This is a genomic window from Nocardia sp. NPDC004654, assembly GCF_040609595.1.
Classification (GTDB): Bacteria; Actinomycetota; Actinomycetes; order Mycobacteriales; family Mycobacteriaceae; genus Nocardia.
On sequence record NZ_JBEXKI010000009.1, the window covers coordinates 344,871 to 430,857 of the forward strand.

Consider the following 85,987-nt stretch of genomic DNA (forward strand, 5'->3'; position numbering starts at 1 on the left):
GGGGTGGGTGGCGAAGGCGGCGTGCTGGCCGACGATGAGGATCGGCCCGGCCGGGAGGGCGTGGTCGGGCAGGTAGGGCGCGTAGTGCGGGTCGGCCCGCACGGCGGCGAGGTAGCGGACCAGATCAGCGTCCATCGGCGCCACCGATGTCGGTACCCCGCAGGGGCTTCAGTGCCCGGTGGCTCACGCGCACCAGCCGGTCGGTGCGTTCATGCTGGTCGAGCAGATGCTCGAGCGCAGTGAAGGATTCGCCACCCAGGCGGGCGGCCATCCCGTACGCGAACTCGATGATCCGATGTACCGAGGCGAGGTAATCGGGCAGACCGTCCAGCAACAGGGTGAGGGTTTCCTCGCGGGACAGCGCAACGATCGTGTCGTCGGACATCGGGATTCACTCCTGTCGGGTGGGAGGGGTGAGGCGGTGGACGGCTTCGATGAACCGCAGCGGCAGCAGCACACCGGGGTGGGTGTCGCTGGCGAGGACGGTGTGGTGGCGGTGCACGGCCTCGATGCGCACCCGCTGGTAGGTGTGGCCGCCGCGGGTGAGCACGGTGGCCAGTTCCCCGGCGCGGCGCAGCTGGTGCAGCTCGGCGGCGACGACGGTGATCACCGGATCGGCGGCAAGCCGGTGATCACCCGCTGCGATGGCATCGACGCGGCCGCCGGTGGGGAAGCGGTTGTCGAACCATTCATCGATGCGTTCGAGGACGCGGCGGGTGAACTCGGCATCGGTCTCGGGATCGACGGGTCGCGGGTCGGTGGCGTTGTTCATCAGCGGGTTCTCCTGTTCGGGCGCCAGCACAACCAGGCCGGAACTGGCCTGGTTTGGTGGCGGGTTGTGAGAGGCAGCGGCGCGAGCGTCGGCGGCCGTCGAGGCGGGAACGGTGTTTGGCCCATCGGGGTGTGGTCCGGTTCGCGGATCAGCAAGCGGACGCGGTGCGCGTCGGCGTTGGCGACGACACGGTGGGCGTGCGTGTCCGACACCGGTAACCACCATGGCCAAATTCAGGCGCCAGGAGGCGAACCCGCGCACCGGTGAACTTTTCGATGCGCGGGTGCAGCGCGTGGGAAAGGACGGTTGATGGTGAGGGTCAGGTGTATTCGAGGTCGAGCAGGTCGGCGTAGCGTTCCTCGCCGTCGAGGAACGGGCAGACGCATTTGGGGAACATTCGCGCGCATTCGGTGCAGAACCCGCACCCCGGGCAGTGCGGGCCGTAGCGGTCGTCGTCGGGTTCGCCGCAGTTGTCGCAGTACTCCTCGGCTGCATCGGCCCAGAGATAGGGCAGGTAGCCGTAGTTGGAGTACCAGGATCCGTTGGCCCAGTGGCCGCGGTGTTCGTTGAAGATGTAGGCCGAGTGCTTGTAGGCGGGGTCGACGGTCAAGATCACCATCTTGTCGGTGCCCAGCCACCGCTCGAGACGTTCGCGGCCGGCCCAGGAATCCAACGATCCGAACGGCTGGGCGGGTAGGTAGTCCTCGGCGGCGATGCGGGTGTCCGACCGCGCATCACCCAGGCGAGGGTGGACGTTGGCGGGCAGGATCCCGTTGTGGGCGAGCACGGTTCGCGCGTCACCGCCGACGGGGAAGGGGTGGCAGTTGTCCAGGCGGCGCGGGCCGTGGGTGGCCAGCCGGGAATGGAACAAGGCCGCAGCGTCCGGATGTTGGGCGCGCACGGCGGCGAACTCGGTGATCACGGCGGCGGGGTCCATTCCGCGGCCGACGGTGATCGTCTCACCGGTGATCACCGCGTAGCCGTGCCCATGCGGGTTGGCGAGCGAGCCGTTGGCCAGGGCGTCGAGGTCGGGGGTGATGCCGGGTTTGACGAAGGTCAGGATGCACACGTGAGGGCCTCCAGTTCGGTGAGCAGCACGACGTAGTGGGGGCGGCTACGCAGCCAGGCGGTGAACGCTGACCATTCCCAGCCGTTTCGGCGTGCGATCTGAGCCGCGGAGAGGCCGCGGGTGTAGTCGACCGAGGCCGCGGCGAAAGCCAGTGCGGCCTGGACCTGCTGGCGTTGCAGGGAGCTGGCGAACACGCGCAGTTCGAAAGTGTGCTCGGGGCGGACGTTGACCGCTTCGTAGCGGTAGGCGTAATCCCGGGTCCCGTGGGCGTATTCCCACAGCCGTGAGCGGGCGTCGGTGGAGAACTTCGCCCATTCCGGCGAGCAGCGTCGCGCCAAGGTGGTGACCTGGGTTTCGTTGCGGTAGACGAACTTCAGCCACCGGTAGATGTGGGCGGGGGAGTCGAAGCCGGCGCGGGAGAGGTGGATGTGGATGCCGACGTGTTCGTCGGTGTAGGCGCCCAGCAGCCGCAGCCGGTTGAGCAGCTGCCACGGAAACCGCTCGCGCACATACGCATACGACATGGGGTGGGTGACCAGCTCGAACCCGCACGGGCTGATCGAGGAGTCCTCCTTCAGGTAGCCGAGATCTCCGAGCTGGTCGACGGCGGTGTCGACGGCGTCGGTGAAAACACCGCTGGGGGTCTTGATCTCCAGCTCCAGCCCCAGAAACAACGGACCCTCGCCGTGGAAGCGTGGACTGGGTTTGTGGTCCCAGGGGTGCACTTTCGAATGCCGGGAACGTTCGGGCGCGCAGGCCCGGCAGTAGGTGTCCTCGCGTGAGATGAGGGTGTAGCAGGCCGCGCACTCGTGGTAGTCCTCGTCGGCGCAGGTGGCACACACCTCGCCGCCGCCGGACACCGTGGAGATCTCGGCGGCTCGGTACCCGCAGTCCGAGCAGCTGGGATAGTTCTCGCCACAGCCCTGGCACACGTCCCCGCCGCCCACGACCGCGGTGACATGGCGGGTGTAGAGGTCGCAGTCGGCGCAGCGATGCCAGTCGTGGACGCAGTCGCCACACAGGTAGGTCTCCTCGACGGTCAACGCCCGCTCGCGGGAGTAGTTGGCGCATTGGTCACAGCGGGGGACATCCTCGGCGCAGTCACCGCAGAGCCGCTCACCTTCGATCGTGGACACCATTTCGTGGCGGGGTGTGGGATCAGAGCAGTCCTCGCACAGCGGGTCGGCCAGCGTGGATGCGGGCATGACGAATCACGACCTTTCGGTGGGAGAAGACGGAAGAACCCCGCACCCGGCTCCAGGAGGGCCAGCTCCAGAAGCGCTGGGGTGCGGGGTTCTCAGGGGGACGGAGTGGATCAGCGGGTGGTGCGCGCAGCCCGGGGCTGTTCCCTCGGCGGGCGGTGGCGGGTCAACGCGAGCACCCCGCGCCGGCTGGCGCTGTGGGTGCTCGTGGCGGCGGGGCGGTCGCAGGTGCAGTCGGGGAAGGCGGTCTCGCAGGTGAAACACCAGCCGCAGGCGCCGCAGTAGCGGCTGGTGCGATGCAGATCCAGGTGCCAGCAGTGCCCGCACAAATAGTGGCGGCGAGCAGGCCACCGCTCGGTCGGTGACAGGTAGCTGGTGTTGGAGTACCAGATCCCGCCCTCCCAGGTCCCGGCCTGCTCACCGAACAGGTAGGAGTGGTGGCGGTAGGTGGGGTCGACGGTGAGGATGACCAGCTTGCTCGATCCCAGCCACGAGGCGAGCCCGCGTGCGCCGCGGTGGGTGTCGATCGACCCGAACGGCTGCCCGGGTAGGTAGTCCTCGGCGGCGATGCGGGTGTCCGAACGCGGATCATAGGCGCGCGGGTGCACGCGTTTGGGCAGAGTCCCGTTGTGCGCCAACACTGTTCGCGCGTCGCCGCCGATCCGGAAGGGGTGGCAGTTGTCGATATCGCGGAGGCCTTTGGTGGCGTAGCGGGAATGGAACAACGCCGGACCATCGGGATAGCGGGTGCGCACCTGGGTGAATTCTGCGATCACCGGTTCGGCGTCCATGCCGTGGCCGACGATGATGCCGCGTCCGGCGATCACCGCGTAGCCGTGCCCGTGCGGATTCGCCGTCGCCCCATACGCCAACGCGACCGGATCGGGGCCGATGGCCGGTGGGTAGTAGGTCAGCAGGCACATGCCAGGTCCTCCATTTCCGCGGCCAGCGGCTGGTAGTCGGGCTGGCGTGCGACCCAGGCGCCAAACGCCGACCATTCCCACGCCCCGGCCCGCACATCGGCCACCCGCAGAGCGCGGGTGTAGTCGATCGAGGCGGCGGTGAACGCCAGCGCCGCCTGCACGCACTGAACGTCCAGGGAGCTGGCGAACACCCGCAGCTCCAGGGTTTTGCGCGGGTAGGGGTTGATCGCCTGATACCGCGCCAACCCGAGCGCGTGCTGATGACTTTTCGCGGTCTCGCGTGCCTTGGCGCGCGCGATCCGGTCGAACGGCGCGTAACGCGAACGCCGCCGCGCCAGGATGGTGACCGCGGATTCGTTGCGGTACAGCAGTTTCAGCCAGCGGTAGATGTGGGCGGGAGAGTCGAACCCGTCACGGCTGGCGTGCACATGCAGCCCGACAGTCTGGTCGGTCTCGCAATCGAGATCCTCGAGCACCGTGAGCAGGCCCCACGGGAAATGGTCGATCGCGTGGCGATACGACATCGGGTGCGTGACGACCTCGAACCCCAGCGGGCGGATGGAGGAGTCCTGTTTGAGGTAGCCCAGATCACCGAGGTGCTCGGTCGCGGCGGCGACGGCCTCGTCGTAGCAGTAGTCCGGGACGATGACCTCGAGCTCCATCCCCAGATACAGCGGTCCGTCGCCGTGGAATCTCGGGTCGGGTTTGTAGCTGTAGTTCCACACCCGATCCCGGCGTGCGCACGGATCACACCCCCGACCCGGCCGCAACAACGTCGCGCACTGCGGGCAGGAAGCGTAGGTCCCCGCGCAGCGGGTGCAGGCGCGGGTTCCGCCGGAGACGTAGCGGCTGGCCGCGCTGTAGCGGCCGCAGTTGACGCAGGAATCGAAAAACACCGCCGCGCAACGTAGACACACCGGCTCGTCGGTGTCGGTGCGCACGTGCGGGTCGGTCAGCTCCCGGCACGACACACACCCCACCCAGCCGCGAGTGCACGACCGGCACAGCTGGCGCTCGTCAGCGACCACGACAACGCTGCGCACCGTCGCATAACAGCGCTCACACTGCGGGAGCGCAGGGAAGCAGCTTCCGCAGACCAGCTGATCGTCGAGTTGGTGCCAGTCGCTGGCGTTGCGGCGCCAACACAGCGCGCACGGCGGATCCGTGGCCAGAATGGGATGAGGCATGGCACACCTTCCGGAAATCGAAACAACGCCAGCCCGAAGCTGATGCTGCGGGCTGGCGTTCACAGGACGGGACAGGATGAACGGCTATCGGTGAGCAGGTGACGAGTGGCTATCGGTGAGCAGGTCTCGACTGCTCGTGATGGATCAGGCTCACGCCACCGCCGGTAGCGCAGTAGCGGCTACCGTGTGGGCGGCGTCCTCGAGGGCGAGCAGCCGATCCTCGGCGTGGCCGTACCAGCGTGCTTCGAACCCCTTGCGTGCCTTGGGCATCACCGAATCGGGGGCGGCGACGAAGAACTCCTCCAACCGTGGATAGCTGGTCGATGGCTCGGTCAGCCACACCCGGAGATGCTCGCCATCAAACTCCGGTGTGATCCGCAGCTCGGTGGCGAAGCGGTCAAGGAATGTCGCCGCCTCGGCGCGGCCGCCGCGGGTGACGACATCGACCGCGCGCCACGCGCGGCCCGGTGCGCTGTAGCAGCGACGGACCCGATACACCGCCCACCGGCATCGATCCAGCTCGGCAGCAGCCAAAGCCAGGACTTCGTGGGCGTTGTCGCGGCGCAGCCGATCGGTCAACGACTTGCCTGGCCCGAACAGCCCGGAGTTGCGGTTGAGCGCGATCGCGACGTACTCATCGACCAGGTGCTTGAACGCCTCACCGGGTGCGGCCTGGATGCGGGCAAGCTGCTCAGGCCAGCTCGGCCGAGATACGAAACAACACTGGCGGCAGCACGATTTCGGCCACCACACCCCGAACAGCCCGAACAGGTATCCCTGACAGTGTTCGCGCGACCACCCGGACGCGTGTAGGGGGTAGATCGGGTGTCGACGTCCACTCAGGACGACCGAGGAATCCGAGGAGATCCGGCGCGTCTCCTCCACGTGGTAGCCCACCGCGTGGACATACGTTGTATGCCCCAAATGCGTTGCACGCCACGTATCGAGGGGCTCGCCCTTCGACTTCGCCGAGCAGATCCTGTTCCCACCCAAGGTCGGTAGCACACCGTTGCGGCGATGCTCAGCGCTGAGCGCGTAGAAGCCGTTCTCGTCGGGGTCGGGGTGCAGCCGGGTCGGCTCGCGGGTGTCCTGCAACACCACGATCCCGTCGGCAGCCGAGGGGCCCGCACGGGCGACCTCGACCAGCCGGACCGATCGCTCACGCAACAGCGGCAGCACGTGGACCGCGGCCAGATCGCAGGTGCTGGTCCACTCGTCACCGGTCTGGGCGACCATCACGATCAGATTCGACAGGTCATCACACAGCTCCGGCGGCCCGAAGTCCGGCTCCAGCAGTGTCCGCACGATCCCCGCGGTGCTCTCCACACCCATGCCGTACGACCAACAGACCGGCAACACGCCGTCGGAGTAAAAGCTTGGCAGGGTGAACAATCCGTCGGTGTCGTCAGTCATCGGAGTCCCTCCTTTCCGTGGATCGGGTTCACGGGTTCCAGTCGGTGACCGGTTCGGCGGCGGCGACGTTTTCGGCCATGGGAGACATCCAGGCGGAACCGGTAAGCGATCCGCTGTTCGATCGCGGCGTCCTGGGCAGCCAGTAGCGGATGCGCGCGGGCGCACACGTGAGCGCGGCGTGAGGCGAGCACGCCGAAGACGTAGGAGGCGTGTGAAATCCAGCGAAGGCGAGGGGATGCGGTCGAGTCCCCGCGGCGGTGACGCCCGGGTAGAGTCGGGCGCCGAGGGACCCGGCCGCTAGCTCCGGCCTGGTCCCTCGGTCATTAGTGAGTCATCACCAGGGTTCGATCAGGTCGACCTCGAGAGCCTGGTAGCCGTCGGGCACGATGTCTGCGACGGTGATCCGGTCGCGTGCCCATGTCCCCACGAGGGTGGTGTGACCGGTGATGGAACCTTCACGGAGATCGCCGCCACCGCGGCCATTGCCCTCCGCGGTGAGCACAGGTAGCGGGTGGATGGCTGCCCCGATAGCGTTCGCGACGACGGTCGTCTTGTCGGCATAGGTCTGCTTGTCGTGGTTGATGACGTACCGGGCGACCGGAACGTCCTCGGGTGCGGGGAGTTTCGTCGCTGTTTCGGTTTTGTCGAAGAGATTGCTGGTGCTGTCCGGTTCGTGTTCGGCGTAGTCGCCCAGACCACCCGTGTCGGCGAGGTCAGCACGCGCTCGACGGCTTCGACGAACTCGTTGCCGAGCCAGGAGTGCTTTGTCAGTTTGAAGCTGGGCCATAGTCGTAAGGTTCGAGATAGCCGGTGATCTCGGTCCCATCCTCGGCGAGCGGGACTGCTATGTAGTGCTGGCCCATGGTGATCCTTCCATTGCTGCTCGTGTGGATGGTGCGGTTGGAAACCGAAGGGACAGGGCGAGCTTCGGATGGCCAGGCGAGCCAAGGGGCGTCGACTGGCTGCGTTCTTGCGTTAGGCTGGCGTGCGGGAGAATCAGGCAGACGGGCCCCGGAAACTTGGAGTCCGCCCATGCCTACATCACGTCCGAAGCGATCCACCCGCGCACCGCGGCGTCCGGAAGTCCGCGCCCGCCTGGAGCGTTCGCGCGAGCGGGTCCGCGCCCGTCGCCAGCTGGCTCGGCAACGCGAGCAACTCATCGCCGCCGCGGTCAAGCAGTACATCGCCGCCTGGGACGCCATCACCGACTGTGAAACGGCGCGCGACCGCGAGATCGAGGATCTGCGTGCGCAGATCGCGGGCGTGCACGAGCGGGCCGCCGAACAGATCGCCACCCACCGCGCTCAACAGGCGCTGGCCGCGGCAGCGATTCGTGAGCAAGGCCAAACCGACGACGAGGTCGCCGAGCTGCTGGAAATCAGCGCCAAGCAAGCCCGCCAACTCATCACCGCCGCACGCGCCGACACCGACAGCGAATCCAGCTCAGCGGTGAACCCGCCTGCGCCAGCGCCCCTCACGACGAAACTTCCGACTGCCGCCGAATCGTCGGCAATCGTAGGGCACGCCCAGGACGGTGATGCCGATGCCGATGCCGGGCCGACAGGCCTCTAGTCGGCGGCTTCGGGTCCGGTGGACTGATCGGCGGCGGACACGAGGTGCGCCACCCGGATCGGCCACGGATAGATTCCCGGCCGGGGCGCGCCGACGGCCTCGATCATCGCCATGCCGAGGTCGCCACCGACGCCGATCTCGACCACGCGGAACACGCTCACTCCGCCGTCTCCGACCCGGACGAGGTCACCGCTGTTTGAACTCCACGGTCGGTGACCCTAGCCGCAGGTACCGACAGGTCGGTATTCGCTCGCGATACGCTGATGCTTGTGGCTGTGCCCGCTCCGATGCTGGCCACCGCCGGACGCCCCTCCACCGACGCAGGCCAGTGGGCGATCGAGATGAAATGGGACGGCATGCGAACCATTTGCCGGACCCGGGGCAGACGCGTCGAACTCTTCAGCCGCAACCGCAACAACGTCACTGCGTGCTTCCCTGAACTCGGCCCCGTCCTGACAGAGCTCACCGAGGGCCGGGATCTGATCCTGGACGGGGAGATCATCGCCCCGACCCGGCGACCGGAGCGCCCTCGTTCGCCCGACTCCAGCAGCGCATGCACCTGCAACGCCCCAGCCTCGAACTGCGCCGCGCCGTGCCGGTGCAATTGTTCGTCTTCGACGTACTCGACATCGACGGCGAGAACACCATGGCCCTGCCCTACACCGATCGCCGCGCTCACCTCACCGACCTGGAGCTGGCGGGACTCGCGGTGCAGACCCCGCCGTACTGGACCGGCATCCCGGTCGACACCATGCTCGCCACCGCGGCCGACCACGGCCTGGAAGGCATCGTCAGCAAGCGTCTCGATTCGAGCTATCGTCCCGGGACGCGGTCCCGGCTGTGGCTGAAGACGCCACTGCGGCGAAGTGCCGACGTGATCATCGTTGGATGGGTCGCGTCCAGCGGCGGCGGAGAGTTCGGGGCGCTGGCCTCCGTGGTGCTCGGCGCCTACGACCAGGCCGGTCGGCTGGTCTATGTCGGGAATGTCGGCACCGGCTTCAGCGCGGCGGCCCGCCGGGCTCTGCGGCAACGCCTGACCGAACTGGCGGTCACCGAATCGCCCTTCGACCGATCCCCGCCGCCAGAACGCGCCACCGGGGTGCACTGGGTGTCGCCGCGACTCGTCGGAACCGTCGAATACCGCGAATACGCCGAAGCCCTCCGCCACCCCAGCTGGCGCGGACTGCGGGTCGAGATCGATCCCCTCACCATCGGGTTGCCCGACTAGGCACACGTTCACATTGGAACGCAAGGCACATTGGAACGTTAGGCGTTGTTGTATCCACCGGCGGTCCAGACGAACCAGCGAAACTGCGGCGGAGCGAACGGCTGCCTCGCTGGAATTCCCGGAGCAGGCGAATAGGGCCAGTACGCAACACCACAGCGATGGCAGTAGAACCCCGCCTGCCACACCGCATGAGCATTGGGACGGCCGCGCCTTATCCTCGCGTTGCGAAGATCGCGGCGGATCACCGCGCCCATGACAATCAAACCGGGGATCGCGACAACGACAACCATGAATAGGGCGCCGATCCACGTGCCCACAGTTCGTACCTGGGGGTCAGTGGTGACGATTGCCGCAATAGCCGGGGCCAGCAGAATGAGCGCTGGCAGCAGTAGCAGCAGGCCCACCACGGTAAGGCGACCGGAGGGCAGTTGGGATGGCTCCCGCGCGAGGCTTCGCGCGAGCGCAGTGGTGAGGGTGCGTTCGACTGTGGCGGTGCCGATGACTGGGACCAACCCCGTGGTGGCTACCCCGAGCCCGGAGTACTGGCTGATGCCGTAGCTGGTCGATACGCCGTCAGCATGCAGCGCAGGCACACTCTGAACGAAATCGATGCGGCCGCAGCGTGGGCACGTGATGTCGAGGTCCATGCGGGTGTTCCCCTCCCACGCGCGGCGCGCGTGTGGTGCTGATACCTGCAACGAAAGCTCTGTGCGGTATCCAACACCCTCGGCCACCGGCTGTCGAGAGGTTTCGGCGAGTCGAGGCATGCGCAAACTCCTTCCACGTGGATGAACGCGTAGTTGTCAGGTGGCTGTGGATATCCGCACCGCGCCGCCCGCTCAGTGCTGGTGACGCCGTCACCAGCACTCATCAGCAATCAAGATCACCCATGCGGTGACCTGCTGGTGACCGTGTCACCACGATCGTGTAAGTCCGAGTCGGGAAACGTAACCAAACGTCGCGAGATGTACACCGAATGGGCGGATATGGAGGGAGTTCAGGAAGCTGACCAGCGGATTACCCGTTGGGTAGGGTCGGAGGTTCGATTCCTCCAGGGGCTTCTTGAGCAAGTCGGAGAGCGGAGTCGGCACGATGGTGACCACGACGATGGCGCCAATCCAACCGAGCGCGAAGCCCTTCGCTGCGCCCGCTCGTGTGCTTCGCGAGGATCAGCAGGATGACCACGACAACCGGGATCGGCGAGATGTCGGCGGCACGCTCGGACATAATGTGCCTGGCCTCGGGTACGTCGAGGCGTTTCAAGAATCCAGTGACGTGGCAGCTCCCGAGCGGATGACAGGGGATCTTCGATCTTGCCCTCTGAGCACTTGTGACACCGGTGCCGAGACACCTTTAAGATTCACGCCAGCATGCGCCATGCGCTGCTCGATGAGCTACCGGTCACCTTCCGGCTTATTTGCCCGCACCCGATCGCCCGATCGAGTCGACCGCTCACTTCGATACCACAGATCCGATCGACATCTCAGCGCCGACTCCGATCGAAACCTCTGACTCGATCGCTGTGAAGAAATGCGCCGGCCGCGCGGCAATGCCGCTCGAGAACGGGCCCGGTCTGAACACCGCGACAGGCACCCTACGCGCCGTCGATCGTTCAAGTGACCCCCGATTCAGATACTGTGTCAGACCCATCCGACTCCTACGGAATGATGAGATGGTGACCCAGCACATCGACCGGCGATCTGCCGATATTCCATCCGTGACCCGCGCCGAAGTCCGCGATGCAGCACTGACGCTGTTCGCAGAGCGCGGCTACCTCGGCACGAGCCTCAAGCAAGTGGCCGAGGCGCTGGGGCTGCGGACGCCGAGCCTGTACAACCACATCGAGTCCAAAAGTGCTCTCCTCAGCGAGTTCGTGCTCACTACCCTCGACAACGTCATCAACGATTTCAACAAGGTGATGGCCGAGTCCGATGGCCACGTTGCGAAGCTGCGGGCCGCGACTGAAGTCTACGCACTGCACCACGCCACACACCGCCGCGAGGCGTTGGTCGTCAACCAGGACACCACTCATCTCGACGAACCCGATCGCAGTGTCGCGCAAGACATCCGTCGCCGCCACGAGAAGGCATTCCGGCAGATCATCATCGATGGTCGACGGGAAGGCGTGTTCACCGTGGAATCGCCGAAGCTCGCGTCCTTCGCAATTCTGGAGATGTGCGTCAGTATCGCCCGATGGTTTCGTGACGACGGAGAAATGGGTCCAGAGGATGTCGCGCGACAGTATGGCGACTACGCATTGGAGATCGTCGGCGCCGCGCGCTGATCGCCGACCGACACGGTCCGTCGATCAGCCACACCATGGTTGGAGACCACGGGCTGCCGCGGAGGCGGGAAGTGCACTCACCGCTGAGGCAAGCAGCATGCGAGTCGCGGCCGACCGTGCGGAATGGCCGTCATGGATTCCGGATGCGTTCTTCATCGAAGACGGCGATCGCTTCGGCGCTCAGCGAGGTGTCCTACCGCCAGCGTTGGCATCAACCCTCGGGATCGCGATCTATCGTGTGCTCGGCGAACGAGTGTTCTTTCGAATGTGATCCGACTCCGCGCAACCGCACGCTCTGGGGTGCGGCCACCGGCCGCACATAGTGCTCTAGGAGGTCCCTGATTGGGCTGGGGACCGGCACAGGGCGGCGGGTTTCACGGTCCACATACACGTGCACCCATCGACCCCGAGCAGCCAGGACGAGACGCTGATGCTCACCTGGATCCGTACCTGCGAACAAAGCAAGGTCATAGGTCACACTCGACGTGCCCAACCGCTCTACCCGCAGACCGACCTGCAGCGTCTGTGGGAAGCCGACCTGCCGAAAGTACCGGCAACCGGTCTCGGCGACCACACCTATCGCACCCGCAGCAACCGGGTCGAAGTCGGCGTTCTCGATGATCAAGGCGTTGATCGCTGCATCGAACAGTTCGTAGTAGACGGCATTGTTCAAATGGCCGTACATGTCGTTGTCCCGCCACCGTGTCGTCACTGCTCGCACGGCGGCGAAGTCTGCCGTGCCGAGCTCTCGCTCATCGCTGTCCACCTTGGACGCCATGGCACCATCCCGTCTTGTCGACTCGTTGTCCTGCATTGACACTCCCTGCGCGGGGACCTAGGTTCACATACTAACGACTATTAATTAGGAACCTGTGCAACCGCTCAATACGCTCACTGCAGACATGAAGGTCGGGTTTGGCTATCGGCTTCGCTCGCGTCGAGCGCACCCATCCGGCCGAGGCCCCGGTGCCCGCGGCAGTGCGAGCGCTGGACACAGCGGATCTGACCATCCACCAGGTCGACGCGATCACCACCCACAACCCGTTCGCCGTCAACGACATAGTCGTCGCTCGGGAAACCAGCGTCACCTAGCAAGGATGAAAACCCATGGCCGCAGCCATATTTGGGACCATTCGCAGGGACTGACCGGCATACGGTCCATCACCGAACTCGTCACCGACCGACGAATCGCGGTGACGGCACCGGCCTGTTCGCCAGATACGCACCAGGAGACACCGCGGCCGCCATCGTCGTACGGGTCGACGGTTGAGCAGACAAACCTGTCCGAACCGATCACTTCGTTCCCAATCAGGTCTGCAAATGCGAACACCCGGACCCACACCGCCGTACGGCGAAAGGACACATCGCCGATGGACAACACAGCGCTGGGCAGGATCGGCCAGCTGATCGGAATGACAATCGTGCAGGCCAGTGGCGATCGCGTGGAGCTCGCCTTGGATGTCCGTCCCGAATTGTGGCAACCCGACGAGATCATCCAAGGCGGCATCTACTGCGTCGCTATCGAGGCCGCGGCAAGTCTCGGGGGCGGCCTATGGCTGGGGAGCCGGGGTCGTGTCGTCGGTGTCAACAACAACACCGACTTCCTGCGCGCGGTGCACGACGGTCGCCTGACCGCGGTGGCAACCCCAATTGCCCGCCAACAACTTCAGCAGCTGTGGTCGGTAGCCCTCTCCGATCAGTCGGAACGGGCGATCGCCCGTGGCCAGGTCCGCCTGCAAAACCTCAGCCGACCGACGACATAGGATAGGAGTGCTCTCATGGCCAAAGTGTGGTTTGTCACCGGCTCTTCGCGGGGGTTCGGCAGACAGTTCGTCGAAGCCGCACTCTCACGCGGCGACCAGGTCGCAGCGACTGCGCGCAACGTGCAGTCACTCACAGAGCTCAGCGCCACCTTCGGTGACGCAGTGCTGACTCTGCCGCTCGACGTCACCGACAAAGCAGCAGTAAGTGCAGCGGTCAAGCAGGCCCACGGGCATTTTGGACAGCTCGATGTTGTTGTCAACAACGCTGGTTACGGCCTGTTCGGTGCCGTCGAAGAACTCAACGAAACCGACCTGCGCGACCAGATCGAGACCAATTTGTTCGGCGCGCTGTGGGTGACTCAGTCCGTATTGCCGATATTGCGGGAACAGGGACACGGCCACATCATCCAGATCTCGACAGTCGGCGGGGTCACCACCTTCCCCAACCTCGGCGGCTACCACGCGTCGAAATGGGCGTTGGAAGGACTCAGCGAGACCTTGGCCAAAGAGGTCGCGGGCTTTGGAATCAAGGTCACCATGGTTGAGCCCGGCCTGTTCTCCACAGATTGGGCTGGCTCGTCAGCTGTTCATGCCGACCCCTTGCCTGCCTATGCCGACCTTCGGGCGGCCATCGCCGGGTCGTCTAAGAATGCCGTCCCAGGTGATCCGGCTGCCGTCGGCAACGCCCTACTCAAGATCGTCGACGCCGAGTATCCGCCACTGCGCGTGTTCTTCGGTTCAGCACCGCTGCAACTGATCCAGGCCGTTTACAGCCAGCGACTGGAGACTTGGATCGAGTGGGCGTCGGTGTCCGACGAAGCTCAGGGCTAACTCCGAACCGTCCCGTCGCTCGTTCCGCGAAGGAAAGGCCGACGGGCGGACGAAACACGGAGCCGAAGTTGCGTGGCCCAGTTCTTCGACCCGGCATCTGAAAGCTTGTGCACGCCGCCCGCGCCGCCAGCCCCTCTGCTGGGCGCGCAACCGTCCGGTTCTCCTGTCAAGTACCGCGGCAACCACGGCCTCCACATACGAGCTCGCCGCGGCACCTGGCCAGCTCGTGCGAGCCATGATCAACAACTTTGCGAGCGCTGAGTAAGCGCAATGGGCAGATCTATGACCCTTCGAGGAATAACAGCAGGAGCAAACATGTCCGACACACCGAGCGCCTCGGCCGAGCCCGCTGCGTTATACGAGCGCCGGGGCAACACAGCGCTTATCACCTTGAATCGTCCCCGCGCCATGAATGCGGTCAACTCGGCGTTGTCCACTGCGGTCGGCGCGCTGCTCGAGCAGGCCGAAGCAGATGACGCCGTGCGGGTCATCGTGATCACCGGCTCCGGTCGCGCGTTCTGCGCAGGCGCCGATCTCAAGGCGCTTGGCTCCGGCCAATCGCTTGATGCCGACGGCCACCCGGAATGGGGCTTCGCCGGCTATGCGCGGCATTGGGTCAGCAAACCGACCATCGCTGCGGTCAACGGATTCGCCCTCGGCGGCGGTACCGAACTCGTGCTCGCCAGCGACCTCGCGGTCGTCGACGAGAATGCCCAACTCGGTTTGCCCGAGGTCACGCGAGGTCTGTTCGCAGCAGCTGGTGGCGTCATTCGTCTGCAACAACAGATTCCGAAGAAGATCGCCCTTCAGATCGCATTGACCGGCGAGCCGATCAGCGCAGCCCAGAGCAAGGAATTAGGTCTGATCAACGAAGTCGCTCCCGCGGGCACTGCACTGGAGGTAGCTCTCGAGCTCGCCGACAAGATCGCGTCCAACGCTCCACTGTCCGTGCGCGAGTCCAAGGCACTGATTCACAGCACCGCACTCGGGCCTGATTGGGAGCAGGGCGTCTGGGACGCGAACGACGAAGCCATGCAGAGGGTATTCACCAGCGCCGACGCGAAGGAGGGCCCCTTAGCCTTCGCCGAGAAGCGAATACCCGTCTGGCAGGGACGCTGACTCTCCGCGTCAAGTGCATTCGTCGGCACCATCCTCCGGTGCCCTCGACCGAGGCACACCATCCACAGTCACACCCAGCGCCCTGGGCATTCAGGGCAACTACTCCTGTGGCACCTACGAACATAGGGAATTCATCATGACGAACGCCGTCATCGTCGATGCGGTCCGCCTCGCATCGGGCAAGGGCAAGCCGGGTGGCGCACTCTCCGGCACCCATCCCGTCGAGCTGCTCGCGCATGTATTGCGCGCACTCGTCTCCCGCAACGATCTCGACCCTGCGCAGGTGGACGACGTGATCGGCGGCTGTGTCTCCCAGGTCGGAGAACAGGCGCTCAATGTCTCGCGTACGGCGTTGCTGTCGGCTGGCTTCCCGGACTCCGTGCCAGCCACGACGATCGACCGCCAGTGCGGATCGAGCCAGCAGGCCGCGCATTTCGGTGCGCAAGGCGTCATCGCCGGTGCCTACGACATCGTGATCGCCTGTGGAGTCGAGTCGATGAGCCGCATCCCCATGGGAGTTGCCGGCCTCGACAAGGACACCAACGGCCCCGGTATCCGGGCGCGCTATCCAGAGGGACTGGTAGGCCAGGGCATCTCTGCGGAACTCATCGCCGCGAAGTGGAAGCTCGACCGGGAGACCCTCGACGCGTACTCCGCACAGTCGCACCAACGTGCCACCGCCGCAGCCACTTCCGGCGCGTTCGACAAAGAGATCCTTCCGATCGACGTCACCAATGCTGCTGGCGAGACGGTTTCGCACACGGTCGACGAGACCGTCCGCGCCGCCACCACGCCAGGGGGGCTCGCAGGATTGAAATCGTCGTTCTACACCGATGACTACGCCGCCCGATTCCCTCAGGCAGGGTGGCACATCACTCCAGGCAACTCGTCGCCGCTGACCGACGGCGCCTCCGGCGTGCTGATCATGAGTGAGGAATCAGCGAACAAGCTGGGCTTGACCCCGCGCGCCCGATTTCACTCTTTCGCGGTCGCCGGCGACGACCCGCTGTTCATGCTGACCGCGCCGATTCCGGCGACGCGCAAGGTACTCGCGAAGGCAAGCCTGACCATCGACGCCCTCGACGTCTACGAGGTCAACGAGGCCTTCGCTCCGGTCCCGCTGGCGTGGGCACAGGAGTTCAACGCCGACCCCGCGAAACTGAATCCAATGGGGGGTGCGATCGCGTTGGGACACGCGCTCGGCTCATCCGGAACTCGCCTGCTCACCACCCTCGTCCACCAGCTCGAGGCGACCGGCGGCCGTTACGGCCTGCAGACCATGTGCGAGGGAGCGGGAATGGCCAACGCCACCATCATCGAGCGTCTCTGATACACAGCATCATTCAAGGGAGTACACCATGATCATCAACGACAGTGTTGCGGTCGTCACCGGCGGCGCATCTGGCCTCGGCCTGGCAACTGCCAAAATCCTGCTCGGCGAGGGCGCTCAGATCGTCATCATCGACTTGCCATCGTCGAGCGGTGAGGCTGTTGCCAAAGAGCTCGGCGAGCGGGTGCACTTCGTCGGCGCCGACGTCACCGACGAGGACGCGGTTACTGCCGCGCTCGACGTCGCGGAATCCCTCGGCCCGCTGCGTATCGCAGTCAATTGCGCCGGGATCGGACCTGCGGTCAAGACAGTGAGCAAGAAGGGCGCGTTTCCGCTCGACACCTTCAAGAAGGTCATCGATGTGAACCTGGTCGGTACCTTCAACGTGCTCCGTCTCGCGGCTCAGCGCATCGCCGAGACCGAACCGATCGATGGCGAGCGCGGGGTCATTATCAACACCGCCTCCGTCGCCGCGTTCGACGGCCAGATCGGCCAGGCCGCGTACTCTGCCTCGAAGGGCGGCGTCGTCGGCATGACTCTGCCGATCGCGCGCGACCTGGCGTCGCTGTTGATCCGAGTTGTCACCATCGCGCCGGGCCTGTTCAAGACACCGTTGCTCGCCTCACTGCCCGAGGAGGCACAGGCGTCTCTGGGCACTCAGGTCCCGCACCCGTCGCGGCTGGGTGACCCCGCGGAATACGGTGCGCTCGCGTCCCACATCATCTCGAATCCGATGCTCAACGGCGAGGTCATTCGGCTCGACGGAGCGATCCGCATGGCTCCCCGCTGACTCGAGACGTGATCGAGGATGGGGCTGATGCCTCCAGCGGCCGCCGCAATGTCACTGGACTTGGAGCCGAAGTAGCTCGACCCCATCCTCGGGAACCACTGAATGCTTTCTACGCGAACAGCTTCCATGGCACTACCGTCCTCGGCCTGTCGGGGCGGGTCGGAAACCGTGGTCGTGCCCCGCGCTCAACTACTGCCCTGGAAAGCGCTGCGCACGGTGCCATACGACAGTTCTTGTCGAGCACCGTCACCCGAACGGAATCCGAAGAAATAGAACAAGAACGACCTGGCCTCTATGAAGACAGCCATCCCCTTGATCAGTGTGGTGCAAGGCCACCGCTGTTGGTCTAGCGGCAGGACTCCGCGGACAACCGATTTGGGCGTTCAACGATGTCCCGTCGCGAAACGTAAGCAATCCGGCGGCGGTTCATTCCCGCCGATGCCAGGACCCTATGCGCGAACAGCCACCGCAGCCGAAGCGCCGATTGACCGCCGGGAACCCGGTCGATAGTCTAGGCAAACTATCATTCGTTAGTTTTGGAGGCACCTTCGGATGCTGGAACTAGCTGACCAGCTTCTGGACTGGCACGACAGCGGACAACGGTTCGCCGTGGCGACAGTGATCGCGACTTTCTCGAGTGCTCCGCGGTCGCCCGGCGCGGCTATGGCTGTGAGCGAAGCCGGGCAAGTCCTCGGCAGTATCTCCGGCGGCTGCCTGGAAGCGGCCGTCGTCGCGCTGGCCGAGACTGCGCTGGCGACCGGACAGCCCGTGCGCGAGCACTTCGGAGTGGCAGACGAGGACGGATTCGCCATCGGCCTTACTTGTGGCGGCACAGTCGATGTGTTCGTCGCGCCGGTCACGCCGTCGATGGTGCAGACCTTGCGATATGCGCAGACCTCGGCAATGGAGAGCCTTCCGACAGTTGTCGCCACATTCGTCGACGGCCCCGACGCAGGTAGGCATTTCGGTCTCCACGAGGGTTCGTTGGTCGGTGCAACGAAACACCACATTCATGAACGCGCGATAGTGGCAACACTGAACCGTGCACTCGAATCAGGAGGCCGAGGTCTGGTTCAGGTCAGCCAGCTGGACGCCGCACCCGCGATGCTGTTCGTGCAAGCACTTCGCCCGCGGCCCCGCATGATCATCTTCGGTGCCGTGGATTTCGCCAGAGCTCTGTCGCACTTGGCGAAGTTGCTCGGCTTCGATGTCACGATCTGCGATGCCCGAGCGGTGTTCGCCACAACGGAACGATTCCCCGACGCGGATCGCGTGGTCGTCGATTGGCCACATCGGTTCCTGTCGTCGGTGGCAGCCGATCTAGACGAGCGAACGGTCGTGTGCGTCATGACGCACAATCCGCGCTTCGACACCCCGTTGCTGCAACTCGCGCTCACACTGCCGATCGCCTACGTAGGTGCCATGGGTTCACGGCAGGTCAGCGCAGATCGTGTTGAGCGGCTACGTGCCCTGGGCGTCAGCGAATCGCAACTGACACGGTTGCGCGCCCCGATCGGACTGGACATCGGAGGCACTACGCCGATGGAGGCCGCTGTATCGGTAGTCGCCGAGATTATCGCAACACGTGAGAGGCGGTCGGCGCAGCCACTGATGTCCAGCCATGGTCCGATTCATTCAGCGCCCCACGGGGCCATGCACCCAGCCTCGCTGCAGATATCCCCATGAACACTGAAACGATCAGATGGTCACCAACCATATCGACGGTCGTTCTGCCGATGTCTCCCTGTAACTCGTGCCGATGTTCGCGACGTCGCCCTGACGCTCGCGGTCCAGGGTCATCTGGGGACGAGCCGCAAAGAAGGCGCGGCGTGTTTGGGTCTTGTCGATTTCGGAGTCGCGTTCGGTGATGCCTATTAGCTCTCTTCAGTAGGTCCGACGGCTCGCGTAGGGCGGCGCGCCGCCGCTGGGCCGAGAGGTCGAGCGAACGCGCGCTCATGCCTGCGTATTCAGGTGGTCATCGCAACACTTCGAGGCCGGCCCTGGTTCCGATGCGCCCGCTGACCCTGATCCGCGCAGGGTGACCATCATTGCCGAAGCTGCAGCACTTGTGTCTCTGGCAGGCGGGCACCGCTAGAATCAGTCGGTTGTCCGACTTCTGTGGGCACGTCGAGTGCGGTGTTGGATCGCGTGGGACGCGATCCGATGGGCGAGGAGGGTTCATGGCCTATGTGAAGGCGGCCGAGCGCGAAGGTCAGATCGTGGCTGCGGCGATCCGGGTGTTGAGCGCTGTCGGGGTAGCGGCGACGACGCTGCGGGCGGTGGCGACCGAGGCCGGCATTCCGTTGGGCACGTTGCACTATGTGTTTCCGACCAGGGACAAGATGCTGCGCGCGGTCATCGCTGCGGTGATCGGCGAGATTGTGGACACGGTCCAGGTTGGGCTGGAACTCGATCGCGGTGTGGCGCATGCGATACGCCGCGGTGTCATCACCTTCTGGGACAAACTTGTTCAGGATGAGACCGGTTTGCAGGTCATGCAGTACGAGCTGGCCATGTACTCCGCGCGCAGCGACGGTGGCCTGGTCCGGCTGCAATACGACCGCTACACGACACTGGTCGCCGAATTCTGCGAGCAGGCCGCCGACGCCGCGGGCGAGCGTTGCGCGGTCGACTTCGCCACTCTTGGGCGGCTCGCGCTAGCAGTGCTCGATGGCTTGATCGTGCAATACATCGCCTGTCCCGACCCCGCGCGAGCACGTCGGGACCTGGACCGGGCCGTGGACATGCTCGTCGCCTTCGCCGATCCGCAACCGGTCACCGGCCGTTTGGCCCGACAGATCGGCTGAACGTGCACATCTAGCTCTCCCGGTTCCCGGCCGTTGCGCGCGGGAACGGGCTGTGCTTTACTCAAAATGTCGTACGGTTGACCGACTTACATTTGGGCAGGGCGGCCGTCGTCCGTCCGGGAAGGCAGACACGATGAGCCAAGACCCCACACGTACTGAGCCCTCGGACTCGGCCGGGTTCACGACGGTGGCTGTGGTCGGGGCGGGGTTGGCGGGGTTGACCGCGGCCCGCGCACTCCATCGCGCAGGTGTCGATGTGCGGGTGCTCGAGTCGGCCGAGCGGTTGGGCGGGCGGGCGATGAGCGAGACCACCTCGCTGGGCTCACGCGTGGATTTGGGCGGACAGTGGATCGGCCACGATCACCACCGCATCGCAGCCCTGGCCACCGAGCTCGGCGCCACGCGGTTCCGGATGCACACAGGCACGCTGCCGACCATCCTCAGCGGCGGTCGGCGGGTGCCAGCGGCCGCACCCTCGACACTGCTGCCCGTGGTGTTGCTCCTTGGCCTCGAAGCGTTGTCCCACATCCATCCGCCCCGGCGGTGGAACACCACGACCGTCGCCGACTGGTTGGCCAAGGTACCCGGGCGCACATCACGACAACTGCTCGAGTTGGCGGCCCTGATCTCCTCGACCGCCGACCTCGACCGGTTGTCGGTCAACACGGTGATGACGATGATCCGCCGGCAGGGCGGACTACGGAAAATGCTCTCGACCACCGGCGGGGCCCAAGAAGGCCTGCTCGTCGAAGGTGTCGGCGCCCTCATCGACGGACTCGCCGACGAGCTCGGCTCCCGCGTTCATCGCGGGTACCGCGTCACCTCGATCGTCAACGACGACCATGGCGTCACTCTCACCACCACCGCAGGTACGGTCCACGCCACCAAAGTCGTAGTGACCGTTCCACCGCCGCTGCTGGACCGCATCAGCTTCCATCCGTCTCTGCCCCCTGCTCGCATCACCGCTGCCGCCCGCACCTACATGGGCTCGGTCTACAAGGCGATCGCAGTATTCGACCGGCCGTTTTGGCGAGAACTCAACACCAGCGCCGAGATCCTGGTCCTCGGCACCCCCGGGATCGCCGCGTTCGACACCACCCCGCCCGGCGGTCCCGGCCACCTGTGCATGCTGGTAGCCGGCCCGCAAGCACGCGCACTCGACCAGTTCGACGCCGCAGCCCGGCGCGAGGCCGTACTTGGCCCCCTGGTTCCTCGGATCGGCACCGAGGTCCTGAAACCTGTGAGCTGGCACGAGAAATCGTGGCACCTCGACGACAACGTCGGCGGCGGCTACGTCGCACTACCCGAACCGGGCGCCACCGCCGCACGCTGGCCCCTTCCGTTCACGCCGATAGGCGAAATCCACTGGGCAGGAACAGAAACCGCAGGCGATCACCCGGGTTACCTCGACGGCGCCATCGAATCCGGCACCCGAGCAGCCCACGAGGTGCTGGACGCGCTGTCACAGCTCGACCAGGTCAAGCCGCGACCGCGAGACTGAGTCAGCAGGCAGATGCTGAGCCATCAGCCCCGAATCCGCACGTCAGCACTGAACACGACTTCGAACATGCACACGTCTTCGGACGCTCAGCCTGGACAACCACGTCGTGGCCAAAAGCGTGTTGGTGAGCGAGATCGTGCTGACGGCAGAAGCTTACGGCCGCACAGCCAAGCTACGTGCAGCGAACGACGGCAGCGACTGCGCGCGGCGCGTGGGGGAGCGTGAGGGTAGTTCCGCCAGCCGCTGATGCGACCGGCGGTAGCAGGTCCGCGTCAGGAGTAAGGATTGGCGAAGCCGGTGTATCTGGTCTCGAGATACTCCTCGATCCCCTCTCGGCCGCCTTCACGTCCCAATCCCGACTGCTTCACGCCGCCGAACGGTGCCGCCGGATTCGATACCGCACCGACATTCATTCCGAGCATCCCTGTTTCCAGCCGTTCCATCAGACGCATGCTCCGGGCCGAGTCGCGTGTATAGGCGTAGGCGACCAGACCGTAGTCGGTGTGATTCGCCAAGGCCACCGCTTCGTCCTCATCCGAGAATGTCAGCACAGGCGCGACCGGTCCGAAGATTTCCTCACGACACACCCGAGCGTCTGGATCGACCCCTGTCAGAACAGTTGGGGCATAGAAGTAGCCGGCCCGGTCGAGCGCGAACCCACCAGTGCGGACTTCTGCACCACTACGTCGCGCGTGCTCGACCAGGTCGTGAATCTTCTCTCGCGACGCTTCATCGATCAGCGGGCCGACTTGCGAACCCGGCTCGATCCCAGGCCCGATGGTGAGTTCGGCCATGCGGGAAGAGAGCTGTTCTACAAACGACGCAACGACGGACTCGTGCACGAGAAAGCGGTTGGCGGCAGTGCACGCTTCGCCCATATTGCGCAGCTTGGCCAGTAGCGCGCCCTCGACCGCCGCGTCGATATCGGCGTCATCGAAGACCAGGAAAGGCGCATTGCCGCCCAGTTCCATCGATGTCCGCAACACCGAGGATGCGCTGTCGGCCAGCAGACGTCGGCCTACCTCCGTCGAACCGGTGAACGACAACTTCCGCAGCCGAGGGTCATCGAGCAGCCCCGACACGACTTCCCCCGAGGAAGAGGTAGTGACGACATTGAGCACCCCCGCTGGCAATCCTGCCTTCTCCAACACTTGCGTCAGCAGCAAGGTCGTCAAAGGAGTCAGCGCGGCCGGCTTCAACACCATGGTGCATCCTGCCGCCACCGCGGGGGCGATCTTGCGAGTCGCCATGGCCAGCGGAAAGTTCCATGGTGTGATCAGCAGCGACGGACCCACCGGCCGTTTGTGGACGAGCAGACGGCTCCGTCCGTCGGGAGCCACTGCGTAGCGTCCGTCGATCCGGACCGCTTCCTCGGCGAACCATCGCAGGAATTCCGCACCGTAGGTGACCTCGGCGCGCGCCTCGGCCAGCGGCTTTCCCATCTCCAGAGTGATGAGGGTGGCGAATTCCTCGGTCTTGGCGACGACCATGTCGAAAGCCGTGCGCAAGATGTCCGCGCGGGTTCGCGGCGCGGTGGCGGCCCAGTCGGCTTGTGCCTGGGCCGCCGCATCCAAGGCCGCGAGGCCGTCGGCAACCGATGCGTCGGCAACCGACGCCAATTCCTGCCCGGTAGCCGGATCGTGGACTGGAATTGTTCGACCCCCCTCCGCCGGGCGCCACCGTCCGCCGATGTAGAGCTGCGGCTGCAAGGTCGCCAGGACCGTGTGGGTCGAGTATGTGGATGTCACGAAAGCTCCTCAATTCTGGTCGAACACGATGACCTGGCGGACGGCATTGCCGTTTGCCAGGTCATCCATGGCGGCGTTGATCTGCGACAGCCGTATGCGCGAGGTGATGAGTTCGTCGACCGGAAGCCTGCCCTCACGCCACATCTGGGCGTACTTCGGAATATCTCGCTCCGGAACTGCCGAGCCGAGATAGCTTCCGACAATGCTGCGAGCTCCTCCGACGAGGCTCAGCGGTGAGATCGCGGCTCGCGCCGAGGGAGCGGGCAGTCCGACGGTGACGGTGGTACCGCCGACGGCGGTGGCCGCGCAGGCCGTCTCCAGCGCGCGGGCACTGCCCGCGGCTTCGATCACCACAGACGCGGTGATGCCGAATTCGGCGACTTGCTCAGGCGAGTATGCCGATGCTCCCGCCGCCCGGGCCCGAGCTCGCTTTTCCGCCACCATATCGACGCCGATCACTTCACCGCTGTTCAGTGCCAGCGCGGTCAACAGCGCCGCCATACCGACACCGCCAAGACCGACAACCATCACGCTCTCACCCGGGCCAGGGCGCCCAGCGTTGACCACCGCGCCGCCACCGGTCAGCACCGCGCATCCGAGCACAGCAGCAACATCGGGCGGCACGTCATCGTCCACGACGACAACAGAACGGCGATCCACGACCGCGTAGTTGGCGAACCCGGACACGCCGAGGTGATGGTGGACCAGGCTGTCACCCCGCCGCAACCGCGTCGCGCCGGACAGCAGCGTTCCCGCGTTGTTGGCAGCGCTACCCGCCTGGCACGGCAACCTCCCATCCGTGAAACAGGCGCTACACGACCCGCATCGAGGCAGGAAAGCCATCACCACACGCTGACCGACAAGTACGTCGGTGACCCCAGGTCCGACTTCCTCTACGCGCCCGGCGGCCTCGTGCCCGAGCAACATCGGAACGGGGCGCTCGCGATTTCCGTCCACCACCGACAGATCGGAATGGCAGACCCCGGCCGCTTCGATCCGGACGAGGATTTCACCGGGTCCCGGCAGGTCGAGGTCGAGTTCTGTCACCACGATCGGACGCGAGTCCGCATAGGGACGGACGCGGCCGATCGCCTCCAGCACAGCTCCCTGAATCTTCATCTCTTCTCCGTTGCCTCAGTCGTCGACCGGACCAGCAGGTGTCTGCGGACCTTCCCCGATCCGGTTCGCGGGATATCGGCGACCTCGACGAAATCGACGGGCACCTTGTACTTCGCCAGCTTCTCCAGGCAGTGGCGACGCAGATTCTCGGCGTCGACGCGACGGCCGTCAGCCGGCACGACGAACGCCACCGGCACCTCACCGAGCGCAGGATGCGGCTCGGCGACTACTGCCGCGTCAGCCACCGACGCGGCAGTATTCAGGACGTTCTCGATCTCCGCAGGATAGATGTTCTCGCCACCACGGATGATCAACTCCTTGATCCGTCCGCTGATTGTCAAGAATCCGTGTCGATCTCGTCGGGCCAGGTCACCTGTCCGGTACCAACCGTCGACGAAAGCGGCCGCAGTCGCGTCGGGAAGGTTGTAGTAGCCAAGCGCGACATTGGGCCCCTGCACCCAAATCTCGCCTTCCTCCGATGGCGCCGTGTCTGTGCCGGTGCTCGGGTCGACCAGACGGACGCTCAGTCCAGGCAGTGGTAACCCACACGAGCCGGGCGGTCGAGAACCGATAGGGGAATTCATCGTCACCATGGTGGAGGTTTCGGTGATTCCGTATCCGTCCAACAACGGGACCTGCGAGAACATCTCGAATTCACGGTTCAGGCTTGCCGACATCACTGAACCCGCAGACACACACAGCCTCAGCTGGGGCGCCTCGAGTCGGTCGGCACCGCTTGTATCCAGCAGGTAGCGGAACATGGTCGGTACCTCTGGCAGCACGGTGACAGCATGGTTGCGGAGGAAATCGAGCACTCGACTGGGTGAGAACCGAGCCATGAGGTGGGCCGTGGCGCCGGTCGCGACCACCCCCACAACACTCAGAACCAAGGTGTAGGAGTGAAACAACGGGAGCGCCGACAGCAAGACGTCGCCAGGGCCCAGACCGACGATCGGCTTCCAACACGCACCGACGACCCAGAGGCAACCCCGCTGGGTGAGTTGTACCCCTTTGGGCCGTCCCGTCGTACCGGATGTATACAGCATCCAGCACCAGTCATCGAGTCCCGCGCCATCGTCGGCTTCCGCTTTTGGCGTCGTCGACAGTAGATCGTCGTACCAGATCACACGATCGTCCGACTGCAGGTGTCGGTCGGGACTGCCGACCACCACGACCAAGGACACCAGGTACGGCTCGGTGTCGAGAACCGACAGCACCGATTCGAGGCGAGAGCGGTCGGTCAACACCGCACGGGCTCCCGAGTCGCCGAGAATGTAGCTCAGCTCGGCCGTTGACACGTTCGGGTCGGCGCAAGCTGTGACGATCCGTGCGCGTGGCGCGACCAGATATCCCTCTACGGCCTCCACGCAATTGTCGAGATACATCACCAGACGTTCACCATCGGTGATACCGGCCGCTATCAGGTGTCCGGCCAGACGTGTGGTTCGAGCGTCGAGTTCCCTGTAGGTGACCGCACTGTCGCAGTCCGCGAAGGCGATCGTTTCGCTCCGTTCGCGAGCGTGCTGCGCCAAGAGCGCCGGCACCGGCGCTATGAGATCGATGTCGAGCATTTGTTCCTACTTGCTATCTGGTGATCAATGTCTGCGGGCACCGCCCGATCTACGTCGCGGCCTGTATTAGAAGCTCGCCGCCCGCTTCACGAAGCGGCATCCGCGTAAGGAGGTAGGGGAGTGGGGATCCGCAGGCAAGCTTCTCGGTCGACATGGGCCTGCAATCGGTGCCCGCGGGCGCACAGAGCGAGCCCCTCCGGATCCGATGGATCGCTGACCTCGAATGGGCCGAGATGGTGAGGCGCACTCGATGTTCCGAGCTCAGTCCGGCCCGGGATGTCGCGGTCCGGCGATCGCATGGTCACTGCCCGGATTTCCGGCGAAGTCGACCACCGTGAGCTTTCGTTCCTCGCGGTTCACCGTGGAGCCATGGCATCACCAGCCCTTTCCTGTGCATCGCCGTTGGTTGACACCTGATCAGGCGGAGACGTACCGTCCATACTAACGATTATTAGTTAGGTAAGAGGGTGGAACTACTCAATACGTTCGAAGTTGATCTTCCGATCGAGCAGACATGGCAGGCGATCACCGACGCCGAGCGCGTCATCCCTTGCCTACCCGGCGCTGCTCTCGTGTCGGTGGACGGCGATCAGTTCGAGGGTGCGATCAAGGTCAAGCTCGGGCCCGTCGCCTTGCAGTACGGCGGCCGGGGCGAGTTCCTGAGCAAAGACAACACGACACACTCGGTGGTCATCCGGGGCACCGGCAAGGACACCCGTGGTCAGGGCACGGTCTCGGTGACGATCACCCTGACCCTGACCCCCCACGGCGCCGGCACCCGGGCCCAGGTCGTCACCGAACTCGCATTGTCAGGACGCGCAGCACAATTCGGCCGCGGCGTGATTTCCGATGTGTCCAACAAGCTGCTCGGCCAGTTCGTCCGCAACCTGGAGGCCGCTGTCGCCGACACTGGCGCGAGCGCTTCCGGCGGCACCGGTCAGGCTCCCCGGCCTGCTTCTATCGACGATGTCGAGCCGCTCGACGTAGCAGGCACCTTCGGCGGGGTGGCGACGAAGTACCTCCTGCCGATGGCAGGTGCCGGGCTGGTGCTGGCGATCGCCGCAGTCGGACTGCGACGACAGTCGCGAACCCGGGCACGACCCGTACCGAACACTACGATCGACGGTTCCCTCATCGGGCATGCCATCACCGGCTCTGCACCGCAGAGCCTTTCCATCGTGATCAGCCTCATCCCCTTGGAGCGTTCCTCGTGAAGATCGGTTCCATCCAACTCGTGCCCCTGCTCGACGGCAGCGGCACGGAGGTCGCGCGAGAGGTTCTCGCGCGCAGCGGATATGACGGCGACCCTTGGCAGCCGCATCAGGATCTGCTCGATGACGGCGGCAACCTGGAACTGGCGGTGGGTGGCTACCTGATCCGCACTGGCGATCGGGTCATCCTGATCGACGCCGGAGTGGGCACGATCGACAACGGCAAATACCGCGGCGGTCAGTTCCTGGAGAGCCTGAAGCGCCACGGAGTCGAAACTTCCGACGTCACCGACGTGATCTTCACCCATCTGCATTTCGACCACGTGGGCTGGGCGACGAAGAAAGGCGCCATCGTCTTCGAGAACGCCACCTACCGCGTGCACAAGGCCGACTGGGAGCACTTCGTGGAAAACCCCGAAGCCGAGCCCGGTGCGGTGCGCAAGCTGAGCCCGTTGGCGAATCAGCTCGAACTGTTCGATACCGATTGGACGCCTGCACCAGGAATCGATATTCGACACGCACCCGGCCACACCCCGGGCTCCACCCTCGTGCTCGTGTCCAACGATGGACAACGAGCGGCGCTGGTGGGTGACCTGGCCCACGCTCCCGTGGAGTTCGTCGAATCAGGCTGGCGCTTCGCCTTCGACTTCGATCCGGAACAAGCGACACGCTCGAGAGCTGATTTCGTCGCCGAGTTCACCGACACCGACACAGCCATACTGGCTGCCCATTTCCCCAGCCTGCGCGCCGGTCGCCTGGTGAGCGCATTCGGCGGGACCCAATGGATCTATGACGAGAAAGAGACTGTCTGACAATGGATTTGCAACTGCGTGACAAGACCGTTCTGGTGACCGGAGCGGGCCGGGGGCTGGGCAAGGCCATCGGTCTGGCCTTCGCCGCCGAAGGCGCGAACGTCGCCTTTCACTACAACTCGTCGGCCAAGGGAGCAGAAGAGGCCGCGAAGGAAGCTGCCGAACTGGGTGTTCGAGCGATCGCCGTCGGCTCCGACCTCGGTGATGGTGCCGCGGTCCGGGCAGCCGTCGAGGCGGTCAAAGCCGAGCTGGGCCCGATCGACATTCTGGTCAACAACTCCGCTGTGACACAGAGCAAGCCATTCCTCGACACGACCGAGGAGGACTGGGCCCCGCAGATCGAGATCACCGTTGCCGGTACCCTGCGGGTCTGCCAAGCCGTGGCCCAGCAGATGGTCGACAACAAAGTCGAGGGATCGATCGTCAATCTGATGGGCGACTCCGGACGAGTCGGGGAATCGCGGCTGCTGGTCACCGCCACCACACGCTCCACCACGCTGGGACTGACGAAGTCGCTCGCCAAAGAGCTTGCTCGGTACAAGATCCGCGCCAACGGCGTGTCGATCGCTCTCGTCCAGACCGGCAGCCTGGACGAGCACACAGGGCACGCGGACGACGAGAAGAAGAAGCGCATCCTCTCGGCGTATCCGCTGCGCCGGTTCGGCAGGCCCGAAGATGTCACCCCTGCGATCTTGCTGCTGTCCTCGCCGCAGTCGTCGTGGACCACTGGCCAGGTGTTGTCGGTCAACGGCGGATACGCAATGCCATGAGCGCCGTAACACATCGACGCGCTGCGGCCGGCGCTGTCGGCCGCAGCGTGCCACGCAAGGAGGACGGCCGGCTCATCACGGGGCATGGCCGCTACGTTTCCGATATCGAGCTGCCGCGCATGCGCCACATCGCCTTTCTGCGCAGCTCTCACGGACACGCGCTGATCCGCTCCGTCGACGTGACCGCAGCACGTGAGATGCCCGGAATTCACGCGATTTTCACCGGAGACCAACCAGAATTCTCCGCGATCCGACTCCTGGCCCAGTCTGCATTGCCAACCTATGTCGAGACCGCGCAGCCCGTTCTGGCTTGGCAGAAGGCGCGTTTCGCGGGCGAGCCGATCGCCGCGGTGGTCGCCGACAATCGGTACCTAGCCGAGGATGCTCTCGAACGCATCGACGTCACCTACGAGGAACTGCCCGCGACAATCCTGGCGCACGAGCCGTCTGCCGTGCCGGTACACGAGGAAGCCCCGGACAACATACTGCTGCATCGCACTTTCAACGCAGGCGATGTCGAAGCCGCATTCGACACCGCCGCGGTGGTCGTGGAGCGCGAACTCTCAACCAACCGGCACGCGGGCAACCCGATGGAGTGCCGCGCCGGCGTGGCACTCTGGGACCCGTACGAGGAGAAGGTCACGTTGTGGCTGGGAACCCAGGTCCCCCATCTCGTGCGCAACATGTTGGCCGAACTGCTCGGTTTGGCCGAGGGCAACGTGCGTGTCGTGGCACCCGACGTCGGGGGAGGGTTCGGCACCAAGTCCATTCTCTATCCCGAGGATGTCGCACTCTGCCTCATGGCGCGCGCAATGCGCGGATACCCGGTCAAATGGGTCGAGGACCGCAGCGAACATCTGCAAGCGGCGGCGCACGCTCGAGACCACCACTACCGCATGAAGGCGGGCTTCGACGCCTACGGGCGCCTCCTGGCGCTCGACGCCGAGGTGACGTGCAATATCGGCGCCTACTCGGTGTATCCATGGACCGCCGGGATCGAGCCGCTGATGGCCGGCGGCCTGCTGTCGGGGCCTTACAAGCTCGACAACTACCGCTGCACTGTCCGCGGCGTCGCTACCAACACCGCCTACGCCGGACCGTATCGAGGTGTCGCCCGGCCTGCCACCGTGTACGCGATGGAGACGACGCTCAACGCCGCGGCGGCTGAACTCGGAATCCCTGCTCTCGAAATACGTCGCCGGAACCTCGTGCTCCCCGAGGACATCCCCTACCGGATGCCCAGTCGCCTCGTCGACGACTCCGGCTGGTACGCCGAATGTCTCGACAAGTGCGTGGACGCCATCGATTACGAGGGGTTTCGCGCCGAACAACGACGCCGCCTCGAGAGCGGAGCGAACCCGATCGGTATCGGCTTCGCCTGTTACAACGAACTGACCGGGCTGGGCCGGGCCGCGGCGGCCGGACCGCGTATGCCGTTCCGCACCGGCCACGACGCCTGCACCGTCAGAGTCGAGCCGGACGGCACGGTCACAGTCCTCAGCGGTGTGACGGCTCAAGGACAGGGACTCGAAACAACCATCGCGCAGATTGTCGCCGACGCCGTCGGTGTCGACTACGACGCCGTCAACGTCCGAATCGGCGATACCAACGAGGCTCTGTGGGGTTTCGGTGCGTTCTCCTCTCGGCAAGCCGTCATCGGCGGCGGCGCGGCCGACCGAGCTGGAAGGGCCGTTCGCGACCAGATCCTCGCGCTTGCCGCAGCCGTCTACGACGTCTCCGAAACGCGCATCATCGCTGGGCAGCTCTGGGGGCCCGACGACGACAAACCGCTCGGCAGCCTCGCCGAGCTGGCACGAATCGCCTACCTGGAATCGAACAAGCTTCCCAAGGGTTTCGAACCCGGACTCGAAGCCACCCGGTTCTTCGACCCGATCCGCGGCGCCTTCGCCGCGGGTGCCCAAGCGGGAGTCATCGAAATAGACCGTGCCACAGGCGAACTCACAATCCTCAACTGGGTTTGCGCCGAAGACGCAGGCCGTGCGATCAACCCACGGATCGTCGACGGCCAGATCGCGGGCTCGATAGCTCAAGGCATCGGCGGGGCGCTGTACGAGCACCTCGTGTACGACGACCGCGGCAATTTGTCGACCGGAACGCTGATGGACTACCTCATGCCCAGCAGTCACGAGATCCCGGAACTGACCATCGATCACGTCGCGCGACCCGCCGACAACCCACTCGGTGTGCGTGGCGTCGGCGAGGGCGGGACATTGGGCCCCAACGCGGTGATCGCCGGCGCGATCCACGACGCCCTGGGAGTCGAAATCCTGACACTACCCGTTACCCCTTCCAAGATCTGGGAAGCGCTGCAATGATCGTCACCAGCACAAACGGCGACGTTGCGGTCATCACCATCGATCGGCACGACAAGCGCAACGCTCTCGACCTCGCTCACCTCGCTCACCTCCACACCGCAATCACCACCGCTGTCGAGAACGGCGCCCGCGCACTGGTTCTGACGGGCCAGGGCACCACGTTCAGCGCCGGTGCCGACCTCGACGGCGTCTACACCGGTGGCTTCCGCTCCGCCCTGTATCGAACCCTCCAAGCCCTGACATCCGCGCCGATCCCGGTCATCGCCGCGGTCAACGGGCCCGCGATCGGCGCCGGCACCCAGCTCGCACTTGCTTGCGACCTGCGGATCGCGGCCCCCACCGCTGTCTTCGCCGTCCCCACCGCGCGCAACGGGCTGGCTGTCGATCCCTGGACAATCCGTCGATTGGCACTGCTGGCCGGCGGAGGTACCGCACGAGCGATCCTGCTGGCATGCGACACGATCGGGGCCGATCAGGCACTGTCGCGCGGTCTGGCAGATCGGATCGGTACGCGCGAAGAGGCGATCGAGCTCGCAGGCCGGATCGCCGGCTTCGCGCCGCTTTCGCTGGCGTATTGCAAACGAGCACTCGAACAATTGCTCGAGGACGAACCCGCTCCCGACGAACTCGTCCAGGACTTCGACAGGTGCTGGGCAAGCGAAGATTTCGCCGAGGCACGACGCGCTCGTGCAGAACGCCGAGACCCCAGATTCGTTGGGAGGTGAGCAGTTTGAAACCATCGTCCTTCGACTACTGTCGGCCGGACACAGTGCAAGAAGCTGTAACAGCACTGGTCCAAGCCGACGGTGACGGAAAGATCATCGCCGGCGGCCAGAGCTTGGTTCCGGTACTGGCAATGCGGCTGGGCGCACCACCGATTTTGATTGATATCAATCGCATTCCCAGTATGTCCGGCATCGACCGTGACGGCGCCGACCGTGTGCGGATCGGAGCCCTCGTACGCCACCGTGAGTTGCAGGACCAACCACTGGTGCCCTTGCTCGCCGAGGCCGCCTCGTGGATCGGCCACACGGCGATCCGCACCCGCGGCACCGCGGGCGGCAGCATCGCCCATGCCGATCCCGCCGCCGAATTACCAGTGGTCGTAGCAGCACTGGATGCCCAAATCGAGGTCGACGGACCGGACGGACCACGATCGGTATCCGCATCAGACTTCTTCGTCGGCCCGCTCGAAACGTCGCTGCGCGACACCGAAATCGTCACGGCAATCGAACTCCCGATTCCCGACCGATGGGGATTCGCCGAATTGTCCCGCCGTCACGGCGATTTCGGACTGGTGACCGTGGTCGCCGCGCAGGTCGGCGATCACTACCAACTGGCCATCGGCGGTGTCGGGCCAGTTCCGATCCGACCGCGGGAGTCCGAACAGATCCTGGCCGATGGTCCACTCACCACCGCCCGCGTCCGGGAAGCAGCCAAGGCCGCCGCTGCAATTGTGACCGCGGGCAGCGACATCCACGCCTCGGGGGCCTACCGGGTCGCTATGACCGAGGAGTTCACCCGCCGCGCACTTCTCCAGCTAGTCGGCGAAGAGACGAACGGAGTCTGCTGATGTGGATCGAATTCTCGGTCAACGGCCGAAGAGAACGTATCGACGTGGAGCCACGGCGCACGCTCGCCGATGCGCTTCGCGAAGATCTCGGCCTGACCGGGACTCATCTGGGATGCGAACACGGAGTATGCGGGGCGTGCACCGTCTTGGTCGACGGTGGCGCAGTGCGCGCCTGCCTCATGTTCGCCGTACAAGCCGACCGCTCGTCGATCACCACCGTGGAAGGTCTGGCCGCTGACGACGGAACTCTGCACCCGCTGCAGCGAGCGTTCTGCGAGCACCACGGATTGCAGTGCGGGTTCTGTACCCCGGGCATGCTGATGACTGCTCTGGATCTACTGCACCGCAACCCCAGTCCGGACCGACCTCTCATCCGAGAAGAGCTCTCCGGCAATATCTGCCGCTGCACCGGCTACGTCGGCATCGTCGACGCCGTGGAATCGGCAGCGCACGAACTCAATTCACTGTCGAACGAAGGCACGAACATATGAAATACGACGACGTCGCCATCCCCGGGGGACTGCTGTGGTCCTCGCCCTTCGTGCGCTGGCAAGGCGCGGTATCGGATGTCTCGAGCGTAGATCTCGCTACCGCTGTCACCACTCGAGCCCTCGCAGAGCGCCAGGTCGATCCCAGCATCATCGACGAGGTCGTGCTCGGTATCACGATTCCCCAGCCCGGCTTCTTCTTCGGGCCCCCGACCATCGCCGCCAGAATCGGTCTACCCGCGGTGACGGGGCCCATGGTCAGTCAGGCCTGTGCCACCACCGTCGCAGCCCTGCACGCCGCAGCCGCATCGGTAGCCGCCGGTAGCGGAACCGAGCTGGTGATCACCACCGATCGCACCAGCAACGGACCGACTGTCATCTACCCGCAATCGTCGGCGCCCGGGGGAGCTCCGCGTTCAGAAGATTTCGTCCAGTCGAACTTCGCCCGCGATCCATGGGCCGGTACCTCCATGCTCGCCGCTGCCGAGACCGTAGCGCGCGAACGTCAGATCAGCCGAGAAGAAATCGACGACATCGCGGCACTGCGCTACGAGCAGTATCTGGGCGCGCTGGCCGACGAGCGGGCATTCCAGCGGAACTACATGGTTCCCATCGAAGCGACCGTCGGCCGCAGGGCCGTCACGGTGGCCGAGGACGCCGGCATCCGACCGGTAGATCGGGCTGCCATCTCGGCGCTACCGTCCGCGGTCGCCGACGGTGTGCACACCGGGGCGTCACAGACCCATCCCGCCGACGGTGCCGCAGGTGCGCTCGTCACCACCACAGCGCGGGCCCGCGAGCTCTCCGACGGCCCGGTCGCGGAGATTCTCTCGACGGGCTTCGCGCGGGTTGCCCCCACCCACATGCCCGAGGCGCCCGTGCCTGCCGCGCTCCGCGCCCTCGATGCCGCCGGACTCACCATTCGTCAGGTAGACGCGATCACCACGCACAACCCCTTTGCTGTCAACGACATCGTCTTCGCTCGCGAAACCGGGATCGATGCGGCCAAGATGAACTCCTTCGGCTGCAGCCTGATCTGGGGACATCCGCAAGCCCCGACCGGGATGCGCGCCATCGCCGAACTCGTCACCGAACTCACCCAGCGCGGAGGCGGCATCGGCTTGTTCACCGGCTGCGCTGCTGGCGATACCGCGGGCGCTGTCGTCGTCCGGGTCGGGGGTTGAGCCTCAGGTGAACGGCGCACTGATAACGGGTACGGGGCGCAGTGCCCGGTAGCCGCTATTCATTCACCGGCTCAGCTGAAACGGCCGCGAGGATCGGCTGTGACGCGAGCAACTCGAAGCAAGGAGGCACCCCGTGAGCATCGAGCGGAAAGAGACCGTCTACGTGGACGGATCCTTCGAACCGGCCAAGTCCGACACGCGGTCGGAGGTAATCGACCCCAGCACTGGATCCGTCATCGCCGAAGTGCCGGCCGTCGGCGTCGCGGATGTAGACCGAGCGGTCGCCTCCGCCCGTGCGGCCTTCGACCAGGGCCCGTGGCCAAGGCTCTCTGGCACAGAGCGCGCCGAGGTCCTGAATCGCTTCGCCGACTCACTCAACGCGCGCACTGCGGAATTGGCCGCGACCGTGACGAGAGAGGCCGGCTTCCCGGCAATGTTCGCAGAGCCAGTGCACGTGGCCAATGCGATCGAGTTCGTGCGCTACTACGCCTCGCTGGCTCGCGCGGAGCCGTTCGAACAAACCCGAACCAGCGCGCTTGCGCGGGCCGAGGTGCGGGTGAGGCGGTGTCCGGTCGGAGTGGTCGCCGCACTGGTGCCCTGGAACATTCCCCTGCTGGGCGCGCTGTCGAAGCTGGCCCCCGCCTTGGCGGCTGGCTGCACCGTCGTCTACAAACCATCCCCCGAGACCCCACTCATCGCATACATGGTGGCGGAAGCTGCGCACGAGGCCGGATTCCCGCCGGGCGTGGTGAACATGGTGACCGCGAATCTAGAGGGCAGCGAGCGCCTGGTCTCGCACCCGGACGTGGACATGGTCGGGTTCACCGGCAGTACCGCTGTCGGCCGCCGCATCGCACAAGCGTGTTCTGCCGACTTTCGCAGGCATGCATTGGAATTGGGCGGCAACGCGGCGGCCATCATTCTGGCCGACGCGCCGGCCGAGCTGATCGCAGCGGGTCTGGGTGCGACCGGTCTGGCACTCAACAACGGCGAGGCCTGCATCGCCCAACGTCGGGTGCTGGCTCCGCGCGAACGCTACGACGAGATTGTCGCCATCCTTGCCGCCACCGCTGAGGGTCTTCCAGTCGGCGACCCAGGCGACCCGACAACCGTGGTCGGACCGATGATCACCGCTGAGCATCGAGATCGTGTCCTAGGCCACATCGAGGCCGCGCGCGCAGCAGGCGCGTTGGTGGCGGCCGGGGGAAGAAGTGTCGGCGACACTGGCTATTTCGTAGCGCCTACCGTGCTAGCCAACGTCACCAATGACATGGCCGCTGCCCGGGAAGAAATCTTCGGCCCAGTGGTGTGCGTCATAGCCTACGACACCGTCGAGGAGGCCATCGCCATAGCCCGAGATACCGAGTACGGACTCTCCAGTTCGGTGTGGACCACCGACATCACAGCCGCCGAGACGATCGGCCGGAGGCTCCGCGTCGGATCTGTCTATATCAACGCCACCCTAGCCCTGGATCCCGGAATTCCCTTCGGCGGATTCGGACATTCGGGCCTGGGGCGGGAGCTTGGTCCCGAGGGGCTGGACGCCTACTGCGAGATCCAGTCGCTGTTCGTCCCCAGCGGATCATGACCTGCTGAACCGAAAGAACCGTACAACGCTCGAGCATCTGTCGTGGCCGCGCGGGAATGCGGTCGGCAGGTGGTGCTACAGCACGTACAGCGAGACCGAACAGGTCCGGCCTCGCTCGCGCGAAAGGGTCTCGTTCGGACGACCGGCGACGAGTTCGAATACGGCGGTCGGCCTCACCCCGCCGATCAGCTCGCCGATTTGATGGCCGCAGAAGGGCCGTGCGGCCCTTCTGCGGCCTTGACGCCGGGTCCGAAGCTTCTAGCTACCGCGCGTGCTTGCGGTTCCAGTCCATCACGTACCAGGCGTAGGCGATGTTGCCGAGTCCTGCGGTGAACATCAACAGCCAGAAGTGGACCCAGAAGGATTGCCGTTTGCGGCGGCCGTAGCCGTAGCCGCGCGCCGAGGCAACGGCAGTGGCGTTGGCGACATTGTTGATCACAAACGTCGGCCCCGGCTGCTGCGGATATCCCTGCGGATACATCCCGCCGGGCATCGGCATCGGCTGCGTGAACGGCTGGGTGTGAGGCTGGGCGTATTGCTGGGGCATGGCCGACGAATGCCCCATTCCAGCCTGCGGCACCATTCCCGGTGCCGTGGGGTATCCCTGTCCTGGTTGCATTTCGGGACCTTGGCCCAGGTTAGGCGATGCCATCGCTGGCTCCCCCTATATCTCGTGTGAATGTCGGGATCTCACAGTAGACCAGGGTTGCTGCCCGGCGTCTACGATTGCCGACCCAACCGGACGGTAACACGGTGTTGCTCGGACAGCTCGGCGACGGTCTGGCACGATTTGTGGCGATACAGGGAGGAAAGATGATGCGCCACAACGTGCTTGCGTTCTGCTTGGTCGCCGGTTCGGTGCTGCTGGCCAGCTGCTCGTCCGAACCCGAGACGTTCACGATGTCAGGAACCGTTGAGGACCGCACTGTCGATGTACGCAACGAGATCTCGCCAGGGGAAGCCAAGCGAGACCGGCTGTCGTGCAGAGGTACGAATTCTTCGCCGATCTACGACGGCGGTCCGATCGAGGTCATCGATGGCGCGGGTGTCACTGTGGCGGCGGGAAAGATCGTGGGCGGCAATTGGGCACCAGATAGACAGGGCTGCCTATTCACGTGGGAGGTGCGTAGGGTTCCGGCGGGCCTGAAGATCTACAAGGTAGTTCTGCCGCAGAAGTCGCCGACGCGGGCCTACACCGAGGAGGAAGCCTCGAAGCCGATCGACTTTCAGTGGGGCTGAGCCCTGGTCGCCGGTGCAAAGTCAATCGAGTGATTGCGAAAGCCCCCTGCAGCGTGTCCGCAGGGGGCTGTGGTTGGCACGTTGGAGACGGGCTAAGGTCGAGTGCTAGTACTCCAGCATCACTTCGTGATGTTATGCCTTTCTTCGCTGGTAGTCGGCTTGTTTTGCCCGATGCTGGTGTCGTCGGCGCCAGGCGGACCAGCGGAGCAGCCGGGTGGGGTCCGGGAGTGGGGTGGTCAGGTGTGCCAGGAGACGTCTGATCTCGCCGAGTGTGAGTGGAATGCGTTCGCTGCCAATACTTTTGGGGAGACAGCGGCTGTCACGGCGAGGTAGGTGTGGGCGAGCATCGCCAGGGTGATGTGGCGGTACCAGGCGTCGTAGCGGCGGACTTGGTATTGGTCGAGCCCGACTTCGGTTTCGCGGTCTGGAAACAGTCCTCGACGGCCCAACGGGCGCCCGCGACCCGGATGAGGTCCTCGTCGCTGGTGCCGACGGGTGCACCGCACAGGTAGTAGGCCGTTTCGAGCTCGCCTTTGCTGTTGGGGGCAAGTGAACGCCGAGCCAGCAGCCAACGTCCCCAGCCCGGCCCGGCTTCGCTCGCGGTCGGCACCGTCGCCACGGCCCAGTCGAAGACCCGTGGGCCTTTCGCGCCATCTCCGCAGCTACGACGCTTCCACGCCCGCGGTGGAGCGTCGGCGACGATCTGGCCCGCACGGCGACGGCCGGCAAGCGACAACACCACCGGCGCACTGCTGGGGACAGCGACCACGTACCCGATCCGGCGACGCTCGAGCCACCTGCGGAACTTCGAATCACCCCCGTAGGCTTCGTCGGCGGTCACCCACCGTGCAGGCACGCCCGCGTCCAGGGCGCGGGCCAGCATTCGTTGAGCCAGAACCTGTTTGTCGCGAACTCGACTTCCTCGGGCACTCCGGCACCGCGGCATCGATCCCGATCACCGGTCCACGACTTGGGCAGATACAGCTCTCGATCGATCAGCGTTCGCCCCTTCACTGTCGTGTACGCGCAGAACACACCGAGCTGACAGTTCTCGACCCTGCCCGCGGTGCCGGAGTACTGTCGTTGCACTCCAGCCGATTTCGCCCCCTTCTTCAGAAACCCGGTCTCATCGACAACCAGCACGCCATCCGGATCACCCAGATGCTCGACCGCATACGCGCGCGCGTCATCACGCACCCCGTCGACATCCCACGCCGCCGCGTTCAGCAGCCGCTGCATCCCGACCGGGGTCAGCTCACTCGCCGCTTCGGCCAGCGTCCACCCATTCTTGCCCGCCAACGGCGCCAACAAACCCCGCACATAAGCACGCGCCCGCCGCCGCGGCTCCGCCCGTAGAAACCGCCCCGCCACCCGCCCGAACAACTCCTCCAAACCCGTCGACCACGCCACCAGATCCTCATCAACCACCACGAAACCACATGCTACCCAACAACATCACGAAGTGATGCTGGAGTACTAGCGCTTCCGCCGATCTTTCGCAGCATCGCCGGTACAACCACCATGGTCATAGCGCCTTACCACTGTGTTTCGCGTTGGGTTCGCAGGGTAAACTCGAGCGCCTTCTCCCCGACTCGCAGTCGGCTCCCAAAAGACGATACGTCGCGGTCCGGAAACGACGAATATGGTTCTGTCCGAGACGATTCCGACGCTTTGTCTCGACAGAGCCGATCCGCGGCGTGGCCCATTTCAAACGCCGGAGGCGGGCGGCTCGTGGTTGCCTCGCAATGCCCCGACCGTCAGATTGAACAGAGTGGCAGCGATTGATTCACGTTGCGGGCGCAAATCGTTGCGCAAATACTCGTGGCACACCGCCCGGTAGCTGGCGGTGATCACCAGCAGCAGCGCATCGAGTTCGGCAGGAGAAAAGTCCAGGTCCGGATTCGAATTGACGTAAGCGCGGAGCAGATCACAGCATCTTTGCTCGATACCCATGAAGTAACGATCCACAGCCAGCTGGGGAGCTTCGCGGATCAGTGATGAGGCGATGTCGCGGTATTCGTCGAGCGCTTCGAGCAATCGCAGCTGCAACCCGGGGTCGGGAGCAAATCGGCCCTGGCAGAACAGTTCGTCGAGGTGCTCATCGATGACGAGCCTCGTTCGGGCGGCAGCACGTTCGACCAGTACACGGATGATCGCATCCTTGTCCGGAAAATACTGATATAGCGAGCTCTTCGATACACCAGCCGCCTTTGCAATGGCGCCGGTACTGCACTGTCCGTACCCGTGGTCGCGCAAAACCTGACTTGTGGCGGACACGATAGCCTCAAATCTGTCTCGCGAACGCTGCTGCACCGGGGATCTGCGCTGTTTAACACGCATATTTAACTCGGTCCGCATGAGACATCCTAACCTGACTTGTATGCGTCCAGCCGACAGGTGTGAACTGGGTTACGCGACAGCGCTCACTCGACAAAGCCGTGGAGGCAGGGCACATGATCATCGATGACTCACGTTCTCAACAGCACGCCGCATCCAGTGCTGGGACACTGGAAACCAGCACCGAATTCGTCGTTCCGCGCCGATTCGGCATCGCGCAGGAAGACGCCAACCCAAGCCTTGGCAGGTTGTCGCGTCTGGTGCGCGGCGACGTAGCACCGTCTGAATCGGAAAAGCGGCATTTGGCGCGGGCCGTGGCTACAGAGGACAAAATCGGCGGTGAACTCGCGCGTGCAATCCTGGTGGACAAGACCGTCACAATGCTCGAATTCAGGCAAGCCCTGGCACAAGGTATCGACACCCTCGATGATCCCGCCGAACCACTGGTGAAGTTTTTCGCCGCAGTCGAAACCCGTCCCGTGTGGGTCGACGATCGACGACTGGCGCGTGGTGCCGCAGCCTGCCTGCGTACGGGCAGAACCGGCTTCGAAGTGCTGTCCACCGGATCGCTGATGAGCGGCTATCACAGCTCCGCCGTCACTCGCCAGCTCATCGCCACCGGCCGTTTGGTCGGCGACAACGCCGGCCCGCGGGTGGCCGAAACCGTGCGATGGTGGTACGAGTGCATCCGGCCCGACGGCATGGATCGCAACAAGCAGGGCTGGCAGCTGAGCGTGCATGTGCGCCTCATGCACGCGTTCGTGAATCTGTCTCTGCTCAATGACAAGAACCTGAACTGGGACGTCGCCGAGTTCGGCATGCCGGTCAACCAGTTCGACCAAGCCGGCACTTTGGGCTTGTTCTCCACGACATATCTGCTCGGCGTACGTGGGCTGGGGGTGTGGATTTCGGCCGAAGAAGGGCGCGACGTCATGCACCTGTGGCGCTACATCGGCTACCTCATGGGCATCGAGGACCATTGGCTGGTCGACGATGAAAACGCCGGTCGTCGGCTCATGTGCCAGATCCTGATGTTTGCACCGGGTCCTGATCTGGAGAACGCACCAATTCTGGCCCGCTCGCTCGAGCAGACGTGGGGTGAATTCAACTACCCGTGGGCACAGCAGGTTCGGCGGCGGGTTGACCACCACCGAATGCTCAGCATCCAGCGCATGTTCAGCGGCACCCACGGGATGAACGAGCTCGGTCTGCCCAACGAGGCTCCCTGGTACCCGCCACTCGCCCTGGCGGGCAACGGCATCGTTCACGGTCTGGCCAGACTGAGCCCGGCCCTCAACCGGAGACTCACCCGGCATGCGGATCATTGGATCGCGACGTGGCTCGCGCGAAACGAGCCGAAACGCAGATAGTCTCCTCCATCGCCCACGATTCGATGCCTCGGAAGATGGTGTCGTGAGCGATCTGCCCCGACCTCACAGCGTGCGCCGGGACAGCGCTCTGCCAATCGAAAGACATACTCACGGCAACAGGGAGTCACGGTTGCTTCGGTGGAGCAACTTTGACCCCTGCGCCGCGAGCCCGCCAGCATTTCGTGTTTCGACGCCTACCCGAAACCATCTCGCAGCGATCGAAATTACCTCTGGGGCGTATTCACGTCGCTGGGATAGAAGCGTTCCCGCAGGGTCTTCTTGGAAAATTTGCCGGTGCTGGTTTTGGGAATCTCGTCGAGGAAGTGCACCTCATCGGGAAGCCACCACTTCGCAACTCGATCCGCGAGATGGTTGAGGATGTCATCCCCGGTGATGAGCTCATCTGCGTGGAGCACAACACACGCGACCGGACGCTCGGACCACTTCTCATCCGGCTTCGCGATCACTGCCGCCTCCAGCACGGCGGGGTGCGCCATGATGTGGTTCTCCAAGTCGACAGACGAGATCCACTCTCCACCTGATTTGACGAGATCCTTCGAGCGGTCCACCAGTCGGATGTAGCCGTAGCTATCGATACCGGCTATGTCGCCGGTGCGCAGCCAGCCGTCCTCGGTGAATGAGTCGCCTCCTTCGCCGTCGCCGAGATAACCCGAGGCAACCCATGGACCAGATGCCTGCAGCTCTCCCACCGAGGTTCCATCCCAGGGGACTTCGGCGCCTGAGTCTGTGTCGACGAGACGAAGATCGATCAGCGGCAGGACTTGTCCCTGGCTCGCTCGAACCATGGACAAGCTCTCTGTATCGAGGTCGTCATGGTGGCTTCGCAGACTACCGAAGCTGGCCATGGGGCTGGTCTCGGTCATGCCCCAGGCCTGGGTGATCGGCACCCCAGCTTGCACCCGCCAGGCCTCCGAAAGCACGACCGGTACGGCGGCGCCACCACTCACCACGATGCGCAGGCTGGAAAGATCGAATCGCGACAGATGTGGGACCGCGTTGTTCCATACAGTCGGAACGCCTGCTGTCACAGTGACACGCTGTCGCTCGACGAGATCGAGGATCGATTCGGGGTCGGTACGCGACCCGGGCAACACGAGCGTCGCGCCCGCCATCACCGACGCATACGGCAGGCCCCAGGCATTGACGTGGAACAGTGGAACGACCGGGAGGACCGTGTCGCGTTCACTCAGTCCAATGTGGTCTGCCATTAGATTCAGCATGGAGTGCAACAGAATCGAGCGATGTGAATACACGACGCCCTTCGGGTTCCCGGTCGTCCCCGACGTGTAGCAGATCGCGGCGGCTGAGTTTTCGTCATCGACCTCGAAACGCCCTTCGAAAGGTGCCGCCCGCGCCAGGAGCTGGTCGTAGTCGTGTACGCGCTCGTCAGTCGGAATCTCGACATCAGAGCCGTCATCGATAACTACCCAGTGGCGTACCCTCGGCAGTTCGTTCCTGAGCGGCCACACGATGGGCAGTAGCGACTTCTCGACGAACAATGCCTCGTCGCTGGCGTGCTCGATGACGTACTGGATCTGCTCAGTGAACAGGCGCACATTTACCGTGTGCAGGATGCGGCCGCTGCACGGTGCCGCGAAGTAGAGCTCCACGTGTTCCTGGGTGTTCCATGCGAAAGTCCCCACCCGCGCTCCCGTATCGAGGCCCAGCTGGTCGAGGACCGTCGCCAACCGACGCACCCTTTGCGCCCACGCGGCAATCGTGACGCTGCGGACGCCATCCGGGCGCACGGTCACCATCGTCTTGTGGGCGAAGATCTGCTCGGCGCGGTGGAAGACCGGAGGAAGAGCCAGCGATCTGCGCTGCATCAGTCCGTCCATTTGTGCATACCTCTCGATCTTGACGATTGACACGTCTGGAATACCGCCGAGGCCGCACGGTCCGACGCCACCACCGGCGAGCGTGCGATCGGGGTTGCTCGATTGCGCACTCGGGCTCGGGTACATCGGAACCTTCGAGCCCGACGATGCTTGTTGGTTCGGCTGCGGCCCAAGCCCTTCGGCCTCGACACGCGAGCGATGCGGCGACGTCGACCGCGTCGCGTGTACTACTTGGCGGGCGGGTTGAAAGGCTGGCTGATCGTGGTGAAGTACTGGATCGCGGCACCGATCGCGACCGGTGCGGTCACCAGGATCTGGCCCGCGACAGTGCCGAGGGCGCCGATGGCGAGGATGCCGCCGGCGCAGCCGACAGCGGCCGCGGGCAGGAACGGACCGAACAATCCGATGATCGTTGCCGAGGCGACCGTCGCACCGACGATGCCGCCGAGCACGCAACCGACAGCCGCGCCACCGAGGCCACCCACCAGTGTGCCGACCGCGGCGCCCAGGGTGATGGTGCTGGTCATCCGCGACCAGGCCGCCTGCTCCCGGTCATACTCGGACTTCCACGGCGCCTTTTCTTCGAACGGAAGGGCGATCGGCTTGTACACGGCCTTGGCCGGGTCGAGTTGCGGAGTTAGGGTGGCGCTGCGGCCGATGATCTCGGCGGCGATCGGGAACTCGAAGTCATCGAGCTGAAAGTGCAGAGGAATGGCGGCGACGGTGGTGCCGTCCGCGGCCACCACCTTGAACGCGCCGTCCTCGGCGACCAGCGCACCGGCTTCGGTGGTGATGTGCGAGGCGCCGTCGACCACTTCGGCGGTGAAGCCGATCGACGGCTGCTCCGCGCTCGGGGCCGCGTGCACGGTGGTGGCGGCGGCGATGCCGGTGGTCAACAGGCCGATGGTGGCGAGGGCGATCTTGGTGATCTTCATGGTTTCGGTGAATCTTTCATCGAGGTGGGGTCTGCGGGCGCACGTCATCGCAACGGCAACGCGAACGTAAATGGTCTGTCGACGAGGCGGTTTCGCTCCGCGGTGCGACCAAATGGCCCGCACAGCGGTCAGGCCGGATGGGTGATGGCCACTCAGTCGGCACGTATCTCATCAGTAGCTGATGGTTCGAGCGTGACATCCCGCGTCTCACGGATGGCCAGCATCGATACGGTGCTCACCAGCCCGAGGGCGGCCAGGTACATTCCGACTCCGATGTCGCCGAACTTCTCTGCGAGCGGCGGCGCCACGATGAGGGGGAGCGCGCCACCGAGGATGCCGGCGAGGTTATAGCCGACACCCGCACCGGTGTAGCGGTACTCGGTCCGGAAGATCTCGGGCAGATATGCCGCAGCGGGGCCGTAGGGGATGCCCAAAATTCCCAGCAGCAGCGTGATGGCGATCAGGAAGGCTCCTGAGTCGCCTGGCTCCATGATGACGAAGGCGGCGGGGCCGGCCGCGATGGATGTGATGGTGCCGACCAGGACAACACGGCGACGACCGAAACGGTCGGAAGCACGCGCGGATAGGTACACCATGACCATCATCGCCACCGCACCCAGAATTCCGCCGATCAGGACTGTGCTCCGATCGAGTCCCAGCACGCCTACACCGGGTGCCGTCCCCGCGTAGCTGGTGAGAAAGACCGCGCCGATGTAGAAGAAGCCCAGCGTCATCGTCAGTGTTCCGCCGGCCAACAACATGTTGCGCCATTCGTGGCGCGCCGCTTGGGCAAAGGGGAATCGGACGAGTTCGCCGCGTGCGGTCGACGTTCGGAAGGTCGGCGTCTCTTCTACTTTGAGGCGGACATAGAGCCCGACGCCCAACAACACGAAACTCAGCAGGAACGGAATCCGCCAACCCCATGCGGTGAAGGCAGTTGGGCTCAGCGCGGCGTCCGCGAAAAGGAAGGTGCCGCTGGACAGGACCATCGCCACGCCGGGGCCCAGTTGCGGAAACATGCTGTAGTAGCCGCGCCGCTCCTGCGGGGCGTACTCCGCGGTGAGCAGAGCGGCGCCTGCCCATTCGCCGCCTACGGCAATCCCCTGCAGAGCGCGCAGCACGACGAGTGCGATGGGCGCTGCTATGCCGATGGTCGACGCGGTGGGCGTCAGGCCGATCGCGAACGTGGAGAGCCCCATGATGGTCAGTGTGTAGACCAGTGTGCGTTTGCGGCCGAGACGATCGCCGAGGTGGCCGAAGATGATCGCTCCGAGTGGCCGGAAGAAGAACGCGACGCCGAAGGTGGCGAAGGCTGCTACCGACGCCGCGGACTCGCCCAGAACGGGGAAGAACAGCGGTCCGAACACCAGTGCCGCGGCAGTCCCGTAGATGAAGAAGTCGTAGAACTCGATCGCGGTTCCGATCATGGATGCACCGGCGACTCGTCGCAGGTGCATCGTGGGGGAGAACATCGAGCGACTGGCGCTCGTGGTTGCCAGTGGTTCAGCGGTCATGTGAATGTCTTTCGATGATGAGCACGGTCGCGACCGGACTAACTTGCGTTAGTTAGAGTAGAGTGGCGTGTGATGGGCACCACGTCAAGACTTCTCCTGCTATCGGTAAACCGGGTCACGAACTAGACGATGGTCCGCTGGTTGCCGCAACACTGTGCAGGACTCGCGCGGGCGACTGCCCGGCACGGGTGCAGACGTCTGGCGCCTGGTGCTGGTGTCGCGGGCGAAGGTTGTTTTGGAGTCGGTGGTCGACGGACGCCGTGGCGGCGGTGCTCCAGCCGAGCAGATCCCAGCTGCTGTTGAGCACCGCGGAGGGTAAGCCGGTGATGGCATCGAGGGTCGAGGCCACGGTAGGGGGCGATCGTCTCGGCGGTGGCGGCCACCTCGGGTACCGGTACCTCGGCGAGCTGGTGGGGTGGCGCGTTCGGTTCAGGAGGGGCCAGGCGCGGGATGCGGGCGATGCTGCGCCTGGCGGTACTTCGGGCGCTTGCGGCGGTTCGAATCGTGCAAAATGAAAACTTGCTAGTCGGCCAGCTAGTATCTATAGTGTCTGTGTGACTCCCGCCACGGATGTCGTGTCTCACAACCAGCACAAAGGAACGCTTCATGACCGATGCCGCAGGCAGCGTGATACTCACCGAGCACAAATTGGACGGTCGAGTGCTGCTGATCACGATCAATCGCACCGAGCGGCGCAATGCCTTCGATGGTGCCACGGCGCAGGCGATGGAATCGGTGATCGACGACTTCGAAGCCGACGATGACCTACGGGTCGCGATCATCACCGGTGCCGGGCCGACGTTCTCGGCCGGCCAAGACCTCAAGGCCGCTGCTATCGGGGACATGGGCGCAACCGAGCGCCGCGGCGGCTTCGGCGTGATGGCGTCGCCGCCGACCAAGCCGCTCATCGCTGCTGTCGAGGGCGACGCGTTGGCCGGCGGCTTCGAGCTGTGCTTGGCGTGTGACCTGGTCGTTGCGACCGAAGCGACGCGGATGGGCATCCCCGAGGCCGCCCGCGCTCTTGTCGCGATCGGCGGAGGGTTGTTCCGGTTGCCCCGCAAGATCCCGTTCAACGTGGCAATGGAACTGGCGTTGACCGGCAAACCGTTGCCCGCCAGCGAATTGCACCGTATGGGGCTGGTCAACCGGCTCGTCCCGGCAGGACATGCCGTCGAGGCGGCGCTGGAGTTGGCCGCCGAGATTGTGGCCGCCGGCCCCTTGGCCGTCGCGGCAAGCAAGGCCATCGTTCGGCACAGCTACGACTGGGCCGACGAGGATGCCTGGCACAAGCAGATGGAGTTCGCCGGTCCGGCGATTCGATCCGAGGACACCCAAGAAGGAATTCGCGCTTTCATCGAGAAGCGTGCGCCGCAATGGAAGGGCCGCTGACATGCTGACCACCCCTACCCTGAGCAGCAAGCTGCTCGATGGAAAGACCGCGATCGTCACCGGGGCGGGCAACGGCATCGGTCGAGCGACCGCTGAGGCGCTGGCCGCCAGCGGGGCTCGCGTCGTGGTCGCCGACCTCGACGGTGACTTGGCCAAGGAAGTGGCCGACGAGACGGCAATGGCTCGGTTGGCTTCGCTGGGGACCTGACCGATGCTTCGGTGCCGGACGCGCTTGTCGAGTTCGCCGCAGGAGCTGGTGAAGGGATCGACATCATCGTCAACAGTGCTGGCTATTTCTGGGATGCTCCGCTTCACCACATGACCGACGAGCAGTTCCAGGCGATGATCGATATCCACCTGCTGGCGCCCTTCCGGCTCTGCCGCGCAGCGGCACCGTACTTCCGCGACGCCGGACGGGCCGAAGCCAAAGAGGGAACCCCGCGCTACCGCAAGATCGTCAACGTCACCTCGCTGGCTGCGAGCTTCGGCCCGCCCGGCGCGGGCAACTATGCCGCTGCGAAGGCGGGTCTGATCGGTCTGACCAAGACGCTGGCCAGCGAGTGGGGTCCGTCGAACGTGAACGTCAACGCCGTCGCGTTCGGTGTGATCCAGACTCGGTTCGGTGCACCGCAGTCGGCTCAGCAGACCATCCAGGTCGGTGGCCGCGAGATCGTTCTCGGCGTGCCCGACAAGACGCTGGCCGCCATGGGTTTCGATCCGACCGAGGAGCGTGACATGTTCGCGCCGCGTCCGATGTTCGGCTCTGCATTGGGGCGCACCGGAACCATCCAGGAGGCCGCCGATGCGATTCTCTGGCTCGCCTCGCCGCTGTCCAATTTCGTGACCGGTCAAGTCATCCCTGTCAGCGGTGGTGCCCGCGGCGGACTGTCCTGACCATGCCCGACCGAGGAGTTTCCATGACCTCAACACTTACTCCGTCGCCGATCTACTCGCCTGACGACCTCGACGCCGTGTGCGCCACCGAAGGCGAACGGACACTGAGCTGGCGTGAGTGGAACTCGCGTGCCGACCGCTTGGCCAGTTCGCTCGCCCGCCGGGGCGTCACCGCAGGCGATCGCGTCGCGGTGCGCATGCATACCCGCCTGGAATGGCTGATCGTCTCGCTGGCCCTATCCAAGCTCGGAGCAGTCATCGTCGCCGTGAATTACCGGCTCTCGCCGCCGGAGTCGCTGTACATCGCCAGCGACTGCGAGGTGAAGGCCGCGGTGATCGACGATCCTGAACCGTCGACAGTCGTCGAAGCCTGGAGATCGCTGGACCTCAAAGTCGTTGTTTCGGTCGATGTCTCGGCTGAAGGCACCGAACTGCTGGCCGACTTGATCGAGGAGGGCGAGGAACAGAATCGGGTCGCGAAGTCGTTGGCCCCGTTGATCATCTATTCCTCGGGCACCACCGGTGCGCCCAAGGGGGCGCCGCTAGCCAGCTTCCAGACCGACGTCGACGAGGCGGTGCTGCGTGACTACCGAACCTCGGTGCAGTTCGACTTCGCGGCGGGTGGTCCAGGTAATAGGACACTGATCAACCTGCCGATGCACCACGGGGCGGGGCCCTCCTACACCGAATTCGCGCTCGCCACCGGCGGAACGGTCGTCTTCCAGCGCCGCTTCGACGCCGAGGAGGTACTGGCGCTGATCGCGCGCCACCGCATCACCCACTGGGTTTCGGTGCCGACAATGCTGCACCGGATCCTGAAGTTGCCCAACGAGGTCCGAGAGCGCTACGACATCTCCACGCTGCGTTTCCTGCTCGGCGGGGCGGCGCCGTTCAGCGCCCAGCTCAAACAGCAGGCCATGGAGGTCTTCGGTGACGTCGTCCACGAGATCTACGGCGCGACCGAAGCAGGCATGATCGCCGGTGCCACGCCGGAGCTGTTGCGACGCAAGCCCTCCGCGACCGGGGTGCCCTTCCGGCAGGTCCAGGTACGTATCGTCGACGAGTCCGGCCGACCGGTCCCGGTGGGGACCGCTGGTGAGATCACAGCCAAGACCCCCGCAGTCATCAGCGGCTATATCGGCCGCGGTCCACTCGGCGCGGACAAGATCGACACTGAGGGCTACTACTTCACTGGTGATGCCGGTTACCTCGACGACGAAGGGGTGTTGTACCTGTCCGACCGCATCATCGACATGATCATCGCCGGTGGCGTGAACATCTATCCCGCCGAGAGCGAGGCGGTGATCGTGACACACCCGCTGGTCACCAATGTCGCAGTAATCGGGGTGCCCGATGACGATCACGGCGAACAGCCGATTGCGTTCGTTCAGACCGTTCCCGGCACCAGCGTCACCGCCGAGGACATTCTGGCGTTCTGTGAGGGCAAGCTGGCCAAATACAAGTGGCCGCGCGTGATCGAGTTCATCGACGAGATTCCGACCAATTCGATGGGCAAGACCCTCAAACGGGTTCTGCGTGAGAACTACCTGAGCGCCCGGGATGTCAAGGCATGAACATGATCTCGGCGGAGCCCGACCTCTACGACGTCGACGACGACGGTGTCCCTACCTTGTTCGGTCTGTGCGACTCGACTGGTTTCGTGTCCTTTCCCTTCCAGGAGTATGGATCCGAGTACAACGGTGACCACGGCGACCGCGTAACGCGGATCGAATTGTGCGGCACCGGGGTCATTTCGGCGATCACCCGGATCCACGCCCACCTCGACCCGAAGGTCGTGACTCCCTACCTGCTGGCGTCGATCGTGCTCGAAGAAGGACCATTGGTGCGTTCGGTACTGGTCGACGCACCGCAGGCGCAAATCGGCACCCGCGTGCGCGCGATCACCGTGCCCGTCGCCCGTGGGGACGAGCAGGTCGCCGAACTGCGCTTCACCCCGCTGATTCCCAAGGGGGACGCGTGAAGATCACTCTCGCCCAGCAGCGGCCGGTCTACGTGGCCGGCGTGGGCTGGCACCGCTTCCAGAAACCCAGCAACACCCCCTACATCCAGTTAGGGCTGACCGCCGTGCGTCAGTCACTCGGTGACGCCGGGATAGGGTGGCGGGCCGTCGACAGCGCCTACACCGCGACCGCTTTGCTCGGTATGGCGGCGTCGCGGCCTCTCTACAAGCACCTTGGTGTGACCGGGATACCGATGATGCAGGTCGAGAACGCGTCCGCTTCGGGATCCACGGCCTTCCGCCTCGCCTGTCACGACGTGGCCGCCGGCACTAGCGACGTCTCGCTAGTGCTGGGAATCGACAAGTTGCCGACCTCCGGCGCAGCTGGTCAGCCCACGGCCGTACCTTCCCTGGCCGCTGCCTATGTCCCGCCGATGGCGCATTTCGCGTTGTTGGCCTCGGAATACCTCGACCGCTATGCGGCGACGCCCGATCAGCTCGCGGCGGTGGCGGTGAAGAACTACGCGAACGCCGCATTGAACCCCAACGCCCAGCGCCCCAAGGCGCGCTCTATCGAGGAAGTGCTCGCCGGGCCCACGCTGGCTGGACCACTGACCCGCTTGCAGTGCTGCCCGATCGGTGAGGGCGCTGCTGCGGTAGTCGTCGTCTCCGACGACGCGATCGACATGCTCGGGCTGGACCGATCCCGGTGTGTGCGAGTGCTGTCGTCGGTACTGCGCAGCGAAGAGCTCTACGGCGCACGAAGCTTCGACGCGGAACTGACCCGCGCTACGGTGAGGGCCGCCTACGAACAGGCCGAGATCAGCCCGCACGATCTCGACGTGGTCGAGCTTCACGACGCCTTCACCATCGAGGAGTTGCAGTACGTCGAGGCAATGGGGCTGGTCGAGGAAGGCAAGGCGGCGGCAGCCTTGTCCAAGGGCGACTTCGATCGCGGTGGCCGGGTAGCGGTCAATACCTCGGGCGGCCTGCTCGGGTCCGGCCACCCCATCGGCCCGACCGGCGTGGGCCAGATCGGTGAAATCACCACCCAGATCCGCGGTGAGGCCGGACCTCGCCAGCATCCCGGTGCGCGAACCGGATTGGCGCACATGGTCGGTCTGGGCGCTGTGTGCGCCGTGCATATCTTGCAGGCATCAGAGGTTTCGGCGTGAAGCGTCTGGTGTACGACACAGAGCACGAGGATTTCCGCGCCACCGTCGCTGCCTACGTCGACAAGGAGGTGGCGCCGCACTGGGAACGCTGGGACGAACAAGGTCTGGTCGATCGTTCCGCATGGACGGCTGCCGGCGATCTCGGCCTGATCGGGATCGCGGTGCCAGAGCAATACGGCGGCGGCGGTGTACCGGATTTCCGCTACCGGATGGTGGTGATGGAGGAGCTGTGCCGGGCCGGAGCGAACTCGCTCAACGCCGGTCTCAGCGTTCAGGATGACCTCGTGGTGCCTTACCTGGTCGATCTGGGCAGCCATGAACAGCGCCACACATGGCTGCCCCGCCTGTGCGCGGGCACTGCGATCGGATCACTGGCGTTGACCGAGCCCGGCGCGGGCAGCGATCTACGCGGAATCCGCACCGTCGCACGCCGAGACGGCGACAGGTGGATCTTGAACGGCTCGAAGATCTTCATCACCAACGGCATCCTGGCCGACGTCGTGGTAGTACTGGCGAAGATCGAGCCCACCCCCGACACGGGTGGCTACGGCATCTTCGTCGTGCCCGCCGACCGCCCTGGATTCCACCGCGGCCGCAAACTCGACAAGCTCGGGTTACATGGCAACGACACTGCCGAGTTGGTGTTCGACCACCTCGTACTCACCGACGCCGATGTGCTCGGTACGGTGGGCAGAGGGCTGGCCCATGTGATGGAACGTCTTCCGCGCGAACGGATGTCGATCGCCGCCACCTCGGTGGCGGCCTCGGCCGCCGCGCTCGGCTGGACACGCCGCTACTGCTTCGAACGATCAGCATTCGGACAGCCCATCGGCGATTTCCAGGCCACGCGATTCACCCTCGCCGAACTCGAGACCGACCTCGACGCCGCAACCTCATTGCTCGATCGCGCCGTGATCCTCCTCAACGCAGGCGAACTGACCGCGGTCGATGCGGCCAAGGCCAAGTACTGGATCACCGATCTACATCAACGAATCGTCGATCGGTGCCTGCAGCTGCACGGCGGGTACGGGTACATGCGTGAATACCCCATCGCACGATCGTTCGCCGACGCCCGCATCCAACCTATTTACGGGGGCACGAACGAGATCATGAAAGACATCATCGGTCGTCACATCGCTGCCCAGGACCACGGAATCGGAGCATCCCGATGACCGCCGACCAAAACACCGACACAACCGAGACGAGCTTCACCGGCGGTGCGGGGCGGCTGGCTGGGGATCTATGGGTCGCGCCCGGATGCCGGCAGGTCGTGCTCTTGGCCCACGGCGGCGGACAAACCCGCCATTCGTGGCGCCGCTCGGCGCAGAACCTCCACCGTGATGGTTACACCGTCGCAACCTTCGATGCGCGTGGTCACGGCGCGAGCGACTGGTCGTCCTCCGCCGAGTACGCTTTCGAGGATCTCGCCGGTGATGTCGCGAGGGTGGTAGTGCAACTACGCGAGCGCACCGGAGTGAACAGGCCCGTTCTCGTCGGTGCGTCGGTGGGTGGTGCGACCAGCATGATGGCCCTGGCGTCCGATCCCGGCCTGGCTTCGGCGCTCGTGCTTGTCGATGTCACCCCGAAGGTCGAAGTCGAAGGCATCGAGCGAATCCGGCGTTTCGTGAACGCCGCGCCGGACGGATTCGACGATCTCGACGCGGTCGCTCGCGCGGTGTCGGCATACAACCCGAATCGCAAGACACCTGGCAACGTCGACGGATTACAGAAGAACCTGCGCCGCGGCCCCGACGGCCGCTGGTACTGGCACTGGGACCCACGGTTCTTCCGGGCGCGGAACGATGTCACCGCCGCGGGTCTGCAAGACATTCTCGAGCAGGCGGCGCGGCGGGTCAGCGTGCCCACCTTGCTGATTCGCGGCACAGCATCCGATATCGCCACCGACCAAGGCGTCGAAGTCATGCGTAGTCTCATACCCCACGCCGAAGTCGCCGATGTCGGCGGCGCTGGGCATATGGTCGCGGGCGATGACAACGATGTCTTCGCCGCGAAGCTTGTGTCGTTCTTGGACCGGCTATGACTACCGGAGGATGGTTCCCGCCCGAAGGTGATGTTCACGTGCGAATTTGGTTGGCCGACGTGGTCTTCGACTACACGGCCACCGCTGCGGCAATACCCAACTTGATCCATGATTGGGGCCAAAAGCGCTGGTGCACCATCGAATTGACACGTGGCAACATCGACAACTGTCGGTTGCTGCCGCGCCTGCCGTGCGAACGACTGTTCCTCGGGCCGTGACCAGCGATACCACGAATGGGTCAGGTTGATCAGCGAGCTGCGCTCGGCCTGTAGCGTCGATCCGTCCGAATGGTCAGTCGTTCGTGAAATCGTCGGCGCGGTATAGGCCACCCGCGACCCGCGGGCCGGGAACGATGCTCACCGCGGTTCGACCACGCAGGGCCGTCCGGACGGAGGCGGTGCCGTCATGGCGGGTGCGTATCCGCGCCACACTCGCGCCGGTGACGACGTATTCGGTGTCGGGGACCAGTCGTTCGAGGCCGAGCGTTGTCTCGACCGGTCCGTTACCCGGCCGCAGCACCAGAAACAGTCCGTGGCCGTCGGTTTCGGCGCGCGCGACGAGAACGTCCGGGTAGGGCGCACTGGCGAGGATAGGTCCGCGTGTCCAGGGGGCGGGCAGCTTGCCGTTGACGAGGGCGGCCATGACGCCCCTGCCGCCGAATCGCGCCATGGCGACCAGCAGGTCCGCCAAGTTCGACAGGCCCTGATGTCTTGCTGCCGCGCCCGCGTATAGCAGCGGATAGCGTTGGCGCACTTGGTGATCGAGAGCGGAGTGGATTTCGTCGGCACCCATTTCGCGCGCCGCCTGCAACACCATCGCGTAGGTCGGTCCGCCGCCGCGTCGGAGGCTGTAGTTTCCGACGTCGATGCGGTGTTCGAAGCTTTTGGGGAATAGCACCTTGCCGTTGGCGATGGTGAGGTGGCGGTCACGGATCATCGTCCAGGTCTGCTGGGCGAGGCCGGGCATCAGGGGATGCAGCCAGTAGGTCATCCAGGCGTCGTTGGCGAGCGACGGCGGTAGTGACGCGATGCCCGAACGTATGCGGCCCGTGAGGAACCTGCCGTCGAGCCGACGCCAGCGATCGCGCTCGTAGCTGGCGCGAACCCGCTGGGCGAGATCACCGCTGAGGTCGGTTCCGTGCAGGCGGTCGTGGATGTGCAGAGTGTTGAGGGCGAAGGTGTTGCAGATCGGGTAGATGAGATGCGGTTCGCACGGATATTGCGGAGAGTCCGGTCGTTCCAGCATGTTTCGCTGGATCGCCTCGGCCAGGCTGTGGAAACCGTAGTGGTAGGTTTTGGTGCGGTTCCAGCGCAGCGTCAAGGCGTCGGCTCGGTCGAGCGAACGATCAGCGTTCAGCGTTTCGTACAGCCCGATCATGACGCCGAGGTAGCCGGAGTACATGACGTTGGCGTGTGCGATGGGGTCGGGGTTCCAGCGTCCGTAGCCGACCAATTCCTGGTACGCCCAGTACCCCCACACTTTCTTGTCGCACATCTTCAGGATGGCCGCTCGTTGCGCATCGGCCAGGTAGCCGGTGAACGCGGGCGTGCGTGTTGCTTGTGCCAGCGACAGCGCCCAGCTCAGGCCGTTGAGCTGATAGCGCAGGGCGCCCAGCATGAGTTGGTCGACTTGGGAGAAGCCGTCGAACCTGTCCGGTGGCTGCAATGCCAGGTCGAGCAGGCGCCGCAGTACAGCGAGATCCTCGGGCGATGACTCGACGACGGGGAAGGCGTCGGCGTCGGACACCGACCACTCAGCGGCAGACATCTCATCGACCTACCGGTGTCGAGAAAGTGGTGAGCTCGCCAGGGACATACCAGCGTGCTCCTGGAGTGAAGCCGGTGTCGTGATCGGGTTGGCGCGGGCGTAGCCGCCCCAAGACGCGGTACATGGCGGAAGCCAGAGTCGCTGCAAATATGCAACACGGCATCGGAATTTCCCTCTCGACATCATCGTCGACCCCAGAACTCGACAACGCATGTTGTACGAAGTGGATATGCTCCCATTATGAGGCCGCGGACGCCCATGTCAACGCCCGCCATGAGGGAGCCGATGAACACACCGCCGGAACGCACGTGGAACGGAGTTTCCGCCGAGGACCGACGCGCCGAGCGCAGGCTGCGGCTCATCGAAGCCGGTGTCGAGATCATGGGAACCCAAGGGGCGCAAGCGGTTACCGTGCGTGCTGTCTGCCGGGCGATGCACATCAGCGAACGGCATTACTACCAGCTCTTCGACAGCAAGGACGAATTCCTGCTCGCCGTATACGACCACGTGGTCGAGGAAGCGTTGAGCTCGGTCGGTGCGGCGAGCGCGATCATCGAGGTCGATCAACCCGCAGCCCTGCGCCACTTCACCGGCCTGTGGATCGATTTCGTCGTCGCCGATCCCCGCTACGGACGGATCATCGCGGTGGAGGCGGCACGCAGTAAGGTGCTCGCTCAGCGGGGCAGGCAGGTTGCCACGACTATGCTCCAGATCTTTCTCACATATGCCGGTGGGGGAGGAGTCGGCTCAGAATCCGTTGGACGCAACGACGCTGACTTGGAGATCACCGCGACGATCCTGGTCACCGGGTTCTGGGGGCTGTTGCTGGCGTGGCTCGATGGGACTCTGATGGCGAATCTCGACCGCGACGAGTTGATCGAGCGTGTCGTAGCGCTGGTGCTGCGGGCGCTTCCCCCGGTGTACCCCTGACTCCGCGCGGATTTCGAGTCGGCGGAATGGCTCCGTGGTGGCCGGTTCGACGGTTCTGGTCGCGTTTTCGCCAGGTGGCCGCGAATCTCATGTTTCGGCCGCCTTTCTCCTGGTTGCCCACCAGGTCCCGCCGATAGCGTGGGAAGGGTCTGGCCAGGCATGCACCTCCGTAATCCATACGGTTCCCACTCACGGCCGTGCCGCCGATTCGTGGTGCACCGCCCCCACTGTCCAAGCACGGCTTCTGGACGAAGGACTTTCAGAGAATGCTCCACTCCTTCCGCCCGCAGACCGCTCGGTTGGTGACCAGCCTGGCCGTCGCCGCCACGGTGGCCGCGACGCCAGCGGTCGCGGCCACCGCCGAACCGACGTTGCCAGGCCCCGGAATTCGCTCCGGTGTCGGCAAGTGTCCGGCCAATCTCGTACTGGGCTCCCCAAAGGCCGAGGATCGCCCGCCGCGTCAGGACTTCACCGATTCCTTCGCCGCGCCGCGACCGGATCTGTGGTGCAGCGCCGATCTCGGTACGGTCTCCGGCCTCGAGTACGGACCTCAGGGCGCGCGATTCGGTCTACCCCGATCAGATGTGGCCGCCATGCTCAGCGATGGTGCGTTCCTGCACGACAATAATGAGATCTTGTCGACGAATTCGGCGGGAACCGGCGACAGCCTCCGCGTCACGGTATCGACGGAATTCACCAACCTTCGCGGCTCGGCCGGGTGGGGCTACTGGAACCGCGCCTTCGATCCCGCCGCTTTCAGCGTCGCGTGGTTCATGTACCAGACCGGCCCGGGCTACAGCGAAGCGATGGCTCAGCTGCGCGGGGTGCTCCAGTCGCTGGGAACCGACACCCCCGACGGGTTCTTCATCCTGGTGCGGCGGCCGGGAAACGGCCTTCCGGTCGTTGTGAAACTGGACGAGTCGCTCCTCGGCAGCGAGCACACCTACCAGATTGATCTCCACCCGGACCGTGTCGACGCACTGGTGGATGGCGAGGTGGTCGCCTCCGTATCCGGCGCGGCCGACGAAGCGGCTGTCCCGCCGCTGATCACTAACCTATGGCTCGACAACCAGTACTGGTCGCCGGTTCCCATATCCCAGTTCAACCCCGAGGGCCCCAGCTCCATGCGGATGTCGTGCCTCAGTCAGGCTCGCATCGGCGAGCACCCCTCCAAGTGCTGATCCACGGGCCATCCGCCTGATCGGTCGGCAGAACGATCCACCCTCACTCGCGGGCGCGGCCATTTCGATCGCGCCCGCGGGTTCGCGGTAAGGCATTCGGAGTCGGTGTGGTCGGCTCCTCAGCGCGCGGCGCGGCCGAAGCGGCCCGGTGTGGTTCCGGTCCAGCGGGTGAACGCGTGGGTGAAACTGCTGGCGTCGGAGTAGCCCAGGCGGGCGGCGACGTTTTCGACGGTGGCGCCGATTCGCAGCAGTTCTTCGGCGAGCATCTGGCGTGTTTCGGCGACGAGTTCGCGGTAGGAGGTCTGTTCATCGTCGAGGCGGCGGCGCAGAGTGCGGACGCTCAGGCGAAGTTCCGCCGCAATGTCTTCCTGGGTGGCGTCGGCACCGCGGGTGAGAAGGATGGAACGGACTCGGGAGGCGATTCCGTGACGGGCGCGGCGACGTTGCAGCACCTGGGCGGCTTGTTGTCCAGCGAGGGCGGCGGCGTATGGATTCGCCTGCGGCATGGGTAGATCGAGGAGCGCACCGGAGATCGTGAGCCGCGTGACCGGGGCGTCGAACTCGGGCCGGGTACCCAGCAGCTGAACCAGATCGTCGACGTATTCAGGTGCAGTGCAGGGCAATTCGACTCGATCCGGCAGTATGAGCTGTCCGAATACGTCACGATCCACAGTGACCAGCTCGGCCAGATCGCGCTCGATCAAAAACGTTCGCACCTCGGCGGGCACACCGGTGTAGTCGATCGTCGCGATGCCGGCGTCCTCGTCCGCATCGAAGCGCCAGCGGGCGAAGGAGTACACGATGTCCATGTAGTCGACGCCGATCCGCCAGGCATGCCGCACCGTCGGGCTGCTGATCACGGCGAAAGCCCAGATGCCATGGGTCAGTAGTCGATAGCGATAGCCCGCTCGCAATCCCAGCGCCGACACTTCGGCGAGCTCACGCACCATAGTTTGGATGATTCGCAATTCCTGTCGCGCAAAGATTTCGGCGGTCGGATCGGCCAGCATCGCGGGTGTGACGCCAGTGCCGTCCAGACATTGCGCCATGGTCATGCCATGTTCGATGGCGAGTTCGACCAGAATCGCCGCGCTGGCGATCGAGCGCTGCATGTTCATCCGGTCGCTCATGCGCCGATGGTCACAGCAGTGGCCCAAATCTTTCAACTTCTGACCTCGCTGCTCATAGTTGACCGAATCACTCGTTTCTTTCCTGGCGATAGCCGACCCAGGCCAGGAGTTCAATGGTGAGCACCAAACTCGTGTGCCGAGTGGACCGGGGGCGGGTGGGGAAGCGCATTCGCTCCGCCCCCGCGAGCCACCGATTGGGATCTCACGCATCATCGAAACAAACTCGATCCCGTCATTTCGGTCAGCCGAGCAGCGCCGCAGCGAGCATCGAGGCCATGGCCACGTCCATCGCGAAGTGGGGGAAGACGCCGATTCGATGCGAGTGCAAGGGATTACGCGTGGCAGGTGCTGGCATCGTTGTGGCAAGGACCACCACTACCAGCGCGTCCAGCGCAAACAGCGCGGTCATCAGGTACCCAATGAACGGTATCGGGAGTGATTGCGCGGCAGTGCCTTCCATATGGTGTGCGCCATGCCCGCGGTGGCCGAGCGTCGAGTAGGCCATGGCCGCCGCGGCCACGAGGTGATAGCCGGACGCGGCGATCCCATCGATGTTCCGTGTCGGTCCGGTCCTGCGACATCGGATGAGATGAACCGTCAGTGGGCCGATGCAGGCTACCGCGAATACGAGAAACACCGCGGTCCACAGCGAATGGGCCACTGATGTCGTCAGCATCAGCAGCATTGCCGTCGACATGGCTAGGTGGGCGGCGTCGGATTCGCGATTCACGGCGTATGCGCCAGGAGTTTCGGCTACATCTACCCCGCGAATCACCAGCAGCCGCAGCGTGGTCCACGCTGTCCCCGCGACGAGCAGCCCGACCAGAATCCACCGTGCCGTTTCGTGCGCTGCGAAATAGTCTTCCATCGAGCCTCTCGATCAGTTCATCGTCCTTCGTCGCCCAATGTCGCGTGTACCACCTTTCAGTACAGTTGTTGCACAGTCAACAAGTATTTCGGCACGTCCGACTCGTCGCCTCGTCGGCGCAGTCCGCAGCGTCATGGGCTCAACCGGCATTTCTTTCTCAAGGGCCCCTCCGAGCCAGTTTCCGCGCGTCGCGCGCCCGGAAACATCCCATCGTCATGGCATAGGGTGTGGCGGCCAGCTCGTCTCCCTGTAGGCGGAGGTATTCGCGGCCTACCTCGCCGGTAAATGACCATGGGCATCAGTAGCAGCGATTCGAGGTCGACACCCGAACTGATCGTGGATGGATCCGCCACCGGGGAAGGCTTGGATTGCTTGGACCGTCAGGCGAAGTCGGTAGGGGCGGTTTGTGCGGGGCCCTTGGCGGCAACAGGTTTGTCGGGCAACCGTCCCCGTTGCGGGTGCAAATCGGCGTCCAGTCAGCCGACCGTCGTCTACGACTACGACACGTTCGCCGCCGACCTGAACACGGTCCTCGAGACGCTGGATCTGCAGGATGTCGTGTTGGTGGGATTCTCGATGGGTACGGGCGAGGTCGCCCGCTACATCAGCCGCTACGGCACCGGGCGGGTGGCGAAGGCAGCCTTCCTCGCCTCCCTCGAGCCTTACCTGCTGCAGACCGAGGACAATCCGGAAGGGGCGGCCCCACGTGAGTTCTTCGACGGCATCGTCGACAAGGCCAAGAAGGACCGCTACGCCTACTTCACCGAGCTCTATGCCGGCTTCTACAACGTCGACGAGAACCTGGGCACGCGACGACTGAGCGAGGAAGCGCTTCGCCACAGTGGGGTCGTCGCGGCGGGATCCGGTGCGCATGCCGCGGCCGCCGCGCCGTTGACGTGGTTCACCGACTTCCGTGACGACATCCCGGCGGTCACCGTGCCGACCCTGATCGTGCACGGCACTGCAGACAACATCCTGCCGATCGATGCCACCGGGCGCCCGTTCTCACGGCGAGTGCCCCAAGCGGAGTACGTCGAGATCGAAGGCGCTCCGCACGGTCTGCTGTGGACCCACGCGGATGAGGTCAACGCGGTATTGCTGGCGTTCTTGGCGCGCTGAGCAACATGGGCGGCCGCGGTGGGGAAGGCTCGACATCGACCTCCCGCCGCAGCCGACTCAGTTCTGCCGTCCGGGTCGGCAAACCCGCAGACCCGGACAGGCTCTGGCCGGGTGGGTCGGTGAATCTTACGACGCAAATCGTCACCGGCACGCGTGCGGCTCGGAGACGTGCGGGCCGTGACGGCGCCGCCTCGATGCCAATAGCGCTGGGTGAACGCACCGAGGTCGGTATCGTTCCCGGGTCCCTGTGATTCCGCCCGAAGCGTTCTGATACCCCTGATGTTCCGGGCAGAGCAGGGAATTCGCCGAATGAGAACGGTCCGCACCGTTGCGGGTTGTCCTTGTCCTCTGTGTCACCTGCCGCGAGGATGAATCCACTCCGGGGCACTCGATCCGCGGGGTATCAGAATCGGGGAGTAGGCGCCCGGGGTCTTGGACATGTGCACCTGCTCGGTGACGCCTTGGTATCGGCCCAAAGATGTATCGGCGGTGAAGGTTTCCGGATCCAGGTAAGCGTGGTCTTCCCCGCGCCCAGCGGTCTCGTGGGCATAGGTTCTGTCGAAGGTGCCCAGGCTCAGGATCCACAATGCGGCCCGGGTGAGCGAGACGTGCACCCGGTAGCTGCCGCCGACCCGCGCGCGCCGCGCCAGTGCCTCGACCACCCCGACGGTCATCAGCCACGACACGATGTAGTCGTTGACGACCAGGATCGGTGGCAACGCCGGCGTGTGGCCGTCGCCTTCGAGATGCATCATGCCGACCAGACTTCCTGCGCTCTGGTCGAATCCGACTCGATCGGCCCACGGACCACGCTCCCCGTTGAGCGAGGCGGTGGCGTGGATGATGCCCGGACGCAGCTGGGCGGCCTGGGTCGCGCCCAGGCCGATCCGTTCGAGGTAGCCGGGGCGGCGGTTGGCGAAGAAGACGTCGGCGCCGGTCAGCAGTGACCGGATCAGTCGCGCACCGTCCTGGTCGAGCGGGTCGATGGTTGCCGATCGGACGCCGACGTTGGCGCTGGCGTAGGTGGCGTCGTGTTCGAGTTCGGTTGGCCGCCATAGGTTCAGCACGTCGGCGCCGTGCAGGGCGAGCGCGCGCCCGACACCGGCTCCCGCGATGACGTGCCCCATCCCCAGGGCTCGTACTCCGGCCAGTGGGGCATCGGCGAAGGGCAGTGGTTCGGGGTCGCTGTCGCCGATGCGGGTGATCTCGATCAGCGGCATACCGGCCAGCGTCCGCTGATAGTGCGGTTCGGCGAGGAGTTCGCCGGTGGTGCGCAGCATCGGGATGACGACGCCGGCGTCGGCCGCGGCGGATTCGAGGTCGACCGCGTTCCACCGGGCGATCGCGTCCTCGACCGCGGTTTCGGTGTCCGGCACGCCCAGTAGGCGCTGGGCCCTGAGCTTGATCTTCGGATAGGGGTTGAGCGGCATCACCCACCGGCCGTCGGCCGCCTGGTAGAAACGGAACCCGAACGCCTGGCTCGGGTTGGCCGGTGCTGCCGGTGGATAGCCGTTGAGCAGTTCCCATCTGCGATCGTAGAACGGGCACAACCGGTGTGGCGCGGTGCGCAGGTCCACGGCGATGTTTTGACCCGGGCCGCCGCGTACTTGCCACAGTTTGGCGATCGCGGCGGATTTGGCGGCCAGCGCGATCGCCGCCGCGCCGCCCAGCCGCAGGGTGCTGGGCACGACCGGATCCGCGCCCCGGAAGGCGATCGTGCCTCCACTGTCGGCGGGCCCGATACCCACTTCGGCGAGCAGGTCGGTGAGTTCGGCGTGCGCATCGAAGGCGTCGTCGGTGGCGGGTCGCGCGATCGCCGCGTCGAGCCGCTGGTTCAGTGTGGGCACGGATCACTCTCCGCCGGTGAACAAATCTTCGGGGATCGCAACGGGTTTAGCGCGCAGATACTCGCCGACGGCCTTGCCGACCTGATCGATGCGCAGATTCGACGAGCCCCCGGTACCGAGCAGTCCGCGCAGCACGAAATGCACCGCGCGCAGGTGCGGAAATTCATGGCGCACGATGTCGAGATCCTTGGTCTCAGGCATAAGGCGCCGCAGCTCGTCGGTGGTGAGATACTCCCGTAGCCACGGCCAGACCCGCTCGTGAGGGGTCCAGATGCCGACGTTGCTGTTGCCACCTTTGTCACCACTGCGCGCGTAGGTGAGTGCTCCCAGCGGCGCCTGCCGCACGGGCCGGCGCGCCCAGGTGGCCTCTGACGTGGAGTCGTCGGGTTGGTTCACGAGGTCGGTCACCAGTGGCGGCGCGATCGCCAGCACCCGGCCGTCGGCGGTCACCACGCGGTGGTCGATCTCGGTCATCGGCAGCAAACCGGGCCAGTAGTCGACTCGGGGCTTCACCGTCGCGTCCAGCACGCCGCCGCCGTCGTGGAAGTAGCCGGGGATTGTCTGCAGGTAGAGGCTGGCGACCCGGCGGGCGAACTGGTACCGCGTCAGGGCCTCGGCCGAGCCCGCGGTAGCCATGATCCGGACCGCGACGGTGGCCTCCCACTGGGATTCGGGGTCGTCGGCGACGACACCGATCGGGGTGAGATCGATATCCACTCCCTCGGGTGCATCACGGCGCAGCTGCGCACCGAGCAGCGAAATCTTCTCTGCCACATCCAGACCGGTGACGTAGACGGTGTTGACGAGGCTGTAGCCGAGCACACCGAACATCGCGACCTTCGTCGTCGCCGGTGGCGGGAAGCCGAGCGCACCGCGGACCTGCACCCGATCGGGACCGACCTGGGCGAGGCGAATGTTCTCGAGATGGACGGTCACATCGGGATTGAGGTAGCGGGGCCCCTGGATTTCGTAGACCAGCTGCGCCGTGACGGTATCGACGGTCACCGCGCCGTCGTCGTGGGCATGTTTGGTGATGACACAGCTTCCGTCGGAGGCGATCTCGGCGATCGGGAAGCCTGGCACGAGCATCTTCTCGAGGGTGGTGAACCCGGAGAAGTTGCCGCCGACAGCGTGCGCTCCGCATTCGATGATGTGCCCGGCGACGACGCCGCCGGCGAGCTGGTCCCAGTCGTGGCGGTCCCAGCCGTGCCACCATGCCGCTGGTCCCAGCGTCAGCGAGGCGTCGGTCACGCGCCCGCACACCACGATGTCGGCGCCCTGTTCGAGCGCCGCGGTGATACCCCACGCCCCCAAATAGGCGTTCGCGGCGATCGGGGACGCCTGCCAGGACGCCAGTGGCGCACCGGTGTCGAGATTGTCGAAGTGATGGCCCGCGTGCTGCAAGTCCGGCACCTGCGACAGGATGTTGTCACCCTCGATATGGGCGACCGACAGATCAGCACCGGCATCGGCGATTTCCTCGCGTAGCACCGCGGCCAATGCCGCGGGATTGAAACCGCCCGCGTTGGTGACCACTTTGATGCCGCGCTGCGCGATGGTGGTCAGGTGCGGGCGGAATTGGTCGAGGAAATACTGCACGTAGCCCAGACCGGGATCGTGGTGATGGCGCGCCGACAACGCGGCCAAAGTGATTTCCGCGAGATAGTCACCCACCAGCACGTCGACCGGGTCACCAGCGAGCGCCTCATCGACGGCGGTATATCGATCGCCGAGATACCCGCTGAAGTTTGCGATGCGAATCGCCTTCTCTGCCAAGGCTGATACCTTCTCCTGGAGATGATGCCCCTGCGGCCCTGCATCGAACTAAGGGGCGGCACGGAATCCGACCAGAACCGATCGGAAACGATGAACATGACCGGCCTGGGCATGTTCGGCGTGCGGAATGTTCTTGCGGTGGAAATGATGCATCTGCGCTACTTCGTCGCAGTCACAGAACAGATGCTAGGAGCGGACACTTTCGGTATCGCTGTCCTACAGTGCTAGCGAGTAGCCGCCATTGACCGGGATGGTTTGGCCGGTGATGTAGCTCGACGCGTCGGAGGCGAGGAACAATACTGCGTTCGCGGCATCGCTGGGCTCGCCGAAGCGACGGACGATGTAGTTCGAGAGCACCTTCTTTGCGAAAGCTTCATTCTGGATCTGTGCTTCGATCGCGGGGGTTCGTGTCGCGCCCAGCGCAATGCAGTTCGCGGTGACGCCGTAGCGACCACCCAGGCGGGCCATCGCCCGAGTGAAGCCTGCTGCACCGGCCTTCGCACCCGAGTACGCCTCCATACCGTTGATCTCCCCGACCCGTGCCGCGTCGGAGATGATGGTGACGACTCGCCCCCACCCGTGGGGAACCATCTGCGCAAGACCGCAGCGGGTCACGTTCATCACGCCGTCGAGGTTGACGTGAAAGAAGCGACGCCAGTCCTGCGGTTCCTGTTCCCAGAAGGGAAGGGCGGCCCGCGTCGATACAGGACCGGCCCCGGCGTTGCCGGCATTGTTGACCACGATCGAAACCGGGCCGAGGCCGTGTTCGCTGAACATGCGGTGCACCTGATCGAAATCGCCGACATCGGCCTGAGCGGGACGGGCGAGGTAGCCAGCGGAAGTAATCGCTTCAGCGACGCGCTCGGCGCGGTCGAGATCGAAGTCGTTGACGATCACATGGGCGCCGAACTCGGCCAGCGTGATGGCGATTTGCCGCCCGACACCCTGACCGGCGCCGGTCACCAAGGCGACCCGGCCGGACAGGTTCAACAAATCGGGGGAGGTCACTGCAGGCCCTTTCGAATGTCACGCTTGAGAATCTTTCCCATTGGACTGACGGGAATTTCATCGACGAAGTGAAACTCGCAGGGCCACTTGAACTTTGCCAACCTGCCGTCGCAGTAGTCGAGTAACTCCTCGGCGGTGACTGCGGATCCGGCGCAGCGCTGTATTGCGGCGATGGGCTGCTCGCCCAATTCCTCGTGCGGGATCCCGATCACCGCAGACAGGGCCACGCCAGGGTGGGTGTCGAGGACGGCCTCGATCTCCGCTGGATAGATGTTGACTCCACCTGCGATGACCATGTCGGTGATGCGGTCGTAAATGTAGAGATACCCGTCCTCATCCAGGTGGCCCACGTCGCCGGTACGGTAATAGCCGCGGGGGAGGAGTTTGTCCGGCCCCAACGGGCCGCGACCGATGTATCCGCTGATCATCACCGGTGTGCGGACCACGATCTCACCTGTGGTGCCGGTGGGTAGTTCGTTGCCTTCTTCGTCGACGATCTCGAGATCCACGTGCCGAAATGCGCGGCCGCTGGTCGAGGGGCGCTTCCGAAGGTCTCCGGGCGTCGCACCCGCCATCATGCCGGCCTCGGTGCAACCGTAGATCTCGTAGAGGACGTCCCCGAACAGCTCCGTCGTCTGTGCCTTGAGGTTCGGTGCGAACGGGGCTGCACCGCCGAGAATGAATTGCGTGCTCGACACGTCGTAGCGTGCGCGGATATTCGGGGGAAGGCCGATAATCCGCTGCAACATCGTCGGGACGGCGATCCAATGGGTAACCCGGTGGCGATCGATCAGTCGTAGGGTGTCCTCTGGGTCGAACCGCCGCTGGAATATCACCGTTCCCCCGGCCTTCAATGTGAAGCGGGTGTATGAGGGGCCAGCGCCGTGGTGCATAGGCAGGCTCATCAGCGTGTAGCAGCCTGGACTCACCGAAGCTCCGTCGAAGAGAACAGACGCCTGATAATCCTCGAGCTGCTGTGCTTCCGGCGCTACCTGCCAGCCGCCGAGCGGGGCCCCCTTCGGGGCACCGGTAGTTCCGGACGAGTAGATGATGATCGGCGCGAGATCGTTGGCAGGGTGCGCGTCTGTGCTCGCGTTGACGATGAGATCGTCGTAGAAGGCAGCGTCGGCAGTGCGGACCTCGAGGGTGACGATGGCGGTGAGGTCGAGTTTTGACCATGCCGTGATCAGTGGTTGCGGATCGGCGTCGTCGATGACCGCCGCACTGACCTTGCAGTCACTCAGAATATAGGTCGACTCGGGCGGGGCAAGCTTGTAGTTGACTGCGACGGCCGTCCCCCCAACCTTGGAGATGGCCATTGACACGATGAGCCATTCGAGTCGGGTCCGAAGTCGGATTGCCACGACGTCGCCGCTGCCGACACCGAGCCGGTGCAACGAGGAAGCGAGTCGATTCGATTGGTCGTCGAATTCGAACCAGGTCAGCGTCCGGTCACCCTCGATCGCACAGACCGTGTGTGGGTCGGGAGGAGCGAATGCGATGCCGCATTCTCGGTTGGGTGTCATGGAATCTCCTTTGATTCGGACGAGTTCGAGCAAGCTTCGAGGGTTTTCAGGAAGGCCCGCCGCGTGTTCCTCCGCTGACCGCGATGACTTGACCTGTGACGTGGCGCTGGTCGGGCCGGTTGATGGTGAAGACAGTGATGTGGTCTTCGAACCGTTCGGTGAGAACGGGGCCGGAATGCCGCGCCATGTGTTGCTCCTAGCTTGCGGCCCTTCCTACGGGAAAGGCCGATCAGGTACGTGACCCACCTTACAGACTTGCTAGTCGCACAACAAGTTTTTTCCGACTGCTCCGCCGCTCCGACGCGACAGCGCCCCTGGCGCCAGCGACCCCCCCTGTCAGGCGTTCGCCACCAGCGCGGCCCGGGCCATGTTGATCGACGCTGTGATCGCGGCTTCGCGATCGACTTTGTCCGGGTCGACCAGGATCTGCAGCAGAACCCCCCGCAGGATGCCTTCGATCACCACCGCCATCCCCTGGGCGTCGATCTGCGGGGACACCTCGCCCAGGTCGACGGCTTCGCCGATCCAGGTGCAGATCATCGCTCGAATGGCCGCGTTGTTCTCGGCGACGGCACCCAATAGTTCCGACTCCGCCGTCAGGGCTTCGACGAGGATGACGTACATCGCACGCGCGGAGTACGAGTGTTGCCAGCTTTCCTGCAGGTACACGCGGAGGAGATTCTCGATCGCAGCCAGGCCTCGACGTTCGTTCTCGTGGAGTTCGGCCTCGACGAGTCGGCGAATGTGCGCCACCACTTCGGCGATGCACTGCTCCTTGGATCCGAAGTGATGAGTGATCAGCCCTCGGCTGACTCCTGCCTTCTCCCCGATCGCGGCCAAGCTGGTCCTCGCGTAGCCGCGGGTGGCCAGCAGTTCGATGGCGGCGTCGATCAAGCGACGCCGCGATGCTGCCCTACGTTCGGCCTGCGTCCTGCGTTTCTCCACCCGGATACAGTACCGGCCGCGGACGTTCCGGACTTTCGATGACGAGGCGCAACAGGACGCTTGTTGACTGACCAGCAACTATAAGGCAGAGTGCGTGAGGCCGAACGACGCAGGATGGTCTCGGCTCGCCCTTGATTCTCCACGCATCGTGGTCGATGTCCGTCTCGCCTGGAGTCAGCTCAGTGGAATTCGATGAGGTGAACCTCGATCGACAAGACATGGTCTACGTGGATGGGGCTTTCATCCCGGCCTTGACCTCGTAATCGGTTCTGGCGAACCACGCCACAGCCGCGTGCAGAAGAGATTCAGGAGAAGACGAAATGGCCTGGACCACAAGAGAAATTCCAGACATGAGCGGTCGCACCGCCGTGGTGACCGGGGCGAACTCCGGTCTCGGATTCGAGACCGCCCGTCAGCTCGCCGCACATGGCGCGCACGTCGTGCTGGCCACGCGTGACCAGGGCAAGACGCTGGCGGCAATGGAGCGCATCCGAGCCGAAACACCCACTGCGTCACTCGACAACGTGACCATGGATCTGGCCGAGCAAGCCTCGGTATGGCGCGCAGCCGAACAGATCCGCACCGCACACCCGCGAATCGACGTGCTCGTCAACAACGCTGGAGTGATGGCAGTCAGCCAGGCCACCACCATCGACGGTTTCGAACGGCAACTGGCCGTCAATCACCTCGGGCATTGGACGCTGACGGCACTGCTGCTGACGGCACTGCTGCGTACCCCGCACTCTCGGGTGGTGACCGTGACCAGCACCGCACACCACATCGGCAAACCGATCGACCCCGGGAACCCACACCTGCACGGCCGGTACACGCCGTGGCACGCCTACGGGCAAGCCAAGCTCGCGAACTACCACTTCGGTCTGGGACTGGACCGGGAACTGCGCAAGGCTGGAGCGCACACCGCGAGCCTGATCGCGCATCCGGGGGTGGCGAGAACCGGGCTGCAAGCGGCCAGCCTGCGAGACAGCGACGGAGGACGCAGCCAACGGCTGACCGCAATGCTGGCCCGCTATACCGGAATGTCGGCGCAAGCCGGTGCCCTACCGCAATTGAGAGCAGCGACCGACCCGGCCGCGTGCGGCGGGCAGTTCTACGGCCCGCTGCTGGTCAACAGCGGACCACCGATACGCAAGCCGATCCTGCGCAGATTCGATCTGGATCCCGCGATCAGCCGGCTGTGGTCGGTCTCGCGAAACGAGACCGGGGTCGCGATCGAGATACGGCCTCGACCGAATGCAATGCCTTGCTGATCCGGGCATCGTCATCGCGAAACCATCGCGCGATCGAGACGCACATCTCCATAATCGCGAACGAGGCGAGTACGGTGCGGCGACCGTGAACACACCAGCCCATTCGGATGTGAACACAACCGGTCGCCTTGCGGATCAGGCAGCAGTGCGGCAGCTTCGCATGGGGGACGTCACGTTCACCTATGTGGTCGACGGCGCGATGGCTCTCTCGCCATCGCTGTTCTTTCCCTCAGTACCCCAGCAATTCTGGGACCAGAATCCCGAATTCCTCGACACCGGCGGGCGTATTCCCATGTCGGCGGGCGGTCTGCTGATCGAGCGCGACGGCCACTACGTGCTGATCGACACTGGTGTCGGCGAGATGGCCATCGACACCCCCGAAGCCACGGTCGATTGCGGTGCGATGCCGGCAGTGCTGGAGCAACTCGGAGTGGCCCTGGCCGACGTCGACGTGGTTGCCTTCACACACAGTCATTTCGACCACACCGGCTGGGCGATCCGGCCCAGCGTCGGCGGGACATCGGCGCCCATGTTCGCCAACGCGCGGTATCTCGTAGGGGCCACGGAGTGGGGACCGTTCGACTGTGGACTGCACCCAGCAGGCAGCCCTGATCCCCTCTCCGTGATCGCGCCGCTGCGGGCACTGTCGCACTCGATCGATGACGGCGCGGTCGTGGCACCGGGAATCACGGCTCTCGCGACCCCCGGACACAGCGCGGGACACATATCCTATGTCGTCACAACATCGGCAGGGTGCTTGCTCGCATTCGGGGACGGTTTCCACACGCCGGCCCAGCTGAGCAACCCCGAGTGGTGTTCGGCGGCCGACGCAGACCCCGCGAGCGCCCGCGATGCGCGCCAGCGTCTGCTCGAAGAGCTCAGCAAGCCCGACACAGTGGGCTTCGGGATCCATTTCGGTGACCAACCGTTCGGCCGCATCGCCTTCGACAGCAGCGCACGCCCCGTGTGGCAACCGATCCCGAGCACTGTCGTGCGGCAACCGCCGCGCCCGTCCGATAACAAAGGCAAGCCGACAACCCATGACCAGAACGATCCTCATCACCGGCGGCGCATCCGGCATCGGCCGTGGCCTGGCCCACGCGTTCCATAGCCGCGGGCACGAGGTGATCATCGCAAGCCGCAACGAGACCGCACTGCAGGAGACAGTGAACGAGCACCCAGGAATGCACTACCACATGGTCGACGTCGCCGATGCCGCCTCGGTCAACGCCTGCGCACTCGAGATCGCCGAGCAATTCCCCCGGCTGGATACGGTGATCAACAACGCCGGGCTTCAGAAACTCATCGACTTCGCTGGCCCGGATCCGGTCGACGTATCGGCGATTGACGCCGAAGTCGACATCAATCTCAAGGGCCTGCTATATATGAGCGCAGCGTTCGTGCCGATCTTGGCACGCCAGGATCATGCGACATTGATTCAGGTCAGTTCGGCGTCGGCCTTCATCCCTCTCGCCCACGCCCCGGTCTACTCCGCCACCAAAGCCGCCGTGCGGTCGTTCACCCACGCGCTGCGATTCCAGCTGCGCCACAGCGGCATCGATGTCATCGAACTCATTCCGCCGGCAGTCGAGAGCCAGCTGCACGACGACATTGGGTTCACTCCGCCGGGTGTCATGGCGCTCGACGAATTCATCACCGAAGCCTTGAACGGCATCGACGCCAATGAGACCGAGATCGCAGTCGGGGCCGCGAACCAGGCCATCGACGCCAGCCGGCAGGTTCCCCTGCCCGCCTTGATCGAAGGGGTCAGCAACCTTTATGCCACAGCGATGCATAGCAGCGCTGTCAGTAGACGGTCGCGCGGCCACTCGTACCCATCCGTCTCCGTAGAACCGCAGAGGTGATTCGATATGACCACCGAGGCCGTGAACGCATGGCACACGTCACCGACGAGCTCAACGAAGTCCTGGACACCCTCGATACCGACGAATGGCTCGTGCCCTCGGCGTGTGCGGGCTGGCGCGTTCGTGACGTGATCGCTCACCTGGGATCGCTGGCGTGCGAGGTGATCGAAGCACTGCCCGAACCGCCGCACACCCCGCCTATGCCCGACAACCGTGAACGCCGGCACGACAGGCAAGTGATCGCCGCCGCGACTGGAGCACGGCCAAGGTCGTTGACGAATTTCGCACCTACGTAGCGAAATTCGACTCCCTGGTACAAGCAGCGCAAGCCGAACCATTAGCGTCCACGCCGCTAACCGTCGAGGGATTGGGCACCTACCCGTACCACGCCGGCGCCAACGCTCAAGTGTTCGATTACCACTGCCATCTGCGTCACGACATCCTCGCACCGCGTGGCCCCATCAAGCGAACACTGTCGGCACCCGACCACCAGGTCGTTCACGAGGCAATCGAATGGATGATGTGGGGGCTGCCCCAAATTCAGGGCGACACCTTGACTCCCCTTGTCAACCAGCCGATTACCCTGCGATTCACCGGTGCAGGCTGCAGCGAATGAACAGTACATCCCGCTGCCGGCCCCGGTCAGCCACTCACCGTGACCGAAACCGCGGACAGCCCCCTGACGGTCACCTCCGACGGACACGAATTCATCGCATGGGGCACACAACGCACCAACTGGCGTGACACATGCGCCATCAGCGGAGACGAAACGCTGGTGGCCGCCTTTCTCGACACCCTCAACATCATCTAGGAGCACAAACGATGAGAGTCGACGGACGTGTAGTTGCAGTGACCGGCGGTGGCAGTGGGATCGGCGCCGCCCTCGCACGTGAAGCGGCACGCCGCGGCGCCGCGGCCATCGCGCTGATCGATATCGATGAAGCAGCAAGCCAGGCTGTGGCACAGGAAATTTCATCCTCTGGGACCCCCACGACGGCCTACCGCTGCGATGTCTCCGACCCCGACGATGTCGACCGGGTGGCATACGAGGTCACCGATGACCTCGGCGTCCCCGCGCTGGTGTGCGCCAACGCCGGGGTGATCACGAACGCATCGCCGTTGCTGACCGAAACAGCGGACAACCTCAACTGGGTACTGTCGGTCTGAGTGCCTGTGAACAAACTGCTCATTTCTGGGTACGGGCCAGCCTCCGAGACATGAGCGTGATCATCGACCAGGTGACCATGGCTTCGTGGTGTGCGGGTAGGCGTTCGTAGTCGCGGACGCATCGTCGGCGTCTGGTGATCCAGGCGAGGGTGCGTTCGACGACCCACCGTCGGGGTAGGACAACGAATCCGGTTGTGTCGTCGCTGCGTTTGACGATGTCGAGGGTGAGTGCGAGGTGCTGGTGGGCCCAGCCGACGAGTTTGCCGGCGTAGGCGCCGTCGGCCCAGACCAGGGTGAGGGTGGCGAAGAGTTCACGCAGCTGGCGCAGGGCTGGACGTGCGCCGTCGCGGTCTTGGATGTTGGCGGCGGTGACGTGAACGATCAGCAGCAGCCCGAGGGTGTCGACGATGACGTGGCGTTTACGTCCGTTCAGCTTCTTCCCGGCATCCCAGCCGCGGGAGGCTGTGGCCGATGGTTTCGGCGGCGCGCACGGTTTGGGAATCGATGATCGCCGCGGTCGGGTCCTGATCTCGATCGGCGTTGGCGCGCAATCGATCTCGTAGGTCGTTGTGCACGGCCAGGACGTCGCCGTTGTGCCACCAGCGGGTGAACAGGCCGTAGACGGTGCGCCAGGGCGGGAAGTCGCACGGGAGGTTGCGCCATTTGCAGCCGTTGTCGGCCAGGTAGAAGATCGCGTCGATGATCTGGCGGCGGCAGTATTCCTCGGGCCGGCCTCCGCCGCCGTCGAGCCAGACCGGCCACGGCAGCACCGCCGCCAACTGCTCCCATTGCGCGTCGGTGGTGTCGGAGGTGTATCGGCGCACTCTGCCCGGTCGACGGGCGCCGTGCCCGAACCTGCACGCCACACAACCGCAACCGGTTTCGGCGATATCGGTGCCAGCGGATAGGGTTGCGCAGTAGAACGTCATGGGGCGGGACCTCGTGGGCAGCGACGGTTGTGGTGACTGCTTGGCTACCACTTGGTCCCGCCCCCACCGCGGTGCCACACCGCACGAGGGCCGGGTGTCAATCACCCACGACGCCACCATCATTGCGCGATCGTGAACATCCCTGACGGCTGCTGCACCGCCCATCCTCGCTCCACCAGGCGTTTCAGCTTCGACCGCAACCCTTCCACCTTCGACCGCTCGGTCACCGCGATCCCCAATTCCGCCGCGACCTGCCCGGCCCGCAACCCGGAACCGGTCTCGGCCAGCACCGCCAAAATCTCGCAGTAGTCACCCGGCAACACCGCCGCCGCGTCCGCACCCGCTGACCGCTGCGGCACAAGCACCAACCCGATCCCACGCGCCGACTCCGAAACCGGTTGCGCCTGTCGGGTATGCACGCCCACCTCAACCCCGCCCGGCTCGCCGGGAACAGTCGGTTCACCGGCATCGACCTCGCCGAACAACTCCGCCATCGTCTCCCGAGTGATCACCAGCCTCGACAACCGCAACTCCTGCGCGACCAGCTGATCGGTCAACTCACCGATCTGGCGACGCAACCGCGCTACCTCCTCGGCCAGCCCCGTCTCACGCCGAGCCAACTCCTCACGCCAGGACACCATGACCGCCTCCATCGGCCCCCACAGCTCCGACGATAAACCGCCAGCAACCAACCCGACAGGCACACAACGAAAACCGCAGATCACCACGCCAGAAGAGCTATCTGATCAGTTTGTTCACAGGCACTCACACAGGATTTGATCGCACACGCCAGATTTCCTCCGTGTAGCCAGGGATGGACGGGTGGGTACATCCGGGTGGCAATCACTCGGCCGGCGAGCCTCGAAGTAGGGGCCTTTGCCTTGGCGCAACAAGTCGGCTGCGCTGGCGTTTCGGCGGCTGGAATGACCGACATGCCTGCCACCGATTGAATGGGAGACCTGCAGCCTGTCCGATGTCGTCTTCCGCTGCCTGATCACCGACGAACGAGCCGCCGCCCACCCCTCCACGGCAACCACGGAAACGGCTGTGTTGCAGGCGGCTTGACATAGGAGCATCCGGGAACTCGACCCGCGCCACCGCTAATCGCCGGGTTCATCGACGAATACCGCCGGGTCTTCGGTGTCGAGTCGATCTGCTGTGCGCTGTCGGTGCATGGAGTGCAGATCGCGCCGCGGACCTATCGCAATGCCCGTCACCGGCCGCCGTCGGACCGCGTTGTCGCCGACGCTCATCTGCACAACGCCCTGCGGGATCTGCAGAACTGTCCCGAAGCGGTGTCTGGGAGATGGAAGATGGTGCACTACCTGCGAAGACATGGATTCGGCGTGGTGTTCTGCACCGTCGACCGGCTCATGGGTGAATTCGGCCTGACCGGTGTGGTGCGAGGCCGCCGACATGGGTGTCTATCCCTGTGTCGGTAGCAGATGCTGTAGTGAAGCGCAGGTGATGTCCGCCCGACGGCGCGGCTCGGTGCGCGCAGGAAGGTCGAACGAAACGAATGAAAATCAGCCCAGTGCGCGGTGAACCCGCTGGTCAACAAGTGTCGTCCCCACACGCGTGGGGGTGAGCCCGCTCGCAGAGCTGGCAAACCAGGAAGTAAGAAGTCGTCCCCACACGCGTGGGGGTGAGCCCGCGTCGAACAAAATGCCGACCGTGCTGGACGCGTCGTCCCCACACGCGTGGGGGTGAGCCCCGTGCCGGGCGGGAGGCGGTGCTCGAGCGGCTGTCGTCCCCACACGCGTGGGGGTGAGCCCTGTGAAGTGTGCCGCGACTACGACTTCCATCAGTCGTCCCCACACGCGTGGGGGTGAGCCCAACAACCCCATGACCGTGCCGTTCGCCTTCTTGTCGTCCCCACACGCGTGGGGGTGAGCCCGTAAGCGCCAGAACGAGTTTCTGGAGGAGGCGGTCGTCCCCACACGCGTGGGGGTGAGCCCGAGCCGAACAGCTCCCGGTTGTCGGTGACCGCGTCGTCCCCACACGCGTGGGGGTGAGCCCGAGCCGAACAGCTCCCGGTTGTCGGTGACCGCGTCGTCCCCACACGCGTGGGGGTGAGCCCTGCTGGGTATCAGGTTGGACAGATAAGCCATGGTCGTCCCCACACGCGTGGGGGTGAGCCCACCCACGTGTGGCCCGGCACCGGGCGAACCTTGTCGTCCCCACACGCGTGGGGGTGAGCCCCAGGCCACTAGCGCGCTCACGCGCTGGTCTACGGGTCGTCCCCACACGCGTGGGGGTGAGCCCCGCGACCGGAGCTTGGACATGTACCGGCCGATGTCGTCCCCACACACGTGGGGGTGAGCCCCGCCCTACCAGGACGAAATCGACGGGCCGGGAAGTCGTCCCCACACGCGTGGGGGTGAGCCCAGCTCGTCGGCCCTGTTCCAACTCAGGCCGAGGTCGTCACCACACGCGTGGGGGTGAGCCCAGATGGAATCGCTCCGCACCTGACGGGGCGCGGTCGTCCCCACACGCGTGGGGGTGAGCCCCAGCGCCGCAAGTACCTGGAGGAGATGTCCCGGTCGTCCCCACACGCGTGGGGGTGAGCCCTGGATTAGCTCGTGCTCATTGCCCGGGACGAAGGTCGTCCCCATACGCGTGGGGGTGAGCCCAGATCGACCGCGACAAGGTCATCGTGACGGAAGTCGTCCTCACACGCGTGGGGGTGAGCCCACCACCGTGGGCACGATCACATCCATGATCAGGTCGTCCTCACACGCGTGGGGGTGAGCCCTGCGCACCAGCTCCGACCAGACCGAAGCCGAAGTCGTCCCCACACACATGGAGGTGAGCCTTAAGGAGGTGCCGGCCGTCGCCGAGTGAGTCGTCGTTTCCGGACGGGTGGAGGTGAGCCGTGTGCCGTCTGGCTGCAGGTCGACGGCAACGAGTCGTCCCGATTGTGGACCGTTGACCGCTGTGGGCACTTCGGGGTCGTGAAGTTTGTCGGTGGTCGGGTTTACCGTTGCCGCTCGTCGGATCGAGGAGGGGTGGATGGCGGTGCGTGGTCTGGTGGATCTTCGGTTGTGGGGCAAGCGAAAAGGGCTCTCGGCTCCGTACCCGTTGGTGTGTCATTTGCTCGATGCGGGTTCTGCAGCCGGGGTGTTGTGGGACGGGTGGCTCTCGCGGGGGCTGCGCCGGTTCATCGCGCGCGGGTTGGGCGTGGATGAGTCGCGGGCGCGGGCGATGGTGGTGTGGTGGGCGGGTCTGCACGACATCGGTAAGGCGATGCCCGGGTTCCAGAGCTTGGATGCGGAGTCCTTTTCGGTGTTGTGCCTGGATTATCCGGACGGGACGGCCGAGCGGCGTAGTCACGAGTACGCCGCCCATGCGTGGTTGGCCTCGGCGCTGACCACGGGTGGGTTCAAGGCCCGGGCGGCGGGCACTGTCGCTCAGATGCTGGGTGGTCATCATGGTTGCTTCTTCGCGGTCGACCGCACGGTGTGGGCGCGTCCACTCGAGTCGGTACCTGCTCTGGGTGAGAAGGAGTGGGAGCAGCAGCGGCGGTTGATGATGGAGATGATGCACCGTTGTGCCGGTGCTCCGGATCCGGTGTCTTCGGTCGATCAGTCCACGGCCGCGGTGATCACCGGCCTGGTGGTGCTCGCGGATTGGCTGGTGTCCCAGGAACTCTTCCTCGAAAACCAGCTCACCGATCTTCCCGCCGAAGGCAGCGAGGAGGAGCTGCTCGCTTACTTCGCCCGTGTGAGGGCCAGGATCCCGGCACTGCTCGAGGCAGCGGGGTTGAGCCGGTTGTCGTTGAAACCGGGTGGCTTCGTCGATGACCACGGGTTCGCGCCGAATGCCCTGCAAGCGTCGGTGCTTTCCCGGTTGCCGGCATTGCTGGGCGGGCGAGGCGGTATGGCGGTTGTCGCGGCACCCACGGGGATCGGGAAGACCGAGACGGCGCTGTCGTTGGCGTGGTTGATGGGGGAGGCGGCGGGGGTGTCGGGGGTGGTGTTCGGGTTGCCGACGATGTCGACGGCCAACCATATGTATGGGCGGTTGGTCGAGTTCGGTCGCCGGCGTGCGGATGGTCCGGCGTCGTTGGCGTTGCTGCACAGCATGGCTTGGATGAACGACGCCTACGGTCCCTCGGTCGGGCAGCCGGTCACCGGCGACGACCATGGTGGTGATGTGTCGGTGACCGAGTGGTTGATGCAGGCCTATCGGGGGCTGCTGGCGCCGTGGGCGACCGGCACGATCGATCAGGCTCTGCTGGCCGGGGTTCGTGTGCGGTACAACATGTTCCGGCTGCTCGGGTTGGCGGGCAAGGTGTTCGTGGTCGATGAGGTCCACGCCTACGACGCCTACATGCAGCGGCTGCTGTGCGCGCTGCTGACCTGGCTGGGGCGCATCGGGGCACCGGTGGTGCTGTTGTCGGCGACCCTGCCCATCGCGGTCGGGCAGCGCTTGGTCCGCGCCTATCTCACCGGCGCCGGCCACAAGACCGGAGCCGAGCTCGAGGGCTGCCCTTATCCGGGCTGGCTGTATGCCGACGCCGAAACCGGCGCCGTGTCAACAGTTCCGGTCGACACACCTGCCAGTCGGTTGCTTATGCGGGCGCACCCGGTGAAGGTTCACCGCGGTCGGCCGCGGCGCGAGCCTGTGCTGCGTGAACTGCTGGCCGGGCTGGTCGAATCTGGGGCGGGGTGCGCGGCGATCATCTGCAACACCGTCGCAGACGCCCAAATCACCTACCAGTTCCTCAAACACTGGTGCGACACCGAGCTCGATGACGACCTGCCGCGGGTGTGGACCTTGCACGCCCGGTTCCCGGCCGACCGCCGTGACGAACTGACCGAGCAGATCGTCGACGCCTACGGCATAACCGGCACCCGGCCCTGGGGAGTCGTGGTCGCAACGCAGGTGATCGAGCAGTCCATCGACCTCGACTTCGACCTGATCATCAGCGACCTGGCACCCCTGGCACTGCTGCTGCAACGCGCCGGACGAGGCCAGCGGCACCCCCGCGAACACCGACCGCCCTGGGCGGCACCGACACGCATCGAAGTGCTGATCCCCACCGGCACAGACGGATTGATGATCCCCGGAGGCTGGCCGTTCGTCTATCCAGTTTCACTCCTGCAGCGCACCGCAGCCCTGCTCAACGAGGACCGTGTCGTCGAGATACCTACGCAGGTACAGGGATTGATGGAACAGGTGTACGACGAAGCCTTCGCCGACGGCGCCCCCAGCCCGGCCGATCTCGACCGAATCTCCGACGACCAGATCGCCCGCGCCACCGCCGATCAGGTCGCCATCCCCGCCCCAGCCGCGCTGATGGACCTCGCCCCCCTGACCCACACCGACCTGGACCCCGACACCTTCAGCACCAGACTCGGCGCTGACTGCGGCCGCGTCGTGTGCTGCTACGTCGATACCGACGGCACACGATGGCTCGACCCCGATCACACCATTCCACTACCCCTGCATCCGCCACCCGGGCGGCGGAGGCTCACCCGCGATCAGGTCAAAGCGGTGCTGTCCAAAGCCATCCCGGTACCGGGAACCTGGACCCGCGGCCTCGCTGATGACAACCATCCACCCGAAACATGGGCGGCAACGGCGATGCTGGCCCGGATCGCAGTCCTGACCACCGCCTCGGTTGGTGAACCGATGCGGTTGGGAGACAAGGAGTGCGTCCTCGATCCCGACCTCGGACTGATGGAGACCCGCCACCAATGGTCGCGAATTCGTCAGTAAGGAGGCCAATTTACACAGTTCCATGATTGACTGTGACGCGTGCGCATCGAGTGCGAGATCGACTCCTGGGCCCATGTGGGGATCCGCGGTGAGATCTGGGTGTCCGAACACCTAGCTCTCGCAGGCGTTTTGGCGTCTTGTCTGCGCTAGTCGTGGCTCTCACTGTGCTCTGAGTGCCCGGTGAGGGTTTCCCCCACGTGTGTGGGGACTTGGTGCTGTTCCCAGTCGGACGGCAAATGACACAGGGCTCACCCCCACGCGTGTGGGGTGTCCAGTGAGTCTGTCAAACCGCATCTCCCCGAGAGTGGACGACCCGTGAACCTTCGTAGTTCTGCCTGGATACCCGTGACCGGTGACGGCCGGCGCGCCACCGTGAACCTGGAAGCACTGTTCCTACGCGCGCACGAATTCGACGACATCAGCGTCGATCTCGCGCCCGCGGCCTCCGGGCTGTGGCGGATCCTGACCGTCGTCGCCGCCCGCGTCACCGGCTTGGACCGACCCGACCTGGACGCAGCGGCCTGGCTGCAGCTGCGAGACGATGTCCTCGACGACGGCGCCTTCGACGCCGAGGCCGTGCAGAAGTACTTCGGCACCCACGAGGACCGGTTCGGCCTGTTCGACGCGGCGCGGCCGTGGATGCAGGATCCGCGGCTGGCGCAGCAGTGTGGCCGGTTGACGGGGTTGAACACGGTGGTGTTCGGTCGCCCTGCGGGGAACAACCAGTCGTGGATGTCACATCATCGTGACGCCGACCCGATACCGATCCCTGCGCAAGAGGCTGTGCTGCAAGTGATTGCGCAGCTGTATCACGGTGCGCCGGGCCGCTGCACTTCCCGCACCGTCGCCACGACCACCGCCGCGGACTGCAAGACCGCACCGCTGCGTGGGTTGGTGTCGTATCACCCGGTCGGTGAGAGCGTGTTCGAGTCGCTGGTGATGTCGATCCCGCACTTGCCCTACAACCCAGACGCCGACGGTGAGGACTATGCGTTCTGGGAGCTGCCGGATCTACCCGACCCGCTGCGGCCGCCGCAGCCGAGCGCCGGGGTCGGTGGAGTGCTGGCAGGCCGGTTCGCGCACGCACTGCTGCTGGTTGGGTCTCCGGACAAGTCCATGGTGGTCGACGGGTACCGGACGTGGGGTGTGCGCCATCCGGTACCGCCCGCTCGCGATCCGTTCCTGATCTATCAGGTCAGCAAGGCCGGGCAGACCTATGCGCGGCTGGCCGATGCGGATCGGGCGTTGTGGCGCGACTTGGATGGGCTGCTGCTGGAGAACTGCGGTCTGGAAAAGAGCAACCCGCCAACGGTTTTCGCCAATGCCCATCATGTCGCGGACGTGGGGGTGCTGGAGCGGTTGCGGGTGCGGGCGTTCGCGTTCGACCAGGACCGGGCCCAGACCAGCGACCGCCAATGGTTTACCGCCTCGACCCCGCCGGTGCTGCGCCGGTTGAGCAGCCCGCAGGCCGCAGCAGGTGTCAGCGCCGCCCGGATCGCTGCCGAGACGATGGCCCGTCGGCTGGATCAGGCGCTGCGTGCGGCGTGGGTGGCGATCAACGACCCCGCCGACGGCGGCACCGATTCCGTGCCCGCCGACTCGACGAAAGCGCGCGCCACACGCCGGGAAAGCGACATCGCCGCCAGCCGCTGGCAAGCTACTGCTGCCGCCCGCTACTGGCCAGAAGCCGAACGTGAGTTCTGGCAACAGATCCGCGACAACGAATTCGACCGCCCGATGCAGCGATACCGGGGGCTGGCGCTGCGGGCGTTCGACCAGGCCACCGACACCACCGGCAACCGCCCGCGGACCCGGCGGGCGATCGAGCGTGCCCGCACCCTGCTGTTCACCACGAGGAAGAAGAAGCCATGACCCCACCATCGAGGGGAACCGTCATGTCCAAGCTCGAGTCCCGGCACCGGCTCGACGCGTCTGCCCGCAATCTCGTCGAACGGGTGGAGCGGATCAACCGCACCAGCACCGCAGAGCGTGCCGGCCTACGCCGCAGCCTGCGTTATGCCCCCGAAGACCCCCAAACCCGCCGCGCCCACCACATCGTCGCCCCCTACCTGCCCCCGGCTGAAAAGCGTGACCGGGCAACCGAACGCGCCTTCTACACGATCGCGGCGATGATCGCCGCCCAACCCCGCATCGCCCGCGATGCCGGCGACACCGACGACGGCCCCGATACCGACGAGACGACCTTGACTGAAGGGACGCAAGCCCCGACCGACCCGAGCTCAGCGGTCGCCGACTCCGCGGCCGTCGCCGATACATCAGCTGTCAACGAGACCGACGCCACCAGTGCGGGACCGACCACGCCCGTGACGTTCATCGATGTGCGGGCGCTGCTGGGCGAGAGCCTGGGGGTGTCGCTGGCCAACGCGGTGGCGAACAACCTGCTCAATGCCGATTCGGTGGCCGCGCGCCTGCAGTTGGTGTGCCGCCAACGCGTCGACGGGGTGCACCGGCAGCTGCCCCGGCTGGTGGCCCAGCTCCGGGAGAAACAGGTCCTGATCGCCTGGGAGCGGCTGCTGATCGATCTGGCCGACTGGGGCCGCGCCCGGGACCAGGTGACCAAACGGTGGCTGCAGGACTACTACCGCACCCTCGCCGAGATCGAACGCAAACGAAACAACACCACGACTTCCGAGATCGACTCCGACACTGTGAAGGACGAACGCCAATGACCACCACCCTGGCCCCAGCTCCGCGGTTCCTCGACATCCACTTGCTGCAGACCATGCCCTACAGCAACGCCAACCGCGACGACCTCGGCTCTCCGAAAACCCTCATCTTCGGTGGTACTGAACGCACCCGGATTTCGAGCCAGGCGTGGAAGCGAGTCACCCGCCACGCAGTCGAGCAGGCCACCGGCACACAGGCACTGCGAACCCGCCGCGTCGCCCCGCAGGTGAGTGCGCGCCTGCAAGCCCGCGGATGGAGCGCCGACGCCGCCGACACCGCTGGCGCGCAGATACTGCGTTCGGCGGTCACCTCCGCGAAAAAGGACGGCCTTGCGGTCGAAGCCGACGGCAGCAGCTCGGTGCTGCTGTATCTGCCGACCGATGCCCTCGACGCCCTGGCCGACCTCGCCGAGGCGCATCGCGACGCGATCGAGGGGCAGGTAGGGGTGAAGAAGCCGGTCGCGGTGCTGCCGACCGCGGAGGTGGCCGCGATCCTGACCAGCCGTAACGGCAGCATTCACCTGCTCGGGCGAATGCTTGCCGAGCTGCCCGGCGGTGACGTCGACGGCGCGGTCCAGGTCGCACACGCGTTCACCACCCACGGCACCGAACCCCAGATCGACTTCTTCACCGCCGTCGATGATGTGCCGTCCACCTCTCGCGGGAGCGGTCACATGAACAGCGCCGAGTTCTCCGCCGGCGTGTTCTACCGCTACGCCAACATCGACCTGCAAGGCCTGGAATCCAACCTCGGCGGCGACACCGCGATGGCCCGCGAACTCGTTGCCGCGTTCCTGACCGCGTTCGCCACCACCGTGCCCACCGGTAAACAGAATTCCACCGCCGCCCAGACCCTGCCCGAACTCATCCACCTCACCGTCCGCGCCGACCGCCCCGTGTCGCTGGCCGGTGCCTTCGAAGCACCCGTGCGCGCACAGACCGATGGCTGGGCCGCACCCTCGCGCGACAAGCTCGCCGACTATGCCACCCGGCTGCGTCGCATGTGGACCGGCGATGTCGTCCGGTTCGCGGGATTCACCAGCATCGATGACACCGCCTACGCCGGGATCGGTGCCCGGGTCCAGGCCGTGGACGAGTTGCTGGCGTCCGCGACCGCTGCGGCGTACCCGGAATCGGGCGCATGAGCGGACTGCTGTTGCGGCTGGCCGCGCCCCTGCAGACCTGGGGCGAACACAGCGCCTTCGCCCGCCGCGACACACAACCCTTCCCCACCCGCTCCGGGTTGATCGGACTGTTCGCCTCCGCCCACGGCATCCCCCGCACCGAACCCGACCAGCTCACACCCTTCGATGAGTTGCGGTTCACTGTCCGCATCGACCGGGCCGGGGTGATGCTGCGCGACTTCCACACCATCGGCGGCGGCCGCCAACCCCGTGACACCGTGCCCACCGCCGAAGGCAAACGCCGCGGCCCCGGCAAAGGCACCATCGTCACCAACCGCTACTACCTGTCCGACGCCGCCTTCACCATCGCGGTCGAAGGTCCCGACCAGATACTCACCGAACTGGCTGCGGCACTGAACAATCCACGCTGGCAGCCCTACCTCGGCCGCCGCTCCTGCCCACCCGAGCAGCCGATACTGCTCGGCCGCTCCGACACCCCGATCGCCGACCTGCACACCCAAATCCCGATCAACGCGCGCCGCCGCGCCAGCATCGACATCGTCACCGAAACCCTTACCGATACCGGCATCACCACCGAACTCACTGATATACCAGTCAGTTTCGAACCGCTGCGGCGCCGCTACCTCACCCGCACTGCCACCACCACAGCCGTCTCCGACATCCCCGACACGCTGTGGCAACCCAACCCGGCCGAATACCAGCAAGCCCTGTTCACCTACATGGGAGTGTCATGACCTTGTGGCTGACCCGCATCCAGCTCAACCTGCGCGACACCGCCGTACGCCGCGACCTGCGCAACGCCATCGAACTGCACCGCACCCTCATGACACTCATGCCCGACGGCCTAGGAGACACCGCCCGCCAACAGACAGGGCTGCTCTACCGCATCGACGAAACCCCCACCACCACACAACTACTCATCCAAAGCCAACACGCACCCGACCTGACCAAGCTCCCCACCAGCTACGGACAGGCCGCCACCCGCACCCTCGATCAGCTACTCGACAACCTCACAACGGGCGCCTACGTGCGGTACCGGATCATCGGCAACCCCACCAAACGCAACCCCCGCGGACACAGCGAACCCGGCAAAATCCGCGTCCTACGCGGCCCCGACGCAGACCAATGGTGGGTCCAACGCGCCCACAACTCCGGACTGACCATCAACACCCTCACCGCCACCCACCTCGACGACGTCCGAGGCACGAAAAACAAAGCCACCGCGCCGATCCGGCACGCCGCCACCCGATTCGACGGCACCGCCACCATCACCCAACCCGACCAACTCCGCCACGCCATCACCACCGGCATCGGACGCGGCAAATCCTACGGATGCGGACTCCTCAGCCTCGCCGCCAACCACTGACCACACACCAACCACCCACTCAGAAAGTGAATGAAACCTGGCCGCAGACGCTTGAACGCCCAGGTCAAGAAGTATCCGCCCCACACGCGTGGGGGTGAGTCCGGCTACGAAAAGCCGTCACACTTTGATCTGAAATCCGCCCCACACGCGTGGGGGTGAGTCCCGCCCCGCGGGTGAGGGCATGTGCGTGATCTGATCCGCCCCACACGCGTGGGGGTGAGTCCGCGATCGGCACCAAGGACAACAACACGATCTATCCGCCCCACACGCGTGGGGGTGAGTCCCGACTCGCCGCCCTCGCCCTGCTGTGCCGATAATCCGCCCCACACGCGTGGGGGTGAGTCCGGCCTCAACATCGTGGCCACGGCGGTCGGGCTATCCGCCCCACACGCGTGGGGGTGAGCCCGGGCGTATCTCAGTCGCGCTCGTCGATCCGACGTCGTCCCCACGCGCGTGGGGTGAGTCCACCGGCAGCAAGCAGTCTCGCGGCGACGCACGCGTGGGCATGAGCGCTCCGCGCTTGGTCGACACCGCGCGAGAACTCGCCGTTTGTTAGCTCGGCGTCCACGGAGACCAGTTCATTCCAGCCGCGTGGGGGTGATTCGTCGGTGGTCGTCTCCACGCCGTTGAGCCGCACTTCATTTGCATTCGCCCGACGCGCTGGAGGGTGAGTCCGAGCCCTTCCGCGTCGTGGCTCGATCAGCCAGTCCATGGGGGCAAGTTCGACATCCCGAGGCCGATCGTCGCGATCCCGATGCAACCCGATCTCGAGGCGGTCGAGCCGCAATGGCGGTCGGCGACGAGCCGTCGACAGCACGCGGCTGCGGCCAGGCGCGTTGGCCCAAAAGATCGGCGCGGTTGCCGAACGATAGCCGTGTTTGGTAACTGTTCGGCGTGGCGCGAATTGACACGCCGACGGCGGCCTGCCGGTACGCCCTAACCAGACGCAATCTCTGCAGCGCTATGCCAGCGGACGCGTGGTAGTGCTGGCGTTCAGTGTGCCGCCCTCGCCCTCGTCGGTGAACCGTACGGTGCGCCGGCGCGGGCATGCCGCCGACGGTCACCGGACATCTCACCAAAATCTCACACTTTCAACGCGAAACATCGAGAATTCACGAGACACGACCAGCGGTCCGATCGCATCCAAATATGTTCCCAACCAGTAGTTTTGGGTGGCAATGAGACACGTTCGAAGTAATGGAACCTGTGTCAAGTGGTCGCAGGTTCAAATCCTGTCAGCCCGACCAGCGCGGTCTTACCTGAACCAGTGACTGAAAAGACACTGGCAAGGGTAAGACCGGACTCATTTCCGGGGGCATTTTGCCCGTTGACCTGCTGTTCAGCGGTTGGATCTGAGGGAGACGAGCGCTTCCGCCGTCGCCCAACATTCGATCCGCTCAGCTGGCGGTGCCCGCCTCGATCGGCTGCCAGCCGCAAGCCTGTAGCCTCCGCTGTAGCTTGATGCCGGTAGGCACGGTGAGCATCGTGCAGTTCGGTGAACAGTGGTGTCTTCTCGTCCGTGGTCACGTCCGGGTCATCCAGGTAGAACCGCTCGAAGAATGTCTCGTTGAGCAGGCGACGGATCGAGTCCGTGCCGTCGTGATAGAGCTGGCGGGGGTTGGCGACCAGCCGCAGTGCGTCCCGCAGCATCTCGACGCCGAGGCTCAGTTCGGCGGTCGTGTTGGTCAGTCCCGCCTCGATACGGGCGCGCTGGATGGTGATCTCCTGGAGCTTCGCTTTGATCTTGCCCGTCGGCATCGTGTCATCGGCAAGCGCCATCACCAGGCGGTCTTCTTGCTGGTCGAGCTTCTTCAGCTGTCGCTGTAGGGCGGCGTGGTGTTCTTTGACGCTGGTGGTCTCGTCGGCGAGCGTTTCATCCAGCAGGCTGCGCAGCTCGCTCACGAAGTCACCGGGCAGGGCAAGCGAGTCGTAGTGCTCGATAATCGCCTGCTCGACCAGTTCGACGCGCAGATGCGGCAGGTCACAGAGTCCATCTTCCCGCCCGCGGCAGACGAAGTATTGGTACTTCGTTCCTCCTCGTCCGGTGACCTCGGCGAAGATCAGGCGGCTGGTGCGCTCCTTCTGGTGACATCGGTCGCAGAACAGGAAGCCTTTCAGGTAGTGATGGTGCACCCGGTCCCGCTGTCCCCGACCGCTGCGTGCTTTCATCACCTCCTGTGCTCGCTCGAACAGTTCCGGCGTGATGATCGCTTCGTGCCTGCCGGGATAAATATCGCCCTTGTAGACGACGAACCCGACGTAGTACGGGTCGCTGAGCATGTCGTGCAGCTTGCTGCCCGATACCGGCTGCTCCGGGTAGCGCTTCGTTGGTCGGGTGGTCAACCCGAGGTCCGCCATCGTTGCCTCGAGGCGTTCGATCGGGTACTTGCCCGTGGCGTACAGCTCGAACGCCTTCCGCACCAACGGTGCCCGATTCGTGTCCACCGCGATGGAGTTGACCAGCGTGCCTTCGTGATCCACCCGCACGTTCAGGTAGCCCAGGCGGGCGCGGGAGATGGTGCCGCCGAGATCAACCGCCTTGCGCCGTAGCTTCTCCTGGATGTCGAGACCCTGGATCTTGTTGGTGAAGTGGTTCATCACGTCGACCATGCCCTCGATGGCTTCGGCGTACGGTCCCTCGCCGAAGTCCTCTTTGGCGCTGATCAGGCGGATACCCATCCTCTTCAGCTGGTAGTCCACGATCGCCGCTTCGTAGCGGTTACGGAAGATCCGGGAACGCAGGGACTGCTGCACGATCGGGTGACAGGTTCGATCACGCGGCCTGACTGGCCGGTGGGGTCATGATGGTCTCGTATTCGATTGGCGTCAAACGGC

At 65.0% G+C, this 85,987-nt stretch carries 81 protein-coding genes, 3 pseudogenes and 2 CRISPR repeat arrays (1 of these 86 running past the window's edge); of the genes and pseudogenes, 49 read left to right on the forward strand and 35 right to left on the reverse strand.

Annotated elements, in window-relative coordinates; translation table 11 throughout:
• The 9 genes from ABZV58_RS29135 to ABZV58_RS29175 form a co-directional block, all read right to left on the reverse strand.
• On the reverse strand, window positions 1-135 hold the 5' portion of the coding sequence (locus ABZV58_RS29135; RefSeq protein ID WP_355003378.1) for a hypothetical protein. It extends 366 nt beyond the left edge of the window; only the first 135 of its 501 coding nucleotides appear in the window; its start codon is at window positions 133-135; its stop codon lies beyond the left edge, outside the window.
• Complete coding sequence (locus tag ABZV58_RS29140; protein WP_355003379.1) at window positions 125-385, reverse strand: hypothetical protein; 261 nt, start codon at window positions 383-385, stop codon at window positions 125-127. The genes ABZV58_RS29135 and ABZV58_RS29140 overlap by 11 nt, the downstream gene beginning before the upstream one ends.
• Window positions 386-391: 6 nt before the next feature.
• A complete protein-coding gene (locus ABZV58_RS29145) occupies window positions 392-772 on the reverse strand; it encodes a hypothetical protein (protein ID WP_355003380.1) in 381 nt (126 codons plus the stop codon).
• 319 nt (window positions 773-1,091) lie between these two features.
• Window positions 1,092-1,841: a hypothetical protein gene (locus ABZV58_RS29150; protein ID WP_355003381.1), complete on the reverse strand. Its 750-nt coding sequence runs from the start codon at window positions 1,839-1,841 to the stop codon at window positions 1,092-1,094.
• The gene (locus ABZV58_RS29155) at window positions 1,829-3,046 is read right to left on the reverse strand and encodes a hypothetical protein (protein ID WP_355003382.1); all 1,218 of its coding nucleotides are present in this window, start codon (window positions 3,044-3,046) and stop codon (window positions 1,829-1,831) included. The genes ABZV58_RS29150 and ABZV58_RS29155 overlap by 13 nt, the downstream gene beginning before the upstream one ends.
• A 110-nt stretch (window positions 3,047-3,156) precedes the next feature.
• On the reverse strand, window positions 3,157-3,966 hold the full coding sequence (locus ABZV58_RS29160; RefSeq protein WP_355003383.1) for a hypothetical protein: 810 nt from the start codon (window positions 3,964-3,966) through the stop codon (window positions 3,157-3,159).
• Window positions 3,954-5,153, reverse strand: coding sequence for a hypothetical protein (locus tag ABZV58_RS29165; RefSeq protein WP_355003384.1), 1,200 nt, complete (start codon window positions 5,151-5,153; stop codon window positions 3,954-3,956). The genes ABZV58_RS29160 and ABZV58_RS29165 overlap by 13 nt, the downstream gene beginning before the upstream one ends.
• 150 nt (window positions 5,154-5,303) lie before the next feature.
• Complete coding sequence (locus ABZV58_RS29170; RefSeq protein ID WP_355003385.1) at window positions 5,304-6,566, reverse strand: hypothetical protein; 1,263 nt, start codon at window positions 6,564-6,566, stop codon at window positions 5,304-5,306.
• 334 nt (window positions 6,567-6,900) lie between these two features.
• The gene (locus tag ABZV58_RS29175) at window positions 6,901-7,353 is read right to left on the reverse strand and encodes a hypothetical protein (protein WP_355003386.1); all 453 of its coding nucleotides are present in this window, start codon (window positions 7,351-7,353) and stop codon (window positions 6,901-6,903) included.
• A gap of 245 nt (window positions 7,354-7,598) precedes the next feature.
• On the opposite strand from ABZV58_RS29175, the gene ABZV58_RS29180 reads away from it, so the two are divergent.
• The gene (locus ABZV58_RS29180; RefSeq protein ID WP_355003387.1) at window positions 7,599-8,138 is read left to right on the forward strand and encodes a hypothetical protein; all 540 of its coding nucleotides are present in this window, start codon (window positions 7,599-7,601) and stop codon (window positions 8,136-8,138) included.
• On the opposite strand, the gene ABZV58_RS29185 is transcribed toward ABZV58_RS29180, so the two are convergent.
• On the reverse strand, window positions 8,135-8,299 hold the full coding sequence (locus ABZV58_RS29185) for a hypothetical protein (RefSeq protein ID WP_355003388.1): 165 nt from the start codon (window positions 8,297-8,299) through the stop codon (window positions 8,135-8,137). The genes ABZV58_RS29180 and ABZV58_RS29185 overlap by 4 nt on opposite strands.
• A gap of 195 nt (window positions 8,300-8,494) precedes the next feature.
• On the opposite strand from ABZV58_RS29185, the pseudogene ABZV58_RS29190 reads away from it, so the two are divergent.
• Together ABZV58_RS29190 and ABZV58_RS29195 are read left to right on the forward strand one after the other, a co-directional pair.
• Window positions 8,495-8,590 (forward strand): annotated as a pseudogene (locus ABZV58_RS29190) (hypothetical protein); the annotation flags it as partial.
• Window positions 8,591-8,691: 101 nt separating this feature from the next.
• The gene (locus ABZV58_RS29195; RefSeq protein WP_355003389.1) at window positions 8,692-9,366 is read left to right on the forward strand and encodes an ATP-dependent DNA ligase; all 675 of its coding nucleotides are present in this window, start codon (window positions 8,692-8,694) and stop codon (window positions 9,364-9,366) included.
• Between the two features lie 38 nt (window positions 9,367-9,404).
• Here ABZV58_RS29195 and ABZV58_RS29200 read toward each other — a convergent pair whose 3' ends face one another.
• The gene (locus tag ABZV58_RS29200) at window positions 9,405-10,013 is read right to left on the reverse strand and encodes a hypothetical protein (protein ID WP_355003390.1); all 609 of its coding nucleotides are present in this window, start codon (window positions 10,011-10,013) and stop codon (window positions 9,405-9,407) included.
• A gap of 1,028 nt (window positions 10,014-11,041) precedes the next feature.
• On the opposite strand from ABZV58_RS29200, the gene ABZV58_RS29205 reads away from it, so the two are divergent.
• The gene (locus tag ABZV58_RS29205; protein WP_355003391.1) at window positions 11,042-11,650 is read left to right on the forward strand and encodes a TetR/AcrR family transcriptional regulator; all 609 of its coding nucleotides are present in this window, start codon (window positions 11,042-11,044) and stop codon (window positions 11,648-11,650) included.
• Window positions 11,651-11,978: 328 nt separating this feature from the next.
• Here ABZV58_RS29205 and ABZV58_RS29210 read toward each other — a convergent pair.
• Window positions 11,979-12,428: pseudogene (locus tag ABZV58_RS29210) on the reverse strand (thioesterase family protein); the annotation flags it as partial.
• A 137-nt stretch (window positions 12,429-12,565) separates the two neighbouring features.
• On the opposite strand from ABZV58_RS29210, the gene ABZV58_RS29215 reads away from it, so the two are divergent.
• The 9 genes from ABZV58_RS29215 (at window position 12,566) to ABZV58_RS29255 (ending at window position 21,791) form a co-directional block, all read left to right on the forward strand.
• Window positions 12,566-12,742 carry a hypothetical protein gene (locus tag ABZV58_RS29215; RefSeq protein WP_355003392.1) on the forward strand — a complete coding sequence of 59 codons (177 nt, stop codon included), beginning with the start codon at window positions 12,566-12,568 and terminating at the stop codon, window positions 12,740-12,742.
• 5 nt (window positions 12,743-12,747) lie between these two features.
• Window positions 12,748-13,413, forward strand: coding sequence for a PaaI family thioesterase (locus ABZV58_RS29220; protein WP_355003393.1), 666 nt, complete (start codon window positions 12,748-12,750; stop codon window positions 13,411-13,413).
• A 15-nt stretch (window positions 13,414-13,428) separates the two neighbouring features.
• Window positions 13,429-14,244, forward strand: a complete 816-nt coding sequence (locus ABZV58_RS29225) for an SDR family oxidoreductase (RefSeq protein ID WP_355003394.1) — start codon at window positions 13,429-13,431, stop codon at window positions 14,242-14,244.
• Window positions 14,245-14,559: 315 nt separating this feature from the next.
• Window positions 14,560-15,363 carry a crotonase/enoyl-CoA hydratase family protein gene (locus ABZV58_RS29230; RefSeq protein ID WP_355003395.1) on the forward strand — a complete coding sequence of 268 codons (804 nt, stop codon included), beginning with the start codon at window positions 14,560-14,562 and terminating at the stop codon, window positions 15,361-15,363.
• A gap of 136 nt (window positions 15,364-15,499) precedes the next feature.
• Window positions 15,500-16,693, forward strand: a complete 1,194-nt coding sequence (locus tag ABZV58_RS29235) for an acetyl-CoA C-acyltransferase (RefSeq protein WP_355003396.1) — start codon at window positions 15,500-15,502, stop codon at window positions 16,691-16,693.
• A gap of 28 nt (window positions 16,694-16,721) precedes the next feature.
• Window positions 16,722-17,483, forward strand: coding sequence for a 3-hydroxyacyl-CoA dehydrogenase (locus ABZV58_RS29240; RefSeq protein ID WP_355003397.1), 762 nt, complete (start codon window positions 16,722-16,724; stop codon window positions 17,481-17,483).
• Between the two features lie 552 nt (window positions 17,484-18,035).
• Complete coding sequence (locus tag ABZV58_RS29245; RefSeq protein ID WP_355003398.1) at window positions 18,036-19,169, forward strand: XdhC/CoxI family protein; 1,134 nt, start codon at window positions 18,036-18,038, stop codon at window positions 19,167-19,169.
• A 494-nt stretch (window positions 19,170-19,663) separates the two neighbouring features.
• A complete protein-coding gene (locus ABZV58_RS29250; protein ID WP_355003464.1) occupies window positions 19,664-20,290 on the forward strand; it encodes a TetR/AcrR family transcriptional regulator in 627 nt (208 codons plus the stop codon).
• 133 nt (window positions 20,291-20,423) lie between these two features.
• A complete protein-coding gene (locus ABZV58_RS29255; protein WP_355003465.1) occupies window positions 20,424-21,791 on the forward strand; it encodes an NAD(P)/FAD-dependent oxidoreductase in 1,368 nt (455 codons plus the stop codon).
• A gap of 272 nt (window positions 21,792-22,063) precedes the next feature.
• Here ABZV58_RS29255 and ABZV58_RS29260 read toward each other — a convergent pair whose 3' ends face one another.
• From ABZV58_RS29260 to ABZV58_RS29270, 3 genes are read right to left on the reverse strand one after another with little or no spacing between them, the layout of a single operon-like run.
• Window positions 22,064-23,539 (reverse strand): NAD-dependent succinate-semialdehyde dehydrogenase, encoded by a 1,476-nt coding sequence (locus ABZV58_RS29260; protein WP_355003399.1) that lies wholly within the window; start codon window positions 23,537-23,539, stop codon window positions 22,064-22,066.
• A gap of 9 nt (window positions 23,540-23,548) precedes the next feature.
• The gene (locus ABZV58_RS29265; protein ID WP_355003400.1) at window positions 23,549-24,658 is read right to left on the reverse strand and encodes an alcohol dehydrogenase catalytic domain-containing protein; all 1,110 of its coding nucleotides are present in this window, start codon (window positions 24,656-24,658) and stop codon (window positions 23,549-23,551) included.
• Window positions 24,655-26,229 (reverse strand): class I adenylate-forming enzyme family protein, encoded by a 1,575-nt coding sequence (locus ABZV58_RS29270; RefSeq protein WP_355003401.1) that lies wholly within the window; start codon window positions 26,227-26,229, stop codon window positions 24,655-24,657. The genes ABZV58_RS29265 and ABZV58_RS29270 overlap by 4 nt, the downstream gene beginning before the upstream one ends.
• A 467-nt stretch (window positions 26,230-26,696) precedes the next feature.
• On the opposite strand from ABZV58_RS29270, the gene ABZV58_RS29275 reads away from it, so the two are divergent.
• The 9 genes from ABZV58_RS29275 (at window position 26,697) to ABZV58_RS29315 (ending at window position 36,191) form a co-directional block, all read left to right on the forward strand.
• Window positions 26,697-27,443 carry an SRPBCC family protein gene (locus tag ABZV58_RS29275; protein WP_355003402.1) on the forward strand — a complete coding sequence of 249 codons (747 nt, stop codon included), beginning with the start codon at window positions 26,697-26,699 and terminating at the stop codon, window positions 27,441-27,443.
• Window positions 27,440-28,252, forward strand: coding sequence for an MBL fold metallo-hydrolase (locus tag ABZV58_RS29280; RefSeq protein WP_355003403.1), 813 nt, complete (start codon window positions 27,440-27,442; stop codon window positions 28,250-28,252). Before ABZV58_RS29275 ends, ABZV58_RS29280 begins: the two co-directional genes overlap by 4 nt.
• A gap of 2 nt (window positions 28,253-28,254) precedes the next feature.
• Entirely contained in the window at window positions 28,255-29,022 is a 768-nt protein-coding gene (locus ABZV58_RS29285) for an SDR family oxidoreductase (RefSeq protein WP_355003404.1), read from the forward strand.
• Complete coding sequence (locus ABZV58_RS29290) at window positions 29,019-31,358, forward strand: xanthine dehydrogenase family protein molybdopterin-binding subunit (RefSeq protein WP_355003405.1); 2,340 nt, start codon at window positions 29,019-29,021, stop codon at window positions 31,356-31,358. Before ABZV58_RS29285 ends, ABZV58_RS29290 begins: the two co-directional genes overlap by 4 nt.
• Entirely contained in the window at window positions 31,355-32,083 is a 729-nt protein-coding gene (locus ABZV58_RS29295) for an enoyl-CoA hydratase (RefSeq protein ID WP_355003406.1), read from the forward strand. The genes ABZV58_RS29290 and ABZV58_RS29295 overlap by 4 nt, the downstream gene beginning before the upstream one ends.
• On the forward strand, window positions 32,005-32,931 hold the full coding sequence (locus tag ABZV58_RS29300; RefSeq protein ID WP_355003407.1) for a xanthine dehydrogenase family protein subunit M: 927 nt from the start codon (window positions 32,005-32,007) through the stop codon (window positions 32,929-32,931). Before ABZV58_RS29295 ends, ABZV58_RS29300 begins: the two co-directional genes overlap by 79 nt.
• Entirely contained in the window at window positions 32,931-33,422 is a 492-nt protein-coding gene (locus ABZV58_RS29305) for a (2Fe-2S)-binding protein (RefSeq protein ID WP_355003408.1), read from the forward strand. Before ABZV58_RS29300 ends, ABZV58_RS29305 begins: the two co-directional genes overlap by 1 nt.
• On the forward strand, window positions 33,419-34,603 hold the full coding sequence (locus tag ABZV58_RS29310; RefSeq protein WP_355003409.1) for a thiolase family protein: 1,185 nt from the start codon (window positions 33,419-33,421) through the stop codon (window positions 34,601-34,603). The genes ABZV58_RS29305 and ABZV58_RS29310 overlap by 4 nt, the downstream gene beginning before the upstream one ends.
• A 133-nt stretch (window positions 34,604-34,736) precedes the next feature.
• The gene (locus ABZV58_RS29315) at window positions 34,737-36,191 is read left to right on the forward strand and encodes an aldehyde dehydrogenase family protein (protein WP_355003410.1); all 1,455 of its coding nucleotides are present in this window, start codon (window positions 34,737-34,739) and stop codon (window positions 36,189-36,191) included.
• A gap of 262 nt (window positions 36,192-36,453) precedes the next feature.
• Here ABZV58_RS29315 and ABZV58_RS29320 read toward each other — a convergent pair whose 3' ends face one another.
• Window positions 36,454-36,843, reverse strand: coding sequence for a hypothetical protein (locus tag ABZV58_RS29320; protein ID WP_355003411.1), 390 nt, complete (start codon window positions 36,841-36,843; stop codon window positions 36,454-36,456).
• A gap of 101 nt (window positions 36,844-36,944) precedes the next feature.
• Between ABZV58_RS29320 and ABZV58_RS29325 the strand changes: the two genes are divergently transcribed.
• The gene (locus ABZV58_RS29325; protein ID WP_355003412.1) at window positions 36,945-37,430 is read left to right on the forward strand and encodes a hypothetical protein; all 486 of its coding nucleotides are present in this window, start codon (window positions 36,945-36,947) and stop codon (window positions 37,428-37,430) included.
• A 317-nt stretch (window positions 37,431-37,747) separates the two neighbouring features.
• Here the strand turns inward: ABZV58_RS29325 and ABZV58_RS29330 are convergent.
• Window positions 37,748-38,858, reverse strand: a pseudogene (locus ABZV58_RS29330) (IS701 family transposase); the annotation flags it as partial.
• Between the two features lie 279 nt (window positions 38,859-39,137).
• Complete coding sequence (locus tag ABZV58_RS29335) at window positions 39,138-39,788, reverse strand: TetR/AcrR family transcriptional regulator (RefSeq protein WP_355003413.1); 651 nt, start codon at window positions 39,786-39,788, stop codon at window positions 39,138-39,140.
• A 95-nt stretch (window positions 39,789-39,883) separates the two neighbouring features.
• Between ABZV58_RS29335 and ABZV58_RS29340 the strand changes: the two genes are divergently transcribed.
• A complete protein-coding gene (locus ABZV58_RS29340) occupies window positions 39,884-41,137 on the forward strand; it encodes an oxygenase MpaB family protein (RefSeq protein WP_355003414.1) in 1,254 nt (417 codons plus the stop codon).
• Between the two features lie 224 nt (window positions 41,138-41,361).
• Here the strand turns inward: ABZV58_RS29340 and ABZV58_RS29345 are convergent, their stop codons facing one another.
• The 3 genes from ABZV58_RS29345 to ABZV58_RS29355 form a co-directional block, all read right to left on the reverse strand.
• A complete protein-coding gene (locus tag ABZV58_RS29345; RefSeq protein ID WP_355003415.1) occupies window positions 41,362-42,996 on the reverse strand; it encodes a long-chain fatty acid--CoA ligase in 1,635 nt (544 codons plus the stop codon).
• 227 nt (window positions 42,997-43,223) lie between these two features.
• Window positions 43,224-43,931 (reverse strand): hypothetical protein, encoded by a 708-nt coding sequence (locus tag ABZV58_RS29350; protein WP_355003416.1) that lies wholly within the window; start codon window positions 43,929-43,931, stop codon window positions 43,224-43,226.
• Between the two features lie 152 nt (window positions 43,932-44,083).
• Window positions 44,084-45,445 carry an MFS transporter gene (locus ABZV58_RS29355; protein ID WP_355003417.1) on the reverse strand — a complete coding sequence of 454 codons (1,362 nt, stop codon included), beginning with the start codon at window positions 45,443-45,445 and terminating at the stop codon, window positions 44,084-44,086.
• A 606-nt stretch (window positions 45,446-46,051) separates the two neighbouring features.
• On the opposite strand from ABZV58_RS29355, the gene ABZV58_RS29360 reads away from it, so the two are divergent.
• From ABZV58_RS29360 to ABZV58_RS29400, 9 genes are read left to right on the forward strand one after another with little or no spacing between them, the layout of a single operon-like run.
• Window positions 46,052-46,834, forward strand: a complete 783-nt coding sequence (locus ABZV58_RS29360; RefSeq protein ID WP_355003418.1) for a crotonase/enoyl-CoA hydratase family protein — start codon at window positions 46,052-46,054, stop codon at window positions 46,832-46,834.
• A 1-nt stretch (window position 46,835) separates the two neighbouring features.
• Window positions 46,836-47,042: an SDR family NAD(P)-dependent oxidoreductase gene (locus tag ABZV58_RS29365; protein ID WP_355003419.1), complete on the forward strand. Its 207-nt coding sequence runs from the start codon at window positions 46,836-46,838 to the stop codon at window positions 47,040-47,042.
• Between the two features lie 11 nt (window positions 47,043-47,053).
• On the forward strand, window positions 47,054-47,728 hold the full coding sequence (locus ABZV58_RS29370) for an SDR family oxidoreductase (protein WP_355003420.1): 675 nt from the start codon (window positions 47,054-47,056) through the stop codon (window positions 47,726-47,728).
• 23 nt (window positions 47,729-47,751) lie between these two features.
• On the forward strand, window positions 47,752-49,302 hold the full coding sequence (locus ABZV58_RS29375; RefSeq protein ID WP_355003421.1) for an AMP-binding protein: 1,551 nt from the start codon (window positions 47,752-47,754) through the stop codon (window positions 49,300-49,302).
• Entirely contained in the window at window positions 49,299-49,709 is a 411-nt protein-coding gene (locus ABZV58_RS29380) for an OB-fold domain-containing protein (protein WP_355003422.1), read from the forward strand. The genes ABZV58_RS29375 and ABZV58_RS29380 overlap by 4 nt, the downstream gene beginning before the upstream one ends.
• Entirely contained in the window at window positions 49,706-50,863 is a 1,158-nt protein-coding gene (locus ABZV58_RS29385) for a thiolase family protein (protein WP_355003423.1), read from the forward strand. Before ABZV58_RS29380 ends, ABZV58_RS29385 begins: the two co-directional genes overlap by 4 nt.
• On the forward strand, window positions 50,860-52,035 hold the full coding sequence (locus ABZV58_RS29390; RefSeq protein ID WP_355003424.1) for an acyl-CoA dehydrogenase family protein: 1,176 nt from the start codon (window positions 50,860-50,862) through the stop codon (window positions 52,033-52,035). Before ABZV58_RS29385 ends, ABZV58_RS29390 begins: the two co-directional genes overlap by 4 nt.
• A complete protein-coding gene (locus ABZV58_RS29395) occupies window positions 52,032-52,904 on the forward strand; it encodes an alpha/beta hydrolase (RefSeq protein ID WP_355003425.1) in 873 nt (290 codons plus the stop codon). The genes ABZV58_RS29390 and ABZV58_RS29395 overlap by 4 nt, the downstream gene beginning before the upstream one ends.
• Window positions 52,901-53,122: a hypothetical protein gene (locus ABZV58_RS29400; protein ID WP_355003426.1), complete on the forward strand. Its 222-nt coding sequence runs from the start codon at window positions 52,901-52,903 to the stop codon at window positions 53,120-53,122. The genes ABZV58_RS29395 and ABZV58_RS29400 overlap by 4 nt, the downstream gene beginning before the upstream one ends.
• Window positions 53,123-53,195: 73 nt before the next feature.
• Here ABZV58_RS29400 and ABZV58_RS29405 read toward each other — a convergent pair whose 3' ends face one another.
• Window positions 53,196-54,671, reverse strand: coding sequence for a hypothetical protein (locus ABZV58_RS29405; RefSeq protein WP_355003427.1), 1,476 nt, complete (start codon window positions 54,669-54,671; stop codon window positions 53,196-53,198).
• A 285-nt stretch (window positions 54,672-54,956) separates the two neighbouring features.
• On the opposite strand from ABZV58_RS29405, the gene ABZV58_RS29410 reads away from it, so the two are divergent.
• Both ABZV58_RS29410 and ABZV58_RS29415 read left to right on the forward strand, forming a co-directional pair.
• Complete coding sequence (locus ABZV58_RS29410) at window positions 54,957-55,601, forward strand: TetR/AcrR family transcriptional regulator (protein ID WP_355003428.1); 645 nt, start codon at window positions 54,957-54,959, stop codon at window positions 55,599-55,601.
• 584 nt (window positions 55,602-56,185) lie between these two features.
• The gene (locus tag ABZV58_RS29415; RefSeq protein ID WP_355003429.1) at window positions 56,186-56,782 is read left to right on the forward strand and encodes a hypothetical protein; all 597 of its coding nucleotides are present in this window, start codon (window positions 56,186-56,188) and stop codon (window positions 56,780-56,782) included.
• A gap of 119 nt (window positions 56,783-56,901) precedes the next feature.
• On the opposite strand, the gene ABZV58_RS29420 is transcribed toward ABZV58_RS29415, so the two are convergent.
• A complete protein-coding gene (locus ABZV58_RS29420; RefSeq protein ID WP_355003430.1) occupies window positions 56,902-58,026 on the reverse strand; it encodes an AraC family transcriptional regulator in 1,125 nt (374 codons plus the stop codon).
• Between the two features lie 127 nt (window positions 58,027-58,153).
• The gene (locus ABZV58_RS29425; RefSeq protein WP_355003431.1) at window positions 58,154-58,780 is read right to left on the reverse strand and encodes a DUF5134 domain-containing protein; all 627 of its coding nucleotides are present in this window, start codon (window positions 58,778-58,780) and stop codon (window positions 58,154-58,156) included.
• A 417-nt stretch (window positions 58,781-59,197) separates the two neighbouring features.
• Here ABZV58_RS29425 and ABZV58_RS29430 point away from each other — a divergent pair, with 417 nt between their 5' ends.
• A complete protein-coding gene (locus tag ABZV58_RS29430) occupies window positions 59,198-59,899 on the forward strand; it encodes an alpha/beta hydrolase (RefSeq protein WP_355003432.1) in 702 nt (233 codons plus the stop codon).
• 353 nt (window positions 59,900-60,252) lie between these two features.
• Here the strand turns inward: ABZV58_RS29430 and ABZV58_RS29435 are convergent, their stop codons facing one another.
• The 6 genes from ABZV58_RS29435 to ABZV58_RS29460 form a co-directional block, all read right to left on the reverse strand.
• Complete coding sequence (locus ABZV58_RS29435; RefSeq protein WP_355003433.1) at window positions 60,253-61,746, reverse strand: CoA transferase; 1,494 nt, start codon at window positions 61,744-61,746, stop codon at window positions 60,253-60,255.
• 3 nt (window positions 61,747-61,749) lie between these two features.
• Window positions 61,750-63,522: an acyclic terpene utilization AtuA family protein gene (locus ABZV58_RS29440; protein WP_355003434.1), complete on the reverse strand. Its 1,773-nt coding sequence runs from the start codon at window positions 63,520-63,522 to the stop codon at window positions 61,750-61,752.
• A 216-nt stretch (window positions 63,523-63,738) separates the two neighbouring features.
• Window positions 63,739-64,530 carry an SDR family NAD(P)-dependent oxidoreductase gene (locus ABZV58_RS29445; RefSeq protein WP_355003435.1) on the reverse strand — a complete coding sequence of 264 codons (792 nt, stop codon included), beginning with the start codon at window positions 64,528-64,530 and terminating at the stop codon, window positions 63,739-63,741.
• The gene (locus ABZV58_RS29450; RefSeq protein WP_355003436.1) at window positions 64,527-66,056 is read right to left on the reverse strand and encodes an AMP-binding protein; all 1,530 of its coding nucleotides are present in this window, start codon (window positions 66,054-66,056) and stop codon (window positions 64,527-64,529) included. The genes ABZV58_RS29445 and ABZV58_RS29450 overlap by 4 nt, the downstream gene beginning before the upstream one ends.
• A 46-nt stretch (window positions 66,057-66,102) precedes the next feature.
• Window positions 66,103-66,243 carry a hypothetical protein gene (locus ABZV58_RS29455; RefSeq protein ID WP_355003437.1) on the reverse strand — a complete coding sequence of 47 codons (141 nt, stop codon included), beginning with the start codon at window positions 66,241-66,243 and terminating at the stop codon, window positions 66,103-66,105.
• A 149-nt stretch (window positions 66,244-66,392) separates the two neighbouring features.
• Window positions 66,393-67,001 carry a helix-turn-helix domain-containing protein gene (locus tag ABZV58_RS29460; protein WP_355003438.1) on the reverse strand — a complete coding sequence of 203 codons (609 nt, stop codon included), beginning with the start codon at window positions 66,999-67,001 and terminating at the stop codon, window positions 66,393-66,395.
• A gap of 320 nt (window positions 67,002-67,321) precedes the next feature.
• On the opposite strand from ABZV58_RS29460, the gene ABZV58_RS29465 reads away from it, so the two are divergent.
• From ABZV58_RS29465 to ABZV58_RS29495, 7 genes are all read left to right on the forward strand, one after another.
• A complete protein-coding gene (locus tag ABZV58_RS29465) occupies window positions 67,322-68,269 on the forward strand; it encodes an oxidoreductase (RefSeq protein WP_355003439.1) in 948 nt (315 codons plus the stop codon).
• An 85-nt stretch (window positions 68,270-68,354) separates the two neighbouring features.
• Window positions 68,355-69,380, forward strand: coding sequence for an MBL fold metallo-hydrolase (locus ABZV58_RS29470; protein ID WP_355003440.1), 1,026 nt, complete (start codon window positions 68,355-68,357; stop codon window positions 69,378-69,380).
• The gene (locus ABZV58_RS29475; RefSeq protein ID WP_355003441.1) at window positions 69,310-70,134 is read left to right on the forward strand and encodes an SDR family NAD(P)-dependent oxidoreductase; all 825 of its coding nucleotides are present in this window, start codon (window positions 69,310-69,312) and stop codon (window positions 70,132-70,134) included. The genes ABZV58_RS29470 and ABZV58_RS29475 overlap by 71 nt, the downstream gene beginning before the upstream one ends.
• A 29-nt stretch (window positions 70,135-70,163) precedes the next feature.
• On the forward strand, window positions 70,164-70,430 hold the full coding sequence (locus tag ABZV58_RS29480) for a maleylpyruvate isomerase N-terminal domain-containing protein (protein ID WP_355003442.1): 267 nt from the start codon (window positions 70,164-70,166) through the stop codon (window positions 70,428-70,430).
• Window positions 70,431-70,501: 71 nt separating this feature from the next.
• Complete coding sequence (locus ABZV58_RS29485; protein WP_355003443.1) at window positions 70,502-70,750, forward strand: hypothetical protein; 249 nt, start codon at window positions 70,502-70,504, stop codon at window positions 70,748-70,750.
• 39 nt (window positions 70,751-70,789) lie between these two features.
• Entirely contained in the window at window positions 70,790-70,945 is a 156-nt protein-coding gene (locus tag ABZV58_RS29490; RefSeq protein WP_355003444.1) for a hypothetical protein, read from the forward strand.
• Between the two features lie 11 nt (window positions 70,946-70,956).
• The gene (locus tag ABZV58_RS29495; RefSeq protein ID WP_355003445.1) at window positions 70,957-71,301 is read left to right on the forward strand and encodes an SDR family NAD(P)-dependent oxidoreductase; all 345 of its coding nucleotides are present in this window, start codon (window positions 70,957-70,959) and stop codon (window positions 71,299-71,301) included.
• Window positions 71,302-71,320: 19 nt separating this feature from the next.
• On the opposite strand, the gene ABZV58_RS29500 is transcribed toward ABZV58_RS29495, so the two are convergent.
• The 4 genes from ABZV58_RS29500 to ABZV58_RS29515 all read right to left on the reverse strand — a co-directional run bounded on the left by ABZV58_RS29500 (window position 71,321) and on the right by ABZV58_RS29515 (window position 73,648).
• On the reverse strand, window positions 71,321-71,836 hold the full coding sequence (locus ABZV58_RS29500; RefSeq protein WP_355003466.1) for a transposase: 516 nt from the start codon (window positions 71,834-71,836) through the stop codon (window positions 71,321-71,323).
• Window positions 71,721-72,125 (reverse strand): transposase, encoded by a 405-nt coding sequence (locus ABZV58_RS29505; RefSeq protein WP_355003446.1) that lies wholly within the window; start codon window positions 72,123-72,125, stop codon window positions 71,721-71,723. The genes ABZV58_RS29500 and ABZV58_RS29505 overlap by 116 nt, the downstream gene beginning before the upstream one ends.
• 224 nt (window positions 72,126-72,349) lie before the next feature.
• Complete coding sequence (locus tag ABZV58_RS29510; protein ID WP_355003447.1) at window positions 72,350-72,871, reverse strand: hypothetical protein; 522 nt, start codon at window positions 72,869-72,871, stop codon at window positions 72,350-72,352.
• A gap of 459 nt (window positions 72,872-73,330) precedes the next feature.
• A complete protein-coding gene (locus ABZV58_RS29515) occupies window positions 73,331-73,648 on the reverse strand; it encodes a hypothetical protein (protein WP_355003448.1) in 318 nt (105 codons plus the stop codon).
• Between the two features lie 145 nt (window positions 73,649-73,793).
• Window positions 73,794-75,106: direct repeats of the CRISPR family, unit length 29 nt; unit sequence GTCGTCCCCACACGCGTGGGGGTGAGCCC.
• Window positions 75,107-75,242: 136 nt separating this feature from the next.
• On the opposite strand from ABZV58_RS29515, the gene cas3 reads away from it, so the two are divergent.
• The 6 genes from cas3 (at window position 75,243) to cas6e (ending at window position 83,152) form a co-directional block, all read left to right on the forward strand.
• Entirely contained in the window at window positions 75,243-77,954 is a 2,712-nt protein-coding gene (gene cas3, locus ABZV58_RS29520; protein WP_355003449.1) for a CRISPR-associated helicase Cas3', read from the forward strand.
• A 315-nt stretch (window positions 77,955-78,269) separates the two neighbouring features.
• Window positions 78,270-79,826, forward strand: a complete 1,557-nt coding sequence (casA, locus tag ABZV58_RS29525) for a type I-E CRISPR-associated protein Cse1/CasA (protein WP_355003450.1) — start codon at window positions 78,270-78,272, stop codon at window positions 79,824-79,826.
• Between the two features lie 23 nt (window positions 79,827-79,849).
• Window positions 79,850-80,644 (forward strand): type I-E CRISPR-associated protein Cse2/CasB, encoded by a 795-nt coding sequence (gene casB, locus ABZV58_RS29530; protein WP_355003451.1) that lies wholly within the window; start codon window positions 79,850-79,852, stop codon window positions 80,642-80,644.
• Window positions 80,641-81,786, forward strand: a complete 1,146-nt coding sequence (gene cas7e / locus ABZV58_RS29535; protein ID WP_355003452.1) for a type I-E CRISPR-associated protein Cas7/Cse4/CasC — start codon at window positions 80,641-80,643, stop codon at window positions 81,784-81,786. Before casB ends, cas7e begins: the two co-directional genes overlap by 4 nt.
• Window positions 81,783-82,520 carry a type I-E CRISPR-associated protein Cas5/CasD gene (gene cas5e / locus ABZV58_RS29540; protein WP_355003453.1) on the forward strand — a complete coding sequence of 246 codons (738 nt, stop codon included), beginning with the start codon at window positions 81,783-81,785 and terminating at the stop codon, window positions 82,518-82,520. Before cas7e ends, cas5e begins: the two co-directional genes overlap by 4 nt.
• Window positions 82,517-83,152: a type I-E CRISPR-associated protein Cas6/Cse3/CasE gene (gene cas6e / locus ABZV58_RS29545; protein ID WP_355003454.1), complete on the forward strand. Its 636-nt coding sequence runs from the start codon at window positions 82,517-82,519 to the stop codon at window positions 83,150-83,152. Before cas5e ends, cas6e begins: the two co-directional genes overlap by 4 nt.
• A 73-nt stretch (window positions 83,153-83,225) precedes the next feature.
• Window positions 83,226-83,619: direct repeats of the CRISPR family, unit length 29 nt; unit sequence ATCCGCCCCACACGCGTGGGGGTGAGTCC.
• Window positions 83,620-84,361: 742 nt separating this feature from the next.
• Here the strand turns inward: cas6e and ABZV58_RS29550 are convergent.
• Window positions 84,362-85,906 carry a recombinase family protein gene (locus ABZV58_RS29550; RefSeq protein WP_355003455.1) on the reverse strand — a complete coding sequence of 515 codons (1,545 nt, stop codon included), beginning with the start codon at window positions 85,904-85,906 and terminating at the stop codon, window positions 84,362-84,364.
• Between the last annotated feature and the right edge of the window lie 81 nt (window positions 85,907-85,987).

Excerpts from the sequence above, each read along its gene's own strand:
- cas6e (WP_355003454.1), top strand. The coding sequence starts at position 82,517 with ATGACCTTGTGGCTGACCCGCATCCAGCTCAACCTGCGCGACACCGCC.
- ABZV58_RS29305 (WP_355003408.1), top strand. The coding sequence starts at position 32,931 with ATGTGGATCGAATTCTCGGTCAACGGCCGAAGAGAACGTATCGACGTG.
- ABZV58_RS29250 (WP_355003464.1), top strand. The coding sequence starts at position 19,664 with ATGGCCTATGTGAAGGCGGCCGAGCGCGAAGGTCAGATCGTGGCTGCG.
- ABZV58_RS29200 (WP_355003390.1), bottom strand. The coding sequence starts at position 10,013 with ATGGACCTCGACATCACGTGCCCACGCTGCGGCCGCATCGATTTCGTT.
- ABZV58_RS29340 (WP_355003414.1), top strand. The coding sequence starts at position 39,884 with ATGATCATCGATGACTCACGTTCTCAACAGCACGCCGCATCCAGTGCT.
- ABZV58_RS29140 (WP_355003379.1), bottom strand. The coding sequence starts at position 385 with ATGTCCGACGACACGATCGTTGCGCTGTCCCGCGAGGAAACCCTCACC.
- ABZV58_RS29320 (WP_355003411.1), bottom strand. The coding sequence starts at position 36,843 with ATGGCATCGCCTAACCTGGGCCAAGGTCCCGAAATGCAACCAGGACAG.
- ABZV58_RS29350 (WP_355003416.1), bottom strand. The coding sequence starts at position 43,931 with ATGAAGATCACCAAGATCGCCCTCGCCACCATCGGCCTGTTGACCACC.
- cas7e (WP_355003452.1), top strand. The coding sequence starts at position 80,641 with ATGACCACCACCCTGGCCCCAGCTCCGCGGTTCCTCGACATCCACTTG.
- ABZV58_RS29495 (WP_355003445.1), top strand. The coding sequence starts at position 70,957 with ATGAGAGTCGACGGACGTGTAGTTGCAGTGACCGGCGGTGGCAGTGGG.
- ABZV58_RS29465 (WP_355003439.1), top strand. The coding sequence starts at position 67,322 with ATGGCCTGGACCACAAGAGAAATTCCAGACATGAGCGGTCGCACCGCC.
- ABZV58_RS29345 (WP_355003415.1), bottom strand. The coding sequence starts at position 42,996 with ATGGACGGACTGATGCAGCGCAGATCGCTGGCTCTTCCTCCGGTCTTC.
- ABZV58_RS29165 (WP_355003384.1), bottom strand. The coding sequence starts at position 5,153 with ATGCCTCATCCCATTCTGGCCACGGATCCGCCGTGCGCGCTGTGTTGG.
- ABZV58_RS29195 (WP_355003389.1), top strand. The coding sequence starts at position 8,692 with ATGCACCTGCAACGCCCCAGCCTCGAACTGCGCCGCGCCGTGCCGGTG.
- ABZV58_RS29395 (WP_355003425.1), top strand. The coding sequence starts at position 52,032 with ATGACCGCCGACCAAAACACCGACACAACCGAGACGAGCTTCACCGGC.
- ABZV58_RS29180 (WP_355003387.1), top strand. The coding sequence starts at position 7,599 with ATGCCTACATCACGTCCGAAGCGATCCACCCGCGCACCGCGGCGTCCG.
- cas3 (WP_355003449.1), top strand. The coding sequence starts at position 75,243 with ATGGCGGTGCGTGGTCTGGTGGATCTTCGGTTGTGGGGCAAGCGAAAA.
- ABZV58_RS29240 (WP_355003397.1), top strand. The coding sequence starts at position 16,722 with ATGATCATCAACGACAGTGTTGCGGTCGTCACCGGCGGCGCATCTGGC.
- ABZV58_RS29515 (WP_355003448.1), bottom strand. The coding sequence starts at position 73,648 with ATGTCGGCGGCCTCGCACCACACCGGTCAGGCCGAATTCACCCATGAG.
- ABZV58_RS29155 (WP_355003382.1), bottom strand. The coding sequence starts at position 3,046 with ATGCCCGCATCCACGCTGGCCGACCCGCTGTGCGAGGACTGCTCTGAT.
- ABZV58_RS29290 (WP_355003405.1), top strand. The coding sequence starts at position 29,019 with ATGAGCGCCGTAACACATCGACGCGCTGCGGCCGGCGCTGTCGGCCGC.
- ABZV58_RS29245 (WP_355003398.1), top strand. The coding sequence starts at position 18,036 with ATGCTGGAACTAGCTGACCAGCTTCTGGACTGGCACGACAGCGGACAA.
- ABZV58_RS29450 (WP_355003436.1), bottom strand. The coding sequence starts at position 66,056 with ATGACACCCAACCGAGAATGCGGCATCGCATTCGCTCCTCCCGACCCA.
- ABZV58_RS29145 (WP_355003380.1), bottom strand. The coding sequence starts at position 772 with ATGAACAACGCCACCGACCCGCGACCCGTCGATCCCGAGACCGATGCC.
- ABZV58_RS29510 (WP_355003447.1), bottom strand. The coding sequence starts at position 72,871 with ATGGTGTCCTGGCGTGAGGAGTTGGCTCGGCGTGAGACGGGGCTGGCC.
- ABZV58_RS29405 (WP_355003427.1), bottom strand. The coding sequence starts at position 54,671 with ATGTCTGCCGCTGAGTGGTCGGTGTCCGACGCCGACGCCTTCCCCGTC.
- ABZV58_RS29455 (WP_355003437.1), bottom strand. The coding sequence starts at position 66,243 with ATGGCGCGGCATTCCGGCCCCGTTCTCACCGAACGGTTCGAAGACCAC.
- ABZV58_RS29170 (WP_355003385.1), bottom strand. The coding sequence starts at position 6,566 with ATGACTGACGACACCGACGGATTGTTCACCCTGCCAAGCTTTTACTCC.
- ABZV58_RS29480 (WP_355003442.1), top strand. The coding sequence starts at position 70,164 with ATGGCACACGTCACCGACGAGCTCAACGAAGTCCTGGACACCCTCGAT.
- ABZV58_RS29365 (WP_355003419.1), top strand. The coding sequence starts at position 46,836 with ATGCTGACCACCCCTACCCTGAGCAGCAAGCTGCTCGATGGAAAGACC.
- ABZV58_RS29220 (WP_355003393.1), top strand. The coding sequence starts at position 12,748 with ATGAAAACCCATGGCCGCAGCCATATTTGGGACCATTCGCAGGGACTG.
- ABZV58_RS29265 (WP_355003400.1), bottom strand. The coding sequence starts at position 24,658 with ATGAAGATTCAGGGAGCTGTGCTGGAGGCGATCGGCCGCGTCCGTCCC.
- ABZV58_RS29475 (WP_355003441.1), top strand. The coding sequence starts at position 69,310 with ATGACCAGAACGATCCTCATCACCGGCGGCGCATCCGGCATCGGCCGT.
- ABZV58_RS29255 (WP_355003465.1), top strand. The coding sequence starts at position 20,424 with ATGAGCCAAGACCCCACACGTACTGAGCCCTCGGACTCGGCCGGGTTC.
- ABZV58_RS29230 (WP_355003395.1), top strand. The coding sequence starts at position 14,560 with ATGTCCGACACACCGAGCGCCTCGGCCGAGCCCGCTGCGTTATACGAG.
- ABZV58_RS29235 (WP_355003396.1), top strand. The coding sequence starts at position 15,500 with ATGACGAACGCCGTCATCGTCGATGCGGTCCGCCTCGCATCGGGCAAG.
- cas5e (WP_355003453.1), top strand. The coding sequence starts at position 81,783 with ATGAGCGGACTGCTGTTGCGGCTGGCCGCGCCCCTGCAGACCTGGGGC.
- ABZV58_RS29360 (WP_355003418.1), top strand. The coding sequence starts at position 46,052 with ATGACCGATGCCGCAGGCAGCGTGATACTCACCGAGCACAAATTGGAC.
- ABZV58_RS29310 (WP_355003409.1), top strand. The coding sequence starts at position 33,419 with ATGAAATACGACGACGTCGCCATCCCCGGGGGACTGCTGTGGTCCTCG.
- ABZV58_RS29375 (WP_355003421.1), top strand. The coding sequence starts at position 47,752 with ATGACCTCAACACTTACTCCGTCGCCGATCTACTCGCCTGACGACCTC.
- ABZV58_RS29295 (WP_355003406.1), top strand. The coding sequence starts at position 31,355 with ATGATCGTCACCAGCACAAACGGCGACGTTGCGGTCATCACCATCGAT.
- casB (WP_355003451.1), top strand. The coding sequence starts at position 79,850 with ATGTCCAAGCTCGAGTCCCGGCACCGGCTCGACGCGTCTGCCCGCAAT.
- ABZV58_RS29355 (WP_355003417.1), bottom strand. The coding sequence starts at position 45,445 with ATGACCGCTGAACCACTGGCAACCACGAGCGCCAGTCGCTCGATGTTC.
- ABZV58_RS29410 (WP_355003428.1), top strand. The coding sequence starts at position 54,957 with ATGAACACACCGCCGGAACGCACGTGGAACGGAGTTTCCGCCGAGGAC.
- ABZV58_RS29380 (WP_355003422.1), top strand. The coding sequence starts at position 49,299 with ATGAACATGATCTCGGCGGAGCCCGACCTCTACGACGTCGACGACGAC.
- ABZV58_RS29335 (WP_355003413.1), bottom strand. The coding sequence starts at position 39,788 with ATGCGGACCGAGTTAAATATGCGTGTTAAACAGCGCAGATCCCCGGTG.
- ABZV58_RS29425 (WP_355003431.1), bottom strand. The coding sequence starts at position 58,780 with ATGGAAGACTATTTCGCAGCGCACGAAACGGCACGGTGGATTCTGGTC.
- ABZV58_RS29400 (WP_355003426.1), top strand. The coding sequence starts at position 52,901 with ATGACTACCGGAGGATGGTTCCCGCCCGAAGGTGATGTTCACGTGCGA.
- ABZV58_RS29270 (WP_355003401.1), bottom strand. The coding sequence starts at position 26,229 with ATGCTCGACATCGATCTCATAGCGCCGGTGCCGGCGCTCTTGGCGCAG.
- ABZV58_RS29160 (WP_355003383.1), bottom strand. The coding sequence starts at position 3,966 with ATGTGCCTGCTGACCTACTACCCACCGGCCATCGGCCCCGATCCGGTC.
- ABZV58_RS29175 (WP_355003386.1), bottom strand. The coding sequence starts at position 7,353 with ATGGCCCAGCTTCAAACTGACAAAGCACTCCTGGCTCGGCAACGAGTT.
- ABZV58_RS29285 (WP_355003404.1), top strand. The coding sequence starts at position 28,255 with ATGGATTTGCAACTGCGTGACAAGACCGTTCTGGTGACCGGAGCGGGC.
- ABZV58_RS29225 (WP_355003394.1), top strand. The coding sequence starts at position 13,429 with ATGGCCAAAGTGTGGTTTGTCACCGGCTCTTCGCGGGGGTTCGGCAGA.